Here is a 115,343-nt window from a genome sequence, read left to right as displayed (position 1 = left end):
TTGACTGCGTTTGTCGTGTATGGTCTTTCTTATAGTCGAAAAGAAGGTTTGCTGCCTAATCGCTTACTTTTAACTGGGATTGCTGTTGCGGCGGCAATTGCAGCACTGATTACACTTTTAAGTATTCGACTGGATCCACAAAATTATCAACGGTATGCAGAATGGATGGCGGGAAATATCTGGGCATCTAGTTGGCAATATGTTTATGCGCTTTTACCCTGGTTGATCGTTTTAGGTGCGATTGCTTTTATGAAAGTGAAGACACTAGATGTTCTTTCTTTCGGTGATCAAGTAGCAACTGGACTTGGTGTTCGTGTCGAACGAGAAAAATTTCTTCTATTAATTGTCGCAGTTGGTCTTGCTGCAGCTTGTGTCTCTGTTAGTGGTGGGATAGCGTTTATTGGACTAATTGGACCGCATATTGCTAGGAGATTAGTCGGTTCAGCGCATCGTTTTGTAATGGTGACATCTGCACTTGCTGGCGGCTTATTATTACTTTTAGCGGATACAATTGGACGTTTAATTATTCAACCTTCCGAAATATTTGCTGGTATTGTCGTGGCAGTTATTGGTGCCCCGTATTTCTTATTTCTTCTTGCTAAAGCTAAATAAGAATTATTATAAATAACGAGAAATTTTATAGTAATTGATAATGATTGTAGACAGCCTATTGCTTTTGTGATATGTTAGTAAACATAAGCAATAGGAATTGAATACGAGGGATTTAATAGGTTGGAAAAGGATTTCCAAGCTTGCATTTTATTTATAATTATTATAAACTGTATTTATTGTTAAATGATAATGATGATAATTTAGAAAGACAACTTGTTATTGCAACTAAGGGAGGAACCAGAATGGAAGGGCGTATTGGACGCATTAAAGCACAACTTCATGATGCTAGTTATAAATTAACTCCACAACGAGAGGCAACTGTTCGCGTTTTACTTGAAAATGAAAAAGATCATTTAAGTGCAGAGGAAGTTTTCTTGCGTGTAAAAGATATTGCGCCTGATACTGGACTTGCAACGGTTTATAGAACATTAGAGCTATTAACAGAGCTTCGTGTAGTAGATAAAATTAACTTTGGTGATGGTGTATCTCGTTATGATTTACGACAAGAAGGCGCCAAGCATTTCCATCATCATCTTGTTTGTTTAGAATGTGGTTCCGTAGAGGAAATCCAAGAAGATTTATTAGAAGATGTAGAAAAAATAATTGAATCAAAATGGCATTTTCTTGTAAAAGATCATCGTCTAACTTTTCAAGGTGTATGTGCCGAGTGCAGACAAAAATCAAAAAGAATAATGGTTAAGTGAGTTTGAGATAATTTGTCTCAAACTTTTTTTGTGAAAAAAGGTGGACTGAATTGTGCGAAAAGTATTACATGTTTTTTTCATCGCTTAAACGTTTTCACTTGAAGCGGAACGTGTTAGAATAGGACTTGTGGAGGAAACGCTTATGAATGATTTAATAGATGATTTTTTACATTTTTTAATTGTAGAGAAGGGCTTATCACAGAATACGATAAAAGCTTACGAACGGGATATACATTATTTTGTTTCTTATATGAATACAGCGAGTAATTTTACTGATCCAAACACTCTTAAAAGAAGCGATATCGTTGGATTTATGGCGTTTGCGCGAAAAGAAGGAAAATCAGCAAGAAGCGTTGCAAGATATATTGCTTCGTTGCGGTCTTTTTTTCATTACTTAATGCATGATGGGAAAATGTCCCACGACCCAATGATTCAAATTGAAACACCAAAACAAGCGCAAGGGTTGCCAAAAGTATTAAATTTAGATGATGTAGAATTATTGCTTCGTTCCTCAGATATAAGTACACCGCTCGGGCTTAGAGACCAAGCGATGATGGAAATTTTATATGCAACGGGGCTTCGTGTGACTGAACTCGTGCAGCTTAAAATGGATGATTTACATTTACAAATGGGCTTTATTCAAACCATTGGTAAAGGGGATAAAGAAAGAATCATTCCACTTGGAAAAACCGCAACCAATGTGTTAGAAAAGTATTTAGAGGAAGCAAGACCGAAACTTAGAAAGCCGAAATACCGCAATGATTTTGTGTTTTTAAACCATCATGGTCAAGGACTTACGAGACAAGGATTTTGGAAAATATTAAAAGGTATTGCGAAAGCGTCGGGAATTGAAAAGCCGATTACACCGCATACTTTGCGCCATTCATTTGCCACACACTTACTTGAAAATGGGGCGGATCTCCGTTCAGTACAAGAACTTCTTGGCCATGCGGATATCTCCACTACACAAATTTATACCCATGTAACCAAGCTGCGGTTAAAAGATGTATACAAACAATTTCACCCGCGTGCTTAAAAATATAATGGAAAAGGATGAGTAAATATGCCAGATAAATTTAAACGAGTACATGTAGTTGTAATGGATTCAGTTGGTATCGGGGAAGCCCCAGATGCAGCAGAATTCGGTGATTTTGATGTAGATACATTTGGTCATATTGCGAAATTTGTTGGCGGATTAAAAATGCCAGAAATGGGCAAACTTGGCTTATCAAATATTCGTGAAATAGAAGGAATTAAAAAAGCAGAAAAACCACTTGCATACTATACAAAAATGCAAGAGGCTTCTAATGGGAAAGATACGATGACAGGTCACTGGGAAATTATGGGACTATATATTGATACGCCATTCCGCGTTTTTCCTGATGGCTTTCCAGCTGAATTAATTAACCAAATCGAAGCAAAAACAGGTCGCAAAGTAATTGGTAATAAACCTGCTAGCGGCACAGAAATTATGGCTGAGCTTGGCGAAGAACATGTGAAAACAGGAGCTTTAATCGTTTATACATCTGCTGATTCAGTGCTGCAAATTGCGGCTCATGAAGAGGTGGTTCCGCTTGAAGAACTATACGAAATTTGCGAATTCTGTCGTGAGATTACTTTAGATGACCCATATATGCTTGGTCGGATTATTGCGCGACCTTTTGTTGGAGAACCTGGAGCATTTGTAAGAACACCAAATCGTCATGACTATGCGCTAAAACCATTTAAACCAACTGTGATGGATGCACTTAAAGACGGTGGTAAAGATGTCATTGCGATTGGGAAAATTTCTGATATTTTCGATGGCGAAGGTGTGACGGAATCTATTCGTACGAAATCCAATATGGACGGAATGGATCAATTTATTTCTACTCTCGACAAAGACTTTAATGGAATGAGTTTCCTTAACTTAGTAGACTTTGATGCGCTATTTGGTCATCGTCGTGATCCACAAGGTTATGCGGATGCATTAGTAGACTTTGATGGTCGTTTAGAAGAAGTAATGGAAAAACTAACAACGGATGATTTGTTGATTATTACTGCTGATCACGGAAATGACCCAACCTATACTGGTACAGATCATACACGCGAATTTGTTCCATTACTAGTGTACTCACCTCGCTTTAAAAATGGCGGTTCAGAACTAGAATTACGAAAAACTTTTGCCGATCTTGGTGCAACAGTTGCAGACAATTTTGATGTAAAAATGCCTGAATACGGAAAAAGTTTCTTAGCAGACTTGAAATAGGAAAAAGGAGGAACAAGCATGAGTTTAGAAAAAGTAAATGAAGCAGTTACAAAAATTAGAGAAAGTTACACTGGAACACCAAAAATCGGATTAATTTTAGGGTCTGGATTAGGAGTGTTAGCGGATGAAATTACACAACCAACAAAACTTTCTTATAGTGAAATTCCTCATTTTCCAGTTTCCACAGTAGAAGGACATGCTGGACAATTTGTTTTTGGTGAATTAGAGCATAAAGAAGTAGTTGCGATGCAAGGACGCTTCCATTTTTATGAAGGGTATTCGATGCAAGAAGTTACTTTTCCAGTTCGAGTAATGAAAGAGTTAGGCGTTGAAGTGCTGATTGTAACTAATGCGGCTGGCGGTGTAAACGAACTGTTTTCTGCGGGAGACTTGATGCTAATTTCAGACCACATTAACTTTACTGGAACAAGTCCGCTTATTGGGCCAAATGATAGTCATTTTGGACCTCGCTTCCCAGATATGTCGGAAGCGTATAACTTAGATTTACGTGTCGAAGCTAGATTAATTGCGCAAGAGCTTGATTTAACCATTTGTGAAGGCGTTTATGCTGGATTTAGCGGTCCAACCTATGAAACACCTGCAGAAATCCAAATGATGCGCACACTTGGAGCAGATGCAGTTGGAATGTCAACAGTACCAGAAGTAATTATTGCGAACCATGCTGGACTACGCGTTCTAGGCATTTCTTGCATTACTAATATGGCAGCTGGGATTTTAGACCAACCACTTTCACATGAGGAAGTTATTGAAACAACAGAACGAGTTCGTAGCACATTTTTACAATATGTAAAAGCGATTGTTGCTAAAATTTCTTAAAGTAATTGGTTGTACAAGTTCAGCTGATTTCGTTATTTTCTGAGACAAGAAGATATTGAAATCAGCTGAACTTTTTTCATGGATTTGATATTATTTTTAGATAGTTATTGTCGCTCGGCTTCTTAGTGTGCTACTATATAAAAGAACTTTTAAAAATCTGTAATGTAAAGGTGGGATTGGCGTGACGTTTGAACGGCTAGGAACAATGAATGTAAATGCAGAAGGACATCTCGAAATTGGAGGGGTGGACACTTTAAAGCTGGCCGAAAAATATGGCACACCGCTTTATGTTTATGATGTGGCGCTAATCCGAGACCGTGCAAGAGGATTTAAAAAAACATTTGAAAATCTTGGTGTGAAGGCACAAGTTGCATATGCCAGCAAGGCTTTTTCTGCTGTTGCGATATATCAGTTGATGGCAGAAGAAGGGTTATCACTGGATGTAGTATCTGGCGGAGAACTATATACAGCCATTAAAGCTGGATTTCCAGCAGAACGTATTCACTTTCATGGTAATAACAAAAGTGCTGAAGAAATCCATATGGCGCTTGATTATGGCATTGGTTGCTTTGTTTTGGATAATTATTATGAAATTAGTTTATTAGAAGATATATTAATAGAAAGAAATGAGAAAGCATCTGTGTTAATTCGAGTTACACCAGGTATTGAAGCACATACGCATGACTATATTTTAACGGGACAAGATGACTCGAAATTTGGGTTTGGATTAACAAATGGGCAAGCGGAACTAGCTATTAAGCAAGTTCTTGGAGCAAGTGAGGCTTTTGACTTAATTGGTTTACATTGCCATATTGGTTCACAAATTTTTGAAACAACTGGGTTTAAATTAGCAGCCCGTCGAATTATGGATAAATTAGTTGAATGGCATCAAACACTCGGCTTTGATTCCAAAGTACTTAACCTTGGAGGCGGCTTTGGAGTTCGTTATACTGCAGAAGACGAACCATTAGAACCAAGCGAATATGTCCGCCAAATCATGGAAGAAGTAAAGGATGTTGCAAATACAAATGATATTGCTATTCCAGAAATATGGATTGAACCTGGTCGTTCTTTAGTTGGGGAAGCTGGAACAACACTTTATAAAGTTGGTTCTAAAAAGGAAGTACCGGGTATTAGGAATTATGTAGCCGTTGATGGCGGTATGTCTGATAATATTCGTCCAGCTTTATATGACGCGCATTATGATGCAGTACTTGCGGCAAGTCCAGAGAAAGAAGCGGAAGAAACTGTTGCTATTGCAGGGAAATGTTGTGAGTCTGGCGATATGCTGATTTGGGATTTACCACTACCAAAATCGAATGCTGGAGAAGTTTTAGCAGTTTTTTGCACCGGAGCATATGGTTATGCAATGGCTAGTAATTATAATCGTATCCCTAGACCTCCTGTAGTTTTTGTAGAGAATGGCGTAGATAAATTAGTAGTGGCTCGCGAAACATACGAGAATTTAGTGCAAAATGATCTTTCATTATAGTAGGGCGGGACAAATATGGTAGAAATGAATTTTAAGGTAGAGGCATTTGAAGGACCGCTAGATTTACTTCTGCATCTAATCGGGCAGTTAGAAGTGGATATATATGATATTCCAATGGCTGAGATTACAGACCAATATATGGAATTTGTTCACACTATGCAAGAAATGGAACTAGATGTAGCTAGTGAATATTTAGTAATGGCAGCCACTTTGCTTGCGATAAAAAGTAAAATGCTTCTTCCAAAACAGGAATTAGAAATTGATTATGATACACTAGTAGAAGAAGAAGATCCACGAGATGCTCTAGTGGAGAAATTAATGGAATATAAACGTTTTAAAGAGGCAGCAAAAGAATTAAAAGAAAAAGAAGCAGAACGGAGCTTTTATTTCAGCAAGCCACCAATGGATCTTGCTGAATATGAGGATGGTTCCCATGTGGCTGAACTAGATGTATCGCTGAATGACATGTTAAGTGCTTTTAATAAAATGTTACGACGCAAAAAATTAAACAAACCACTGCATACAAGAATTACAACCCAAGAAATTTCGATAGATGACCGAATGGACGCTGTTATCGGGAGATTGCAACAACAACCAAACCACCGCTTGCGTTTTGACGAGTTATTTGAAGAACGGACGAAGGAACAGTTAGTTGTTACATTTTTAGCTCTTTTAGAATTAATGAAACGAAAATTAGTAGAAGTGGAACAAGTGGAAAGTTTTGCCGATTTATATGTGTTAGGTAAAGGGGAAGAACTATCGTGACTAGAGAAGAACAAATAGGTATATTAGAGAGCTTACTTTTTGCTGCAGGAGATGCAGGACTTTCAACAGAACAATTAACCGGAGTTATGGAGATTACGCATATTGAAGCACTCAATTTATTAGAGTTGTTAAGTGAGCGATACAATGAAAATGCTGATCGAGGACTTATTTTACTAGAACTAGCAGGAACATTCCAACTTGCCACAAAAAAAGGGCATGCAGAATATTTGCGAAAATTAGTGGAAGTTCCAAGCAATACTGTTTTATCACAAGCATCCCTAGAAACATTGGCGATTATTGCTTATAGACAACCTGTAACAAGAATGGAAGTAGACGAAGTGCGTGGAGTTCAAACAGATGGACCAATCCGTACATTAGTTGCCAAAGGTTTAGTAACAGATAAAGGACGAGTGGATGGTGCTGGACGAGCAAAATTATATATAACTACAAGTGAGTTTTTAGATGCATTTGGGCTTAATTCTTTAGATGATTTACCAAAACTTGCTGATTCAGAAACAGAAGAACCAGACCAAAACGAAATGGACCTGTTTTTTGACCGGTTTAACCAAAATAAAGAACAGGAGGGGAAATAAAGATGGAACGTTTACAAAAGGTAATTGCAAATGCAGGTATTACTTCTAGAAGAAAAGCAGAAACACTGATTAAAGAAGGAAAAGTAACAGTAAATGGCAAAGTAGTAACCGAATTAGGTGTTAAAGTTAGTGGAACGGAACGAATTGAAGTGGAGGGAATTCAGTTAACAAAAGAAGAACATCGCTATTTCTTATTTTACAAGCCTAGAGGAACTGTATCGGCTGTTACAGATGATAAAGGACGGACGACTGTAGCGGATTATTTTACAGATATTCCAGAACGACTTTACCCAGTTGGAAGACTTGATTATGATACATCGGGCTTATTGTTAATGACAAATGATGGGGATTTTGCTAATCTATTAATGCACCCTAAAAATGAAATTTCTAAAACCTATATCGCCCGAATAAAAGGTATTCCGGAAAGAGAAGTGATTCGGACGTTAGAGCGTGGCGTAGTGATTGATGGCCGTAAAACTGCTCCAGCGAAAGTGAAAGTACGCTCATCAGATAAAGCTAAAGATAAAGCAATTGTAGAAATTACTATTCATGAAGGTCGGAATCGTCAAGTACGTAAAATGTTTGAAGCAGTCGGATTTGAAGTGCAAAAACTTTCAAGAGAAGAATATTCTTTTTTAAACTTGCGTGGCTTAAATGCTGGTGAGCGAAGAGAGTTATCTCATCATGAAGTAAAACAATTAAAGACAGAAGCAAGATTTGGTAAGAAAAAATAACGATGATAATACTACAGATAAACTAATTTTCTCTATTAAATAAACTTTCTAATAGCGCGTTTTGTGAAAAACATGTATAATTTAATTCGTAGGAAATTTGGTATAGGAAATGATACGTGTTTTCGTATGTGGGTACGGGAACTTCCAATTAGTTATATTAATTAATTCTGTATGTAAATGAGAGTTAGGGGATGAATACTTATGAGTGAACAAGTTAGAGTGCTTGTTGTGGATGATGAGGATCGGATTCGCCGACTTCTTAAGATGTATCTCGAACGTGAGAACTATCGTATTGAAGAGGCTAGTGATGGGGATCAGGCACTTGACATGGCACTGAACAATAATTATGAAGTAATCCTACTTGATTTAATGATGCCAGGTAAAGATGGAATTGAAGTATGTCGTGAATTAAGAGAATATAAAGCGACACCAGTTGTTATGTTAACAGCTAAAGGAGAAGAAGCGAACCGAGTACAAGGTTTTGAAGTTGGTGCAGATGATTATATTGTCAAACCTTTTAGCCCAAGAGAAGTAGTACTACGGGTAAAAGCAGTTCTTCGTCGTGCAAAACAAAACTCTGAAGAAGGCACAGGCGGAACTCCAGGAGATATTATTACCTTCCCTCATTTGAAAATTGATAATGAAGCCCATCGTGTTATTGTTGATGGAAAAGAAATCGGTTTAACGCCAAAAGAATATGATTTACTTTATTATTTAGCTAAATCACCAGACAAGGTATTTGACCGAGAATCACTTTTAAAAGAGGTATGGCGTTATGAATTCTTTGGCGATTTGCGTACGATTGATACCCATGTGAAAAGACTTCGAGAAAAATTACATGATGTATCTGAAGACGCAGCAAGAATGATAGTCACTGTTTGGGGTTTAGGATATAAATTCGAGGTTCCAGAAGAATAAACTTATGATAGCGGACAAAGACGTTAAATCGGCAAGTGTTATGCCGCACGTGCTTTGTTCCGTTGTTTTTTTGTGGGAAGCGAGGTGAGATGGATGAAAATATGGAATAGTATTGTTGGTAAAATTTGGAGTACCATTATTTTGCTTTTAATTGGTATTTTAGTTATTTCTGGTTTTTTAGTTGCGATGATTTATGAAAAAAATAATATTACCCAAATTACCAAAGTGTTGGAAGATACGACTACGAGTATTATTAAAGTAATGAAAGAACATAATGCAGTAATTTCGACTCAAAATAAAAATGATTCACCGCTTACTTTATTAGATAATACATTAGGTGTCATTATTGAGCAGGATGGTAAAAATGTCTATCAACTACAATCACCAGATTATGTTTCCTCCACCTCGGCAGATAAATTAATTCATGATAAAACATTAGATAAGGCATTAGAAAAAGAAAATATTGTTACAATGAAGTATAATTTTAAAGCGGATAGTCATGCAATGCCAGTGGAAATTTCTGCGCAAAAATTTGTTTTAGATAATGGAGATTCTGGGGTTGTTTATGTTTACCAATCGTACAGTACTATTTTGCAAGTAAATAAAAAAACGATGACCACACTGATAGTATCAGGGATTATTGCAGTATTTATTACATCCATCTTATCGTTTGTATTCTCATCAAGAATGGCTTTCCCACTTCGAGAAATGAAAAAAATTGCTATTGCTGTTTCCAAGGGTAACTTTGATAATCGTGTACCGACATACACTCATGATGAAATAGGCGAACTTGGTGTAGCTTTTAATGATATGGCTAAGCAATTAAAATACAATGTTAGCGCCCTTCGGCAAGAAAAAGAACAGCTATCGAATATTTTAGTTGGGATGGCAGATGGAGTTATTAAATTCAGTATTGATAAAACAATTGTTTTAAGCAATCCGCCAGCAGAAGAATTTCTGCATAATTGGTTTTTTTCACCAGAAAACTCTGGAAAAGTACTGATACCGGTTGCGCTAGATAATTTATTGGACGATACACTTGAAGCAAAGGAATCCCAAGTTGGTGAAATCACATTTGCTGATCGGACGTATGTAGCCATTTTAACGCTACTTTATACTGGTGAACATGTTCGAAGTGTTGTAGCTGTTATTCGTGATATGACAGAAGAAAAACAACTAGAAAAAATGAAGAGTGATTTTGTTAATAATGTCTCTCATGAATTACGAACGCCGATTTCCATGTTGCAAGGATACAGTGAAGCGATTATTGACGGAGTTGCTCAATCAGATGAAGAAGTGCGAGAGTTTGCGCAGATTATTTATGATGAATCGCTTCGTATTGGTCGTTTAGTCAATGATATGCTAGACTTAGCACGAATGGAAGCAGGATTTAACCAAATGGATAATCAAAAGCTACCACTTGCGCCACTTTTAGAAAAAGTTATGGCTAATTTCGACGTTTTAGCAAAAGAGAATTTTGTCGAATTAGGCTTGGAATTAGAAACACCAGAGTTAGAATATTCCTATGATCCAGACCGAATGGAGCAAGTGTTAATAAATTTAATTATGAACGCCATTCGCCATACTGGAAAAGAAGGTTATGCTGGTAGAGTTGTTTTAAAACAAGCCATTGATGCAACTCAAAATAAATTAATTTTAACAGTCTCCGATAATGGTAGCGGAATTGCCGAAGAGGACATCCCTTACTTGTTTGAACGTTTCTATAAAGCGGATAAAGCACGAAAACGAGGAAAAGCTGTTGGTACGGGTATCGGCCTTGCGATTGTTAAAAATATTGTGGAAGCACATGGCGGAAAAATTTCTGTTAAAAGTCAGCTAGGTAAAGGTTCTGATTTTATTATTACTTTACCACTTGGATAAATAGAATGGAGCGAAAAAAATGGACAAAAGACAAACAAAATTTTGTAAAGAATCTCTAGTAATTAAAACAAGTCGAGTATTTCCCTCGGACACAAATAATCATAATACTTTATTTGGTGGACGGTTAATGACTTATATTGATGATACCGCATCGATTAGTGCATCACGTCATTGTCGGACAGAAATAGTGACAGCATCAACAGACTCAGTGGACTTTTTAAAACCAATTAAAAATGACCATTCTGTTTGTTTAGAATCTTATGTGGCCTCTACTGGTAGAAGTTCAATGGAAATTTTTGTAAAAATCATCGCTGAAAATTTAAAAACAGGAGAGCGCTACTTAGCGGCAACTTCTTTTTTAACTTTTGTTGCGCTTGGGGAAGATGGTAAAACAGTTCAAGTTCCCCTTGTTGAACCAGAAACTGATGAGCAAAAGAGAATTCATGCTGGAGCCGAAGCAAGAAGTATTGCACGTAAAATCCGCTTAAAAGAAAATAAATCACTAGCAGAGTCTTTATCAACCAATATTCCATGGTAAAAAAGTGAGAAAGCGTTTACGTGAAAAAAGTTACAAAAAAACTTGCGAAAAATTATATTCATGGTAAAATAAAATTTGTAAGAAAATATTCGTTCATCTTCGGGGCAGGGTGTAATTCCCGACCGGTGGTAAAAGTCCACGATCTGCTTTTATAGCAGTTGACTCTGGTGTAATTCCAGGACCGACAGTATAGTCTGGATGGGAGAAGATGTTGGCAGACCTTTTCGTTTGTCTTCACGAGCATGTGTTAGCAAGCTGTGATGCTTATTTAAGTATCTATCGCTTGTATATCAATTCACAAACTCTCCCTCAACTTTTTTTAGTTGGGGTTTTTTATTTGCTTGGGTTGCGTTCGTTAAGCGATGTCACTCGCTTCTTTTGATGAACATCAAGGAGAAATGACAATGAAGAATTATTCAATGAAGGTTTTTGTAAGTGTGGCGGTACTTGGAACATTAGCATTTATACTAATGATGCTCCAATTTCCGTTACTACCAAGCGCACCATTTTTAAAGCTTGATTTTAGTGATATTCCAGCATTACTTGGCGGCCTTTTATTTGGTCCATTAGCTGTAATTTTAGTAGAATTAATAAAAAATGTGCTGCTATACATCGTTTCTGGTAGCCCAGTAGGTGTTCCAGTCGGAGAGTTAGCTAATTTTATTTCAGGGATATTTTATGTATTGCCAATTTATTATCTATTTCACTGGTTCCGCACAACGAAAGGAATGGTTCTTTCAACCGCTGTAGGGACAGTGCTAATGACGCTTGCTATGACTGTGTTTAATTATTTTGTATTACTACCATTTTATATAAAACTCGGAGGTCTTCCGGCGAATACAGATATTGCATGGTTAATTACTTATGCTATCGTGCCATTCAACCTACTTAAAGGGGTTATTGTTAGTGCGGTATTCTTATTGCTTTATTCACGAATGAAAAAATGGATTGCTAAAAACCAAACTGCAAAAGAGCGGCGCAAATTCGAAAAGAGACAACAAGAAGCTAGCCATTAAAATAAATAAAAACCGTGAGTCCTGTGGGGCTCACGGTTTTTTAGTGAAAAGGTTTATCTGAAAGTTTAATGGAAAGTGAAGGACAAGCAAATTCGGCATCAATAACCATTTCGATTAAATCTTCGGGAATTTGTTTAGTACCAGAATTATCATCAAGCATATTAAAAGCGAGGCCTTCCGTATCATAATCAAATACGTCAGGTGCATGAATCGAGCAAGCTCCACAAGCAATACAAGTGTCTTTTTCAACACGACAATATTTCAATATTTTCCGCTTCCTTTCTAAAACGACTATTTGAAGCTAGATTTTTTCTTTTTCTATTGTATCATATTTTTATAAAGTTTTTTTAGTGAAAACCAGTGCCGAACAAGTGTTTCTGTGGTATGATAAGCATACAAAAAAGGTGGTGGAAAGCTTGGATATGCTTGACTTATACATTATAACTATTTTAAAAAAATCTGTTACGCCAAGAAAAATGCCGTTTTTACATACAATTTTGGTGGGGCGAAGAACTGGCCAAGCAGTTCAAGATACGCATCTTTTTCAAATGCAACACTTATTTGGACTAGTCCCCAATCTAAAAGCAACCTTTTTAGAAGCACGATTAACAAAATTAACTAAAGAAGGTACTATTTTAGCTACGGAAAACGGTTATATAGTTCAAGAAGAAATAACTTCAACGTTTGAAACAGTGTATCCAAGGTTTCAAGGTTTTGCTTTTCAAAAGCTAGCATTTGATTTCTTTGCAAATTTACGACTGGCGGTTCAAGTAGTTAGTAATAAACAACATAAACTAAACTACTATTTACCAGTTATTCGAGATAAAAAAATTCAACAATTCATTAAAAACTGGCTTTCCAAACAAAATCAAGCTACGTTAGCGGATAGTTTATATAGGGAACTTATCAGATGGTTTAAAGAATTAGAAGTAACAAGACCGGAATTTTTAGTTGAACGTTTTTCAGGAAGAGAACTTATGGGTTATACGACAGAACAAATAGCTACGAACTATAATCAACCGAAGTGGAATGTCTATTTTGAAATGTTGCACGAGATTCATCGCTTATTCGCTGTAATAAAACAACAAGCAGATGAATGGAATATTTTACGCAGTTTAATACCATCAGAATTAACAGCTTTAACCACTTCAGCAGTACAAACCTTATCTTTATGGGAAAATGGAGCAGATATAGAAACTATCGAAAAAATTCGCAACTTAAAAACAAGCACCATCCAAGACCACTTTGTCGAAATTAGAGCTACACAAAAAAATGCCAATGTACCATGTCTGCCAAATGAGGAGTTAATAAAAGCAATTAACAGCAGTGATTGGCATTTATTGCGTGAAATAAAAGCAGCATTTCCAGAATTAGATTATTATCAAATTCGGCTAGCTGTGGTAAGTAGGGGTGGAATAGAATGAACCTAGAAAAAGAATTAAAAGCATATCTTGGGTTTGAACAATTCCGTCCAGGTCAAAAAGAAGTAATTGAAACGGCCTTAGCTGGAAAAAATAGTTTTGCCATGCTGCCGACTGGAACTGGGAAAACCGTTTGTTACCAATTGGCAGGACACTTAATGGAAGGACTCGTGCTAATTGTGTCACCACTTCTTTCGTTAATGCAAGATCAAATGGAGCGAATGCGTGCTCACGGTGAAAAGCGAGTTGCGGCACTAAATAGTTTTTTAAAACGAGCGGATAAAAATCAAATTCTTGCTAATATTCATTTGTACAAATTTTTGTTTTTATCACCAGAAATGCTAAATAGCAGTGAAGTGAAAAAAGTTCTTTTACAACAAAAAATGAGTCTTTTTGTCATTGATGAAGCACATTGTATTTCTCAATGGGGACATGATTTTCGCCCGGATTATTTAATGCTTGGTCAATTTATTCAAGAAGCTAATTTTCCTGTTTCTATGGTGCTTACTGCAACGGCTACCAAAAAAGTTCGAGCAGATATATTGGAACAACTGCATTTAACAGACTGTGAACAAATCATATATTCAGTAAATCGACCTAATATTTCTTTACAAGTAGAAAAATTCGCTAACCAAAAATTAAAGAAAGAACGATTGTACGAACTAGTTTCGAAACTCCAAACACCGGGTATTATTTATTTTTCAAGTAAAAAATTAGCAGAAAGTACTGCTCGCGAATTAAATGAATTAACTGGTTTACAAGTTGCATATTATCATGGTGATATGGAAACGGAAGATAGAATAGTGATTCAGCAACAATTCGTTAATGGTCAGTTAGATATTATTTGTGCGACTAGTGCCTTTGGAATGGGAATAGATAAAGCAGATATTCGCTTCGTTATTCACTACCATATGCCTGCTGATTTGGAAGCATATTTGCAAGAAATTGGCCGAGCCGGTCGCGATTCAAACAACAGCATCGGTATTTTACTTTATGCAATTGGAGATGAATTTATTCAAATGCAGTTGGCAGATCAAGACTTACCAGATGCCAGTTTTATTCATTTATCCAAAGAGCAACTTAAAACATTACCAGATTCAGAGCAGCGTTTTATTGAATACTATCAAAAAAGTGGCTTAACCACACAAGAGTTAACAGCCAAAATTGATTATCGAAAAAAATGGAAACGAGCTAATTTACAACAATTCATTGGTTATGTGCATACAGAGGAATGTCGCCGGAATTATATAATGCGCTATTTTGATGAGGAACCTTTGGAGGAAGAAAGACCGCTAAACTGCTGTGATATCGATGGTGCCGGGATAATTGACTATGAAAAAAACGAAAATATACAGCGAAAAGAACTACCCACATGGGAAAGTTATCTAACATACTTACTACAATAATCTTAAAAGTTACGAAATTTGACAAATAAGAATCCAAATTTAGATTTTTTGCTAAAAAAGGGCTTGTTTAATAGCAAAAAAATTGTTATTATTTTGTTCAGTAATCTATATGAAATAGATAGAGACTGTGCATTTTAGGCCTGAATTTAAAACTAAAATAGCTTTTTTTAGTAAAAAAGCGGTTTAAGTGTTGTTGTATGTTACATTTATGGGTATAATTATTTCAAAGGCATTTCATTTTAATAGCATATGTAACACTTCTCTGTGCCAATAATAGTGCATAGGATAATTTTAGATAGCACTAAAGGAGGAACTTTGAGTGGCAAAAAAACGAAAAGATAAGCGGGAATTTGAAGAACCGGCTGATTACGATATGAGTTCAGAAGGGCAAGATGAATTTAATAACGAACCGCCAATGTTATCCCGTTCTGATAGCAGACGAGGTAAAAAGAAAACGATTTTTAGATATCCACTATTGAATTTATTAATTGTATTTTTTCTACTTATACCAATCGTAATCGTGATTGTATTTGTTACTGTTCAAAATATGGGATCAAATGAAGTAAAAACCGAAACAGAATCAACTGTTAATGTATCTAACAATACCGAAGCAAAAGAAGAAAAAGCAAAAGCGAAAAAAGCTGCGGAAGAAAAAGCGGCAGCCGAAAAAGCCGCGGAAGAAAAGAAAGCTGCAGAAGAAAAAGCTGCTGAAGCAAAAAAAGCTGAAGAAGCAGAGGCTGCTAAAAAGGCAGAAGAGGCAAAAAAAGCACAAGAAGCACAAGAAGCTGCCGATCAAAAAGCAGCTGAGGAAAAAGCTGCAGAAGAAAAAGCTGCTGCAGAAGCTGCTAAGAAAAAAGCAGATGAAGAAGCAAAACAAAAAGCTGCCAGTGAATCACACACCGTTCAAGCAGGAGAAACACTATATGGTATCGCTCGTTCTGCATATGGTAGTGCAGGAGCTGCCGCGGGTGTAGATAAAATCAAACAAGCTAATGGACTTGGAAGTAATGATGTTCCAGTTGGGACAGTTCTAACAATTCCACAATAATAAGACAACACTGAATGGGTCTGGGAAACGCTTCCGAGACTCATTTGTTTGTCTAAGTGGAAAAATGTAGGGGGAATAAATAATGGCAAGAGTTGCACTAATTACTACAGGTGGTACAATTGCGAGTAAGAAAACGGAATCGGGCAAACTAGCATCTGGAGAATTATCTGGAGAAGAACTAGCCGCATTATGTAAATTGCCTACAGAAATTCAAATAGATATTTACTCTACTTTTCAATTACCATCCATGCATATCTCGCTTTCAGATTTAATTAGTTTAAAACAGCTAATCGAATCTATTTTTATGGACGAAACATATGATGGAATTGTCGTTACTCATGGGACAGACTCATTAGAAGAAACTGCATATTTTCTTGACCTTGCTGTAACGGATACGAGACCAGTTGTTGTTACTGGTTCGCAAAGAGCGCCAGAAGAGCCGGGTACGGACGCTTATATTAATATTCGCCATGCCATTTATACAGCATGTGAAGCGAATTTGCGGCAAGCTGGGACAGTCGTTGTTTTTAATGAACGGATTTTTGCTGCAAGATATGTTAAGAAAGTGCATGCATCAAATATTCAAGGTTTTAGCGCATTTGGTTTTGGATATTTAGGAATTATTGATAATGATCAAGTTTTCTTATATCAAAAACCTTTAGAACATGAATGTTTTGATATTCGTTTAGATCTTCCCGAAGTCGTTGTAATTAAGTGTTACATGGGAGCAGATGATTTGTTTGTGGATGCAGCAATAGATAGTGGGGTAGCAGGTATTGTTTTAGAAGGAGTTGGACGTGGACAAGTAGCTCCAAAAATGATGCCAGCAATTATTCGGGCGCTAGACAAAGGGATTCCAGTTGTCATTACAACAAGTGCTGAAGAAGGAAATGTATACACTACTTATGATTATGAAGGAAGCACATTTGATTTATATAATCGTGGTGTCATTCTTGGTAAAGATTACGATAGCAAAAAAGCTCGTATGAAGTTAATGGTACTTTTAGCATCTCAAGAAGAGATAAATCAAACTAATTTCAGATAAAGGGAGTTATATTTTATGACAAAGAAAATTTGTATTGCAATTGACGGACCAGCAGCAGCAGGGAAAAGTACAGTAGCAAAAATAGTCGCAAAAAAATTACGTTTTGTCTATATTGATACGGGAGCTATGTATCGTGCTGTTACTTATATGGCGTATAAAAACAAAATGGATTATAAAAACGAAAAAGCTATTGCAGAACTACTAGCGAAAACCGTTATTAGGTTCGAACCTGGAGAAGTACAGCAAGTATTTATAAATGAAGAAAACGTAACAGAAGTGATTCGTTCTTTAGAAGTGACTAATCATGTATCTATCGTTGCAGCTCACCCTGCTGTTCGAGAAGCTTTGCAGGAAAGGCAACAAGGATTTGCAAAAGAAGGCGGCATTGTAATGGACGGACGTGATATTGGAACTGCGGTACTTCCAAATGCAGAACTAAAAATCTTCCTATTAGCAAGTGTAGAAGAAAGAGCTGAACGCCGCTTTAAAGAAAATGCAGCAAAAGGCTTTGCAGGAGATTTAAATCAACTAAAAAAAGAAATAGAAGAACGCGATCATTTAGATTATACAAGAGAACATTCGCCACTAAAAAAAGCAGAAGATGCAGTGGAAGTGGATACAACTTCCATGTCTATTGATGACGTAGCTAACAAAATCCTCTTTTTAGCAGAACAAAAAATCAATGATTAAATAAAAACTGCTACATTTTCCTAACAAAATGGAAATGTAGCAGTTTTTTAATTTAACCGTGAAAGTCTAAACAAAATAAGCGTTTGTAAGCTATTATGGTGAATTTCGCATTTGAAAAGAGCTTGACAAATGTCTGGATTTGTAGGATGTTATAAGAGAGATTTTTTACTTTGTGAAAAGTATCTTGCAAGGATTTTCTAGCTGGAAAATCAGTTTGACTAAAGGTGTATTTGCTATTTTTCTTTTTTTAATCGGAAAATTTACCTATCTGGGAAACTAGTCAAGCAGATGGAGTGAGCAAAATAGGTTGCTTTTAAACTAGGAAGTTCTAAAAATTCGACTAACGAATGGAGGGCTACTCATGTCTGAAGATTTATTTGATGTGGAAGTTAGAAATTTTGAAGAAGGAGACAAAGTCACTGGCACGGTTACGAGTGTGGAAGATAAACAAGTTTATGTCGGGATTCCTGATAGTAAACTTGATGGTGTCGTTCCAATAAGTGAACTTTCCAATATACATGTGGAGACGGCTTCTGACGTTGTAAGCGTAGGCGACACACTAGATTTAATTGTTACAAAAGTAGAAGATGACGTTCTAGTATTATCCAAAAGAAAAGTGGATGCAGAAAAAGCATCTGATGATATTAAAGCGAAATTTGAGTCTGGTGAAGTATTTGAAGCAGTAGTAAGCGACGTTGTAAAAGGTGGCTTAGTAGTGGACTTAGGTGTTCGTGCATTTGTTCCAGCTTCATTAGTAGAAGACCATTTTGTAGAAGACTTTGCAGATTATAAAGGAACCACTTTAACTTTCAAAGTGGTAGAATTCGAACCAGAAAATAACCGCGTGATTTTAAGTCACCGTGCTGTTGTCGAAAATGAAAAAGCAAGCCAAAAACAAGCTTTATTACATGAAATCAAAGAAGGCGATGTAATCGAGGGAACTGTTCAACGATTGGCTAACTTTGGTGCATTTGTTGATATTGGCGGTGTAGATGGTTTAGTTCATATTTCGCAAATTTCTTATCAACATATTGCAACCCCACAAGAAGTGTTAGAAGAAGGGCAAAAAGTTACTGTGAAAGTAATTGGTATTGATCCTGAAAATGAGCGTATCTCACTTTCTATTAAAGCCAATCTACCGGGACCTTGGGATGGTATTGCTGAAAAAGCACCAGTTGGTTCTGTTCTAGAAGGTAAAGTGGTTCGTTTAGTCACTTTTGGTGCGTTTGTGGAAATTTTCCCAGGAGTAGAAGGTTTGGTTCATATTTCGCAAATCTCTCATCAACATATTGGGACTCCACAAGAAGTACTTTCTGAAGGGCAAACTATCGAAGTAAAAGTACTAGAAGTAAACGAAGCAGATAAGCGTTTATCTCTAAGCATTAAAGACTTACAAGATGCACCTGTAGAAGAAGCTGATTATGAACTTCCAGAAGAAAGTACTGGATTCCAAATGAGCGATTTAATTGGTGATAAATTAAAAGGTCTAAAAAACGACGATAAATAATCAAAGCTAACAGAGCCTAGGGAGAATGTTCCCATAGGCTCTTTTTCTTTTTGAAATGGAACTTTTCATTGCCAGTATGGTGTTTTACTGATAAACTAAAGAAAGTTTGATAAATAGGATTCGAGAAAAAAGAAGGTGAAATAATGGCAAAACCAGTTGTAGCGATTGTCGGACGTCCAAACGTCGGCAAATCGACTATTTTTAACAGAATCGTTGGTGAACGTGTTTCCATTGTGGAAGATGTTCCCGGTGTGACACGTGACCGCATATATAACTCTGCGGAATGGCTCGGCAAAGAATTTAACATTATTGATACAGGTGGAATTGATCTTTCCGATGAACCATTTTTAGAACAAATTCGCGCACAAGCAGAAATTGCAATTGATGAAGCAGACGTAATTATTTTTATTACTAATGGTCGTGAAGGTGTAACTGATGCGGACGAACAAGTAGCAAAAATTCTTTACCGGTCTAATAAACCAATTGTTTTAGCGATTAATAAAGTAGATAATCCAGAAATGCGTGACCAAATCTATGACTTTTATTCTCTTGGATTTGGAGAACCGTATCCAATTTCCGGTTCTCATGGACTTGGGCTTGGCGATATGCTAGATGCTGTTCGCGCTCATTTTCCAAAAGAAGAAGAGGAAGAATATCCTGATGATACAGTGAAATTTAGCTTGATTGGTCGACCAAATGTTGGTAAATCATCTATCCTAAATGCACTTCTTGGGGAGGATCGTGTTATTGTTTCGGATATTGCAGGAACAACACGCGATGCAATTGATACTACTTACACATTTGATGGGCAAGATTATGTGATGATTGATACAGCCGGAATGAGAAAACGCGGGAAAGTGTATGAAAGCACAGAAAAATATAGTGTTTTACGTGCAATGAGAGCAATTGAACGTTCTGATGTTGTTCTTGTCGTTATCAACGCGGAAGAAGGTATTCGTGAGCAAGATAAGCGAATTGCTGGATATGCACATGATGCTGGACGTGCAATCATTATCGTCGTAAATAAATGGGATGCAATTAATAAGGATGAAAAAACAATTAATGTGTGGACAGAAGATATTCGCGAGCAGTTCCAATTCTTAAGCTATGCACCAATTGTCTTTGTATCTGCTAAAACAAAACAACGCTTAAATAACTTATTCCCACTTATCAACCAAGTAAGTGATAATCATTCGTTACGTGTACAATCAAGTATGCTAAATGATGTTATTAGCGATGCGGTTGCTATGAACCCGTCACCAATGGATAAAGGGAAACGACTTAAGATTTTCTATACAACACAAGTGGCTGTGAAACCACCAACCTTTGTTGTATTTGTTAATGACCCAGAATTAATGCATTTCTCTTATGAACGATTCTTAGAAAATCGAATAAGAGACGCATTTCCATTTGATGGTACGCCAATACGAGTAATTGCTCGTAAGCGTAAGTAAAGTTTTCGGGAGGAAAAATAAATGACACCTAAAAAAGTAGCTATTCTCGGCGCTGGAAGCTGGGGAACTGGCCTTGCGCTTGTCCTTGCTGATAATCATCATCAACCTGTTATTTGGGGAAACTTAGATAAAATTGTGAATGAAATTAATGAATCGCACACGAATAGTCACTATTTACCAGATATTATTTTACCAACAGAAGTTAAAGCGACTTTATCACTAGATGAAGCAATAGACGGTGCTGAAATAGTCGTTATCGCTATTCCAACAAATGCAATGCGTGTGGTTTGTAAGCAGCTAAACGAAGCGCTTAAAGAACCAACTATTTTAGTACATGTAAGTAAAGGTATTGAACCAGATACTAATTTACGGATGTCTGAAGTAATTGAAGAAGAAGTAGATGCAGCTAAACGAAAAGCACTAGTTGTTCTTTCGGGGCCAAGTCATGCAGAAGAAGTTGCGCTACGTCATCCAACAACGCTTTGTGCAAGTTGTAAAGATTTAACAGCAGCAGAAATTGTACAGGATCGTTTTATTAATAATAATTTACGAATTTATACAAATGATGATGTTATCGGTGCAGAAATTGGTGGCGCACTTAAAAACATTATCGCACTGGGCGCTGGGATCTCTGATGGGCTTGGCTACGGCGATAATGCGAAGGCAGCCCTAATGACAAGAGGGATGGCAGAAATCACTCGTCTCGGCGTTGCTGTGGGCTCTAATCCCCAAACCTTTTATGGCTTAACTGGAATTGGTGATTTAATCGTTACTTGTACGAGTGTGCATTCACGTAACTGGCGTGCTGGTAATATGCTTGGTAAAGGTGAGAACTTAGAGGAAGTATTAGAAAAAATGGGTATGGTCGTTGAAGGTGTTCGAACCGCCAAAGCAGTACATGGCTGGGCTGAAAAACTAGAGATTGATATGCCGATTACAGAATCCATTTATGCGATATTATTTGAAAATAAAGATGCGCGTGAAGCAGTAGATTTATTAATGGGTCGCAAAAAGAAAATCGAAAAAGAATCATTTTAAACGAGAGAGCTAAAATAGGCATTTGCTTATTTTAGTTCTTTTTTTATTAGTTGTGCTAAAATGAACAAGAAGAATGAATTAGTACAAAAATAGGGGTGGAAATATGGAAATTAATCGTGGGAATAATTCTATTACACTGAATTGGAAGCAAGAAGAAATAAGCAAAGACACATTGATTTTTGTTAGCGATAGTCCTATCTTAAACGATGATGCAAAGCCTGTTTTGAAAGTAACAGATAGTATAAACCACTATACATATACAACAAAAAATGTGCCAGTTTATTTCTTTTTACAGCAACCAAATGGGCGGAAAAAAGTAATTTCAGAGCGAATTTTACCGACTGAAAGTGTTTTTAACTTTCGTGATATGGGTGGCTATCAATCCAAAAATGGTAAACATGTTCGCTGGGGACAGCTATATCGCTCTGCCAATTTAGTAAATATTAATAAGTCGGATATAGACTTAATTCAAAAATTACATATTAAATGGATTTGTGATTTACGAAGCAGTTCGGAAGTAGCAGCACAGCCAACTCCTGAAATTGCCGGTGTGCTAAACAAACATATTCCAATTGGAACTGCCAAAAACGAACAGACGAAAATACCGGAATTGGCAGATAAAACTATCTATGAACCTTTAATGGGAGAGAGTTATCGTGTTTTTGTTCAGTCAGTTGATGGTTTTAAAGAGATTTTTAATGAAATTTTAAATGACGCCAAAGCTGGTTTGCCGTTTGTCTTTCATTGTACAGCAGGAAAGGACCGTACAGGCGTTTTAGGGGCATTATTATTAACATTACTAGATGTGCCTGAAAAAACAATTTTCGCAGACTATGCTATCACTAATCGCTATCAAGATGCTATTTTAGAAGAAATGGGAGGTATAGTGTCGCTATTTTCTAATTCTACAGAAAAAATTGATTTAGAAACGTTTCGACCTATGGCAGAAGCTCGTCCAGCATACTTAGAAATTGCTTTTGATGAAATGAAAAAGCAGTTTGGTTCTGTGGAAAATTATTTAGAGATTGGAATTGGAATTACCGCAGAAGAAAAGGCAAAGCTTCAACAAATATTATTAGAGTGAAAACTAGGCGTAGAAACCCATAGTTGTCAGGTAATAGCAACTAATTTACGCATAATTTTATGAAAAAAGAACTATTTTAGTATTTTATAGTGGTATCGCTTGCTATTCTGTGATTTCCCAGTTAGTATAATGGATAACAGGTTGATACTATCACGTTTTCAAGCTATGAGAGAAAAGATAACTAGCTGGAAATGTTAAGAAACAGTGTCAGTTTGGCATTATCCCTTGCAGTTACTGGGATTATGTGATAATCTTTTATCAGAATTACTGTTAAGGCTTGTATTTAAGCCATTTCAGTCATTATTCTCCTGAAATTCCAAAATCACATTTTGTTTTTGGAAAAAAAAGAGAAATACAGGCATCCATATGGACCTGCTTATTTTGTAGAATTCTGTGAAGGAGGTGAAAAACACAATGGCAAATAAAACTGATTTAGTAAACAGTGTTGCTGAATTAGCTGATCTTTCTAAAAAAGACGCAGCGAAAGCAGTTGAAGCTGTATTCGAAACTATTCAAACTTCTTTATCTAAAGGTGAAAAAGTTCAATTAATCGGATTTGGTAACTTTGAAGTACGTGAACGTGCTGCCCGTAAAGGCCGTAACCCTCGTACTAAAGAAGAAATCGACATCCCTGCAAGTAAAGTACCAGCGTTCAAACCTGGTAAAGCGCTTAAAGAAGCTGTTAAATAAGTTACATAGACTTTTTAAGCATAACTCTAGTCTGGCCTTAATTTTATAATTAAGCTAGGCTAGTTTTTTTTATGCGTTTTTCTGCTTGTAAAATAGGGAATATAGTTAACAAAACGAATAAAACCCCGATGAAAATCACAAATTTAAGCAAATTAAATTTACCTTGAAGTTCGGCTGTGTTAAGATATACAAGGTATATAAATGCTAAAAAGATAGGGGAATTAAGGATGGAGCAAATAGACAAACAAAAGATTGCAGATGCAGTGAAAGTTATTTTAGAAGCAGTGGGAGAGAATCCTGAACGTGAAGGCTTAAAAGATACACCAATGCGAGTTGCGCGGATGTATGAAGAAGTTTTTGCTGGACTAAAAAAAGATCCATCTGTTCATTTTAATACTATTTTTGAAGAGCAACATGAAGAATTAGTACTTGTAAAAGATATTCGTTTTTCCTCTATGTGTGAGCATCATCTTGTTCCTTTTTTTGGCGTAGCTCATGTAGCTTATTTACCGCAAAAAGGGCGAGTTGCTGGATTAAGTAAGTTAGCTCGTGTTGTAGATGATGTTAGTAAACGTCCGCAACTTCAAGAGCGTATTACAACCACTGTAGCAGAAATTATGATGGACAAATTAAAACCACTAGGAGTCATGGTAATTATGGAAGCAGAACATATGTGTATGACAATTCGTGGTGTAAATAAACCAGGAACAAAAACGATAACAAGCGCAGTACGAGGTGCTTTTAGAAATGACGATAAGCTTAGAAGTGAAGTTTTGGCTTTAATTAAGCATAATTAAGCATCCTTTATGGTATAATTTATTTTACTAATAAGGAGATTTAAAGGGGATTTTTAGATGACTTATCAGGCAAAGAAGGCTGGGCTAAAGGAAGTGGAACAATTGGTGCATGAACAGGCAGTCTATCAGTATTTACAAGAGAATAATGAAGGCGGACAAATGGATAAAGATCAAATGCTTTTTCTTCATGAAGCAATTTCCGGCTCCGATTTGACTGATGTTTCTGCATATCGGGTAGTTAGTGCAACGCTTTACATGATTTTAGCACATGATACCCATGAAAAAATTGATGAACCAGATGATGTAGTTCAGATGACGCGTAAAGAGCAAGAGTTAACGGTTCTTGCCGGTGATTTTTATAGCGCGCTTTACTACCGAACACTTGCTGAACTTGAAATGATTCCTTTGCTACGCGCATTGCAAAGTGGAGTGCAAGAAACCAATACAGCTAAAACGAATATTTATCAATTGCATGTTGCGACAGATGAAGAATACCTTACTCAACTAGCTTTAACAAACGCAGCTATTTTTTCTAAATTTGCGAAATACTTTATGAAAGAGCAAACGTTTATTTCACTCGGTTGTCAGTTTTTCTTACTTAAAAGATTACAAATGGAACTTAATTTATATAAAGAAACTGGAGTATCTAGACTTAAACGGGCATTTGAACATGGTTATTTTGCCAAAAAAGCAGTTAGTAATTTTGAAAGCTGGTTAGAGGAAATTATTAATGATGTGAAACAAGAAGTGGAAAGCTTGAAAGAACGCGCTGAACCACTTTCGAATATATTAGAAAAACGAATTGTCGAGGTTTTAAACGACTGATAAATAAAAGGAGATTCGGGATATGACGGAAACGAAAGAAGAAAAAGTACATAAAGTATTTGAGAAAATTTCTCCAAGTTATGACCGAATGAATAGTGTCATTAGTTTTAAACTTCATGTGAAATGGCGCAAAGAAACAATGAAACTAATGCGCGTTCAAAAAGGAACAAATGTCTTGGATGTTTGTTGTGGGACAGCAGACTGGTCGATTATGATGGCAGAGGAAATCGGTTCAGAAGGTCATGTTACTGGCCTTGATTTTAGTGAGAGTATGCTCGCTGTTGGACGTGAAAAAGTGCAAGAAGCAGATTTGCATAATGTCGAACTAATTCATGGAAATGCGATGAGTTTACCATTTCCAGATAATAGTTTTGATTATGTAACTATCGGATTTGGGCTACGAAATGTACCAGATTATATGCAGGTTCTCCGTGAGATGTACCGAGTTTTAAAACCTGGCGGACAGCTGGCGTGTATTGATACATCACAGCCGAATATCCCAGGCTGGAAACAAGTATTTAATGCATATTTTCGCTATGTAATGCCTGTTTTTGGAAAGTTTTTTGCGAAAAGTTATAAAGAATATAGCTGGTTACAAGAGTCAACACGAGAATTTCCAGGAATGGCAAAGCTTGCAGAAATGTTTCAAGAAGCTGGATTTTCTTATGTAAGGTATATTTCACATAGTGGCGGGGCAAGTGCAACTCACTTTGGATTTAAAAAGAAGGAACAATAAGGTGGCAAGCATGAAACTTAACTTTTTATACACAAATATGCAAAAAGACATTGATATAGTGGAAAAGGAACTAAAAAAAGCTCTTTCTGGTGCAGCTGCTGAAACGACTTCTGATGCAGCACTACATTTGTTAGAAGCAGGAGGCAAACGGATTAGACCGATGTTTGTCTGCCTATCTGCACGACTTGCGACAAATGCAGATTTTGAATTGGTTAGAGATGCCAGTGTAGCGATTGAATTGATTCATATGGCTTCGATTGTTCATGATGATGTCGTGGATGATGCGGACTTAAGACGTGGACGTGAAACAATTAAATCTAAGTGGGGAAACCATATCGCAATGTATACTGGTGATTTTCTTTTTGCTAAATCATTAGAATATATGACGGAAATTAAAGATGTGGCTGCTCATAAAATGTTATCACATGTTACTGTAGAGCTATCCACTGGTGAGATTGAACAACTAAAAGATAAATATAATTTTGATCAAAGTGTGCGAAATTATTTACGGCGTATTAAACGGAAGACAGCGCTTTTGATAGCAGCTAGTTGCGGTCTTGGCGGTATCGTTTCAGGACAATCCAAAACCGACTACCAAAAACTATATCAGTTTGGTTACTATGTTGGAATGGCGTTTCAAATTACGGATGATGTACTTGATTTTGTTGGCACAGAAAAAGAACTTGGTAAACCAGCTGGAGAAGATTTGAGACAAGGAAATGTGACGTTACCTGTATTTTTTGCAATGGAAGATCCTTTTCTTAAAAAACGAATTAGCCAAGTAACCGAGGAAACACCAGCAGAAGAAATTGCCGCTTTAGTAGAAGAAGTAAAAAAATCAGGAGCAAAAAAAGCAGAAGATGTCGCTACAGCTTACTTAAAAAAAGCTGTTGCAACACTGGATTCTTTACCACAAGTTCCTGAGTTAAAACCACTGAAGCAAATCGTTCGTGTTTTAGATAAAAGAAATTATTAACGTGAGGGAGGATTCTATAATGGAACAAACTTATGTAATGGTTAAACCGGATGGTGTGGAACGAGGACTTATTGGAGAAATTGTAGCAAAGATAGAAAAAAAAGGAATAAAATTAGTAGCTGCAAAATTAATTCAAATCGACCGAAATTTAGCAGAACAGCATTATGCTGAACATATTGGAAAGCCTTTTTTTGAAGATTTAATTGGATTTATCACTTCTGGACCAGTATTTGCGATGGTTTTAGAAGGAGATGATGTCATTAAAATAGCGCGACGAATGATGGGGAAAACCAATCCATCAGAAGCAGACCCTGGAACGATTCGCGCGGATTATGCGATACATACGAATAGAAATGTAATTCACGGTTCTGATAGCCCAGAAAGTGCAAAACGAGAAATTCAGCTGTTTTTTGCACCAAATGAAATTTTAAGCTATGAAAAGGCAGTAGATACTTGGATTTAAAACTAACAAGAGTTTAGGGAAACCTAGGCTCTTATTTTATAGAGAAATTACCATTTGGCGCGTTTTTTTGATATGATAATAGAATGAGATTAAAGTATTGTGTTCTTGCTAGGCATATGTTAAGATATTACACATATACTTTAAAGCGCTAAAATATTAACGCTAGAATACCTAGCTTAAATAGAAAAAGGAGAGTTGTTGAAATGAGATACTTAACGGCAGGAGAATCACATGGACCAGGGCTTACAACTATTATTGAAGGATTGCCAGCAGGGGTGCCCCTACTTGCAGAAGATATAAATAAAGAACTAAAAAGACGGCAAGGTGGTCATGGCCGTGGAGCTCGTATGCGTATTGAAAAAGACCAAGTACAAATTACAGCGGGTATTCGTCATGGTAAAACCCTAGGCGCTCCTGTAGCAATGTTTGTTGAAAATAAAGACTGGAAACATTGGGAAACAGTTATGAGCATTGAACCAGTTCCAGAAAAAAATGAAAAATCTCGTCGTGTATCTCGTCCTCGTCCTGGACATGCGGATTTAGTTGGTGGCATGAAATATGGTCATAATGATATGCGTAATGTGTTGGAACGTTCTAGTGCACGAGAAACAACTGTCCGCGTTGCAGCAGGAGCAGTTGCTAAAAAACTATTACATGAACTTGGAATTGAAGTTGCAGGTCATGTTCTTGAAATTGGTGGAACTAGAGCGAATTTGACTCGTGACTATTCCGTTACAGAAATTCAAGACACTTCAGAGGCGTCACCCGTTCGTTGTTTAGACGAGGAAGCAGCAGCAGAAATGATGCAAAAAATTGATGATGCAAAGAAAAATGGCGATACCATTGGCGGAATTGTCGAAGTAGTTGTTGGCGGCGTACCTGCTGGCCTTGGTAGCTATGTACAATGGGATAAAAAATTAGATGCGAAAATTGCCCGTGCGATTGTAAGTATAAATGCTTTTAAAGGCGCTGAATTCGGTGTTGGTTTTGAAGCTGCGAGAAAACCAGGAAGCGAAGTAATGGATGAAATTTTATGGAGTAAAGAAGAGGGTTATACAAGACGGACAAATAATCTGGGAGGTTTTGAAGGCGGAATGACAAATGGTATGCCAATCGTTGTTCGCGGCGTAATGAAGCCAATTCCAACTTTATATAAACCGCTTCAAAGTGTGGATATTGATTCAAAAGAAACCTTTAATGCAAGTGTGGAGCGTTCGGATAGTTGTGCAGTACCTGCAGCAAGCGTAGTAGCCGAGGCTGTTGTTGCTTGGGAAGTAGCAGTGGCTGTGTTAGAAAAATTTGATGGTGACCGTTTTGATACACTTAAAAAACATGTGGAGGAACATCGAAACTTAACGAAGGAGTTTTAATCATGCCAGAAATTACAGTCCGTGCTAAAAGTAAAACATACCCAGTATATATTAATGAATCTGCCTTACTTGATGTGCAAGAAAAATGGTCACAAAGTCTAGTGAAGTATTCTCACGTGTTTGTCTTAACAGATGAACACGTGTCAAAACTTCATAAAGCGAAACTTGACAAAGTGCTTGCTGATTTGCCGGAAGTGACGTATTATGTGACGCCAAATGGGGAAGAAGCGAAAACATTTGCTGTTTATGAAGACGTCATGACAAAAATGATTGAAACTGGCCTTGATCGTAAGGCGGTTTTAATTGCTTTTGGAGGGGGAGTAATTGGTGATTTAGGTGGTTTTGTTGCTGCTACATATATGAGAGGCATTCCATTTTACCAAGTTCCTACAACGGTTCTTGCTCATGATAGTGCGGTTGGTGGCAAGGTTGCGATTAATCATCCATTGGGCAAAAATATGATTGGCAACTTTTACCAACCAGAAGCGGTTATTTATGATACGCAGTTTTTTGCTACTTTACCTGAACGAGAAATGCGCTCTGGTTTTGCTGAAATGATAAAACATGCCCTTATTAGCGACCATACATTACTTCGCGCATTAATGGATACTTTTACAGAACCAAAAGACTTTTATACGAAAGATTTAACGCCATTTTTACAGCGCGGAATTGAAATTAAAGCGAATATTGTTGCTCAAGATGAAACGGAGCAAGGAGTACGCGCTTATTTAAATTTTGGCCACACGTTTGGTCATGCCTTAGAAGCTTATGGTAACTTTGGCAAATGGCTTCACGGTGAGGCGATTACTTATGGGATGATTTATGCATTAACGATGAGTGAGACAGTTTACGGACTGGATTTTGATTTAGCAGAATTTAAAAGCTGGTTAGCAAATTTGGGTTATGATACTGTTTTTGATATAACAGTCCCTTTTAGTAAAATATTGGAAAATATGCGTCATGATAAGAAAACTACTTTTAATGAAATAAGCATGGTTTTACTAGCAGAAATTGGAAAACCAGTTATTTATAAAGCAGAAGATGAGTTGATTTTGAAAACATACAAAAACGTGATGCGAAATGGAGGGGATAAATTTTGAGAGCGATTCGTGGTGCAACAACAATAGAAAACAATACGCCGGAAGAAATTTATACAGCAACAAAACAATTATTTGCAGAAGTTTTAACTCAAAATGGAATAGTGGATAGTGAGCAACTTACTTCGGTTATTATTACAGTAACTGAAGATATTTTTGCGGCTTTTCCAGCGAAGGCAGTACGTGAAACACCTGGTTTTGAATTTGTTCCAGTCATGGGGATGCAAGAAATTCCAGTGCCGGGTTCGCTTCCAATGTGTATTCGCTTTATGGTATTTACGGAATTACATAAGCCACTTGAAGCAATTAATCATGTGTATTTACGTGGAGCAAAAGTATTGCGCCCAGATTTAGTGAAAGAGGAGGATGCGTAATGAAATGGAAAAAATCACTTACAGGTCTATCTTCTTATAAACCTGGGAAACGTGAAGAAGAAGTGATGGCAGAACTTGGTTTAACAAAAATCACCAAACTATCATCCAATGAAAATCCACTAGGTACTTCGCCAAAAGTGGCAGCTTTGCAAGCAAATTCCAATGTGGAAACAGAAATTTATCCAGATGGTTGGGCTGCTAACTTACGAAAAGAAGTAGCTGATTTTTATCAATTAGAAGAAGAGGAATTAATTTTTACAGCTGGGGTAGATGAATTAATTGAATTGTTAACGCGGGTTTTGCTTGATAATACAACTAATACAGTTATGGCAGCACCAACCTTTGTGCAGTATCGCCAAAATGCTTTCATTGAAGGAGCCGAAGTCAGGGAAATTCCCCTTCTTGCGGATGGCGCACATAATTTAGAAGGTATGCTAGCTGCAATTGATGAAAAAACAACCATTGTCTGGGTTTGTAATCCCAATAATCCCACAGGCAATTACATTGAATTAGCGGATTTACAAGCATTTTTAGCTAAAGTACCTAGCGATGTGCTGGTTGTTTTGGATGAAGCATATATAGAATACGTAACTCCTCAACCTGAAAAACATGAACAATGGATTCGTACTTATAAAAATTTAATCATTACTCGAACTTTTAGTAAAATTTATGGTTTGGCTAGCGCACGTGTTGGTTATGGTATTGCAGATAAAGAAATCATCAACCAACTGAATATTGTCCGCCCACCATTTAATACAACAAGTATGGGGCAAAAATTAGCAATCGAAGCAATAAAAGATCAAGCTTTTATTGAAGCATGCCGAATTTCTAATGCAAAAGGAATTAAACAATACGAAGCCTTTGCTAAACGTTTTGAAAAGGTAAAATTATATCCAGCAAATGGGAATTTTGTTTTAATAGACTTAGGAATTGATGCAGGAACTATTTTTAGCTATTTAGAAAAAAATGGCTATATTACACGTTCTGGTGCAGCGCTTGGTTTCAAAGAAGCTGTTCGAATTACGATTGGAACAGAAGAAGAAAATAGTGCAGTTATTGCCCTTTTAGAAAAATTATTGTAAGTATTTGGAGGCGTTTTTGAATGAAGGGGACGGTAGTTATTGTTGGTCTTGGGTTAATTGGCGGTTCTATTGCCCTTGCGATTAAAGCCAAACATCCAGAAGCGCATATCATTGGAATAGACGTTTCCTATCATACGTTAGAAGTTGGAAAGTCTCTAGGAGTCATAGATGAAATTGGCGAAAGTATTTTAATAGATGGACCAAAAGCAGATTTACTTATTTTTTGTTGCCCGGTAAAAGAAACGGAACAATTATTAACGCGATTACCAGGGCTTCGTTTAAAGAAAAATGTTATTGTAACGGATACAGGAAGTACAAAAGGAACCATAATGGAAGCATCCGCCGTACTTAGGGAAAGTGGAATAACATTTATTGGTGGGCATCCAATGGCAGGTTCACATAAAAGTGGTGTCCGAGCGGCAAAAGAACTTTTATTTGAAAATGCTTATTATTTGTTAACACCAACGAATGACGTGCCAGAGGATAAAGTGATTAATCTAAAAAATTGGCTTTCAGGGACGAATGCTAAATTTTTAGTATTATCGCCAAACGAACATGATGAAATTACAGGAATGCTAAGTCATTTACCCCATATTGTTGCGGCAGCTTTAGTTAATCAAACGCAACGTTTTACTGAAGAACATCCTGCTGCATTCCGACTAGCAGCAGGCGGGTTTCGTGATATTACCCGGGTCGCTTCTTCAGATCCAAGAATGTGGACAGATATTTCTATTAGTAACCAAAAGACATTAATAAAACAGCTGACGATTTGGCGAGATAGCATGAATCAAGCGCTGGAAATGCTCGAAAGTGAAGATAGTCATTCGATTTATGCTTTTTTTGATGGAGCAAAAGAATTTCGAGATTCACTTCCCGTTCATCAAGGTGGCGCGATACCATCTTTTTACGATTTATTTGTCGATGTACCAGATTATCCAGGGGTTATCTCTGAGGTGACAAGATATTTAGGCGAAGAAGAAATTAGTTTAACCAATATCAAGATTTTGGAAACTCGGGAAGATATTTTTGGTGTGTTACAAATTACTTTCCAATCAGACGAAGACAGGGACCGAGCGAAGCGTTGTATTGAAACTAGAAGTAACTATACATGCCATTACGAATAGGAGAGAAATGACGATGAAATTAATTACAAATAAACAAGGGCTGGTTGGTGAAATTACAGTTCCTGGAGATAAATCAATGTCCCATCGCAGCATTATGTTTGGGGCAATTGCAGAAGGAAAAACGGTCATTCGTCATTTCTTACGTGCCGATGATTGCCTTGGAACTATTAAGGCTTTTAAATCATTAGGTGTGAAAATTGAAGAAACCGAGGAAGAAATTATTGTTCATGGTGCTGGATTTGATGGTTTAAAACAAGCAGATGGCGCTCTTGATATTGGTAACTCCGGAACAACCATTCGTTTGATGATGGGGATTTTAGCTGGACGAGATTTTGATACTGTTATTTTGGGCGACGAGTCCATTGCAAAACGTCCGATGAATCGTGTTATGTTACCCCTACAACAAATGGGGGCAAAAATGCATGGTAAAGATGGTTCTGAATTTGCCCCAATAACAATTACAGGTAACCAATCATTGAAACGAATGGAATATCATATGCCAGTTGCTAGTGCACAAGTAAAAAGTGCAATTATTTTTGCAGCATTGCAAGCAGAAGGTGAAACGATTATCCATGAGAAAGAAAAAACACGTGATCATACAGAACACATGATTCGTCAATTTGGCGGTGAAATTGAAATGGAAGGTCTAACCATTCGTGTTAAAGGCGGTCAACGATTTATTGGGCAGGAAATGACTGTCCCAGGAGATGTTTCTTCGGCCGCTTTCTTTATTGTGGCAGGCTTAATTGCACCAAACAGTGAAATTGAACTAACTCATGTTGGTCTAAATCCGACTAGAACAGGGATTTTTGATGTGGTAGAACAAATGGGCGGGAGTTTAATTGTAAAAGATTCCAGCAGAAGTACTGGGAAGTTAGCAGGCACTGTTGTGGTGAAATCCAGCAAACTAAAAGGAACAGAAATTGGTGGGGATATTATTCCTCGTCTAATTGACGAAATTCCTGTTATCGCTCTTTTAGCAACACAAGCAGAAGGAACAACTATCATAAAAGATGCAGCTGAATTGAAAGTAAAAGAAACTAATCGAATTGACGCAGTTGCCAATGAACTAAACAAAATGGGAGCAGATATTACTCCAACTGAAGATGGCTTAATTATTCGCGGAAAAACGCCACTTCATGCAGCCAATGTGACAAGTTACGGCGATCATCGTATCGGAATGATGCTTCAAATCGCTGCACTTCTTGTTGAAGAAGGAGATGTGGAATTAGAGCGTGCAGAAGCAGTTTCTGTTTCGTATCCGACCTTTTTTGAAGATATTCGTTCACTTTTAAAATAATAATGACTACCAGTGCTGATCGCTAGATATATCAGTACTGGTTTTTTTTAGGTGAGGCAATCACTTTTTCTTATTGAGAAAGTAATGGTATAATAGAAAAACGACTTATTATTAAAGAAGGTGCAGAAATGGAATTAGCTAATAAAATGTTACATGCGTTAGAGCATGAAGATATGGCGCTTGCGAAGAAGTATTTTGATGAAGTAGTACAAGCGGGAACAGATGAAGAACAGTTTTTTTTAGCAGAAGAATTATTTGCATTAGGATTTTTAGATGAAACGGAAGATTTATATGAATTACTTTTAGCTAAATATAAGGATGAAGGAGAGTTACTTGTTCGTGCAGCAGAAGTAGCACTCGAAAAAGATGATCTGGATTCTGCACAAGATTATTTAGAAAAAGTGAACAAAAAAGATGAAGCATATGTGGAAAGTTTATTGGTACTAGCAGATCTTTATCAAATGCAAGGTTTATTTGAGGTAAGTGAGCAAAAACTAATCGAAGCAAAACAAATTGCTGCTAATGAGCCGATTATTGATTTTGCTTTAGGTGAGTATTATTTATCTCAAGCAAGATTTGCCTCTGCTGTTCAGTCGTATCAAACAGCGGTGGAAGCAGGTTTAACAATTATTGCTAATGGAGCGGTTTCTGTATATGAACGAATTGCAGAAGCTTTTGCTGCAAGTGGAGCTTTTGAAGAAGCACTACCTTATTATGAACGCGCTTTGGAAGATAAAGAATCTGTTGATACCTTGTTTGGTATGGGGTTAACGGCATTTCAAGCGAAGGATTATACAAAAGCTATCCATGCCCTTGAACATTTACGAGAGCATGATCCGGCATACTCAACTCTTTATTCTTATTTGGCAAAAAGCTATGAGGAAAACGGCGAGCCTGAAAAAGCAATCGAGGTTTTAAAAGATGGCTTAAGTCAGGATGAATTTAATAAAGAGCTGTTTTTAGAGGCAGGGAAACTTGCAGTAACACTTCGCTTGCCAGAAGAAGCAGAGGAATTTTTCAGGCAAGCAATCGTCCTTGATGAAGAGTATTCAGAAGCAATTATGCAACTTAATAAATTACTACTTGCTCGTGAAAACTATGAAGGTGTTATTGAACTAGTGGAAGGTCTCGGTGAAGAAGTCATTTCTGAACCACAAATTTTCTGGGACGTAAGTGTTGCATATCAGGAAACAGAACAATATAATAAAGCAAAAGCAAATTATGAATTAGCTTATCCGCATTTTACAAATAACCCAACATTCTTAAAGGAATACGGTTTGTTTTTAAGAGAAGAAGGCGAACACGAGAAATCACAACAAATATTGCGTAATTATCTAGAACTTGAACCAGAAGACACAGAAATTTTATCACTAGTAGATTAATAAGTAAAAAAGACTGGGAAAGGACTGAGGAAAGGTGAAAGCATCCATTTCAATAGATGAGAAGAAAGATTTTATTCGTTGGCTTTTAAATAAACACCAGATGAAAACTAGAGAAGCAATGTGGGTTTTAAATTATATTGCTGGTCATGATCAAATTGTAAAATATGTTCATTTTGTTGATAATTTGGAAGGATGTGCACGAGGGCTTTCGCTTAGTGCCCATGGTGTCGAATCTGAGCCATTCCTATTTTTTAAAGGAAACATTATGACAACTGACCCAGAAAAAGCATTTCATGATATTCGGTTAAACTGGGACGAAGAGTTGTATATCGAACTTCATTTTGAAGATGCGATTGTTTCACCAGAGTATGCGCTCGTTCGAGAAGATAATCCATTTACTAAAGTGAAATTAGCAGATGCAGAAAAAGAAATGGCAGATGCACTTATCTATCAATCTGTTCATCAATTTTCAAGAGCAAAGTTGCTTGAGAAAATTGATATAGCACTTGATGAACGTGATGAAGCTACTTTTCAGCAATTAGTTCAAATTTTGCAGCAAATGGATAATGGAAAAGAATAAGGAATGAATCCTAGTTAGTGAATTAATGAAGTGGGGTTTCATTAGTCGCTATGCTAGGATTTTTTAGGGAGTGGGATGGATTGTTAAATAGTTTACTCGCAAATCGAGCTTTTATTCGATTATTGTTTTTTGGGAATTTACTAGGGGCAATTTACGGATACATATGGTATATACCTCAATTACAAATTACAGAACCTCGTTTTTGGGCTTTTGTACCAGATAGTCCAACTGCCATATTATTTTTCACATTAGTACTTGTGGCTTTTCTTGGGAAGAAGCATTGGCCATTAATGGAGGCACTAGCTTTTGTTTGTTTAGTAAAATATGGTTTATGGGCAGTTGGCATGAATATTTTTTATATGTTGGATCAGGGAATGATAATATGGACTGCTGTGATGTTAATTTTCACACATGGATTTATGGCAGTAGAAGGTATTCTATATGCTCCTTTTTTTCGCTTTCGAATAGGCCATTTCATGATAGCAGCTGTTTGGGTTTTACATAATGATGTGATTGACTATTTATTTGGACAAATGCCAATTTATATGGGACTGGAAAGTTTTTTACCTGAAATTGGTTATGCTACTTTTTGGTTAACTATTATCGTTTTATGGATGGTATATGATAAAACCATAAAAAAAGGGCATCGTACATTAGAATTTCCTCATGATGAGTGAAAGAGGTTGAGTCTTGGCCTTGGTTAATTTATACTTAAAGTAATCAATTGATAAAAAGTAGTAGGAGGAAGATGATTAAATGACATTTGGTCAATATATTATTTATTTTATTATTGTTGCAGCAATTCCGCTTTGGGCACAATTTCGTGTTAAAACAACCTATGCCCAATATTCCAAAGTTGCTGTAGCTAATGGTTTGACTGGTGCTGAAGTTGCTCGTCAAATTTTGGATACAAATGGATTAACGAACGTTCCTGTACATGAAACAAAGGGAGTGTTAAGTGACCACTATGATCCTAGAAAGAAAGCAGTGTTCCTTTCAGAAGCTAATTTCCGTGGACGTTCTATTGCAGGGGCAGCGGTTGCGGCTCATGAAGTAGGCCACGCAATTCAAGATCAACAGGATTACTCCTTTATGCGTTTTCGTTCAGCACTTGTACCAGTTACAATGTTTAGCTCCAATATTTCGTGGGTGTTCTTAATTATCGGGATGCTAGCTAGTGCACCTGGTTTTATGCTACTTGGAATTGTTTTGATGGGAATTGGTGTATTGTTCCAACTAATTACCTTACCTGTCGAATTTGACGCAAGTAAGCGTGCACTCGTTCAATTAGAGGGCGGCGGACTTGTATCATCATCTGAACTTCCACAAGCGAAGAAAGTACTTAGTGCAGCCGCAATGACTTATGTTGCAGCAATGGCTGTCGCAGTACTTGAACTTCTAAGATTACTACTAATTTTTACAAATATGAATCGAAATTAGAATACTTTCCATAAACCTGAGTCTTTTCTCAGGTTTTTGTTTGGTTAAAAAGGCTTGGCAGTGAAAGGAATGCTTGCTATACTTAAGTTCGGATAAAAATAAAGGAGCGGGACAATGGATTTTGATGTAATAGTAATTGGCGGTGGACCGTCTGGCTTAATGGCGGCCATTAGTGCAGCAGAAAAGAATAAACGAGTATTATTAATCGAAAAAGGACCAAAATTAGGTCGTAAATTAATTATGTCTGGTGGTGGACGTTGTAATGTAACAAACAGACGGCCAGCAGACGAAATTATTAAACATATTCCAGGCAATGGTCGCTTTTTATATAGCGCGTTTCATGCATTTGATAACGAGGACATTATTCGCTTTTTTGAAAGACTGGGCGTGGCGCTAAAAGAGGAAGATCATGGTAGGATGTTTCCTGTTTCCAATAGCGCACGTTCTGTTGCTGAGGCAATGATTCAGCGTATGGAAAAACTAGGTGTGAAAATTTATATGCAAACGGCTGTGAAGCAAGTTGATTATGAGGACGGTCATGTAAAAGGTGTTACGTTAAAAGATGGTCAAGAAATTTCAGCGAGTGCAGTAATTGTTGCAGTTGGCGGTAAATCTGTTCCTCGGACAGGTTCAACAGGCGATGGCTATGCTTGGGCGAAAAAAGCAGGACATACAATTACAGAGCTTTATCCTACAGAAGTTCCTATCACATCGGCAGAACCTTTTATTAAACAAAAAGTGTTGCAAGGAACGTCGCTACGGGATGTATCGCTATCTGTTTTAAATGCAAAAGGAAAGCCAATTATTACCCATCAAATGGATATGATTTTCACGCATTTTGGTGTATCAGGTCCAGCTGCCCTTAGATGTAGCATGTTTGTACTTCGAGAGCTAAAGAAAACTGGAGCAGAGACTGTAAAAATGCGTCTGGATTTATTTCCAAATATATCAGTAGGAGAACTTGCAAAAGATGTTAATAAGTTATTAGAAGCCAATCCGAAAAAAGCGCTTAAAAATGCTCTTAGCTCGCTCTTACAAGAAAAAATGCTACTATTCTTGCTAGATAAAGCCCAATTGGACGAAACAGCAGAATATAAACAAGTAAGTCCGAAAAAAATGGAGCAGTTTATTCATCTATTAAAAGATTTTACTTTTGAAGTGAATGGCACACTTGATTTTGAAAAAGCATTTGTCACTGGTGGGGGTGTTTCTGTAAAGGAAATTAAACCAAAAGAGATGGAATCTAAGCTAATGGAAGGATTATTTTTCTGCGGTGAAATATTGGATATTAATGGTTACACTGGTGGGTATAATATTACCTGTGCTTTGGTAACCGGACATACAGCAGGAGCTTATGCAGCAGATGTTTAAGCAAAGTGTCCCCATTCTTTATTTAAGAAGGCTAGCGGACTAACATAGTTACATGGTAGTGTAAGCAACATATAAAAAATGGATTTGGTCATTTTCCCTTAGGAGAATAACCAAATCCATTTTCTGTTTTTAAGTGTTTAAATCACTAATGCTTTATTAACCAATTAATTTTTCGTGGAACATTCTTTGGCAAAGTTCCATTTTTTGTTCTTCGTTTAAGTCTTTAGTATTCAAGCAGTAACCACTAATACGTAAGATAACAGGGATACCAGCTTTGATTTTTTCAATAACTTCTTCGTGATTTAAGACATTTAAGTTAATGTGTTGACCACCTTTTGTGAAGTAACCATCTAAAATACCAACTAGGTTATGATGTTGTTCTTCGGTTGTTTTACCAAACATTTTTGGTGCGCCTTGGATGGTTAAGGAAATTCCATCATTAGCATAGTGGAATGGTAGTTTAGAAAGACTAGCTAAGTTATCTAAGAATCCACCTTTTGCTTTATTTGAAGGGTTAGCTCCTGGGCTGAAGAATTCTGGTTCTTTGATGATTTTGCCATTTTCATCGAATACAGGTCCTTTATGCACTGGGGAGTTACCACATTGTTTAGAATAAGCAACGTTAGAAGTGATTGTTAAAACAGAAACAGTTGCTTCACTATCTTTGTAAAGTTTGTGAGAGTCTAATTTGTCTTTAAACATTTTTAGAACCATAACGGCAATATCGTCAGCACGATCGTCGTTTTCACCGTAACGAGGGAAGTCGCCTTCTACTTCATAGTCATAAACAAATCCATCTTCATCACGAATGGTTTTTACTTTCGCATGTTTAATGGCACTTAAGCTATCGACTACATTCGCGAATCCGCAAATTCCGAAGCCCATGTTAGCTGTTACTTTTGAAGGTAAGAATGCCATTTGCATACTTTCGTAGTTGTATTTATCTGTCATAAAGTGAATGATGTTCATTGCGTCAACATAAGTGTCAGTTAACCAGTCCATTGATTTATCAAATTTATCTAGTACTTCGTCGTATTCAAGGTATTCAGTTGTAATTGGTTCTACAACGTCGAATACTTGGTTTTTATGAAGATCATCTTTACCACCATTGATTGCACCAAGGAGACATTTAAGCACGTTAACACGAGCACCAAAATATTGCAGATTATGTGTTTCACCTTTATCTTTGTCTGCTTCTGGATTAAGTGGGCTAACACAACAGCTAATACATTGCATATCGCCGTAGCCTTCATCTTGCATTAATTTATCATTTTCATATTGGATAGAAGAATGTTTTACACTCATTTTCATACAATATTCTTTAAAGCTTTCAGGCAAACGAGCATCCCAAAGGACAGTTAAGTTTGGTTCAGCAGAGTTTCCAAGATTATCTAAGCAATGTAAGAAACGATAGTCTGTTTTAGTAACACGATGACGACCGTCTGCACCCATACCAGCCATAGAAGTTGTTACAAAAGTTGGGTTGGAAGCGTAAAGTTCATTATAGCCATCTGTTCTTGCAAAACGTACCATTCTTAATTTTAAAGTTAGTTGTTCGATTAATTCTTGAGCATCGAATTCAGTGATAATTCCTCTTTCTAAATCACGTTGGATGTAGATATCAAGGAAAATAGGAATACGACCAAATGAGCTTGCAGCACCATTTGCTTGTTTAATAGAAGCAAGGTACCCCATGTAAGTCCATTGTACAGCTTCAGTTGCGTTTTCTGCTGGACGGCCAAGTTCTAGACCATATTCGTTACCTAAAACAATTAAGTCTTTAAGCGCTTTGATTTGCAACCAGATTTCTTCACGTAAACGGATATTTTCATCGGATGAAATTGCAATTTTTTTCAAGTCTTGTTGTTTTTCAGCGATTAAACGATCTACACCGTATAGTGCAGGTTTTTGATATAAGCCGATAATTCTTCCGCGTGAGTATGCATCTGGAAGACCACTAACGATATGAGAGTGACGCGCACGTTTAATATCATCTGTATAAGCTCTAAAAATACCGTCATTTGCTGTAGAACGATTTTTTACGTAAAAGTCATGTAATTCTTGGTCGATAGAATAGCCATTGTCTGTTAAACATTGTTCCGCAGTTCTAAGTCCACCGTTTGGCATGAAAGCTAATTTGAAAGGTTTATCTGTTTGTAAACCAACAATAACTTCATTTTCTTGATCAACATAACCAGCTTTATGAGAAGCGACATTTGATACAATGGCGTTATCCATATCAAGAACGCCACCTTTTGCATCCATTTCTTCTACTAATTTATTAATTTTTTCATTTAGTTTTGTTGTTCTTGGTGTGCTCTTTTCTAAGAAACTTTCATCGCCATCATAAGGAGTGTAGTTGTTTTGAACGAAATCACCTACACTGATGTTTTCTTGCCAAGTGGTTCCTTTAAAACCATCCCATGCTTTTGTCATTATAATTTCCTCCTTTAATTGTGCTGTCTTTCACTTAAAAGCAGATTCCTAACGCACGAATCTTTCTTTACTTAAAAAGCATACTCTTTTGTGAAAACGAAAACAATATAAAATAGCAAAGAAAATAAATTTCTTTTATATAACTAGAAAAGGCTTTCATACACTGTGTTAATACAGTTTTTTAGGGGAAAATAGGGTAGGGAGTTGGATGGATGCTTTTTTGTAAGCTACATAGAGATAGAAAACCGGAAATTCTCCAATATTTAATGTGGAGAATTTCCGGTTTTCTAAAGTAGGAATTAATCTTAATAAGTGATTAGGGTTATTTTTGAGTAGTAACTTCTTCTAAAAACTTAGCAACAATATCGTCTCTTTTTAATACAAAATTTGGATTGGCTCGACTAGGGTGCACTCGGTTTGATAAAACAATTAGGCTAGCTTGTTGTTTTAAATCAAGTATCATAAATGTTCCGGTAAATCCAGTATGATATAAAACAGAATCTCCAAGTAAATCCCAACCAAGTCCCCGTGACCGATTAAGTCCTGGTGTGTGATTAATTCTCATTTGCTGGAGCATATGTTCAGATAATATAGGTGCTCCATGATGAAATAAAAGAGCATCACGAAATTTGGCTAAATCATCTAGTGTGCTAAAAAGTCCAGCATGTCCAGTTCCAGATTTTGCTGTCCATGCTTTAAAATCATGTACGTCTCCTTGAATTAACCCTCGCACTTGATCAAGTTCTGTCGGAATAACTTGTTTTTTATGTGCTGGATGGAAGCTTGAGTGGCTCATTTGGAGCGGTTCAAGAATATTTTTCTGAATGGCTTCTTCATAATTTCCATCGAACTTAGTAATTAAATACCCCAATAAAAGAAAGTTTGCATCTGCATAGGTGACATTTGTTCCTGGTGAACATTCTTGTGGTGTGGCATATACATAACGCATAACATCTGTTGCTGAGCGCATTTCGAAATTAGGAATATTTTTTGCGAGACCAGAGCTATGAGTCAGTAAATGTAGAATAGTTACATTAGAATATTGAAAATCAGGTAAATAGGTTTGGATTTTGTCATGTAGTTGGAATTTTTGCTGTTCAATGAGCTGTAAAACACGAGTAGTAGTTGCAATTACTTTTGTCAAAGAGGCAATATCATAAATATTATCTTTTGTTCTTGGTAATAACTCTGCTTCTGGAAAAACAGCTTTTAACCCGAGTATGCTAGTTTCTTCAAAATCTGCTGTTTTAATCTGATAGCTGATTCCAGGAGTAGAGCCATTTTGGACTAGTTGATCTAGTAATTGCTTTGTTTTATAGAACATAACTAAACTCCTTTGTAAGTTGGTTGCCACATTTCAAGTTCAACAGCAGTTGTCACATTATCCATTTCCACTTGATGTAGCTTTTCAGAAATAGCTTGGTTAGCAACAGCGATGGCTACTTGGCGGGATGTTTCTCTAAGTGTACTAACGTGAGGCAAAAGAGCAGCTCCGGGTTTAACAGCAGAAATTTGGTTGGCAACAGCTTTTGAGGCAGCCGCTAACATTCCATCTGTAATATATTTAGAGCGGGTAACTACTGCTCCAAGACCTAACCCTGGATAAAGTAACGCATTGTTCGCTTGACCAATTTCGTAAGTCGTATCTTGAAATACAACAGGTTTTGAGGGACTGCCTGTAACAATAAGCGCTTTACCATCAGTCCAATTAATTAAATCTTCTGCGGTTGCTTCTGCTAATTTTGTAGGGTTAGAGAGCGGCAAAATCGCCGGTCGTTCAGTATGTGCAGCCATTTTTCGAATGAGATGCTCGGTAAAAGCCCCAGCAACACCTGAACAGCCAATCAGCATGGTTGGTTGAATAAGCTCTACTAACTGTTCTAATGTTTTTGTTGATGTGCCTTTCCAGTCAGCAGGAGCATGCGCATATTTTGTTTGCCCAATTGTTAAGTCACTCATATTATCCAAAACTAACCCAGCACGATCAACAAGATAAAACTGCTTTTTGGCTTCTTCAAAAGAAAGGCCAGTTTCACGCATTAACTCTCCACTTAGTTGATCGGCAATGCCAATTCCAGCAGTCCCAGCTCCAAAAATAATTATTTTTTGTTTACTTAAAGGGATTTTGGAAACATTAATCGTAGCAAGAGCAGCAGCAACAACCATTGCGCCAGTTCCCTGAATATCATCATTAAAAGTACAAATTTTATGACGATAATTTTGCAAAATTCGACTAGCATTTGCTCTGCCAAAATCTTCCCAGTGAAGAATAGCATTTGGAAAAGTGGTTTTTATCGCATCCACAAATGAAGCGATAAAGTTATCATATGCTGTTTCGGATAAGCGTGGACGTTTGTGGCCTAAATAACGAGGGTCATTTAGGAGCACCTCATTATTAGTACCGGCATCAATAATAATCGGTAATACACGTTCAGGAGCAAGACCAGCAGCGACTGTATAAACAGCAAGCTTCCCAATGGCGATTTTCACTCCATTAACACCCCAATCTCCAATGCCGAGCACACCTTTTCCATCTGTAATTATAATCATATCAATATTGGTGTGATTATTGGCATAGTTTTGCAAAGTTGTAGCCAGTTGTTCAGGAGCAAACGCATCAATAAATAATGCATCATCAGGAGCTGTATAGTCTTTGTGATAGCTCATTACCGCATCGCCAATTGTTGGTGTATAGATAATGGGTAAATATTCCGTCACATTTTTAGTTACCATGTAATAATAAAGTGTTCGGTTTTCATTATACAAATTGGTTAATAATTGGTGCTTATGTATTGCTGATGGTAAGCTGCTTATTTGGTGCTCTATGCGCGCAGCTTGTTGTTCTATTGTTTCGATAATTGGTGGTATAAGGCCTTCTAATTGATATTGAATGCGTTCTTCTGTTGAAAAAGCGGTACCTTTATTCAAAAGGGGATCATTTAAACAATCCAAACCTGTTTTCAAAGTCATTTTTAAGTGCTCCTTTCGTTTTCAATTCTATTTTACATGGGGAAAACAAGAATAACAACTTATTCAAAATAAAAGAAAATCTGATAAAGTTCAGATTTTCTTTATATTAGCTTAGTGGAAATAATAACCTTGCGCATAGGGTATTCCAATATCTTGTAAAAAGGTTAATTGCTCTTTTGTTTCGACACCTTCCACTATTAAAGCTTTATGATGTTTTTTAACATACTTATTTAGTTGCTCAAAGAAGATTTTTTTACCATCACTTTGAAATAAATCTCGTAATAATAAGCGGTCGGTTTTTACAAAATCAGAATGGTGTGCAAATACACGATGTAAATCGGCGTATCCCGAGCCAAAGTCATCAATAGCAAATTTAGTATCATGATTTTTTTGGAATAAAAGAAGTTGTTTATCTAAGTCACTCATTCGCTGTTGTGGTAGCTTGGATGTTTCCAAAAATTCAAAAACTATTTTCCCGTTATCAAGAAGTGTATCTTGAAGTTCTTGTTGGTTATCTAAAAAAGTATCGTAGGAAATATTGATAAATAATGGGGTATCGTCGTGTTTGTGAAAGCATTTAACGGCATTTTGAAGTGTTAGTAATTCAAATGCTTTTTGCAAACCTTCTTGTTCCGCTTCCTGGATAAAGTCACTTATAGCATTCCAATGATTTGTTTGTAGGCGGGTGAGTGATTCATAGCCGAAAATTTGTGTATTTTCCACAATGACAATTGGTTCATATATGGTATCAAAAAGATTTTGATTAATAATCTCATATACGGAGGGCTTTTTCATTTGTCCAACTTCTTTCGGTTATTTCGTAAGGGTTATTTCTTTATTTATATAATCAAAAAAATGGGTCGTTTCAGGATTAGACGTGTCCATTTTTTGTAGTAACCCTTTGGTGATTTTACCATTTTTGAGTTGATTTGTCTTGTTAAAATATTGTGTCAAAAACGCATAAACGGCGGTAGACTCATTTTCAGAAATGGGTTTCTCTGTGTTTCTATCATACCTAGCAAAGATTTTTCCTTGAGAAGAAAGTTCGTTTAATAGAAACTGATTAAAATTTTCCTCAGTAAAGCCGTTTTCGTCGTAGTAAGCAATAGCGATAAGCATCTGATCAATCATATTTACTTCCTCAGAATAGGCATAGTGAAATTGTTTATCTTGGTACACTTCTGTAAAAAATGGTGCTGCTTGAACCGTTTGAATTGGTAGATAGGCTATTTCCGAATAATTAGTGTTTTTCATAGCAGGAATGTTCATATAACTTAAATGCAGTGTGTTTGCAGTCTTTTTTTGAACAAAATCATAGAAATCAACAGGGATATTTTCTTGGGAACTATATTTTTGAGTGTTTTTTAGCAAGGTATCTGCTAGTTTTTTATATGCAGGGTGATGGAATTTTTTACCGGCACTATATAACGCATTAGTTATCCGGAAGTCATCTACAATCGCATTGGTTGTTGTGTCTTTAGTTGCCTCCCATTTAATAAAATTATCTTCTGTAATAAAGTACTTTTGCAATATATTTACTTGTTCGTGAAAAGTAGTACTATCATTTACCGCTACTAAATATTCCATATATAACCCAATACTCTCTGCCAAATAATGTGGTTCCTTAGCATTTTTATAATTAATAATTAAGCCATTTTTAGCAGTGTAGTTTTTTTCTACATAGGTTTGAACAGAAGTAGATGTTGGTGTGCTGTTTTTAGGTTTGCTGTTGGTTTTTTTTGAGTCAAAATCTGGTTGGAATAGGAAGTAAAGACCGATACCAACTAAAAAAATGAATATAATGATAATGATAAGCCGTTTCATATAGTCTCCTCCTGATGAACAGAAATTTGATTACGACCATTTTGCTTTGCTTGATAGAGCGCTTGGTCAGCAGCTTCAAATAATGATTCTGTCGTAGTAAAAGAGCAATCAGCAGAAGCAACACCGATTGAAATGGTAACATTCCCGCTAGCTGGAGCATATGGGAATTTAGCGCGTTCAATTTCTTCCCGGATACTATTAGCAATTAATGCAGCATGTTTTGTATCCACATTTTGGAGGAGTACAGCAAATTCTTCTCCGCCAATTCGCGCAAACATAGTCCGTGGCGGGAATGTTCGATTTTTAAGAATACTACTAAACTGCGCTAAAACAGTATTACCAGCTTGGTGTCCATGAAAATCATTAATCTCTTTAAAATGATCAATATCTATAATAAATAGGGATAATGGTATTTTCTTTTTTTGCGATTTAGTAAAAATCCATGCAAATTGTTGTGTGAAAAAGCGCATATTAGGTAAATTGGTCAAACTATCCGTCATGGCGGTTTCGGTTAAAGTTTGAATGACTAAATTACTTTTATCAATATAATTACATGCATAAAACACGAGTAGGGCAGTAGCAAAAAACAAGCAGAAATACTCAAAAATTTCAAAATCTTGCAAGACACGTCCTTCATCAAAATTATTCATAAAATAATAAAGTAGGGCAGGAGAAGATAAAATAGTAAGCGCAGTAAATTTTGCAAAGCGTTCTTTTTTCCAAAAAGTGACTAATAAACAAGCCGCAAAAACGAGTGACATTAAAATAATATAACGTGTCGTAATAACCGGGTCACCCTGTAAACTAATTCGTCCAAGCATCATAACAATATAGGCGAAAATCAAAGGTAAACGGCCGCCAAAGACAGTCGTAACCATTAAAATTAAAATCCGCATATTTGTATAAATAACATTACTATTTTCATAGAAGCCTTCAAAAATAAAATAAACGCCTGCTAAACCATAATAAATACCAAGTGAAATGGAAAGAAAAACATTTCTTCTTCCATGTTGAAACCAATTAGGACGATATTGCCTTATTTTTCGAAACAACATCCCTTGGATAAAAAGGATAGCAAGAAAGAGAGCTAAACTATCTATGTATGAATTGATTATTTCAAACATGGCGATTCATCTCCTTTTGCTAAATTAAAGAACCATTTCTGTCTCTCGAATATGCACTTGATTTCGGCCATTTTGTTTCGCATTATAAAGTGCTTGATCAGCTGCTTGTAACAATGCCTCAGAAGAAAGATAATTAACACCATTAAAATGCGCAATACCAGCGGAAATAGTAATAACTGCCCCATTAGTCATAATCGGAAAGGCCATTTTTTCAACTTTTTTCCTGATTTTTTCTGCCAAATGTTTTGTTTCGTTAACGCTTGTATTTGGCAAAATAATGGCAAATTCTTCTCCGCCTATCCGAGCTATTACGGTATTTGGAGGGAAACTTATTTTTAAAAGCATTTGGCTGAATGAAGACAAAACGCTATTTCCAACCAAATGTCCATATGTATCATTTACCCGTTTAAAATAATCAATATCCATCATAATTAAACTTACATCAGTTTTTTTGAGGATGGCATGTTGAAAAATGCTGTGATACATTTGCTCAAAATAACGATAATTGGATAGACCAGTCAGTGGATCAAGGATGGTAGATTGCTGCAAATCATATATTAATTTATTAGATGTGTTAACATAGTAGGCTGCGGAAATAATTATACAGGTAATAAAAAAAGAAACTGAAAAATATAAAATCCAGCTAGGTAAACTTTCGAAGTTATATGTGAGATGTATTTTTTGATTTAAGTATAGTAACATAAGCGGGATGGCACCAAGTTTAATCAACACTAATTTTTGAAAGGTACTTAAGCGGAGTTTGACCATTTCCATACAAATAAAATGAAAACCAACAATTAAAAAAACATAAATAATATTAATAAGAAGTGTTTCACCTAAAAATAATTTGCCAATAGATATGAGTAAAAGTGCAACAGTTGCTGGACCAGCCGATGAAAATAAATGCAATACAATTAAAATATTGAGTAACATATCTGTGTAAATACCGGAGTCAGTTCCTGGTAGTCCACGAAAAATAAAGTATATCCCAAAAAGACCATAATAAATACCTAATGAGTAATTAATAATTTCATAGGCAAATTTATTTTGAAACCAAGCAGGCTTTTTCTCTCGAAGCGTTCGCAGTGCCATTCCGTGAAAAAAAAGCGCTGATAAAAAAAGCGCCATGCTACTCCATAATGATTCAAGAATATTTAGCATAAAAATATCTCCCATATCTCAGCGAAATAATTCGGCTGAAAAGTTAATGTAGGCAGAATATAAAATGGATTTTTAGCTGAAATGCAGTGCAAATACCCATTGTTAAGATGAATTGCACTCTAGGAGGAGAAAAGGTAATGACAGTGAGGTAAGCCAAAATCTGCCTTGTGTAATTAAAGTCGGATTTTTAGTACAATGGATTGATTGAAGTCGAGGATTATAAGTTGTTTGTAAACTTAACTATTTTCACATATTATTACAAAGAGTATGGAAAAAGTCAACTTGTGTCACAATTAGATAGGGAGAGGTGTCAAGATGCAAAAAATCTTAGTTATTGGTGCAGGAATTGTTGGGGCAAGTGCCGCTTATTTGCTATCGAAAGAGGATGTAGAAGTAACATTAATTGATTCCAATGAGAAGGGACAAGCAAGTAGAGCTGCTGCTGGAATTATCTGTCCGTGGCTTTCGAAAAGGCGGAATAAATATTGGTATGAATTAGCAAAAAATAGTGCTGCATTTTACCCAAAGATAGCTCAGATGCTTAGTGAGGATACAGGAAAAGAAACAGGTTATAAGCAAGTAGGTGTTCTTGCACTTAGGTCAACAGAGGAAAAAGTCGAGCAGCTTTTTGAACTAGCAAAAAGCAGACGATTAGAAGCGCCAGCGATGGGGACAATTGAGAAATTAACAGAAAGTGAAACAGAAAAGAAATTTCCTTTAGTTAAAGAAGGTTTTCATTCAATATATGTAAGTGGAGCGGCTAGAGTGAATGGCGGTCGTTTTTGTCAAACGTTATTAGAAGCAGCAAAAGAAAATGGTGTGAAAGTCATCGCGGGAAAAGCTGCTTTTTCTTCAACCGGTGAAGTATCTGTTGCAGAACAAAAGATACATTATGACCAATTAATTATCGCCACAGGAGCATGGTTAGCGAGTTTTCTAGAAGAAGCTGGATATAAAACAGAAGTGTTAGCACAAAAAGGACAGTTGCTTGAATTGAAATTTGAGAACACAGAAACAGATGATTGGCCAGTTATCTTACCCCCCAGTGCTAAATCAATTGTTCCTTTTGAAAATGGTCGAATTATTATTGGTGCTACCCACGAAAAAACTGCTGGCTATAATATCGAGCCAACAGCAGAAGGACAAGCAGAAATTTTAGAAGAAGGAACAAAATTTATGAAGCAGATTTCTTCTGATAAGATAACCAATATAACGGTTGGAACAAGAGCTTATACGCCAGATTTTGCACCATTAATCGGTTCGCTTCCGGGTTTTGATTCCATATTTCTTGCAAATGGACTTGGAGCTTCAGGGTTAACAACCGGTCCATATGTTGGGAAAATTCTGGCGGATCTGGCGCTTGGTCGACCAAGTGAGTTACCATTAGAAAATTATTTACCAAGCAAATATATTAGTAAATAGGATTTTTATTTTCATCTAATGTAAATCCTTCTCCCATAACATCATGAACAACACTAACGGACACAAATGCATGAGGATCAACTGCTTGAACGATATTTTTTAACTGGATTATTTCATTTTTAGCGACAACGATATAGAGGACATCTTGTTCATTTTTAGAAAAAGCACCTCGCCCTTCTAAAATAGTCACACCACGATTCATTGAAAGCAGCACATGAGAAGCAATTAGATCATTATTTTTAGAAATAATTAATGCACCGCGAGCAGCATAGGCGCCTTCTTGAACAAAATCAATGACACGTGAACCGATAAAAACAGCAACGAGCGTATACATTACTTGACGAATATCCAAATAAGAAAGAGAGGCAAGCAAAACAATCGCATCAATTGCAAACAGTGTTCGTCCCATACTAATACCCTTTGTATGATTTAGTAATTTGGCGATAATATCACTGCCACCAGTTGTGCCACCATATCGAAACACTAAACCTAATCCAACACCACTGAAACCACCAGCAAAAAGTGCCACTAAAAGTAAATCATTATGTAAATCTAATGTATAAGGGATGCGCTGGAAAATCCATAAAAATAGCGATAAACTGACCGTTCCAATACCAGTATAGATAAGGGAGCGATTTCCTAATACGCGCCACCCTAAAATGAATAATGGAATATTTAGAACTAAATTTGAGTATGCTGGATCAATTTGAAAAAAATGTAGTAAGAAAAGTGTCACACCAGCAAGGCCACCTTCACCTAAATCGTTGGCGATATTAAAGTTTACAAGACCAAATGCATAAATCGCTGTCCCAAGCATAATAAAGCAAATATTTTTGGTGCGAAGTGTTTTTAACATCATTTTTCCTCCTTGCAATCTATTTCGTACGTAAGTGAAAAATCATGGACTTGTGCGTATTTGTTTAGGTATAATGAAATGAAGTTAACAATTATGGATTTAAAACCAATTTCAGTTTAACATAAAAAGGAGGGGAACCTATGGCGAAAACAATGCTAGAAATACAAAAAGAAGTGGATGACTTCATTGGTGGTTTCGAGGAAGGTTATTTTTCCCCACTAGCAATGATGGCGCGAATTACAGAAGAAACGGGTGAATTAGCTCGTGAAATTAATCATTATTATGGAGAAAAGCCAAAAAAATCAAGTGAACCTGAAAAAACAGTTGCAGAAGAACTTGGTGATTGCTTATTCGTACTTACTTGTATGGCTAATTCACTTGGTATTGATATGGAACAAGCCCATGATACCGTAATGACGAAATTTAAAGAACGCGATAAAAATCGCTGGACTAAAAAGGAGGAACAATCAGAATGAAAGTAGCAGTATCTGGATTTAAAGGAAGAATGGGACATGAGGTTGTAAAAACGATTTTAAAAGAAGAGGGCTTAGAACTTATTGCTGTACTCGATCATAAACCAAAAGAAAAAAATATTTGTGAAATAGCAGAGTTTAGCATTGTAGATGTTCCAGTTTATAGTGATTTGGCTACTATGTTAGAAGAATCAAAACCTGATTGCGTGGTAGATTTTACAACACCTAAAGTTGGGTATAATAATACAAAAACCATTATAGAACATGGCGTTCGTGCTGTAGTTGGAACGACAGGGTTTCAAGCTGAACAAATTGCAGAACTTAGAAAAATGGCAGAAGCTAAAAAAATTGGCGCAGTGATTGCACCGAATTTTGCTGTAGGAGCAGTTTTAATGATGCAATTTGCCCAAAAAGCAGCAAAGTATTTTCCTAATGTAGAAATTATTGAATTACATCATGATAATAAATTAGATGCGCCAAGTGGTACGGCGGTTAAAACGGCGGAAATGATGGCGGAAGTACGAGACTATGTCAAACAAGGTGCAGAAGAAGAAGTGGAGTTGATTGAAGGGGCAAGAGGTGGAGAATTTGAAGGAATGCGAATTCATAGTGTCCGCTTACCTGGTCTTGTTGCGCATCAAGAAGTGATTTTTGGTGCAGAAGGTCAAGGCTTAACATTGCGCCATGACTCATACGACAGGGTTTCCTTTATGTCCGGGGTAGCACTTGCTGTTCGTAAAACAAAAGAGTTAGAAACACTTATTTATGGCTTAGAAAATATTTTAGACTAAGGATTGGTGATGGAGATGCATATCGCATTAATTGCACACGACGAGAAAAAAGAGTTGATGGTAGGATTTGCGACTGCATATAAACATCTACTAGAGCCACATGAATTATACGCAACAGGTACAACGGGGTTACGTGTCATGGAAGCTACTGGCCTAACTGTTAATCGTTTTAAATCAGGGCCACTTGGCGGAGACCAACAAATTGGTGCCCGCATCTCTGAAAATAAAATGGATTTAGTTATTTTCTTGCGCGACCCATTAACTGCGCAACCACATGAACCTGATGTTACGGCATTAATTCGACTTTGTGATGTATACGAAATGCCACTTGCTACAAATATTGGAACAGCAGAAATTTTGATTCGTGGGTTAGGCGCTGGTTTTCTTGATTGGCGAGATTTACGAAGAAACGATGAATAAAGGAGCGGTTGACAGATGAATGACGTTTTTAAAAAGGCGCTTCCTGTATTGCAAAAATTGACGACTGCGGGATTTGAAGCGTATTTTGTTGGCGGATCTGTCAGAGATTACTTACTAAATAGAACGATTTCCGATGTTGATATTGCTACTAGTGCTTTTCCAAAAGAAGTGAAAATGATTTTCCCAGCGACTTACGATACGGGGATTGCTCATGGAACAGTTACTGTAAGAGAAAATAAGGAAAACTATGAAGTAACTACTTTTCGAACAGAAGGTGCCTATGAAGATTATCGCCGCCCAAGTGAAGTAACTTTTATTCGTTCATTAGAAGAAGATTTATTACGACGAGATTTTACGATGAATGCTATTGCAATGGACAAAAACTTCGAATTACATGACCCATTTTCAGGTCAAATTTCTATTCAGAAAAAGGAAATTAAAGCTGTTGGCAAAGCTTCTGAGCGCTTTCACGAAGATGCCCTTAGAATGATGCGAGCGGTTCGCTTTCTTAGTCAATTAGATTTTTATTTAGAGGAAGAAACAGCGACTGCCTTACAAAAACACATTGATTTGATGAAGCATACATCAGTTGAACGAATAACAGTAGAATGGGTGAAAATGATCAAAGGGCCAGCGTTAAAACGTGCAATGGAACTTTTATTAAAAGTGGAAATGGAATCTTTTTTGCCGGGGTTAAAAGGAGAAAAAGTCGCACTGGAACAATTTGCTAGTTGGGACTGGGAAAATCGAACCACAGAAGCGGCTATTTGGTTAGGACTAGCTATTGCAGTAAAACCAAGTAATATCACTACTTTTTTAAAAGCCTGGAAATTACCAAATAATACAGTTCAATTGGTGAATAAAACATATTCGTATGCACTAACTAATAAGCAAAATTGGTCCAAAGAAGAACTTTATCATGCTGGAATAACAGCCTTTTCATTAGTAGATGAAATAAATAGTATTCGGTTTGGGGAAAGCCAATTAGAATTGCTTCATAAAGCTTATCAAGCGCTCCCTATCCATTCCAAAAAAGAACTCGCAATAACTGGTGCCGATATTTTAAACTGGTCAGGAAAGCAGGCTGGACCGTGGATGAAAGAAACACTTGATAAAATCGAGCAAGCTGTCATTTTAAAGGAAATTAATAACGAAAAAAATGCAATAAAAAGGTGGCTAGGCTATCATGAAGAATAATCGGGAAAAATTACTCGCTCTATTTACAGAAAGTAACGACACCTATTTATCTGGACAAGAAATTGCGGATAGCTTAGGTTGCTCACGTACAGCTGTTTGGAAGCAAATGGAGTCACTTCGAAAGGAAGGCTTCGAAATAGAAGCAATTAGAAATCGTGGTTATCGCTTGTCGGCAACACCTGAACAATACACAAAAGATGCATTGCTTCTTGGTTTGGAGACACAGTTTATCGGTCAGCACTTAGAAATACATGAGTCGGTTGCCTCTACCCAAATTATCGCTCATCAGCAAATTGATTCAAGCCCAGAAGGAACCGTCATCGTAGCTAATGAACAAACTGCTGGCAAAGGGCGTTTACTAAGACCATGGGACTCAAAAAAAGGAGAAGGTATTTGGATGAGTGTGATTTTAAAACCACAAATCCCCATTCAAAAAGTACCGCAATTCACCTTTATTGCTTCCCTCGCAATCATAGAAGCAATTGAAAATATCACAAAACTAGAGCCGAAAATCAAGTGGCCAAATGATATTTATATTGGAAAACGAAAAATATGTGGTGTTTTAACCGAAATGCAAGCAGAAGCAGAAACTATCCATGCTGTCATTATTGGCATGGGTATAAATGTCAATCAACAACAGTTCCCAGAAGAAATCAAAGATAAAGCAAGTTCGCTACAATTAGAGTTAGGTACACCTGTTTCTAGAAAAGCATTATTACAAGAAATTTTAACCTCCTTAGAAAAATATTATCAACTTTTTCTAGATAAAGGTTTTGCACCAATTAAGCTTTTATGGGAAACAAAAGCAATCCCATTTGGAGAAAAATTAACAGCAAGTACAACTAAAGGCAATATTTATGGACATGTAAAAGGTATTTCTGATGAAGGAGTATTGCTATTACAAGACGCCCTTGGAGAAGTACATTCCATATATTCAGCAGATATTTTACTGGATAGTGAAAATAAATAATTTGCCGATTAAAAACTTATTTTATCCTTGTTTAATAATGAAAAACATATCTTTTAACTCGAATTTATAGTGTGAAAACCACTTTTTCGAGTTTTTATTTTTTGAAAAAAATCGAGTATAATCAGTTCAAGGAGTTGTGTTTATGAAAAAAATAATAGTCTTGTTAGTAATGATGACTGTAGTGCTAGCTCTTGGCGCATGCGGAGACAATAAAGAAGAAGCAGAGAATAAAGTAAAAGAAACAGAAAAAGAAAGTGCCACCTTTTTAAAAACCATTTCTACAAGCGATTTTAAACAGAAAATGTCAAATAAAAATACAGGTTTTGTCTATGTTGGACGCCCAACGTGTGCCGACTGCCAAGCTTTTCAACCTATCCTAAAAAAAGAACTAGAAACACGACAATTAGAAGAGCCATTAGCTTATTATAATACCGATAAAGCATCCGAAAAAAGTCGTGAGGATATGACCGCACTTTTAAAGAAAATGGGTATTGAATCAGTACCAACACTAGTGTATTTAAAAGAAGGAAAAGTAGCATCCACCTATGAAGCAACAGATGAACCTGAAAAATTAACAGACTGGATGAATAAAGCAAGTGGAGAGGTCAAAGAGTAGTTTCCTCTCCAATTTGCATACTTTAAGTAAGTGCATATTTATGTTATTATACATATGGTAGCAATGAATGGATGATACCTAATTTAGGATCATACTACCCTACCGCTACTTACCCAAAATATGTTTTTTGCCTTGATTAAAGTAATTTAACAGGGACGAAAAGGAGCTAAGAAAATGAAAAAACCAGTAGATTTTTTTGCTATGAAAGAAAATGAAGAAAAAATAACGATGATTACCGCTTATGATTATCCTTCTGCAAAGAATGTGGAACAAGCAGATGCTGATATGATTTTAGTTGGGGATTCGCTTGGAATGGTAGTTTTAGGCTATGATTCTACAGTTCCAGTCACAGTGGAAGATATGATTCACCATACAAAAGCGGTGAAGCGTGGCGCACCTAACACATTTGTTGTAACAGATATGCCATTTATGACTTATCATGGCTCGGTGGATGAGACAATACAATATGCACGTCGAATCATTCAGGAAAGTGGGGCCCAGGCAGTTAAGCTTGAAGGCGCCAAAGAAGTTATTAACAAAATTGCTCGATTAACAGAAGCCGGCGCACCAGTAGTTGCTCATCTTGGCTTAACACCACAAAGCGTGGGACTTACAGGAAGTTACAAAGTTCGAGCTAAATCAGCAGAAGAAGCGCAAGAACTAATTGAAAATGCCTTAGCAGTTGAGGCAGCAGGAGCTATTGCTGTTGTTTTAGAAGCAATCCCTCGTCAGCTGGCCGAAAAAGTAACAAAGGCGCTTTCTATCCCAACTATTGGTATTGGTGCTGGTGTTGAAACAGACGGACAAGTTCTTGTTTATCACGATATGGTTGGTTACGGAATTAGTAGACGGGCAAAATTTGTGAAAGCATATGCAGATATTGATGAAACCATCGAATCCGCACTTTCAAATTATGTGAAAGAAGTAAAAGCGAGAACATTTCCTGAAGTAAAACATAGCTTTACGATGGCTGAAGAAGATTTAAAGGGCCTATACGGAAAGGAATAAGATAATGTTAATCATTCGAAGCAGAAAAGAACTACAAGAGGCAATTATTAACCAAAAAAAAGCCAATCAAACTATTGGTTTTGTACCGACAATGGGATTTTTACATGAAGGACATATGAGCCTTGTCAGCCATGCTAGAAAAGAAAATGATTTTGTAGTAATGAGTGTTTTTGTCAATCCAACCCAATTTGGACCTAACGAAGATTTTGATGCATATCCACGTGATGAAGTTCATGATAGTACACTTGCTGAACAAGGCGGTGTAGATATTTTATTTATTCCATCCGTAGAAGAAATATATCCAGATGAGCTTGCTACTAAGTTACATGTAGAAAAACGTGTATCTGTTCTAGACGGTGCGGACCGAGAAGGCCATTTTGATGGCGTTGTCACCGTGCTTACGAAATTATTTCACTTAGTAAGTCCTAATAATGCCTATTTTGGACAAAAAGATGCCCAACAAGTAGCCGTTGTTTCTGGTTTGGTAGAAGACTACTTTTTCCCAGTCAATCTTCGGATAATACCTACTGTTAGAGAAGCGGACGGACTAGCAAAAAGCTCGCGAAATGTGTATTTAAGTGAGCTTGAGCGTAAAGAAGCACCAGTTATTCATAAAGCACTCACACTTGGACGTAGCTTAATTGAATCTGGAGTTACGAATGAAACTAATATTATTCAGCAAATGACTGCAACAATAAATCAGCAAACAGCACATGAAAAAATAGCGTATTTAGCAATCTATTCCTATCCAGAATTTACACCTGTAACGGACTGGACTAAAGGCATTATTATTGCAGCTGCAGTGAAATATTCCAAAGCTCGTTTAATTGATAACGAATTAATAAATGTAAAGAGGCGGTAAAAATGATTAGAACAATGATGAATGGCAAAATTCACCGAGCAACAGTTACAGAAGCCAATCTAAATTATGTAGGCAGTATTACCATTGATTCAGCTATACTAGAAGCAGTGGATATGCGCCCAAATGAAAAAGTACAAATTGTTAATAATAATAATGGTGCAAGAATAGAAACCTATATTATTCCAGGAGAACCTGGTAGTGGGGTGATTTGCCTAAATGGTGCTGCTGCAAGGCATGTGCAAGTAGGTGATGTAGTAATTATTATCAGTTATGGTATGTTTACCGCAGAAGAAGTAAGTGCACATGAACCAAAAATTGTAGTATTAGATGAAAAGAACCAAATTGAAATGATTCTTCCAGAAGAAAAAGCGCATACGACTTTATAGTAATTCGGGAAGCTTGAGTGATTTTTTGCTCAAGCTGCTCGTTTGTTTACTACGCTAGTTTTTGAATAAAAGAAGTTTAGAAAGAGGTTGGCGGATGAAAGAGAAACGTTATATAGTAGTAGATCTAGAAACAACAGGGAACCAAGCTTCACGTGATGACAGGATTATTCAGTTCGCTGCTTGTTTTGTAGAATCTGGCAAACGACTCGAAACCTACGCTACTTTTTTAAATCCAGAAAAACCAATTCCTGCTTTTATTCAAGAATTAACGGGAATTTCTCCAAAAGATGTAAAAGATGCTCCTTTATTTGAAGACGTAGCACCTATTATTGCTAGTTTATTAGAAGATACAATATTTGTTGCACACAATGTTTCCTTTGATTGGACATTTTTGGAGAGAGAAATGAATCGTGCGGGAATCTCTCTTGGAAAAATGAAGAAATTAGATACAGTGGAATTAGCGAGAATTATGTATCCAGGAATTGATAGTTACAAATTGCAAGATTTATCGGATGAATTCGGTCTTGGCCATGATAAGCCGCACCAAGCCGACAGTGACGCTGAAGTAACAGCAGATTTACTACTATTATTACTTCAAAAATTAGAGGAATTGCCCCTTCCAGTGATCAGACAAATGACTACCGTTTCCGGAAGTCTAAAAAGCTATTTACCGGAACTTTTATTCGACATAGAAATGAAAAAAGAACGTGCTAACCAGCCTTTAGAGCCAAAATTTATAGAGCACCGAAGTTTAGTTATTCGTAAAAAATCAGTAGAACGGCCTAGTTATAACCGGTCGGATTTGCTTGATTTTCCTGAAACCGATGCAGATAAAGTTGCGCTTTTTCAAAAAGCTGGCGCACCATTGTATACAAGAACGGGACAATTTGAAATGATGAATCTTGTTTTCCAAGCGATGAAATCTGGTAAGCATGCTTTAATCGAAGCAGGGACTGGAATCGGTAAATCACTTGGTTATTTTTTGCCGGCGATTTATCAAGCAAAACAAGCGAAGTTACCGGTTGTTATTAGTACATATACGAATTTACTCCAAGCACAGTTATTTGAAAAAGATGTCTCGCTACTTACCAAATTAACTGGTTTTGAAGTAAGGGCGAGTTTACTTAAAGGCCGCGACCATTATTTGAATTTATTTAAGTTCGAACAATTACTAGAAGAAGTGGACACACAATATGATGTTGTTGTAACGAAATTAAAATTACTCGTTTGGCTTACAGAGACTACAACGGGAGATATTGATGAAGTAAATTTATCTAGTGGTGGGGAATTATTTTGGAATCGGATGAAACATACTGGTTGGTTTCTTTCTGAAAAACATGATCCATGGCTAGCGCATGATTTTTATAAATTTAATGTTGAACAAGCCAAAAATGCAGATTTAGTTATTGTGAATCACGCGCTTTTGTTGAATGATCATTTTTCAGGAAGAGAAACCCTACCAAAATATGCTTTTGCGGTAATTGATGAAGCCCACCATTTTGCCGATAGCGCTAGAACACAGGGTAGTTTCGTACTTTCATATCGCAAATTAAAATATTTCTTAAATCAGTTAGGATCTTTAGACAAATATTCGTTATTAACACGACTGTCAATGGCTTTTCCAGATGCAGATAGTTTGTATGATTTAGATATTGCAGCGATGAAACTTGGAGAAGCAGTAGAAGAATTTTTTAACCTCCTAAAAATGCAACTAAACTATGCTCGTAAAAATTTGCAAGAAGTGATACTTGTGGAAAATAGCGAAAAGGATACTTGGGATGACGCGGTGTATTATGCTGCAGAGAAAGTACTCCTTTTGCTTCAAGAATCTGAGAAAAATATGGAAACTTTACTTGCTCAAGGAAAAGCAGAAGAAGACGAACTAGGTGTAGCAGAAAGTGCTTTTTTAGAGGAAATGTATGCGTTCTTACTTGATTGGAAGAATATCGTCAATCAATTGGAACAAATGCTACATAAAAAATCCCCCATTTTAACGATTTACTTGCAAGCAGACAAAAAACATTCTGTATCAAGTATTCGTCTTAAAGCAGTTTTAATGGAAGTAGAGCCAACTCTTGGAAAAGAATTTTTCGCCAAGAAAGAAAGTGTCATTATGACTTCGGCTACATTAACAGTTAATGGTAAGTTTGACTTTTTACGGAAAAGTTTAGGTTTGGAAGAAGAACAAATTATAGAAAAACGAATTCCTTCTCCCTTTGACTATCAGAAAAATGCTCGAGTGATGATTCCTGATGATATGCCATCAATTAAAGATACACCAATCGAACGCTATACAACTGAGCTAGCAAAATATATTAGGCATATTGCCGTCAAAACAAATGGACGAATGCTAGTCCTATTTACAGCCTCTGAAATGCTGCAAAAAACGTATTATCACATGAAAAATGAGAAGTCGTTGGAAGAATATGTGTTGCTTGCACAGGGCGTTTCAGCAGGTAGTGCGGCAAGACTTACGAAACAATTTCAAATGTTTGATAAGGCCATTTTGTTAGGAACGACAAGTTTTTGGGAAGGGATTGATATTCCAGGAGAGGACTTATCATGTCTTATTATTGTTAGGTTACCGTTTGCGCCGATGGATGATCCTTATACAAAAGCGCAAATTGCTTTACGAAAAGAACGTGGTGAAAATGCTTTTCAAACCTACTCCTTACCAGAAGCTGTTCTTCGCTTTAAACAAGGCTTTGGACGTTTAATTCGACGGGAGTCTGACCGTGGTATTGTCTTTATTTTTGATAATCGAGTGGATACAACTAGATTTGGAAAAGCATTTTTAGATTCTATTCCTAATGCCCCCATTTTAAAAGGAAAGCAAGCTGTTTTACTAGAAGAAGTTAGTGAATTCTTTAAGGAAGGTTAAATTTTTCTTAATATGACTTCAAATATACGGCGGCTATTGCTATAATGTATCTATGCGAAAATGAAAATGCATACGCCGGGTAATTTACCGGTAATTTAGAAATAGAAATGAGCGAGATTATTTTGCGAAATAGAAAACCTAAGCGTAAGATCGGTAAATGGATAGCGATTATTCTCGGCATAATTATTGTGCTTATTGTGGCGGCTTTTCTGTATTTTCGATATGCAGAAAAACCAGTATCAGATGCAGAAAAGGAAGCTTTAGACCGAATAAGCGGTCAAGTGGACTTAAAATCAACGGATCAATTTTATTTATACAATGGTCCGCAAGAAGTGTATTACGTATTAACAGGTAAGAACAGCAAGAAGGAAAATATCATTGTTTGGGTTCCTAAGAAAAAATCAGGTAAAGTCTATGTGAAATTTGCCTCTGACGGTATCTCGGAACAACAAGCTCGTGATAAAGTCGAGAAAGAAAAAAATCCAACAAAAATATTACATGCTAATTTAGGCATGGAAAAAGGTACACCAATTTGGGAAGTGGCTTATTTAGATAAAAACGATAACCTAAATTATTTTGACATTGACTTTGAAACAGGTGAATGGTACCGAGAAATAGAGAATTTGTAAAAATAAGAGGAGGGAACTAAATGGAATTACCTTTATCTAGCCGTGTCAAAGGAGTGGCACCGTCGCCAACACTTGCGATTACGGCAAAAGCGAAACAAATGAAACAAGAAGGAATAGATGTTATCGGATTAGGTGCTGGGGAGCCAGATTTTAATACTCCGCAAAATATAATTGATGCAGCGGTGGAGTCTATGGAAAAAGGATTCACTAAATATACACCTTCAAGCGGGATTATTGATTTAAAGCAAGCTATTGTGGATAAATTAGCAAAAGACCAGTCATTAACCTATGAAACAAATCAAATTTTTGTAGGAACTGGTGCAAAACATGTATTATATTCCGCGTTTCAAACGATATTAGATCCAGGTGATGAAGTTATTATTCCTGTTCCTTATTGGGTTACTTATCCAGAGCAAGTCAAATTAGCTGGGGGAGTTCCTGTTTTTGTAGAAACAGGTTTTGATGCAGATTTTAAAATGTCTGCAAACGATTTTGAGCAAGCAATTACAGAAAAAACCAAAGCAGTTGTTTTAAACTCACCCAATAATCCGTCCGGTATGTGTTATAGTAAAAAAGAGTTAGCGGAAATTGGGGCTGTAGCAGAAAAGCATCAAATTTATATTGTGTCAGATGAAATTTACGAAAAGTTATATTATGGCAATAAGCAAGAGCTGGTTTCGATTGCAAGTTTAAGCGACCGCTTGTACGATTTAACAATTCTCATTAACGGTGTATCGAAAGCTTATTCAATGACAGGTTGGCGAATTGGCTACGCTGCTGCGAATAAAGAAATCATTGCTGGAATGAGTAAACTTGCGGATCATATGACGAGTAATCCTACTGCTAATGCACAATATGCAGCGCTAGAAGCTTATGTTGGTAGCCAAGAAATTCCTGAAAAAATGTATCAAGCTTTTGAAGCACGAATGGAACGCTTTTACCCAGAATTAAAAAGTATTCCAGGATTTAAACCAAAAAAACCCGATGGCGCTTTTTACTTCTTTATTGATGCAAAAGAAGCGGCCGATAAAAAAGGTTTTCAGGATGTAGATGCTTTTGTAGCAGCTCTTTTGGAAGAAGCGAAAGTCGCAGTCATTCCCGGCTCAGGATTTGGGATGCCCGATTATATACGCCTTTCTTATGCGACAAATCCAGACTTATTCCAAGAAGCTATAAATCGAATAAAAAGTTTTATGAATTAGGGAGTGTAGACAAGTGAAAATAACAATTAATCAAGCATCCGAATTTGTCGGAAAAGAAGTAACAATAGGTGCATGGCTAGCGAATAAACGCTCAAGTGGTAAAATTGCTTTCTTGCAATTACGTGATGGAACTGGTTTTATGCAAGGCGTTGTCGTAAAAGCAGAAGTGGGCGAAGAAGTTTTTGCTGATGCAAAAGCGTTAACCCAAGAAACAAGCCTTTTTGTTACAGGTACAATTAACGAAGATACACGCTCTCCGTTTGGTTATGAGATGGCTGTTTCTGGTGTGGAAGTAATTAGTGAATCTCATGACTATCCAATTACACCAAAAGAGCATGGAACAGAATTCTTAATGGACCATCGTCATTTATGGTTACGTTCTAATCGGCAACATGCGATTATGAAAATTCGAAATGAAATTATTCGTGCTACATACGAATTTTTCAATCAAGAAGGCTTTTTAAAAATTGATCCACCAATTTTGACTGGTAGTGCACCAGAAGGAACAACCGAACTTTTCCATACCAAATATTTTGATGAAGATGCTTTTCTTTCTCAAAGTGGTCAATTATATATGGAAGCTGCTGCGATGGCATTTGGTAAAGTATTCTCCTTTGGTCCAACATTCCGCGCTGAAAAATCAAAAACACGTCGTCATTTAATTGAATTCTGGATGATTGAACCAGAGATGGCATTTTATAAATTGGAAGATAGTTTAAAAGTGCAAGAAAACTATGTGGCCTTTTTAGTGAAAGCAGTACTTGATAATTGTCGCTTGGAACTTGATCGCCTTGGACGCGATATAACGCATTTAGAAAAAATGGTTGCACCGTTTCCGCGGATTACTTACACGGAAGCAATTGATTTATTACACAAATTAGGCTTTGATGATATTGTTTGGGGTGATGATTTTGGCGCTCCACATGAAACAGCCATTGCGGATAGTTTTGAAAAACCAGTTTTTATTACTCACTATCCAAAAGCAATTAAACCATTTTATATGCCAGAAGATCCAGAAAACGATCAAGTGGTACTATGTGCTGATATGATTGCGCCAGAAGGTTACGGTGAAATCATTGGTGGTTCTGAACGTATTCATGACTTAGAAACACTGCAAGCACGGATGAAAGACTTTGATTTAGACCAAGAAGCTTATAGCTGGTATATTGATTTAGCTCGCTATGGTTCAGTTCCACATTCAGGCTTTGGACTTGGACTTGAACGGACAGTTGCATGGATTTCAGGAACGGAACATGTTCGTGAAACTATTCCATTCCCACGTTTACTAAATCGTTTATATCCATAATAAAATAATTTCATTTAAGATAGAGGCATAATAAATATGTCTCTATTTTTTATGCTACTATATAAATAAGTAAATAGGTTTATCATCAATTATAGTGAGTAGTTAAAATATATGTAATAACGGAGGATGAAAAAGATGGATAAGAAAAGTAAGCGTACTTCAGAAGTTGCAGCTATTTTAAAGGAATTTGATGAAAAAACAAAGCTGGGTGATATTAGGAAGCTTGCAAAAGTATACAAAAAAGATCATGAGCTGGCTATGGAACTTTGGTCAACAAAAGAATATTTTCCAAGACTATTAGCGATTTTAATTATGGATAAAAAAGCGCTTGATCAAGCTTTTTTAAATCAATTGGATAAAGATATGCAGATTCATTCTTATAATGAACGAAATAATTTAATGGATTGGTTAATGGCCAATCAGCTGATGAAAGATAAAAAGACTATTGCACTAATGGAGAGCTGGGAAAACAGTCCTTCTTCTTTGCAAAGACGCACTTACTGGTATTATCAAGCACGTCTTAGATGGACGGGACAAACACCACCTGATAATACGGAAGACTTGTTGTCTGTGATAGAAACATCCATAATGCAAGAGGAACCAGAAGTAAAGTGGGCAATGAATTTTACGGCTGCTTGGATAGGCGTTTATGACGAGAAATATCGGGCACGTTGTATTAACATTGGAGAAAAAACAGGACTTTACAAAGATGAGGTAGTTGCAAAAGGATGTACACCTGACTATTTACCAGAGTTCATCGCAATAGAAGTGAAAAAACGACAAACGAAATAAAAAGCGTTACTGGAGAAAATTAGGAGAGTAGTCTGCTAATTTTTTTCTAGTGATAAATGCATTTTCTATTGGATTTCATTATTTTATCACTACTTTTATATTTTTCACCTGAAAACCATGTTATAATTTTGTAGTGAGGTGTTTAAAATGAATCCAAAAATGCTTGAAAACTGGATGAATGAAGGGCAAGTAACTTTGCCACAAGTGTTAGTGAAAAATTATACTGTAGTTGGCTTAAATGAACTAGAAATGATGTTATTACTTCAAATTCAATCCTTTGCTGCGAATGCTGAATTTTTCCCTTCTATGGAGATGTTAACAGTGCGAACAACATTACGATTAGAAGAAACAATTAAAATAATGGATTCGCTTTTAAAAAAAGGGATGATTGCTATTGAACAAAGCCAAGATGCTTCTCAAATGATTTCCGAACGTTATAGTTTAGCGCCACTTTGGGGGAAACTCGCAGCTTTATATGAAAATATCGAAGCAGAAGGTAGACAAGAAAAGCAAATCGAAAAACAAACCAATTTATATAGCCTTTTTGAAGCTGAATTTGGACGACCACTTTCACCGATGGAAGCAGAAATGTTGTCTGCTTGGTTAGACCAAGATAAAACCAGTCCTGAGCTAATAAAAGAAGCATTAAAAGAAGCGGTTATTTCACAAAAATTAAATTTCCGCTATATTGATAGGATTTTACTTAATTGGACGAAACAAGGCGTAAAAACCGTAGAAGATGCCAAACGAGTTGCCGAAGAGTTTCATCAAAACGGAAAAACTACGCAAACAATAAAGAAAGAAGAAGTGAAAAAAAGCGCCGGTTCGATTCCATTATATGACTGGCTTGAAAAAAGAAAAGGGTGAAGTAACTAAATTGCTAACTAATAAACAAACAGTATTATGCATAGAAGAAATGGCCCAAATGTTTCCAGCTGCTCACTGTGAGTTAGTTCATAAAAATACATTTGAATTGCTAGTAGCAGTGGTTTTATCAGCACAATGTACGGATGTGCTAGTAAACCGTGTAACAGCTTCTCTTTTTGAAAAATACCATAAACCAGAAGATTATTTAGCTGTTTCTTTGGAAGAATTAATGGATGATATTCGCTCCATTGGTTTATATCGAAATAAAGCAAAAAATATTCAAGGCTTATCACAAAAACTACTAACTGAATTTAACGGGGAAGTGCCGCGGACACATAAAGAACTAGAAAGCTTACCAGGCGTAGGTAGAAAAACTGCTAATGTCGTATTATCAGTAGGTTTTGGTGTACCTGCAATTGCTGTTGATACACATGTAGAACGAATTAGTAAACGGCTTGGTATATGTAGATGGAAAGATTCTGTTGTAGAAGTAGAAGAAACATTAAAACGAAAATTACCAAAAGAACTATGGTCCGATGCGCATCACTATATGATTTTCTTTGGTAGATATCATTGTAAAGCAAGAAAGCCGGAATGCCCAACATGTCCGCTTCTTTATTTATGCCGTGAAGGAAAAAAACAAGCGAAAGAGAGGGGATTTGATGGCTGAATTTAAATATGCAGTGGAGTTAACTCATCCCGATTTCCCTGCGCCAGATGTTGTGGCAGAAGAGTTTGATCCTGAATCAATTTATGTAAGTAGTTTACCTTTTTGGCAGGAACAGCAATTTTATACTAAAGGGGCTGGCGTTCTTCCTTGGAAAAATCAAACAGATAAAGCATGTCGCAAACTTGCTAAACATATGACCAACCTAGCAGAAAGTATGGAAGCAGAGTTAAAAGTTCATAAAAAACCAGCGCCAACAGTTGTTCGAGATGCACTTGGTATATTTTTATCTATTTTATTTTGGAGTAATCATCGGCCAGTTCAGCTAGATAATTTAATGGAACAGATAACAACACTTGAAATGAAGCCTCTTAATTTGGATGAACGACTGGAATATGTATTAAAACGTGGAAATACTTATTTAGGCTTTCGTCAGTTAAATGAATTAGTATTAGAACAACGCAAATTAATTGCTAAAAAGTAAGCAAAAAAGAGTGAAAGATTTTTAAAAATCTTTCACTCTTTTAATTTTACTATTCAGCTGCTGGAATATTGACAGTTGTTGAAGCCGCGGGACTTCGGTTACCATCTTTTATGGCGACGACACTAATGGATATAGTATCGCCTGGATTACCACCACTAACTGAGACAGACGTGGAGGAAACGTTGGTTGTTGTTCCATTTACAGTTACAGCATAAGTAGCTCCGTCCACTGCCCCCCAAGAAGCATTAATTTGCTTCGAATTGGCATCGTAACTTGCCCTTAAGCCGGCTGGGGCAGCAACTTGTTTATTTTTAGCTTCTTCCTCTGCTTTTTTCTTTGCTTCTTCTTCTTTCTTTTTCTCTTCTGCTTCTTTTTTCTCTTCATCTGTTTGCTTTTTCTTCGCTTCTTCTTCTGCTTTTTTCTTCGCGGCTGCTTCTTTTTTCTTTTTCTCATCTTCTGGTGTAGAAGCAGTTCTTGTTGGTGCAGTGCCGGCGATGAATAATTCATAGCTTACTTTGTCGCTTGATGTACCAGATGCAGCACGAGCAATTGGGTTGCTACCTTTTAGAATTGGAATAGAAACAAGATTATTTGGCATTTTGAAGTCTTCGGTTGTTTTTCCTTTTGAAGCATGTGCCATTAATTTACTAAACATATATTGGGCAATTTTTTGTTCACTTGCCGAAACATATTTTTTCTTATCATCGTAGCCAGTCCAAACTGCGATAGAATAATTTGTTGTATAACCTGCGAACCACGAATCACGAGCCGCACCACCAGGGTAGTAGTATTGTGATGTGAATTCAGGAGGTATATTTGTTGTACCTGTTTTACCAGCTGCAGGGATACCTGGGACTGCTGCTGATGTACCTGTACCGATGGATAAAACATCTTTAAGAACATCTGAAATCATATAAGCAGTGGATTCTTTCATTGCTACTGTGCTTTTTGGTTCCGTGTCAATTTCCGTTTGTCCATCAGATAAGACGATTTTGGTCACTGTATGAGGTTTATTGTAAATTCCTTTATTTCCGAATGCAGCATATGCACCAGCCATTTGCATTGGATTGGAACTATTTGCACCGATAGAATTAGACTCTACATTTTGTCCCTCATCATAAGTAATACCAAGTTTATTAACGAATTGCTCAGATTTTTCTAATCCAACTGCTTGAAGTGTTTTCAATGCTGGAATATTTCTTGATTGATAAAGCGCTTGACGAACAGAAATCGGACCTTTATAAGCGAAATCCCAGTTATTAATAGGCGTTCCACCAGTATACGTATAAGGTTCATCTTCCAAAATATGCGCGGTGGACCAGTCTAAATATTCAAAGGCTGGACCGTAATCGGCAATTGGTTTCATAGTGGACCCAACAGAACGTTTTACTTGCGTTGCGTAATTGTAGCCACGTGTAACGGTTTGGTTACGTCCTCCACCGATTGCTTGAACACGGCCGGTTTTTGTATCTTGTAAGACAATCCCAGCTTGCATTTCATCATCAGTGAAGTTAACAATTTCATTTGTATTTAGCATTTTTTCGGTATACTCTTGAGCGTCACGATCAAGGGCTGTATAAATAGTTAAACCATCTCGATAAACATCATAATCTTTTGGAATCTCACTTAAAACTTGTGTGACATAAGAATCATATTTATAAATTTTATCTTCACGGTCTTCTTTCGAACGGAGTCCAGTATTTATAGGTGTATTCTGTGCAGCTGTCATTTCGTCTTTTGTGATTTTATCATGTGTATACATATTTGTTAGCACTTGATCACGACGTTTTTTAGAAGCTTCAGGGTGGTCATAAGGATTATAATTATTTGGACTTTGTGGCATACCAGCAATTAGAGCTGTTTGTGCCAAGGTTATATCATTTAAGCTCTTACCATAAAAATGTTTAGAAGCTGTTTGCATTCCGTGGACACGATCAGACATATAAACCTTATTGACATAAATTTCTAATATGTCATCTTTGCTATATTTTTGTTCCAATTGAAGTGCAAGCCATGCTTCTTGGGCTTTTCTTGCTAATGTTTTATTGGTGTAGTCTAAATAAGACATTTTGATAATCTGCTGCGAAAGTGTACTTGCACCTTCCGAACCAAATCCGTCTTTGAAATTGGCAATTACAGCCCCACCAAGACGAATAGGGTCAATCCCATCATGTTCATAGAAACGTGCATCTTCTGTAGTTAGAATTGCATCTTTCAAGGTGTCTGGTATATCTTTGTATTCAATATATTCCCGCCGTTCGGTTCCAACTTCTGCGAAAACCTTCCCATCTTTATCAAGTAACTTAGATGAAAGTGGATCTCGTAGCTTGGAGTCGGTCAGTTTAGGTGCATCTTTCGCGTAATCGTAAAAGACCGTTGCACCAGCCGCAACACCAAAAAATGCTAAAAATAATCCTGCAAAGAAAATCGTTTTGAAAATGTTAGCGACAACACGTTTTCCTCGTTTTGGCGGATTCTTTTTAGAATTGCCATTTTGTTTGTTGCGATACTGAGATCTTGTCTGCGGTTTATCTGCCATTAAAAATCTCTCTCCTTTAAAAAGGTTGACTAGAAGTATATTTTTTCGACTGTTTTCAAAAAGTCAAGCCTTGGATTTAGACCATAAGGAATTTGGTCTGATACATCTTGTATTTCTGCTAAAGTAACGGATTTTCTTCCGCCATTCTGCATTCGTTCCCAAAAAGGGTAAAACTTTTCAAATGGAATGAAATGAGTTTCTCCTAATTTTTGGAAGGCGATAATGACAAAAACTATCCCATTTTGTTTTAAGACATTTGTCATATGTGTCATTTGGTGATCATGAAAATTACTTAGTGGAAAGGAAGTGGTATTTTGGGTTTCTTTTGCTTCGAAATCAATATACTTTCCTTTATAAACACCGTTGTAATCTGTGGTAGATGGTGTTTTAAAGTAGGCTTCCTTAATTTTTGCACTACTTCTTTTTGGATAATCTACACTGACAATTTGAACAGGGGTAGGTTTTTTATGGATGACGGCCATATTTTGCGCTAAATAGTAAGCGATTGTATCATTTAAGTCATCTTCTAAAGACATACCACGTTTGCCATAAGTAACCTCTGTTTTCCGTTTTTTTTTCGGAATGGATTCTTTATGACTCACTGCATATTTCTTGCCATTAGGATAGCCAATAGCCATTTTTTTCTCACCTCTATCAGAAAATTTCTATTCTGAATTTTAGACTAACATCTATTATAACAAATAAAAATGAAAATGATAGTCTAAGTTAAATGAAGAATACCTCTTTTTAGCAAGAATTTAACTTGAAAATAGAACGTACCTTCGTCTATTTTACCACATTTTCGTCAATAATCTAATTTTAGGCAAGATTTTCCCTCTTATGCTATCCTGAAAGTAGATGAAATTGTGAAAGAAAGAGTGATAGTATGGAACTTTTAGAACGCACGGAAAAATTACTTCTTCAAAATGAAAAAAATTGGGAACTGTATTTAAGGAATCGTGAAGAAGCACAACCGTTTGATTTTTATAAAGATATGAAACCGTTTGTAGATGAAGCGAAGAGGCTAGCAGATGAATTTTTAGAGTTAGCTATTCCATGGGTAAATAAAGAGCGACCACCTTATTTGGGAGAGCTCCAACTAAAACAAGCATCTGATAATATCCAAATGACAGCAGTTAGCGCTTTTAATGGAAAGTCATTTTATAAGCACTTCCTAGATCACTATGAATCCACTAAGTATACATTAACAAGAGTTAGAGATTTCTTAAAAAGAAAAGAGGAATTGATGTGAAATCCATCGCAGTAACTGGATATAAAAATTTTGAGTTAGGAATTTTTAAAAAAGATGCGGATGAAGCCACTTATATAAAGGAAACAATAAAACGTCAGCTTATTCCACTTATAGAAGATGGATTAGAATGGGTTATCATTTCTGGGCAGCTTGGAATTGAACTGTGGGCAGGGGAAGTAGTTATAGAACTTAAAGCGGATGAATACGCATTGAAACTGGCTGTTTTAGAGCCGTTCGAAGCGCAAAGTTCTAATTGGAATGAGGCTAATCAATTATGGGCGAATGAGATACTTGCGGCTGCTGATTATCATGCGCACATTACCAAACGACCGTATGAAAATCCAGCTCAGTTCGCAGCTAAAGATAGTTTTATTATTGATAATACAGATGGAGCTTTACTAGTTTATGATATAGAAAAAGAAGGGTCGCCAAAATTCTTTTATGAACGTGCGAAACTTGCGAAGGAACAATCGGATTATTATTTAGAATGTATTGACTTTTATGCCCTGCAAGATGTAGTGGATGATATGAATCAAGCGTTTTAAAATAGGTCGCTACAGTGATTTTAGAAAAAATATCCGTATAGATTGACAAATGGTGTGAGATTTGGAAAAATAAGGGTAAGTATATAACTAGAACAAAAATATGTAAGAATAGAGATAGAGGTGGAGTTACATGACTTCGGAACAATTTGAGTATTTCTTAACTGGTAAAGAAATTTTGGAAAAAGAATTTAAAACAGGGCTTCGTGGATATAATCCGGAAGATGTCGATGAATTTTTAGACATGGTTATCAAAGATTATAGTACTTTTACACAAGAAATTGAAGCACTTCAAGCTGAAAATATTCGTTTAGTACAAGAATTAGACAATGCACCTGTAAAAACAGCAGCACAGCCAGCACCAGCATTTCGTGCAGCAACACAACCAGCTGGAACGACCAACTTTGATATTTTAAAACGACTTTCTAATTTAGAAAAGCATGTTTTTGGAAATAAGCTGGACGATAACGAATAGGTGTGCTAGTATTAGTAAGTTAACAAAACATGAATAACGTTCGGATAATCGCTGTTTTCTTAGGAGAGCAGAGGAAAGTCCATGCTCGCACGGTGCTGTGATGCCCGTAGTGATCGTGCCTGGTCAAACAATAAGCCAGGGCATTCCGGATTTCCGGTTTGACGGCAGGTGAATGACCTAAGTCTTTTAGATATGGTCTTATAACCTTGAAGGTGCCACAGTGACGAAGTTCCGGCAGAAATGCTCGGAAGTGGAACGAGGTAAACCCCACGAGCGAGAAACTCAAACTTATGGTAGGGGCACTTTTCCCGAGGAATCAAGAACAAGGGACGAGGTGCGAATGTATTTTCGCGCAGATAGATGGTTATCTCTTTACTATTACCCTGTATATAGTAAAGAACAGAACATGGCTTACAGAGCGTTATTTGCAGGATGAATTTAACATTGAAGGCTGTTTTAGAAGGCCGGAGCGCAAGTTTTAAGGTGGTGTTCGACCTGGTTGAATGCCTATTTAAAACAATCGCTTCCACCTTTTAAAACAGCTTTTTTTCATTAGAAATTTAAATAAAGGATGGGACACTATGAAAACATTTCAGTTGGTGGCAACAGCAGCTTCCGGTTTAGAAGCGATTGTTGGAAAAGAAGTAGCACGTTTGGGCTACGAACCAAAAGTAGAAAATGGTAAAGTTTATTTTGAAGGAGATTTATCGGCTATTGCCAGAGCAAATTTATGGTTACGTGTAGCTGACCGTGTGAAAATTGTTGTAGGTGTTTTTAAAGCGACAACATTTGATGAATTATTTGAAAAAACAAAAGCATTGCCATGGGAATCCTATTTACCATTAGATGCGCAGTTTCCTGTTGCTGGTAAGTCTGTTAAATCCACGCTTTATAGTGTACCTGACTGTCAAGCAATTGTGAAAAAAGCAATAGTGAATCGTGTTAGTGAAAAATATCGCCGCTCTGGTCGATTAATGGAAACAGGGGCACTTTTTAAGTTGGAAGTTTCTATTTTAAAAGATGAAGTTACATTAACAATTGATACAAGTGGTCCGGGATTACATAAACGTGGTTATCGATTAGCACAAGGTAGCGCGCCTATTAAAGAAACGATGGCAGCGGCGCTTGTATTACTTACGAGCTGGCATCCAGATAGACCTTTTTATGATCCGGTTTGTGGTTCTGGAACGATTCCGATTGAAGCGGCTTTAATTGGTCAAAATATTGCTCCTGGTTTTAATCGTGAATTTGTATCGGAAACTTGGGATTGGATGCCAAAACAAGTGTGGGCTGATGCTAGGCTAGAAGCGGAAAATTTAGCGAATTATGAGCAACCTTTAAATATTATCGGTGGAGACATTGATGCACGCTTAATTGAAATTGCTAAACAAAATGCGGTAGAAGCTGGTCTTGGTGATTTGATTACCTTTAGACAGCTACAAGTTGCAGATTTCCAAACAGAAGATGAATATGGTGTGGTTGTTGCGAATCCGCCATACGGGGAGCGACTAGAGGATGAGGAAGCAGTTCGCCAGCTTTATCGTGAAATGGGCATTGTTTATAAAAGAATGCCTACTTGGTCGGTATATGTCCTTACTTCTTATGAATTATTTGAAGAAGTTTATGGCAAAAAAGCAACTAAAAAACGGAAATTATATAATGGCTATTTACGAACAGATTTGTATCAATACTGGGGTCCAAGAAAACCTCGTGTAAAAAAAGAAGACTGAATGGGGGAGTTAGATTTGGTAGAAACATTAGAAGCAGAATTTTTAGCGTATATTAAAAAAATGGAAGCACTTGAAGAAGCATTAGCATTAGTTTATTGGGATCTTCGTACTGGAGCGCCAGCCAAAGGAATGGAAGGGCGTTCGGATGTCATTGGCGTTCTTTCTGAAGAGATTTTCAATATGCAAACCTCAGAAGAAATGGCTGCTTTTATTGCTGAACTGAATTTAAATAAAGAAAATCTTTCAGAAATAACTCGTAAAACATTGGAAGAAAGTCAAAAAAACTATGACTTAAATAAAAAAATCCCAAGTAAGGAATATGCGGAATATACAAAACTAGTAGCACAGGCAGAGACAGCTTGGACAACCGCACGCGAACAAAATGATTTCGCAGCTTTTGAACCATTTTTGACGAAAATTTTGGAAATGAAGCGAAAATTTGTGGAATATTGGGGCTATGATGAAAATAAATATGATACGCTGCTTGATCAATATGAGCCGGGTGTAACGGTTGCTGTGCTTGATTCTGTATTTGAAAAAGTGCGTGATGGTATCATGGCGATTCGGGAAAAAATTGCGACTAAGGGAATAAATCCAGATGCATCCATTTTAAATACAAAAATTTCTAAAGCAAAACAAAAAGAATTTAGCATTCGAATTTTAAATAAAATGGGATTTGATTTTGAAGCAGGTCGCTTAGATGAAACTGTACATCCATTTGCGACCGGATTAAATACTGGTGATGTGCGAATTACCACGCGTTATAATGAAAATGATTTTAAAATGGCTGTTTTTGGTACCATTCATGAAGGCGGACATGCCATTTATGAACAAAATTTTGCTGCTAAACTTGTCGGAACACCACTTGCGAATGGTGCTTCTATGGGAATTCATGAATCACAATCGTTATTTTATGAAATTATTATTGGTTCTAGTTTGGCATTTTGGAAAAGTAATTATGCGGATTTTCAAGCTATTACAAAACCAGCTTTTGATGCGGTGAAGTTAGAAGATTTTTACCGAGCTGTAAATATTTCGGAAAGCTCCTTAATTCGGATTGAAGCAGACACACTAACTTATCCTCTTCATATTATGATCCGTTATGAACTTGAAAAAGCTTTAATTAATGGTGATTTAGAAGTGAAAGATTTACCGAAAGCATGGGGAGATAAATATGAAGAGTATTTGGGTATTCGTCCAGATTCCGATACAAATGGCGTTTTACAAGATATTCACTGGGCTGGCGGTGATTTTGGTTACTTCCCGTCGTACGCTCTTGGGCTAATGTATGCGGCGCAGTTCTATCACCAAATGCAACAAGAAATTCCGAATATGGATGCAATTATTGCAAGTGACGACTACACTCCATTAAAAACGTGGCTAACCAAACAGGTACATCAATTTGGTAAAACAAAAAAACCATTGGAAATAATAACCGACACAACCGGAGAAGGGCTGAATCCAAACTACTTACTAGATCTACTAGAAAAAAGGTATGCGTATGTATATCAATTTACTGAATAAAAATTAGCTTGACCTCCCTACTTGAGAAAGCTATAATAAACAACATAACTCAATAATGAAATACTTGTATAATAGTTGCGATTGGGCGACGAGTTTCTACCTGGTTACCGTAAATAACCGGACTATGAGTAGTTTGTATAACGAAGTCACTAGGCATTTTGGTGGCTTCTATACTGCTTCTCTAAAAATAGAGGAGCAGTTTTTTTATTTTGAAAGGAGAATAGCATTGAAACTACTGGAAGAATTTATTAAAGAAAAAGGGACTGTTTTACCAGGGAATGTCTTAAAAGTAGATGCTTTTTTGAATCATCAAATTGACCCTAATCTCATGCAAGAAATGGGAAATGAATTTGCAAAAAGATTCAAAGGTTTAGGCATTACCAAAATAATAACAATTGAATCATCTGGTATTGCTCCAGCTGTTTTTGCGGGGTTAGCGCTTTCTATTCCAGTGGTGTTTGCTCGAAAGAAAAAATCGGTTACACTTACAGATAATCTTTATACGAGTACGGTTTATTCTTACACCAAAAAAGAATCGAATGATATTTCTGTCTCCAAACAGTTTTTAACAGAGACGGATACGATTTTAATTATTGATGATTTTCTTGCAAATGGACAGGCTGCGCTCGGCTTACTAGAAATTGCTGAACTTGCTGGCGCCAAAGTAGCTGGAATTGGCATTGTAATTGAAAAATCATTTCAACAAGGGCGAGCTTTATTAAATCAAACGGGGCTTCCTATTTATTCACTTGCTAGAATTGCTTCACTTGAAAACGAAGAGATCTTATTTTTAGAGGAGGAGTAAAAGTTAATGTTAGGTAAAGGGAAATTGGCAGCTTTAGGATTTCAACATGTCCTTGCGATGTATGCTGGGGCAGTTATCGTTCCACTTTTAATTGGTGGGGCGCTTGGATTTAATGGGGAAGAAATGACTTATTTAGTTTCGATTGATATTTTTATGTGCGGGATTGCAACACTCTTACAATTAACGGTTAATCGCTTCTTTGGTATTGGTTTACCTGTTGTATTAGGATGTGCAGTTCAAGCAATTGCGCCAATTATTTTAATTGGACAAGATATGGGGATTGGAGCAATTTACGGATCAATCATTGTTTCTGGACTTTTTGTATTATTAATAGCACCATTTTTCTCTAAAGTTGTACGTTTTTTTCCACCTGTTGTAACTGGTTCTGTTGTGACAGTAATTGGTTTAACCCTCATTCCAGTAGCAATCAATAATCTTGCTGGTGGTGAAGGGGCAAAAGATTTTGGTTCCATGTATAATCTTGGTCTTGGATTTGGAACATTATTATTAATTATTTTAGTTTACCGCTTTGGACAAGGTTTTTCTAAAGCAATTGCTGTTTTAATTGGATTAGTTGGCGGCTCTGTTTTTGCGGCACTTTATAAAGGGATTTCACTTGGTCCTGTTAGTGAAGCAAGTTGGTTCCATTTGCCAAAACCATTTTATTTTGGGACACCGACTTTTGAGTGGCCGGCAATTATTACAATGATTTTAATTGCGCTAGTTAGCATGGTTGAATCAACAGGTGTTTACTTTGCACTATCAGATATAACTGAGCGAAAACTAACCAAAAAAGATTTAACACGGGGCTATCGTGCGGAAGGATTAGCGATTATGCTTGGAGGTATATTTAATACATTTCCATATACGGCTTATTCGCAAAATGTCGGTTTAGTACAGCTTTCTGGAATAAAGACACGCAAAGTTATTTATACGACGGCAGGTTTCCTAATCATTCTAGGTTTAATTCCTAAAATTGGTGCCATAACGACAATTATTCCGACGCCAGTACTTGGTGGAGCGATGGTAGCTATGTTTGGAATGGTTGTAGCTCAAGGAATTAAAATGCTTGGCAAAGTGAATTTTACATCGCAAGAAAATTTATTGATTATTGCTTGTTCAGTCGGAGTGGGATTAGGAGTAACTGTTGTGCCTGATTTATTTAATGCTTTTCCTGCTTTTGTTCGTTTATTTACTAGTAATGGAATTGTTGCTGGAAGTATTACTGCGATTACGCTTAATATTATTTTTAATATGATTCCGCATCGTAAAACAAAAGAAGCAACAAATCCAGAACCACAACATGCCGAATAAGAATATAAAACAGTTTTTATTGGGCTATTTTTTTCTTTATGATTATAAATAATTATTGATTTAAAAACGGAATTGGTCTATATCAATTTCGTTTTTTTGCTGTTTTTCTAGTTTTATTTTCAGTATGCTGGGTATTTTCAAATAGCTCTAAAATCAATTGTTTGGGGCTAAATATAAGGGGGGAAAGTAGATGAATAGAAAGCAAAAATGGTTTGGTGGTTTATCTTTACTTTTAGTTGGAGCGGGAATAGGGATGTTTGGTGGCACTGCCCAAGCAGCAACAGACGACGCTTCTGTTATGCCAGATATTTCTAACAAACAGGTACTAGTTGGTTACTGGCATAGTTGGAAATCGGCTGGGGGGGACGGCTATCAACAAGGAACTTCGGCAGATATTGCGCTCCAAGATACACCTGCAGCATACAATGTAGTAGATGTTTCGTTTATGAAAGGAGATGGAGTAAACCGTATTCCAACGTTTAAACCAGTGGGAATTAGTGATAGTGATTTCAGAGCCCAAGTAGGCACATTAAACAAAGAAGGACGTGCTGTATTACTAGCACTTGGTGGCGCAGATGGTCATGTCGAACTAAGCGCAGGAGATGAAGTGGCTTTTGCAAATGAAATTATCCGTCAAGTGGAGACTTATGGATTCGATGGTTTAGACATTGATTTAGAACAAAGCGCCATTACAGCAGGTGATAATAAAACCGTTATCCCAGCAGCACTTAAAATGGTGAAAGATCATTATAAAGCAGAGGGGGAAAATTTCTTAATTACAATGGCGCCAGAATTTCCTTACTTAAAACCTGGTAGTGCCTATGAAAGCTATTTAACTTCGCTTGCTAATTATTATGACTATATTGCGCCACAATTATATAATCAAGGTGGTGACGGTGTCTGGGTTGATGAAACCAACCAATGGATTGCTCAAAACAATGATGCCCTTAAAGAATCTTTCTTATATTATATGGCGGATTCCTTTATTAATGGCACGCGTGGATATTTAAAAATTCCTGCAAATAAATTTGTTTTTGGATTGCCAGCAAATATAGATGCAGCGGCAACTGGCTATGTGAAAGACCCGCAAATCGTACAAAATGTATTTAGTCGATTACAAGCTAACGGAACTCCGGTAAAAGGAATTATGACATGGTCGGTTAATTGGGACGCTGGTAAAAATAAAGTAGGAGAAGCCTATAATAATGGTTTTTCAAATGCTTATGGTCCACTTATAGGAACTAAATAAAAGCTTTCATCGCTTAAAATCAACCCTTTACGGTAGATTTTAAGCGGTTTTTAGTTAGTTTATCTTTTGAAAAACAGAAGACTTGCTTTCATTTTAAAACAGGCGTATGATATAAATCGGAATCATTATTATTTATAAAAGGAGGATTATATGGCTAAAAAATCAAAAGTCGCTAAATATGAACGTCAAAAAGCACTTGTTGAAAAATACGCAGAGCTACGCCGGATGTTAAAAGCAGAAGGACGTTTGGACGAACTACGTAAACTACCAAAAGACTCATCACCAACAAGATTGCATAACCGTTGTGACTTAACAGGTCGCCCACATGGTTATATGCGGAAATTTGGCATGTCAAGGATTCGTTTTCGTGAATTAGCACATCAAGGACAATTACCCGGCGTGAAAAAAGCAAGCTGGTAAAAAACACCTCTTTTTTCTGCGAGCCAAAAGAAATTATGCTACAATAGATGGCAGTAGAAAGAAATTGGGGGATTATATATGACAGAAAATCAAGAAAAATTACTTGTTGTTGATGGAATGGCACTACTTTTTAGAGCATTTTATGCAACTGCTGTTTCTAAGCAATTTATGTTTAATCAACATGGAATTCCAACCAATGGTGTTCAAGGATTTATGCGTCATATGTTTGCTGCAATCCGCCAAAGTAATCCAACACATACACTAATATGCTGGGATATGGGTTCACAAACTTTTCGAAATGAACTTTATGATGGTTATAAAGCTGGTAGAACCGCACCACCAGAAGAAATGATCCCACAATTTGATTTAGCAAAAGAAGTTGCCACAGGATTTGGCTTTGTGAATTTAGGCGTACCAGGTTATGAAGCAGATGATTGTATTGGTACAATTACCGTTCAAGCAGCGAGTTCTATTTCAACTACAGTATTAAGTGGTGATAAAGATTTGCTACAATTAATTGCTCCTACAAATGACGTTTGGATTATGCAAAAAGGTTATGGTAATTATAAACGTTATAATGAAGCTATCTTTATTGAAGAGATGGGTATTACCCCGCGTCAGTTTATTGATGTAAAAGCATTAATGGGGGATACTTCGGATGGGTATCCAGGTGTTCGAGGCATTGGGGAAAAAACAGCCATTAAATTGATTCAAGAATATGAGTCCATTGAAGGAGTATTATCCAATCTTGATAAATTAAAACCAGCGCAACAAACAAAAATTCAAGAAGATTTGGCTATGCTAGAACTAAGTCAAAAATTAGCTAGAATTCATACCGAAGTGCCACTCGAAATTAATTTAGATAGTTTGAAGTATCAAGGCTTTAAAGAGGATGCTTTTGCTGTTATTGAAAAATATGGCTTAAAAACACTCACACGTGATGTGGAATAAAAAATAGAAGCAAACTGGTTTATTTTGTGCCAGATTGCTTCTGTTTTTTTATCGCTTGACGTGCGAGCTGGTCGGCTTGTTTGTTTTGACTTACATGACGCCAGTTTATAAAAAATAATTCTAATGAATCACTCATGCGTAAAATTTCTTCTAGATGAGGCTTAAATAAAGGATTTTTCGCATGACGTTTTTGGATAGCTTCAACAGCAACCTTAGAGTCCGAATATAATCGAACCAATGTTGCTTGTTTTTTTATGGCAGCTTCTAATCCAAATTTTATCGCAATAAATTCTGCCTCATGGTTTGTCATCACAGCTAGGGGGATGGCTAGTTGTTCGTAAATACCATCTGCTTTTAATACAATCCCTACACCACTTAATCCAGGATTTCCCGCACTTGCTCCGTCAACAAAGACCTCCATACGCCAATTCCTCCATATCCTTTGATGTTGCTTTATTATAGAAGGAAATGGGAGTTTTTGCAATAAAAAAACCGGTAAATGAATCTACCGGTTTTACGTCCGTGTCTACTAAGTAACTGATTTAGGCTTTTTCTACATTTGCAGCTTGTGCACCACGATTACCTTCTACTACTTCAAAAGTTACCGCTTGGCCTTCTTCTAAAGATTTGTAACCATCACCTTGGATTGCTGTGAAGTGAACAAAAATGTCTTCGCCGCTGTCTGATTCGATAAAACCGTAACCTTTTTCATTGTTAAACCATTTTACTTTCCCATTCTGCATTGAAATAAATCCTCCTAAGTATGGCTCATAGTCGCTTCAAATAATTCCGTTTAAAACGCTTTCATTTTAAATGAAAAAATTTTCGCAAATACGTCCCTTTTCAGTTCATAGCGTCATCGCATATGATATTAACACTATAAATCAAAATACCTATAAACGTCAAGCTGATTTTCGATATTTTTCAAATTTTTGGACTTGTAAAGGCTTACCTGTTATTTTTATTCCATTTCAAGTAGCTGATTGCCTCGTTTTATTCGACTTATTGCTTTTATTTACTAGGAAAAATTGCTTGTTGGAAAGGGTAAATACTTTTAGAAACCCTCATATTATAGTACAATTGGCTATGTGAAAGAAATTAAGTTGGAGGGTATAGCTATGCCAACACCTAGTATGGAAGATTATATTGAAAAGATTTATTCTCTAATTGAAACGAAAGGTTACGCCAGAGTATCGGATATTGCAGATGAGCTGTTTGTCCATCCCTCTTCTGTTACAAAAATGGTACAAAAATTGGATAAAGATGAATATTTAATCTATGAGAAGTACCGTGGATTAATTTTAACACCTAAAGGAACACAAATGGGGAAAAGACTTCTAGAAAGACACGCACTACTAGAAAGTTTTTTAAGTATTATTGGTGTGGATCCTGCTCATATTTATCATGATGTAGAAGGGATTGAACATCATTTAAGCTGGAACTCGATTGACCGAATTGGTGATGTTGTGCAATTTTTTGAAGAACATCCAGAGGCACTAAAAGCACTTAAGTCAATGGAAGTGAATCGACCAGAAACAGAGGAATAATGGTAATCCAAGTTTCGAATGCTGATTTATGCGCAATCAGGTTTTACTTTTCAATCAAAAAATGGTGTTACATCTTTTGGTGTCACGCTTTTTTGATGCATTGAGGAGGAACCAAAGCATTTCGATTCTTTGTTACAATATACATATTCGGAGGGGTTAACATGTCAAATAAAGTGAAATCAGATATTGAAATTGCATCAAATGCTGAAATTCTACCAATTACAACGATTGCGGAACATTTGGGGCTGGATGCGGATGCACTTGAACTTTACGGGAAATATAAAGCGAAATTATCCTACGATACCATTCACTCTTTAACAGACAAACAACCAGGTAATCTTGTACTTGTGACAGCAATAAATCCAACGCCAGCTGGTGAAGGGAAATCAACTGTAACAGTCGGACTTGGGGATGCACTCTCTCAAAAAGATAAAAAAACAGTCATCGCACTTCGAGAACCATCGCTTGGTCCTACTATGGGAATTAAAGGTGGCGCGACAGGTGGGGGCTATGCACAAGTTATTCCAATGGAAGATATTAACTTGCATTTTACTGGTGATTTTCACGCAATAACTGCTGCTAATAATGCTTTATCGGCGTTTATTGATAATCATATGCAACAAGGTAATGAGCTTGGCATTGATGGTAGACGAATTGTCTGGAAACGTGTAGTTGATTTAAATGATCGCGCACTTAGAAAAGTAGTCGTTGGTTTAGGCGGTCCAATTCAAGGGGTGCCACGGGAAGATGGTTTTGATATTACTGTTGCTTCTGAAATCATGGCGATTATTTGTTTAGCTAGTGATCTAGAAGACTTAAAGAAACGTCTAAGTGAAATTGTTATTGGTTATAATTATAAAAAAGAGCCAATTACTGTTGGCGAAATGGGTTATGAAGGCGCATTAACGCTACTTCTAAAAGATGCACTAAAACCAAATTTAGTTCAAACATTAGAACATACACCAGCTATCGTACATGGTGGTCCGTTTGCAAATATTGCTCATGGTTGTAATAGTGTATCAGCAACAAGTACGGCATTAAAACTCGGAGATTATGCTGTAACAGAAGCAGGATTTGGAGCAGATTTAGGAGCAGAGAAATTTTTAGATATTAAAGTTCCTTCTCTTGGGAAAGCACCAGATTGTGTGGTTATCGTTGCAACTATTCGCGCGCTTAAAATGCACGGCGGCGCACTGAAAACAGAACTTAGTGAAGAAAATGTTGATGCATTAGCAAAAGGATTTACTAACTTGCAAAAACACACGGAATCTATAGAAACATTTGGTATTCCATATGTAGTGGCAATTAATAAATTCATTACTGATTCTGACGCAGAGGTCGCGAAATTAGAAGCTTTATGCGAAGAACAAGAAATACCATTTTCTCTTACAGAAGTTTGGGAAAAAGGTGGTGCTGGTGGATTAGAGCTAGCTGATAAAGTAATTGCGGCTGTAGAAAGCGGTCAAGCTAACTATAAGCGTATTTATGAGGATGCCTGGACGATGGAAGAAAAATTAGATGCGATTGTTACAAAAGTTTATGGCGGTATCGGTGTTGAACTTTCAAGTAAAGCCCAAAAACAAATTATAGACTTTAAAAAATATGGTTGGGATAGATACCCAATTTGTATGGCGAAAACACAATATTCGTTATCAGATGATCCAACACTTCTTGGTCGTCCGACTGATTTTGTGATTCATATTCGTGAATTCATTCCAAAACTTGGAGCGGGATTTGTTGTTGCTTTAACAGGAGATGTAATGACAATGCCTGGTTTACCAAAAAAACCAGCAGCACTAAATATGGACGTCGACGAAAATGGAAATGCGAAAGGCTTATTCTAACTAGCAAAGTTCCAAAAGTGCTATAAACACTTTTGGAACTTTTTTTCTAATCAAAACCAATTGCTATGTGACACTTTTTCAGCTAGAATAGATAGGACAGAACGGAAATGGATGGGACTAAATGAAACAATTAAAAGTAGAAAATTTAACGAAAACATATGGTGAAAAAAGCCTATTTGAGAATATCTCCCTCACGATTACAGAAGGCGAACGAATTGGTTTAATCGGTGTGAATGGCACAGGGAAATCAACCTTATTACAAATTATCTCAGGAAGTGAATCTGGAGATAAGGGTAGTGTTACTAAAGCTAAAGATTATACAATTGGCTATTTAGCACAAGACCCAGTTTTTAACGAGGAAGATACGGTTCTCTCTGCCGTTTTTGATGGAGATACTGCGGCGCTTCGGGCAATGCGGAAATACGAAGAAGTACTACTAGCGATGTCGCTTGATTCAGAAAACACCAAACTTCATGATGCTTATACTGCAGCTAGTCAAGAAATGGATGCAAGTGCAGCTTGGGATATGAATACCGAAGCAAAAACGATTTTAGAAAGACTTGGAATTACCGATTTAACTGCGAAAATTAGCGAACTTTCAGGTGGACAACGAAAACGAGTTGGTTTGGCGCAAGTTTTAATTGAAACGCCGGATTTACTTATTTTGGATGAACCTACTAACCACTTGGATTTTCAGTCGATTCGTTGGTTAGAGGAATATTTAAATCGTTTCAAAGGAGCGGTACTTCTTGTTACCCATGATCGTTACTTTCTTGACCGCGTGACAAATCATATGGTTGAGCTAGATCGAGGTTCGCTTTATCGTTACGTTGGTAATTATGAAAAATTTATGGAATCTAAAGCCATTCGCATGGAAAATGAAGTGCGCGAATCGGAGAAAAATAAAAATCTTTATCGGAAAGAACTTGCTTGGATGCGTCGCGGTCCTCAAGGTCGAGCAACAAAACAAAATGCAAGGCAAGATCGTTTTCATGATTTAGAAAAGAAAGTGAAAACGAAAACGGATGACTCCGAACTAGCGATTGATTTTGTTACTAGTCGTTTAGGTAAAGATGTCTTTGAACTTAAAAACTTAGAAAAACGCTTTGAGGAAAAACAAGTCTTGCAAGATTTTAGTTTAATTATCCAGCCAGGTGAACGACTTGGGATTACTGGTAATAACGGAACTGGAAAATCCACTTTACTTAATATGCTTGCTGGTAAACTAGCCCCTGATGCTGGAGAAGTTATTACTGGTCAAACGGTTCAACTTGGTTATTATACGCAACAAAACGAAGAAATGGACCCAGATATGCGAATGATTGCTTATTTGCAAGAAGCAGGAGAACAAGTGACGACTTCTGGTGGCGAAGTAATTAGCGTAAGTGCAATGTTAGAAAGGTTTTTATTTCCACCAAACTCGCATGGTAAGAAAATTGGCAGTTTATCTGGTGGCGAAAAAAGACGTTTATTCTTACTACGAATCTTAATGGAACGGCCCAATGTCTTACTACTGGATGAGCCTACTAATGATTTAGATACACAAACACTTACTGTACTAGAAGATTATTTGGAATCATTTAATGGAACAGTAATTACTGTAAGCCATGATAGGTATTTCTTAGATAAGGTGGTTAATAAGCTACTTGTGTTTCGTGCAATTGGTGAGGTGGAGATTTTCTACGGAGAGTATAGTGATTATTTAGCAGAACTAGAAGCTAAAGGAAAACCTGCAAAATCCATGAAAAAAATGGCGAATACATCCGCTGAAAAACCTGCGCCGGAAAAAAAGGAAAAAGTGAAGCTGACCTATCAAGAGCAAATAGAGTGGGACGGTATTGAAGAAGCTATTGGTGACCTAGAACAAACCATTGAATCATTAAATGAAACACTAGAGCAAACCGGAGCAGATTTTACGAAAGCAGCAGAGCTTAGTGGAGAAATTACTACCAAAGAAGCGGAACTCGAGCAAATGATGGAACGTTGGGAATTTTTATCACAATACGCGGAATAAGGAGTGCGAACAATGAAACAATATTTGGATTTAGAAAAATACGTTTTAGAAAATGGGACACAAAAAGGAGATCGCACTGGAACTGGAACAATCAGCACATTTGGCTATCAAATGCGCTTTGACTTACAAGCGGGTTTTCCGATTATGACAACAAAACGTGTACCATTTAAACTTGTAGTAAGCGAATTGTTATGGTTTTTACATGGTGATACGAATATTCGCTACCTTCTACAACATAAAAACAATATCTGGAACGAGTGGGCGTTTGAGCGTTTTGTAAAAAGTGCTGATTACCACGGGGAAGATATGACAGATTTTGGACTTAGAGCAGAGCGTGATCCAGCATTTAAAGAAGTGTATCAAGCGGAAATGGAAAAATTTAAAACACGTATTTTGGAAGAGGAAGATTTTGCGAGTAAATACGGTGAGCTTGGTAATATTTACGGCAAACAATGGCGTGAATGGAAAACTTCGCAAGGGGAAACGATTGATCAATTAGCTGATTTAATTGAGATGATTAAAACAAACCCAAATTCGCGTCGTTTAATTGTATCTGCCTGGAATCCAGAAGATATTCCCAATATGGCATTACCACCTTGTCATTCGTTATTCCAATTTTATGTGGCGGATGGGAAATTATCATGCCAGCTTTACCAGCGCAGTGCAGATATTTTCTTAGGAGTTCCATTTAACATTGCAAGTTACGCACTTTTAACGCATCTTATTGCGAGGGAAGTTGGGCTTGAAGTTGGTGAGTTTATCCATACAATGGGAGATGCACACCTTTATAATAATCATATTGAACAAGTGAAAGAACAATTAACAAGAACTCCGCACGCACTTCCAAAATTAGTTCTTTCTGATAAACCAGCAACTATTTTTGATTTTGAAGTAGCGGATATTTCACTAGATGGTTATAATCCTGATCCAGCAATTAAAGCACCAATTTCAGTATAAGGGAGGTTTTCTTGGATGATTATTTTTGTTTGGGCACAAGACCGTGCTGGCAATATTGGTAAAGATAACAAAATGCCGTGGCACTTACCAGGAGATTTACAGTTTTTCAAAAAAACAACCACTGGGAAAACACTAGTAATGGGGCGGAAAACTTATGAATCGTTAGGAAAAGCTTTACCAAATCGAAAAACTATCGTGTTAACTCGGGATAAAGAATTGCAGCTAGATGATGCAGAAATTCTTCATTCCAAAGAGGCTGTGTTAGATCTTCAGAAAACGGGTGAGCCAATTTATGTCGTTGGTGGAGCGGAAATTTATCGTTTATTTATGGATGTGGCAGATACGTTAATTGTTACAAAAATTGATGCGGAATTTGAAGCTGATACTGCATTTCCAGAAGTAGATTGGGAGAATTTTTCAGAAGTTGCAAAAGAACCTCACGAAAAAGATGAAAAAAACAAGTATAATTATACCTTCTATACGTATAAAAGAAATTAGCAGAACGTTGCCTGTGTATGGGCAACGTTTTTCGAGTGGAGTGAAGATTCATTGTTATCAAAAATGGAGATAAATAAGCTTGCAATGAAAGAAAGTATGGCTCTTCTTTCTTGTCCAATTTGTGGTGGCGAATTTGTACTAAAAGAGCCTCTCTCATTTGTTTGTCCGGAACGGCATGGTTTTGATATTGCTAAACCAGGTTACTTGCATTTGCTTAAGCAGGCACATAAAACAAAATATGATCAAGCCTTATTTGAGTCACGAAAAAAAGTGATTGCGAGTGGTTTTTTTGAAAAGTTAATCGAACGGATGATAACTATTATTACGGATACGAAAAAAACAGAGGTCGTCTTATATGATGCTGGTTGCGGTGAAGGAAGTCATTTAGCGCGAATAGTAAAGGAACTTCAAACAAAAGGACAATCTGTACAAGCTGTTGGACTAGATATTGCTAAAGAAGGAGTGAAACAAGCTGCACGGGATTATCCGGGAATTGTTTGGACGGTAGCCGATTTAGCTAATTGTCCAAACCAATCAGAGACAGCAGATGTCATTTTAAATATTTTATCACCTTCGAATTATGAGGAATTCACGCGCTTATTAAAAACAGATGGCTATTTGCTAAAAGTTGTTCCGGAAGAAAACTATTTACGAGAATTGCGCGAATTTATTTATATGGACGAGAAAAGTAGCTATTCGAATGACTCAGTTACATCACGATTAGCAGAAAAACTAACGGTGGAACATATGGAGCGAGTGACTTATAAAGCACCAATCGCCAAAGAATTATTTGCGGATTTTCTTGAAATGACCCCACTTGGTTGGCATATTGATGCAGAGAAAAAACGCGAATTATTGGCAAATCCACCGCAAGAGCTAACCGTTGACTTGCAAATCATTATTGCAAAAAGAGCACCACTTTTGTAAAAACTATGTGAATTATGCGCAATATAAGCTATAATGTAGTAGAAAATATAGAAGCTGGAGGAATGACATGAATCAATCAGAAGTGAAGGCGTTAGAAGCACTGCAAAACGGATCAGACATACGTGGAATAGCGATTGCTACAGAAAAATATCCGATTACATTGACAGATGAACGTGTAGAAAAGATTGCTTATGGATTTGCGAAATGGCTAAAAGCAGAAAAAGGTGTAGAAAATCAAGCAACGGTAGCGATTGGTCATGATAGTCGACTTTCAGCTGAACGATTAAAAGCTGCACTTATAAAAGGACTTTTATTTGCAGGTATAGATGTTGTTGATGTGGGACTGGCGACTACACCAGCAATGTTTATGGCAACTCAATATGAGGACTATAATTGTGATGCGGGAATTATGATTACAGCGAGCCACCTACCTTTTATGTATAACGGACTAAAATTATTTACGAAATCTGGCGGTGCAGAACATGAGGATATTGATTATATTGTTTCGCATGCGGATAAATCTTTTATAGAAACAGGTCTAAGTGCTGGTAAAGTAACAAAACAAGATTTACTTTCTACCTATGCAGCAGACTTAACCGCAAAAATCAGAGCAGGTATTACTGGTGCCGCTAATAAAATGAAGCCATTAGAAGGAAGTCATATTATTGTTGATGCTGGAAATGGGGCTGGCGGTTTCTTTGCAGAGAAAGTACTTGCAGAACTTGGCGCAGATATTTCTGGTAGTCAATTTTTAGAGCCTGATGGTCATTTCCCTAATCATATTCCGAATCCGGATAACGAAGAAGCGATGGCAAGCTTGAAAAAAGCAGTTCTAGCGAGCGGTGCAGACTTGGGTGTGATTTTTGATACGGATGTCGATCGTTCAGCTATTATGGATAAAAATGGAGAAAGCTTGAACCGCAACCCACTCATTGCTGTTATTTCAAGTATTATTTTACAAGAAAAACCAGGAACAACAATTGTCACTGACTCGACTACTTCTGGTCACTTGCAAGCCTTTATTGAAGAAAAAGGTGGAAAACAACACCGTTTTAAACGCGGCTATCGAAATGTAATTAATGAGGCACTTCGACTAAATAGAGAAGGAACTCCTTCAGAAATCGCTATTGAAGTAAGCGGACATGCGGCGCTAAAAGAAAATTATTTCCTTGATGATGGCGCCTATTTAATTGCAAAAATTTTAATGACATACGCAACCCTTCGTAGAAATGGCCAAGACTTAGCTGATTTAATTGCCGATTTAAAAGAACCGGCAGAAAGTGAAGAAATTCGCTTAAGTATTACAGCAAATGATTTTAAAGCTTACGGTCAAGAAGTGTTAACAGATTTTCAAAAGTTTGTCGAAGCAGACAATGATATGTCGCTAGAACCAGAAAATTTGGAAGGTATTCGTGTCAATACAAGCGGAGCACTCGGCGAAGGTTGGTTCTTGCTACGTATGAGCCTGCACGAACCAGTAATGCCAATGAATTTAGAAAGTGATGAAGTTGGTGGAATTCTAAAAGTGAAAGAACGCTTAGCTGGATTTTTTGCGAGTAAGGCGGAATTAGAAGTATAACAAAATCAAAACTTGGTGCGCTAAAACGTGCCAAGTTTTTTATTTGCAGTAAACCATTGAAATATCAGCACTATTATAGTAAACTTTAAAAGCAAGCACTTACTTTAAAAGGGAAATAAAGTATAGGAGTGTGTTTTTTGGAAGCATGGATTACAGGAATTATGACTGATTTTGGTTATATTGGTATTTTTTTATTAATTATGGTGGAGAATTTATTTCCGCCAATTCCCTCTGAAATTATTTTAACTTTTGGTGGTTTTATGACGACTATTTCCGCAATGAATGTTGTAACGGTGATTATCGTTGCCACACTAGGATCGGTAATAGGAGCTATTTTATTATATAAGGTTGCATCGTTTTTTGGTAAAGAACGAATGACAAATTTTGTTTTAAAATACGGTCGAGTTTTGCGTTTAAAAGAAAGTGATATTGAACGTGCGGAAAGTTTCTTTTTGAAATATGGTAGCTGGGCTGTGTTTATATGTCGGATGATTCCACTTATTCGGAGTTTGATTTCTATTCCAGCTGGGATGACGCAGATGAAAATGTCTAAGTTTTTAATACTTACAACTGCTGGAAGTTTGCTTTGGAATACGGTTTTAATTGGTCTTGGTGCTTTGCTTGGCGAATCTTGGAATGAAATTATTGTGTTTATGGATAGTTTTTCGGCAATTATTTATAGTGTTATTGCGCTAATTGTAATAGTTGGACTATGTTTCTTTTTTCGAGCACGATTTAAAAAAACAATAGATGAAGAATAAAATGGTAACCTTGTAAGAGCAATCTTCAAGGTTTTTCTTTTGCGATTTTGGCTTTCATGCTATGATAAATTGTACATGGAGAAGGGGATGGAATAAATGCGAATTGGGATGCGGACAGTAAAAACAGCAATTGCTGCGACACTGGCAATAATTATAGCAGAATGGCTACATTTGGAGTATGCAGTTTCGGCAGGTATTATTGCGATATTAAGTGTGCAAAACACAAAAAAAGGGTCGTTACAATTAGCAATTCAACGTGTCTATTCGACCGTTTTAGCCCTATCGATTGCGGCAATATTTTTCTTATTGATTGGTTATAATGCAGTTAGTTTTGGGTTATATTTGCTTATTTTCATTCCACTTGCGGTTAAATTACATGTTGCAGACGGTATCGTTGTCAGTTCAGTACTTGTTACACATATTTTATTAGAACAATCGCTTTCGTTCTTTTGGTTTAAAAATGAGCTGTTGTTAATGGCTGTTGGAGCGGGCATTGCGATTATTTTAAACTTATATATGCCAAAAATGGAAGATGAAATAAAACGAACGCAACAAAAAGTGGAAGAGATTATGCGACAAATTTTAACGGAGATGACACAAGGTTTACGTAATCAATCAGAATATCGGGATGAATTTGGATTATTACATCAATTAAAGGGTACATTAGACTATGCACAAGAAAAAGCTGCACGAAATTTGGATAATCAATTTTTTACAGCTTCTCATTATTACTCCCAGTATGTGGGTATGCGTCTTGTGCAGTACCGAATTTTAACACAAATGAAACGCCATTTAGTAGCTTTCCATCATTCTTCTGAGCAAAGTTTGGCACTGGCAGAAATCACTGAAAAAACGGCGATGACACTAGATGAGCATAATACTGCGGAAGATTTAGTTGCAGAAATTACAACGATGGTGCATGAATTTAAAAGTAGCAAACTTCCCGAGACACGTGAAGAATTCGAAAATCGAGCAATCCTGTTTCAATTTATGAATGATTTACGTTATTTACTAGAAATGAAGCGTGATTTTTATGCAGAGTTTGGTTTAAAGGAAAAAATAAAGTTACGAGAGGGCGATCAAATATGATAAATAAAATTGGCCAAGTAATGTTGTATGTAGAAAATCAAGCCGCTGTTAGAGACTTTTGGGTAGAAAAATTAGATTTTGTTGTTGTTTCAGAAGAAGTGGTAAATGGGGAAATTCAGTGGATAGAAATTGCGCCTACGAAAGAGGCAGAAACTACTTTTGTTTTGCAAAATAAACAGAAAGTGGCCGAAGCAAATCCAGATATGAACCTTGGAACACCATCCATTTTACTTTTTGGAAAAAATGTTGCAGAACTATATGAGAGCTATAAAAAGAAGGGGATAACTGTTGGTGAATTAGTCGATTTACCAATGGGATTAGTTTTTAATTTTGCGGATAACGAGGGGAATTATTTTGCGATTTGTGAAAAATAGAATAGGAGCGCATAAATGAAGTGTGAGGTTGTGAGAGTAGATGCCTTTACAAGTAAGCCGGGAAAAGGCAATCCAGCAGGCGTGGTTTTTTCTGGTGATTCTTATAGTAAAGAACAAATGCAACAAATTGCTAAAAAAGTTGGTTTTAATGAAACGGTTTTTATTTGTAAAAGTGATATAGCTGCATTAAAATTAAGATATTTTACTCCAGGTTATGAAACACCGCTTTGTGGTCATGCAACAATGGGAGCGATTTTTGCGCTTCTAAATGGACAAGAAAATTGCCAACTAGAAATAGAAACAGCTGCAGGGGTTTTGCCTGTTAGTTACGAAGCAAAGGGATACCAAATAACGATGCAACAAGCCCGACCAAAGTTTATTGATTTTAATGGGGATCGGTCGGCACTTTGCCAAAGTTTAGGCATCCAAAAAACTGATCTTCATGCCAAATTGCCAATAAAATACGGAAATACTGGATCATGGACATTACTTTTACCAGTTAAAAATGAAGCTATTTTAGATACAATGAATCCAACACCAAATGAGTTTCCAGGGATTTTAAAGGAAATACCTAAGTCTTCCATACATCCATTTGCAGTTATTTCTAAACAGGATGGAACTTTTACCGCTAGACATTTCTCTTCGCCTGCTGCTGGAACGAAGGAAGATTCTGTGACTGGAACTGCTTCTGGTGTTATGGGAGCCTATGCACTAAATCATATTTATACATCCGGAGAAAGAAATAAAATAACTGTCACTCAAGGTAAACAAGTGCAAAGTGAAGGAACTGTTTTTGTCCAAGTTGAAATAGATGCGACTGGGCAACAAGAAGTAAGTATTTCTGGAACAGCTTGTTTAAATAAGACGTTGGAAGTGGAAGTGGAAGTGTAATCAACTATGAATTCTAAAAAAACAGCTGGCAATCTCATTGGATTGCCAGCTGTTTTTTATGACTTAAGGCAGCTTGAGCCGCAGCTAGTCGTGCAATTGGAACACGATAAGGGGAACAAGAAACATACGAGAGACCTAATTGATGGAAAAACTGAATGGATTCTGGATCTCCGCCGTGCTCTCCGCAAACGCCCATTTTTAAATTTGCATGGGTCATTCGTCCTCGAGTTACAGCCATCTCAACAAGTGCACCAACACCAGTTTTATCTATTGTCATAAATGGGTCTTTGGATAAAATATTGTGCTGGTAATAATCAGCAAGGAATTTAGTCGCATCATCACGAGAAAATCCGTAAGTTAGCTGGGTTAAATCATTCGTTCCAAAACTGAAAAATTGTGCTTCTTCGGCGATTTCATCTGCGGTAATGCAAGCACGCGGAATTTCAATCATCGTACCAATATCATACGGAAGGATGACCCGTTCTCTATCAAAAATGGTATGAATAGCTTGTTTAATTTCTTTTTTTATAAAACTTAATTCATTTTTTGTAGCAATGAGAGGAATCATTATTTCTGGATGGACTTTGATACCTTCATCATAGACAGTGATTGCACTTTCAATAATCGCTTCTGCTTGCATTCGGTATATCTCGGGAAAAGTAATAGCAAGCCGACAACCACGGTGCCCAAGCATTGGATTAGCTTCTGCCAGTTCTTGCACTCGTTTTTTTACTTGTGAGACCGTTTTATGCATATCATTTGCTAACTGCTCGATTTCTTGGCTACTTTTTGGTAAAAATTCATGTAGTGGTGGATCCAATAACCGAATATTGACGGAACGACCATCAGCCATGCGGAATAATGCCCGAAAATCTTCTTTTTGCATTTCTTTCAATGAGGCTAAGACAGTTTCGCGTTCCGTTAAAGACTCTGCTAAAATCATTTGTCGAACGAATAAAATCCGTTTTTCATCAAAAAACATGTGCTCTGTCCGGCAAAGTCCAATGCCTTCAGCGCCAAAGAGTAATGCTTTTTGAAAATCGGCAGGGGTGTCTGCATTAACACGGATAGCTAGTTGTTTTTCCGTATCAGCCCATGCCATTAACTCGTCAAAATGCCCACCAATAGATGCTTCGGTTTGTTCGACTTTTCCTAGATAGACATTACCGGTAGAACCATCAAGTGACAAAGCAGCTCCTTCTTGTAAAATTTCTCCTGTAGAAAGAGTGATGTTTTTTTCTTGTTGGCTGATTGTTAGATCAGAACAACCAGCGATACAACATTTCCCCATTCCTCGAGCAACTACAGCGGCATGAGAAGTCATTCCACCTTGTGCTGTTAAAATAGCAGTACTTTTTGCCATTCCCTCAATGTCTTCGGGTGAAGTCTCATTTCGAACAAGAATCACTGAAATACCACGTTCAGCTGCTTGAACAGCATCTTTTGCCTCAAAATAAATATGTCCGGTAGCAGCTCCTGGACTTGCTGGTAAACCGTGGGCAACTATTTTTGCTTTTTTTAGAGCGCTTTCAAGAAAGGCAGGATGAAGCAGTTGGTGAAGTTGCTTTGTTTCGATGCGCATTAAGGCTTCTTCTTTAGTAATTTTTCCTTCATGAACGAAATCAACAGCAATTTGAATAGCGGCTTTAGCAGTTCTTTTTCCATTTCTAGTTTGTAAGACGTAAAGTTTCTCTTTTTCAATCGTAAATTCAATATCTTGCATATCTAAATAATGATTTTCTAATAAAGTACAAATGGTGATTAATTCATTATAAACTGTAGGCATTCTTTCTTTTAAAGTGGCAATTGGCTCAGGAGTTCGGATACCAGCGACGACATCTTCACCTTGCGCATTTAATAAAAATTCTCCAAATACACCTTTTTCACCTGTAGAGGGGTTTCGGGTAAAGGTAATTCCTGTACCACTAGTTTCTCCTGTATTACCAAAAACCATTGATTGAATATTAACCGCTGTCCCATAGCTAGCATCAATATCATGTAAACGGCGATAAACAACAGCTCGGTGATTCATCCACGACTTAAATACCGCGATAATTGCCAGTTTAAGTTGTTTCAGTGGGTCTTGCGGGAATGCTTCTCCTGTCGCTTGTTGGAAAATTTGTTTGTAAGCAGCAATTAAATCAGTTAAATCGGTTGTTGTCAGCTCTGTGTCAGATTGATAATGATTGGCTTTTTTTATCCGGGAAAGTGCTTGTTCAAACTGATAACTTGGGATTTCAAAAACCACATCCCCAAACATTTGGATAAAACGTCGATAAGAATCAAGGGCAGAGCGTTGGTCATTGGTTAAATCTGCAAGTCCATTTGTAGTGGCATCATTTAGTCCTAAGTTTAAAACTGTATCCATCATTCCAGGCATAGAAAAGGGTGCGCCAGATCGAACCGAAACTAGTAGTGGGTTTTCCGCCAAACCAAATATTTTCCCGGTTTGCTTTTCTAATTCCGCTAAATGAATTTTCACCTCTTCAAAAATGTCTTCGGATAAATGTTTATTACTATTGGTATAATCGTTACAAGCAGCAGTTGAAATAATAAAGCCGGGAGGGACAGGCAAGCCAATATTCGTCATTTCGGCTAAATTTGCGCCTTTTCCTCCTAAAAGATGTTTCATTTCTTTGGAACCTTCACTAAACTGATAGACAAATTTTCTCACTTTATTCACCTCTTCTAAAATTAGTGGTAACTTGTGATAATTTCTGTGATTAGAGCAGCAGTTTCCTCGATTGCTTTATCTTCTACATGAATTACTTGGCAGCCAAGCTTTTTAAACGTAGCATAGCCATATTCTAGTTCTTCTAAAATTCGTTTTTCGCTGGAATAGTTACTCGCTTCATCTAAACCAATTGATTTTAAACGTACTTTTCTAATTTGTGCTAATTTTTCTGGGCTAGTTGTTAGACCAATAATTCGTTCTGGCGGAATTTGGAATAGTTCAGCTGGGATTGGTATTTCTGGGACGAGCGGAACATTGGCTACTTTCCAATTTTGATTAGCTAAAAAGCTGCTGAGTGGTGTTTTACTAGTTCTTGATACACCGACAAGCACAATATCAGCATCTAATAAGCCACGAGGATCTTTGCAATCGTCATATTTAACAGCAAATTCAATTGCAGCAATACGGTCAAAATAATGACTATCTAAACGTCGCATATTGCCAGGGTCTTGTTTGGACTTTAACCCAGTTTTTGCTTCTACAGCTGAGGTGAGTGTATGTAATAAATCAATATTAGGAATAGCATGCTTGGAACAAAATTGCGTTGCATATTCAGCTAATTTAGCTTGTACTAACGTTTGGACAACAATTCCATCAGCGCCTTTTGCCTCTTCTAATGTTTCGAGTAATGCTTTTTCATCACGAATAAAAGCATGGCGACGAATATCAGCGGGTTGTTTAAGTGAAAATTGTGCAGTTACAGCGCGAATAATATGTTGAGCAGTTTCTCCGATAGCGTCTGAAATAACATAAATAATAACCGGATTTTCCATATGTGCCTCCTATTAAACCTTTTTTATTGTATCTACAAAAAGTGCAGTTATGCGTGTTTTAGAAATTTTCCCAATAACAGTTGTTTTTCCGGCTTTTACTTCAAGCACTGGAAGAGAATCAATTTGATGGAAAACAAGTTGTTCGGCAGCGTGTAAGACTGTATCTTGTTTGGTTACGGTGACGAGATTTGGCATACGGGTCATGATTGTTGCAATGGGAGTTGCTTTTGTATCTGCATCGGCAAGGGCACCTTTAAGCAAATCTTTTCTAGAAACTAGACCGACCAATTTTTCATCATCCATAACATATAAGCTACCAATATCTTCCATGAACAGCATCACAATTGCATCATACACACTTGTTTCTTTTTTTGCGAAAAATGGTTGAGTCATTATATCTGCTACTTTTAATTGGCGAATTTGATCAAAATGAATGGGGTTTGTCTCAAGACCTGAATAAAAATAGCCTACTTTGGGCCTTGCATCTAAAATTCCCGTCATCGTTAATATCGACAGGTCAGCTCGAATGGTTGCCCGTGTCAATTTCAAATGAGCAGCTATGGAATCTCCAGTTGCTGGTTCATTGGCGCGAACATAAGCAACAATATGGTGTTGTCTAGGAGAAAGTTCGATTGGAATCACATCCTTTTAATATGTTATGCTAATCATTATATAGTATGACATAATTAAAAACAAGTGTTAATTGTGTCATACTATATAAAAAAACCTCCTCCAAATGGAGAAGGTTTGAAAAGGAACTATTTAAACATAAAATAAAATACAGAAATACATAAAGGCTGTTCCGGCAATCACAAATAAATGCCAAATTGCATGCATATATGGAACTTTAGGAATACTATAAAAAATCGCACCCACTGTAAACATAATGCCACCAGTCGCTAGTAACCAAAATCCAGCTGGTGTAAGTCCAGTATAAAGAGGCTTGATTGCAAACATAACCATCCAACCCATCAGAAGATATACGGAAGTGGATAATAATTTTAGTTTACCAGTCATAAAAATTTTATAAATAATCCCAGCAATAGCAAGTCCCCAAATAATGCCAAAGAGCGTCCAACCAAGTGTCCCTTGAATAGTGATTAATACAAATGGGGTATAGCTGCCAGCAATTAGTACATAAATCGCGGCATGGTCCATAATATTAAACACAGTTCTTGCTTTACACGGTTTGAAGCTATGGAGTAATGTGGAGCAAACATATAATAACATAAGTGAAATTCCATAAACTAAAAAACTAGTTAAATAAAGAGGATTATCTTTTTGGACGGCGAATACTATAAGTAAGACGAGTGCAGGAATACTTAGGATAAATCCGATTCCATGCGTAATGGCATTTGCTAGTTCTTCCTTCCAATTATAAGAAGAGGTATTCATTTGATCACCATACTTTTCTACCAATTTTTTGTGATGTAATAGTATATCTATCATACGCTAAATAATTTGGAATAGAAAGCCAAACAATATATCTTTCTCTTTTCTTAAACTAGTTAATAGGTTGTGTATAACGCCGGGAATGTTATAATAAAATAAAATAAGCAAAACTGGATGTGGCTAAACAATGAGGAAAATAAAGATTATCACAGACTCAACTGCTGGACTAACGAAAGAAGAAGCAGCGAAATGGAATATTGATGTTTTATATTTAACAGTTGAAATCGATGGGAAAGTATACAATCCCAAAACAGATATTACCCCAGAAGAATTTATGGTTCGCATGGCAGAAACAAAAGAACTTCCTAAATCTTCTCAGCCTGCAATTGGCTCTTTCGTAGAAGCTTATGAAAAATATACGGCGGAGGGGTATGAAATCCTTTCCATTCACTTAACAGAAAAACTAAGTGGAACAGTCAATGCCGCACGCCAAGCAGCAGATATAGTAGACGGAAATATTACAGTTGTTGATTGTGACTACACGGCTCGAGGACAAGCTTTTCAAGTGCTTGCAGCTGCAGAAATGGCACAGTCTGGTGATTTTTCTGTAGAGGATATTCTTGCTAAAATTAATGATATTAAAAATAAAACAAAACTGTATATTATTGTTGTAACATTAGACAATTTAATTAAGGGCGGACGTGTTGGAAGGATGCAAGGATTCCTAGGTAGCCTTTTAAATATTAAATTAATTGCAAAGTTAACAGATGGTCAATTAGAAGAAGAAACTAAAGTTCGTAGTAATAAAAAAGTTCTTCAATATTGCTTAAACTTAATTAAAGCAGAACCAAAAAAAATTCAGCATTTAGATGTTGTTCATGCGCATGGATTAAATCTAGCGGATGATTTTATCGTTGAAACAAAAGAAATGACTGGCTTAGAAGAAATACCAATTTTCTTCGCTGACCCAGTTATTTCAACCCATGCCGGAACTGGCGCGTTTGCATTTATGTACTATACTGACTAAGCGAGTGATTCATATGACAAAGAAAAAAAGGCTGTGGCTTACTGGAAGCGTGTTTATTATCGCGCTTTTAGTTGGCGCAGTTTTTGGTATCAATTATTATCAAAAAACAAAAGAAGTTCCTATAAAATTAGTTGCTATGGGAGATTCCCTTACTGAAGGAATTGGTGATGAAAATAAGGCTGGCGGCTATGTTGGCATTATTCCAGAAAAGTTAGAAAAAGAATCAACTATTCCCAGTGTAGAGACAAGCAATTATGGTGTGTCTGGTAATAAAATAACCCAACTAGAGAAACGCCTGCAAACCAATAAAAATTTTCAACAAGATGTTAAAAATGCGAATGTAATCACTATTACCATTGGTGGAAATGACGTTATGGCCATTTTGCAATCGCGTCTTTTAGATGTGGATGTGGAAGATTTTACAAAAGCAAATAAAACCTTTCAACAAGAATTAGAAAAATTAGTGAGTGATATTCGTTCTTATAATAAAGATGCTGCGATTTTCTTAATGGGAATTTATAATCCATATACAACCTATTTTAGCGATATCAAACAATTTGATGAAGTAATTGCTGATTGGAATAAAGCCTCCCAAAAAACCGTTCAAAAAGAGGATAATATGTATTTTGTTCCTATAGCTAAAGCGCTTGAAAATAGAGATAAAGCTAATCAAGACAAACCTAATCCATTACTATCAGATGATTATTTTCACCCGAATCATCAAGGCTATGAAAAAATGAGTACAGAATTATATAAAGCAATTGTAAAGCAATTAAACGAAGGAAATATTCCTAAAATCTCCGAATAGAAAGGTGTTAAAGTCGTGCAGAAAGAAACACGATCGGCCCCAAAGAAACCAAAACGTAATTACTGGAAATGGACATCGCTTATTTTAATTAGTCTGCTAGTTATATTTGCAGGATGGATTTATTTATCGGTTTTTGTTGTAAGTCCGCAGAAAGAACCAACGCCATCACTTATTAGCAATAAGTCTGCTGTAGAATTCCAAACAAGTACAACCAAGTCTGATTTAAATCAGTTAATTAGTACCTATATTGATGAATTTAGTAATGACCAAGATATTGGCTATAAGGTATTTGTTGCCAATAATGTTAATTTCACCGCAGAAGCGAAAATTTTTGATGAGCCAGTTGAGTTGCATTTGAAATTTGCTCCTAAAGTAGTTGACGATGGAAATGTGGAGTTAACATTAAAAGATTTATCTGTTGGTGCATTACCGTTACCAGTATCTTATGTGATGAATTATGTTAATAAAAATTATAAATTTCCAGACTGGGTAACTATCATTCCGAAAAAGGAAAAAATTTACCTTGCTTTGGATAAACTTAAACTAAAAGGTGATACGAAAGTTCGTGTGGATACACTTGATTTGAAGAAAGATGATATTTCGTTTACACTCTTAGTACCAGTTAACTAAACGCTGGTTGGTAAAATCCAATTTAGGGGGCATTTTTATGACAAAAAAATCGCTTGAAAAAGCAACCTTTGCGGGTGGATGTTTTTGGTGTATGGTGAAGCCTTTTGATACACAGCCGGGAATTGAGCGGGTTGTTTCGGGATATACAGGCGGACATACTGTAAATCCAACCTATAAAGAAGTGTGCAGTGGAACGACTGGTCATACCGAGGCCATTGAAATTACATTTGATCCGGCTGTTTTTCCATATGAAAAATTAGTCGAAGTATATTGGCAACAAACAGATCCAACCGATGCGGCAGGTCAATTCGTTGATCGCGGAGATTCTTATCGCCCCGTTATTTTTTATCACAATGAAGAACAAAAAGAGATTGCTGAAAAATCAAAAGCAGCTCTTGCTGCAAGTGGCAGATTTAAAAAACCAATTGTCACCGAAATTGCTAAAGCAGAAATTTTTTATCCAGCGGAAGAATATCATCAAGATTTCTACAAAAAAGAAAAGGCGCACTACGAAGGTTACCAAGTTGCTTCTGGTCGTGCGGCGTTTATTGATGCAAACTGGAAAGGGTGAAGTCAAATGGATGAAAAGCAAAAAAGTGAGCGATTAAAACAACTCACCAAACTGCAATATAATGTAACTCAAAAAGCTAGCACAGAACACCCATTTAAAAATGAATTTTATGACAATCAGGCGGAAGGGATATATGTTGATATAGTTTCAGGAAAACCATTATTCTCCTCCAAAGATCAGTATGATGCTGGTTGTGGTTGGCCTAGTTTCACAAAGCCGATTGATGCTAAAGAAATAATTGAAAACAAAGACCGCACGCATGGCATGGTTCGAACAGAAGTCAAATCAGTAGAAGCGGATTCTCATTTAGGCCATGTTTTCCCAGATGGACCGATAGATAAGGGTGGACTTCGATACTGTATAAATTCAGCAGCACTTAGATTTATTCCAACTAATAAACTAGAAGAAGAAGGCTATAAAGAATATAAGCAAATCTTTGAATAAACCAACAATGCCAGAAGATGAAATTCGTATAATTGTATCGCGAAATCATATTCTGGCATTATTATGAAAAGGAGCGATAATTATGTTGAAAATTGCAGTTATAGGGCTTGGCGGGATTGCCCAAAAAGCATACCTACCTGTTTTTGCAGAAATGGAGAACGTAGAGGTACACCTTTATACACGTGATGCGCAAAAACTAAAACATTTAAGTGAGAAGTATCGTTTTGATCATTATCATCAAAGTATTGATTCCCTGGTTGCCTCCGGAGTTGATGCAGCATTTGTTCATTCAGCAACTAAAAGTCATCCAGAGGTTATCCGGGCATTTTTAGCGCATCAGATTCCTGTTTATGTGGATAAACCAATTGCTGATAATATAGAAGAAGTGGAAGAATTAACTACTTTAGCAAAAGCACAAAACACCATGCTGATGACAGGCTTTAATCGACGCTATGCACCAAAATACCAAGAATTAAAAACACAAAAAGAGATAAATATGATTGTCATGCAAAAGAACCGCGCATCCCAACCTGGCGTTCCACGTACGTTTATTTATGATGATTTTATCCATGTACTTGATACAGTGCGTTATTTATTAGATGCAAAAATAGATCAAATGAACGTTTTCCCGGTTTGGCAAAAGGAATTACTAGCGAGTGTAACTGTCCAAATTACTGCTGGAAATAAAGTAGCAACAGCTATAATGAATCGTGATAGCGGTGTAAATGAAGAGCGTCTTGCAGTAATGACACCAAACGCAAAGTATGAAGTGGAGAATGTTACAGAGACGCATATTTATGAAGGCACAACAGAACGATTTGAGCGATTTGGAGACTGGGAAACAACACTCCATAAAAGAGGCTTTGCACCAATTATTCATTCATTTTTAAATGCGGTTCGTCGTGGGGAGCAGTCACCAATTGCGGAAGAAGATGCGTTAGAAACACACCGGCTTGCAGAAGAAATTATACGCCAATTGGAAAATTAACTTTATTTTTCAAAGGAAATCAACTATAGTTAAAGCATAAAAAGAGCGGGAGTGTGTTGTACGTTGGGAAGATCATTTTATCATTTTTTAATGACATATCGGGACCCGAAACTAACAGATCAAAAAACGGAATTTGCCAACAATGCATACCGAGATCATAGTTTTCCAAAACAAACAAGAAATTATCATATTCTATGTGATTATTTGGAGTTTAATGCGCCCTATTTGCCGGGAATGTCTATTTTCGATGAACTGTGGGATGCTTATTTGTTAGATGAAGAGAAAAACAAACACTAGGAGGAAAAAGAATGAGCGTACATATTGAAGCAAAACAAGGGGAAATTGCCGAAACAATATTATTACCGGGAGACCCGCTGCGAGCGAAATACATTGCTGAGACTTTCTTAGAAGAGGTTGTTTTATTTAACCAAGTAAGAGGAATGCTTGGTTTTACAGGGACATATAAAGGAAAGAGAGTTTCTGTAATGGGTACAGGCATGGGAATTCCTTCTATTTCTATTTATGTTAATGAATTAATCCAAAGCTACGATGTGAAAAATTTAATTCGGGTTGGTACAATGGGAGGAATTCAAGCAGATGTAAAAGTTCGTGATGTTGTCATTGCCCAAGCTGCTTCAACAGACTCGCAAATTAATCGCAACACATTTAATGGGGTAGATTTTGCGCCAGTAGCTGATTTCTCATTGCTAAAAAAAGCTTATGATGCTGGTATAGAAAAAGGATTATCTATCAAAGTAGGAAATGTTTTTTCAGCGGATCGTTTTTACAATGATCAGTTAGACAAGCAACAATTAGCAGATTATGGTGTACTTGGAATTGAAATGGAAGCAGCAGCACTTTATACATTAGCACAAAAATATGGTCGTCATGCATTAGCTATTTTAACTGTAAGTGATCATATCTTTACTGGTGAAGAAACGTCTGCTGAAGAACGACAAACGACTTTTAATGATATGATAGTTGTAGCTTTAGAAGCTGCTATCAAATAATAGAATGATAAACTAGATATAGCTTAAAGTTCATAGGAAGGTTGATAAACATATATGACTTCTTTATTATCAATTGCTTTAGCCGTTAGTCTTAGTTGTGTGCATACAGTAGAAGATCTATATTTCGGCGGGCAAAATGCAGAGCCAGTTGCAGAAGTGAATCAAAAAACAACTAGCGATAACAACAAATTAGCTGAATTAGAGAAAGATCCACTTTATCCTTATATTGACAAACAAAATAAATTAGTTGAAAAAAATGGGATTCAGTATATTGAAAACGAGGAAAACATGCTAGTACTTGCCAATAAAGATTATTCCTTGCAACCGACATATACCCCCCCAGATTTAGTTAGACCAAATGTAACTTTCTCTTTTGGGGAAGAAAAAGTGGAAAAAGCCCAAATGAGAAAAGAGGCTGGAACGGCACTAGAAGAGATGTTCCAAGCGGCAAATGAGAACGGTCATAAACTTTTTGCCGTTTCTGGCTATCGTTCTTACCAGCGTCAACAAGAGGTATTTCAAGCAGAAGTAAATTCCAAAGGGGATGCCAAAGCAAGAGAAGCTGTAGCCTACCCAGGAACAAGCGAACACCAAACAGGGCTTGCAATGGATATTTCGTCTGAAAGCCAGTCGTACGAGTTAACCGATGCTTTCGGTGAGACACCTGAGGGTAAGTGGTTAGAAGAAAATGCTCATCATTACGGTTTTATTCTTCGCTATATGAAAGGGCGAGAAGATATCACGAAATATCAATATGAATCGTGGCATTATCGTTATGTTGGGAAAGATGCCGCTACAATAATTTACGAAAATGATTGGACTTTAGAAGAATTTTTTAATCATGTCAATGCACTACAAAAGAAAGTAGATGCCGCTAAATAGCAAGCTTTTCAAACCATAAACATGTCGATGTTTATGGTTTTTTTATTGAATTTAAAATTAAATACTTGCAAAATATACCTATAGGGGGTATAGTAATAATTGTAGAAACAAAGGAGGAAAAAAGATGAAACATGACCAACCGATTGTTCCACGGAAAGAGGAAGAAACGAAATTACTTCAAAATCGTTTGCGACGTATCGAAGGACAAATTAGAGGTATTGCTCAAATGGTCGAGGATGATAGATACTGTACAGATATTTTAGTGCAAATTTCAGCAGCAAATAAAGCACTAAAGAATGTTGGCTTACAAGTACTAGAACATCATACAGCACACTGTGTTGTGGATGCTGCAAAAAATGGAGAAGAGGACGTAATGGAGGATTTACTTCAAGCTATTCGTCAATTCTCTAAAACGTGAGGGGGAAATTCAAATGGAAGAGAAATATGTTAGACAGGATTTAAATGTGTTTGGGATGACCTGTGCTGCCTGTTCTACAAGAATTGAAAAGTCATTAAATAAAGCGGATGGCGTTGAAAAAGCCAATGTGAATTTAGTGACTGAAAATGCCGCTGTTTATTATGATCCAGAAGTGACAACACCAGAGGAACTCATTAAAGTTGTAAAACATGCTGGTTATGATGCAGCAGAGAAAATGTCTAAAGAAGAAAAAGATGCTGTACTAGAGAAAAATTTCCAAAAAGAAGTACGTCGGTTTGTACTTTCCGCCATTCTTTCTTTACCACTTTTATTAACAATGGTTACACATATTCCTTACATTCATGAAATGGCGTTTGCAGAAACTATTGGCAACTGGATTACACCAACTGTACAATTAGTGTTAGCAACAATTGTTCAATTTTATATTGGCTGGCGGTTTTATGATGGTGCGTATAAAGCTTTACGTGGTAAAAGTGCCAATATGGATGTTTTAGTAGCGCTAGGGACTTCCGCAGCATACTTTTATAGTGTAGTAGAATATATTCGTCATATGATTGATCCAAGTGTCATGCCACACTATTATTTTGAAACAAGTGCGGTGTTGATTACATTGATTTTACTTGGGAAATTACTTGAGTCTCATGCAACTTCTAGAACAACGGAATCAATTGCAGGTTTACTTGAATTACAAGCAAAAGAAGCAACTGTTATTCGTGAAGGAAAAGAATGGTTAGTTCCGGTAGATTCCCTTAAAATCGGTGATATTATTTTAGTTCGTCCTGGTGAAAAAGTACCAATGGATGCAGAAATAATTTCAGGGGAAACAAGTGTTGATGAAGCGATGATTACCGGAGAACCAGTTCCTGTTGAGAAGAAACCTGGTGATTCTGTTATTGGTGCAACAATTAACTTTGATGGCGCCTTCCAAGCTAAAATCACTAAACGAATGGAAGAAACAGTCTTAGAGTCAATTATTCGCTTGGTAGAAGAAGCGCAAGGTATTAAAGCACCAATTCAACGTTTAGCAGATAAGATTTCTGGAATTTTTGTACCAATTGTACTTGGAATTGCAGCTATAACATTTATCATCTGGTACATTGTAACTGGAACGGTTGACGGCTCTCTGGAAGCTGCAATTGCTGTATTAGTTATTGCTTGTCCCTGTGCGCTCGGTCTAGCAACTCCTACAGCTATTATGGCTGGAACTGGTAAAGGTGCAGAAAGTGGGATATTATTTAAAGGTGGAGAACATTTAGAACGTACTTCCAAAGTAGATATGGTTGTTTTTGATAAAACTGGTACTTTAACAGAAGGAAAATTAGAAGTAAGTGATAAGAAAGCTGCGCATGACCAATTTTTCCCGTATCTGTTTTTAATGGAACAACAGTCTGAACATCCGATAGCAAAAGCAATCATTCAAATGCTAGAAGAGGAAAATATCGATACATCCATGATTAAACAAGGCAGAATTCGTGCTAAAGCTGGACACGGAATGACCGGGAATCTAAATGAACAAAAAATAGAACTCGGAGCTTATCGTTATATTTCTTCACTCACAACGATTCCAAAAGAAGAAGATGCATTAATAGAAAGTTGGATGCATGCAGGTAAAACAGTTGTCGCAATGGCAATTGATGGTGTATATGCTGGTGCGCTCGCATTATCAGATACACCGCGACCAGAAGCAAAAGAAGCAATTCAAAAATTACAAGCACAAGGAATAAAAACAGCTATTTGTTCCGGCGATCAATCTGTTGTCGTAGAAAATATGGCAAAAGACTTAGGTACAGATATGTTTTTTGCAGAGCAGTTACCAAATGATAAAAGTACACTAGTAGAAAAATTACAAAAAGAAGGACATATCGTTGCCTTCGTTGGTGATGGAATTAATGATGCTCCAGCGCTTGCAGCAAGTGATATTGGAATAAGTATAGGTACAGGAACAGATATTGCGATTGAAACTGGTGATGTCACACTCGTTAGTCATCGTTTAACACTTATTCCTGAAACAGTAGAACTTTCTAGAGCAACCATGCGCAACATTCGTCAAAACTTTTTCTGGGCACTCGCTTATAACTGTGCGGGTATCCCAATCGCGGCACTTGGCTTGTTAGCACCATGGGTAGCTGGACTTGCAATGGCATTTAGTTCCGTTTCCGTTGTAACTAATGCTTTACGACTAAAAAGATATAAATTCAAATCATAGGAGGAAATAAAAATGGAAAAACTAACTTTAAAAATTGAAGGTATGACTTGTGGACACTGTGAGGCAAGAGTAACAAAAGCATTGGAAGAAGTAGCAGGTGTCACTAATGCAAAAGTATCTCTAGAAGAAGGAAGAGCAACCGTTGAATTTGAAAATGGCAAAGTAACAGAAGACACTTTAATCGACGCGGTAGAAGAAGCAGGTTATGAAGTAGCTTAATTAGTAAGCAAGAGGGATTCATCACTGAATCCCTCTTTTTTGTAGTATCCGAAAAAAAGATACCAAAATGTAGGGAAAACTGGTAAAATAAATGAGTTAAATAAAATGTGCTAGTGGTAGTTGCATTTTACATAGAAAGTGGTGAACAAAGGATGGAACAACCCCCACAACAAAATGAAAAAGACAAAGAACCAAAACAAGGACCAGGTAATGGTTATGTGAAAATGAAATTATTTCCTTTTATCATGCTATTATTTGCGTTTGTATTCATTACCGCATTAGTAACGACGATTGTTACTTCAGTAGGGGATGATAAACAAGTAAAAGTAACCATTCCAGAACGAAAAGAATTTACTAAATTATACGACGTTTATGACGAAATTACATCTAAGTATTACAAAGATACCGATTCCACTAAAATGGTGGATGGGGCGATAACTGGAATGGTAAATTCACTAGAGGATCCCTATTCTAGCTTTATGTCAAAAAAAGAATCCAGTGAATTTAATGACACCATTTCTTCTAGTTTTGAAGGGATAGGCGCAGAAATTCAAGAAAAAGATGGAGCGATTACTGTTGTTTCGCCAATCAAAAACTCTCCCGCTGAAAAGGCCGGACTACAACCGCAAGATGTGATTACTAAAGTTGATGGAAAATCACTAAAAGGTGATACCGCAACAGAAGCAACACAAAAAATTCGCGGTGAAAAAGGAACAAAAGTAACACTAACTATTCAACGTGCTAGTGAAGATAAACCATTTGACGTGACCATTACTCGAGACGAAATTCCAATTGAAACGGTCTATAAAGAAATGGGAAATGATAAAATTGCCCACGTGACTATTAGTACTTTTTCAGAAACAACCTATGATGAATTAGAAAAAGCACTTAAAGCACTTGAAAAAGATGGAATGAAAGGTCTTGTAATTGATTTGCGTGGGAATCCAGGCGGTCTATTAGATCAAGCTGTTTCTATCTCCAGTTTATTTGTTCCTGATGGTAAAGTTGTTGTGCAAGAAGAAACTAAAGATGGTGAAAAATCAGCAATAAAAGCCGATAGTAGTTCGCATGACGGCTATAAAGTAAAAGTACCAACTACAATGCTAATTGATGGCGGAAGTGCTAGTGCATCTGAAATTCTTGCCGGCGCTGCAAAAGAATCTGGCGGAATAAAACTCGTTGGTGCGAAGTCGTTTGGTAAAGGAACTGTTCAAACGGCGACTACTTTGTCGGATGAGTCTACACTAAAACTTACCATTGCTAAATGGCTAACACCAGATGGCGAGTGGATTCATGAAAAAGGTATCACCCCAGATGAAGTGGTTAAAATGCCTGCATATGCAACAATGACTATACCTTCTTCGTCCAAAGTTTATCAAGTGGATGATTTCGGTGATGATGTAAAAACAATAGAAACATTGCTTAAAGCGCTTGATTATAATGTTGGTAAAGTAGATGGCCTATATGATTTAGATACTAAATATGCGGTCGAACGATTCCAAGCAGCTAATAAATTGGACGTTACAGGAATTATGACAGGTGTTACAACAGATAAATTAGTAGAATTAACCCAAAAACATTTAAAAGAAAACGATCCTCAATTACAAAAAGCAAAAGCCTTGGTGAAATAAGCCGACAACTTTTTTGAAAACAGGAGGTAACTAAATGGAAACCTATTTAGAGATTGAAACATTAATCAAACGAATTTTTAATAGTTTTCGCCATGAAGTAGAAGCTGTTCTAGATAAAAGATTAAGCGGAAGTGAGTACCGCGTGTTAAGTTTGATTTCCAGTGGACTAACAAAAACCTCAGAGCTAGCAAAAACACTAGATGTATCTGCTAGTCATATCACTGCGATTACAGATACATTAGTGGAAGAAGCCTACATTACACGTCACCGTTCGGAAGTAGATAGACGGATAATCGAACTTCGACTAACACCTGAAGCAGAGAAATTTGTAAAAGAAATTGATAAAAAGAAAAAGGAAATGATTGTAAAACGATTTGCTGTTTTTTCTGAACAAGAACAAGCAGAATTTCGTCAGTTGCTAAAAAAATTAGCTGATGGTGCTAACCAATAAAATAGTTTTTCCCGTAGTTTTTAATAAGCTACGGGATTTTTTTATGTATTTTTACTTTACAACGAAAGCAATCTTCGTTATACTTCTATTTAAAGTTGCTCTAGGGAAACATTTTTAGTTAAGAGTAAATTTTAGTCTTAAGGGAAAAGGAGAGTTCATATGAATATTCAAAATCTAACAATATCCTATAAACAAAAAGTCGCAATAGATAATGTATCACTTCAAATAGCATCAAGTAAACTAACTGGAATAATTGGTCCAAATGGTGCCGGGAAATCCACTTTATTAAAAGGGATGATGGGATTGATTCCTAGAGAAAATGGCCAAATAATATTGGATGGAGTACCACTTTCTACTTGGCGGAAAAAGATTGCTTACGTTCCTCAAAGAAGTGAGGTGGACTTAACCTTTCCAATTACTGTGTTGGATATGGTTCTACTTGGGACATATCCAACACTTGGACTGGTAAAGCGCCCAGGAAAAAAAGAAAAACAAATTGCATTAGAGGCACTAGAACAAGTTGAAATGACCTCCTTTCGAAAACGACAAATTGGAGAGCTTTCTGGTGGACAATTACAACGGGTTTTTATCGCACGAGCATTAGCGCAACATGCAGAAATTTTCTTTTTAGATGAACCTTTTGCCGGAATTGATATGACGAGCGAAGCGTTGATTATGAAATTATTAAAAAAGTGGAGGGATAGTGGAAAAACGATAGTCGTCGTTCATCATGATTTTCATAAAGTAGCTGCTTATTTTGATGAAATTATTTTACTCAATAAAAAATTAATTGCTCACGGACTTGTTGAACAAACTTTTACAGAAGATAATATTAAAACGGCTTATGGTGATGCGCCAATCGCCTTTGCAGAGGGGGTATAGAGATGCTTTTTTTAGAAGGATTAATGCAGTATAGTTTTTTACAAAAGGCGTTGATTACATCGGTTACAGTAGGAATTGTTTCAGGCGTAATTGGAAGTTTTATTATTTTGCGAGGAATGTCGTTAATGGGGGATGCGATTTCCCATGCAGTACTACCAGGTGTAGCGATTTCTTATATGCTTGGAATTAATTTCTTTATTGGTGCAGCGACATTTGGAATTGCCGCAGCACTTGGAATTGGTTTTGTAAATCAGAAAAGTCGAATTAAAAATGATACGGCAATCGGCATTGTTTTTAGTGCGTTTTTTGCGCTAGGAATCATTTTAATATCTTTTGCAAAAAGTAGTACTGATTTGTACCATATATTATTTGGAAATGTGCTGGCTGTTCGTAGTTCGGATATGTGGATGACGATTGTAATTGCAATTATTGTAATCTCATTTGTAGCATTATTTTATAAAGAGTTTTTAGTTAGTTCCTTTGATCCAGTGATGGCAGAAGCATACGGACTAAATGTAAAATTTTTGCATTATTTTTTGATGCTTTTACTAACATTAGTTACAGTATCTGCTTTACAAACTGTTGGAATTATTCTCGTTGTGGCAATGTTAATTACACCAGCAGCAACTGCTTATTTACTTACTAATAAGTTATCTAAAATGATTATTCTTGCATCTTCTTTTGGGGCAGTGAGTGCAATTGTAGGTTTGTACTTTAGTTATATTTTTAACTTAGCTTCTGGGGCGGCGATGGTTTTAGTCGCAACGATTTTATTCTTTATTGCCTTTTTATTTGCACCAAAACAAGGCGTATTATTTTCAAAAAAGAGGGAGGTTGTCGAATGAAAAAAATAATTGTTATGTCACTCGTTTTATTAATGGTTGTACTTGCAGGTTGTTCATCCGAAGAGAAACAGACAGCAAAAGATGGGAAATTAAATGTGGTTGCAACTTATTCGATTTTAGCAGATATTGTCAAAAATGTTGGTGGAGACAAAATTGCATTGCATAGTATCGTTCCGGTTGGGGTGGACCCGCATGAATATGACCCACTGCCAGCAAATATTCAAAGTGCTGCTGATGCCGATTTAATTTTTTATAACGGTTTGAATTTAGAAACTGGAAATGGCTGGTTTGACCGGATGCTAGAAACTGCCAATAAATCTCGAGACGATAAAGACCAAGTGGTGGAGTTAAGTAAAGGTGTAAAACCAAAATATTTAACTGAAAAAGGAAAGACATCAGAAACCGATCCCCACGCATGGTTGGATCTTCATAACGGGATTATTTATACAGAAAATGTACTTGATGCACTAGTAAAAGCAGATCCGGATAATGCTACTTATTATAAGGAACGTGCGGAGAAATATATTACTAAACTAGCCACACTTGATAAAGAGGCAAAACAAAAATTTGCTGACTTGCCAGAAAATCAAAAAACATTAGTAACAAGTGAAGGAGCTTTTAAATATTTTGCAGCTAGATATGGTTTAAAAGCAGCTTATATTTGGGAAATTAACACAGAAAGCCAAGGGACGCCAGAACAAATGAAACAAATAGTTGGCATTGTCGAAAAAGAACAGGTGCCGAATTTATTTGTGGAAACTAGTGTGGATCCAAGAAGTATGGAAAGTGTTTCTAAAGAGACAGGGGTACCTATTTTCGCTAAAATTTTTACAGATTCTACAGCAAAAAAAGGAGAAGTTGGAGACACTTACTTAGAGATGATGCGTTATAATTTAGATAAAATTCATGATGGCCTCGCAAATTAAAAAGAACGACAGAGACAGTTTTGCCCCTCAAAATCCAATTTTTGGGGGAGACAAAATTCTCTGTTGTTCTTTCTATTGTAATGCAAGTTTTCGTTCTGTTTTCCGGACACGGATGGATAAAATAATTGCGGCAACGAATAGGCCAGTACTTAAGCCAATCCAATAGCCGAATGGTCCTAAGTTCGTAAATGATAGCCCATAACCTACTGGAAGACCAATTATCCAGTAAGAAATAAAAGCAACTACCGAAGTAACGGCAACATCTTTATAACCCCGCAGCGCTCCAAGAACAGGGGATAATACGGCATCAGCAAATTGAAATAAAATCGCGTATACAAGAAATTGCATAATTAAATCAATCAGCGCTGGATCATCGGTATAAAAACCAGCAATCGTTTCTCGGAAGAAAAATAATATTGCCCCATTTATACAACCGATTAAAATCGCAGCGGTCATTCCAATATGACGATATTGTTTTGCATCGGTTAAACGTTTAGCACCTGTTTCGTACCCACCAAGAATAGTTAAAGTGGAAGCAACACTAAGCGGAAAGGCGTAAAGTAGCGTACAAACACTATTAGCAGATTGGTGAGCCGCAATCGTTTCTGTCCCAAATGCCCCCATTAAAATTGTTACCGCTGAAAAGATACTTGTTTCAAATAAAATTGTGAGGCCATTCGGAACACCAATACCAATAATTTCTTTCATTTTGGAAAAGTGAATCGCTGTAAATCCTTTAAAGATACCAAAATTGCGCAACCTAGCTTGAGATTGAATTAAAATAACACTGACTAAAACTACTAGCCAATACGTTATACCTGTTGCATATCCACTACCTGCTCCTCCCATTTCCGGAAAGCCAAAGTTTCCAAAAATAAAACAGTAGTTTAAAAAGATATTAAAAGGAACCGTACAAAGCGTTATTAACATGGTTACTCTAGTTAGTCCAAGTGAATCAATAAATGATCGTAATATAGCAGAAATAAAAAAAGCAGGTATTCCAATACAAATCCCATTTAAGAAATGGCGAGCAATCGTTGCTACTTCCTCTGTAATTGGCATATGCGTTAGAATAGTTGGGACAATCAAGAAATTAACAAGTATTAAAATTATAGCTAAAATAATGGCAATATAAAGCCCGTTATGTACGGTGTTTTTCACTTCTTTTTCTTTTTTTGCTCCAATTAATTGCGCCACAATCGGTGTAATCGCCATAAGTAATCCTGAAAAGGCTGCATTAATAGGCGACCAAAAAGAACTTCCAATTGCCACACCAGCAAGCGCCTGGTTAGAATAGTTCCCGCTCATTGTTGTATCAAAAAAGGTCATTGAAAATAAGGTTAGTTGTGTAATCACAATTGGCGAGAAAATGATTAAAAACTGTTTCCATTTTGCACGATAAGTAGCTGTTTGTTGCAAATAATCATCTCCTTTAACATCACTCCAAATTATAGCATAAAATCTGGCGTTTGGTGGCGCAACGAAAACTTTTACTTTCCCATAACTACTATCTTTGCTATAATGGAGGTCTGTGGCAGGGGCATTACTCTGCGGGTTGGGAGAGGGACAATTTCATAATGAGGGAAAAGTATGCAGAAATTTTTCAACAAAGTATTTCGGCTGAACGAACATAAGACCAATATCCGGACAGAGTTTTTGGCTGGTATGATTGGCTTTTTTACGGTGACATATATTATTGTCGTAAATAGTTCGATTTTGGCTGAAGCGGGAGTTCCTTATCAAGGCGCAATACTGGCGACGATTTTTATCTCGGCAGCAGGCTGTTTGATTATGGGATTTTGGTCGAATGCACCACTTATTATAATTCCAGGTATGGGGATTAATGCGCTCTTTGCGTATAACCTTGTAGGTGGAATGGGACTAAGTTGGCAGGTAGCGCTTGCAGCCGTCACAATAAGTGGATTGCTATTTATGATTCTTGCATTTACACCACTTGCGGGAAAACTAAATCAAGCCATTCCGCTAATTTTAAAGCAAGCTATTACCGTTGGGCTTGGTTTATTTTTAGTCTTTCTAGGGCTGGAAAAAGGCGAAATTGTTACACGCGGAAAGCATAGCATTATCGCGCTCGGAGATTTAGGTGACCCATTTGTTTTAGCAACGCTTGTGACACTTTTACTTACGATGATTCTTATTATTCGTAAAGTTCCTGGGGCTTTCTTATGGAGTTTAATAATTGGAACGATTGTAGGTGTATTATTTGGCATCACAAATACGACCAGTGCTGCGAATTTAAGTGTAGCACCATGGAGTGATGTGTTGTTTAAAGGCGATTTTTCCGGAATGGCGAGTATTAACTTTTGGAGTGCTGTTTTTACGATGACAATGGTTATTGTGTTTGAAACAGTTGGTCTAACAAATGGTCAAGTTAGGCAGCTAAAACAAACCGAGAAACTACCACGAGTCTTAAAAGCAAGCTCTTTCACTGTTTTTTTATCTGGCTTATTTGGAACAAGTCCAACCGTTTCCGCATTAGAAAGTGGCTCTATGGCAGCTAGTGGAGCAAAAACAGGTCTTGCAAGTGTAACAACGGGGCTTTTCTTTATTGCCTCACTGTTCTTAATGCCAGTGATATCTTTTATTCCAAATAGCGCGATTGCACCAGTTTTAATTGTGATTGGGATGTCCATGCTACAAGAATTTAAAGAAATGGACTTATCAAGTGCGGCAGAGACTTTTTCAGCATTACTTATTATTGTGCTTATCCCATTAACGTATAGTATTGCAGACGGAATTGCGGCTGGTTTTATTGCGTATCCAATTCTTCGTGTTTTCACGAAAAATAAAGAGCGAACTTCACCAGTCATGTATGTAATTGCTGCTTTATTTTTGCTTCAATTTATCATACAATAACTAAAGAAGTATGGCGCGCTTGTTGTTTCGACTTGCGCGCGCATACTTTTATCTAACCGATGTGAAATGAGGGTTCGGAAAATGTATTATTATCTAATTACCCTAGCCGTAATTGCGCTAGATCAATTGACTAAATGGATTGTTGTTCAAAACATGGAAATTGGTCAAAAAATAGAAGTTATCCCTGGTTTTCTATACTGGACAAGTTACCGTAATAACGGAGCAGCTTGGAGTATTTTAGAAGGGCATATGTGGTTTTTCTATCTTATTACTGTTATTGTTATTGGAATTATAATTTATATTATGCAAAAATATGCCAAAGGAAAACGACTATTTTCTGTTAGTTTAGCGTTTATTTTAGGTGGTGCAATTGGTAATTTTATCGACCGGGTCTTGCATCAAGAAGTAGTAGATTTTGTCCAAACTGTATGGGGAAATTATTATTTTCCTATTTTCAATGTGGCAGATGCCTCGCTTTCAGTTGGTGTCGTACTGATGCTCGTGTATGTTTTTATTGACGACCGCAAAACGAAAGGAATTAAATAATGCAGAATGAAAGATTAATTATAGAAGAGAGTCATGCACGTGAACGGATTGATAAAGCAGTTGCTGAATTAACTGGAAAAAGCCGTTCAGCCATTCAATTAATGCTGAAAAGTGGAGATATTACTGTAAACGGAGAAGTAGCTAAGCCCAATTATAAAGTACAAGTTGGTGATGAAATTCTGCTAGAAGTTCGTGAACCGGAAGAATTAGAAGTACTCGCAGAAGATATTCCGCTAGATATTTACTTTGAAGATAAAGATATGCTTGTTGTAAATAAACCTGAAGGAATGGTGGTTCATCCTTCAGCAGGACATGCGAGTGGTACACTTGTTAATGCGCTTCTTTTTCATTGTGATGATTTATCGGGTATTAATGGCAAAATTCGTCCAGGGATTGTCCATCGTATTGATAAAGATACTTCTGGCTTACTTATGGTGGCTAAAAATGACCATGCGCACGAATCGCTTGCTAAACAATTGAAAGATAAAACTTCTGATAGAGAATATATAGCACTGGTTCATGGTGACATTGTTCATCAAAAAGGAACTATTGAGGCTCCAATCGGACGTGCAAAAGAAGATCGTCAAAAAATGGCTGTAGTTCGTGATGGCAAGGAAGCAAGAACTCATTTTGAAGTTATTGAACGATTAGAAGGTTATACACTTATTAATTGTAAACTGGATACAGGTCGAACACACCAAATCCGTGTGCATCTAAAGTATATCGGACATCCACTAGCTGGTGATCCTAAATATGGTCCTAAAAATACGATAAAGGGTAATGGTCAATTTCTTCATGCAGCAAAATTAGGATTCGACCACCCAACAACTAAGGAACGTATGACATTTGAAGCACCGCTACCAAGTTCTTTTGAAGCGGCATTAAAAGCGTTGCGTCAAGAATCATAATAGAAATTAAAGCAAAGTGCTTTTATAAAAAATTAGCAGAAATCTGATATAATCCATTTAAAAAGATGGCTTTATATATTGATTTCTGCTTTTTATGTACCTGTTTTTTTAAAATGACATTTCGTTAGTTTTAATGATGTTGAATTGATCTGTGGCTTATTATAGTGAATAATAATGGCATCATTATAAATGCAAATAAAACGAAGAGAGACTCTACAGCAAGGAAGAATAGTTAAAAGAGGCAGGGAGATTTTCAATGGTTTTGCGGAGAAAATGGGGAAACTTAAAAAAAACCACAAAAAAAGAATCATCTATTTGGCGATTCTTCTCTTTCTTACTATAAAGATACCCTTTTTTTGTTTTTGTTTGTTTGGAGCTTAAATCAATTAGCGCAAAGGGGCTTCTTTTGATTTCTGGATTTAAATGGCCTTCGCGGACTAATTTTTGGCGCTGTTTTTTTGCTTTAGATGTAGCCATAAGTTTGGCCTCCTTTATTTTAATATTATTAGTATAACATAGTTTGGATTTTTTTATTGACAAGGAAAGTTCAATCAGGTAAGATTAGTTTAATGAAATAAAGTCCTTTAACATAGTCCAGAGAGGCTAAGAAGGTGACGATAATTGACGGGATATTTATATACTCGTACACGTTCCCTTGCTTATACTGGCAGAGGGTTATTTTTTTGCACAAAAGGAGCGATTTCGGATGCAAAAACAAGTAGTTGTCATGGATGAAGCAGCAATCAAACGCGCGCTTACTCGTGTAAGTTACGAAATTATTGAGCGAAATAAAGGTACTCAAAATTTAGCTCTTGTTGGCATTAAAACACGAGGCATTTATTTAGCGCAAAGACTTCATACACGTATTCTTGAAATCGAGGGAATAGATATTC

117 protein-coding genes, 1 other RNA gene, 1 pseudogene and 2 riboswitches (2 of these 121 cut by a window edge) are annotated in these 115,343 nt (G+C 36.7%); of the genes and pseudogenes, 100 read left to right on the top strand and 19 right to left on the bottom strand.

Going from position 1 to position 115,343, the window contains the following annotated elements:
* The 13 genes from HCJ45_RS08595 to HCJ45_RS08535 all read left to right on the top strand — a co-directional run.
* Positions 1-612, top strand: the 3' portion of a protein-coding gene (locus HCJ45_RS08595; protein ID WP_185345338.1) for a FecCD family ABC transporter permease. Its footprint begins 411 nt before the window's first position; the window shows 612 of its 1,023 coding nt (coding positions 412-1,023); its start codon lies off the left edge, out of view; the stop codon is at positions 610-612.
* 242 nt (positions 613-854) lie between these two features.
* Positions 855-1,316, top strand: a complete 462-nt coding sequence (gene fur, locus HCJ45_RS08590) for a ferric iron uptake transcriptional regulator (RefSeq protein ID WP_187124529.1) — start codon at positions 855-857, stop codon at positions 1,314-1,316.
* 142 nt (positions 1,317-1,458) lie between these two features.
* Positions 1,459-2,352, top strand: coding sequence for a site-specific tyrosine recombinase XerD (xerD, locus tag HCJ45_RS08585; RefSeq protein WP_187124528.1), 894 nt, complete (start codon positions 1,459-1,461; stop codon positions 2,350-2,352).
* 27 nt (positions 2,353-2,379) lie between these two features.
* Positions 2,380-3,564 (top strand): phosphopentomutase, encoded by a 1,185-nt coding sequence (gene deoB / locus HCJ45_RS08580; RefSeq protein WP_187124527.1) that lies wholly within the window; start codon positions 2,380-2,382, stop codon positions 3,562-3,564.
* 18 nt (positions 3,565-3,582) lie between these two features.
* Positions 3,583-4,401, top strand: a complete 819-nt coding sequence (locus tag HCJ45_RS08575; RefSeq protein WP_187124526.1) for a purine-nucleoside phosphorylase — start codon at positions 3,583-3,585, stop codon at positions 4,399-4,401.
* A 181-nt stretch (positions 4,402-4,582) separates the two neighbouring features.
* Complete coding sequence (gene lysA / locus HCJ45_RS08570; protein ID WP_187124525.1) at positions 4,583-5,893, top strand: diaminopimelate decarboxylase; 1,311 nt, start codon at positions 4,583-4,585, stop codon at positions 5,891-5,893.
* Between the two features lie 15 nt (positions 5,894-5,908).
* Positions 5,909-6,658 (top strand): segregation/condensation protein A, encoded by a 750-nt coding sequence (locus HCJ45_RS08565; protein WP_187124524.1) that lies wholly within the window; start codon positions 5,909-5,911, stop codon positions 6,656-6,658.
* Positions 6,655-7,251, top strand: a complete 597-nt coding sequence (gene scpB, locus HCJ45_RS08560; protein WP_185345325.1) for an SMC-Scp complex subunit ScpB — start codon at positions 6,655-6,657, stop codon at positions 7,249-7,251. Before HCJ45_RS08565 ends, scpB begins: the two co-directional genes overlap by 4 nt.
* Before the next feature lie 2 nt (positions 7,252-7,253).
* A complete protein-coding gene (locus tag HCJ45_RS08555) occupies positions 7,254-7,985 on the top strand; it encodes a pseudouridine synthase (protein ID WP_187124523.1) in 732 nt (243 codons plus the stop codon).
* Positions 7,986-8,186: 201 nt separating this feature from the next.
* A complete protein-coding gene (locus HCJ45_RS08550) occupies positions 8,187-8,903 on the top strand; it encodes a response regulator transcription factor (protein WP_187124522.1) in 717 nt (238 codons plus the stop codon).
* Between the two features lie 93 nt (positions 8,904-8,996).
* Positions 8,997-10,784 carry an ATP-binding protein gene (locus HCJ45_RS08545; protein WP_187124521.1) on the top strand — a complete coding sequence of 596 codons (1,788 nt, stop codon included), beginning with the start codon at positions 8,997-8,999 and terminating at the stop codon, positions 10,782-10,784.
* 19 nt (positions 10,785-10,803) lie between these two features.
* Positions 10,804-11,322 (top strand): acyl-CoA thioesterase, encoded by a 519-nt coding sequence (locus tag HCJ45_RS08540; RefSeq protein ID WP_185345310.1) that lies wholly within the window; start codon positions 10,804-10,806, stop codon positions 11,320-11,322.
* A 91-nt stretch (positions 11,323-11,413) separates the two neighbouring features.
* A riboswitch (FMN riboswitch) is annotated at positions 11,414-11,536 on the top strand.
* 190 nt (positions 11,537-11,726) lie between these two features.
* On the top strand, positions 11,727-12,338 hold the full coding sequence (locus tag HCJ45_RS08535; protein WP_185345308.1) for an ECF transporter S component: 612 nt from the start codon (positions 11,727-11,729) through the stop codon (positions 12,336-12,338).
* Positions 12,339-12,378: 40 nt separating this feature from the next.
* Here HCJ45_RS08535 and HCJ45_RS08530 read toward each other — a convergent pair whose 3' ends face one another.
* Entirely contained in the window at positions 12,379-12,603 is a 225-nt protein-coding gene (locus HCJ45_RS08530) for a ferredoxin (protein ID WP_185345306.1), read from the bottom strand.
* Between the two features lie 151 nt (positions 12,604-12,754).
* Between HCJ45_RS08530 and HCJ45_RS08525 the strand changes: the two genes are divergently transcribed.
* The 26 genes from HCJ45_RS08525 to HCJ45_RS08400 all read left to right on the top strand — a co-directional run bounded on the left by HCJ45_RS08525 (position 12,755) and on the right by HCJ45_RS08400 (position 38,638).
* Positions 12,755-13,762 (top strand): YpbB family protein, encoded by a 1,008-nt coding sequence (locus HCJ45_RS08525; RefSeq protein WP_187124520.1) that lies wholly within the window; start codon positions 12,755-12,757, stop codon positions 13,760-13,762.
* The gene (locus tag HCJ45_RS08520; protein WP_187124519.1) at positions 13,759-15,165 is read left to right on the top strand and encodes a RecQ family ATP-dependent DNA helicase; all 1,407 of its coding nucleotides are present in this window, start codon (positions 13,759-13,761) and stop codon (positions 15,163-15,165) included. The genes HCJ45_RS08525 and HCJ45_RS08520 overlap by 4 nt, the downstream gene beginning before the upstream one ends.
* A gap of 319 nt (positions 15,166-15,484) precedes the next feature.
* Positions 15,485-16,213, top strand: coding sequence for a LysM peptidoglycan-binding domain-containing protein (locus tag HCJ45_RS08515; protein WP_187124518.1), 729 nt, complete (start codon positions 15,485-15,487; stop codon positions 16,211-16,213).
* An 82-nt stretch (positions 16,214-16,295) separates the two neighbouring features.
* Positions 16,296-17,258 (top strand): asparaginase, encoded by a 963-nt coding sequence (locus HCJ45_RS08510; RefSeq protein WP_187124517.1) that lies wholly within the window; start codon positions 16,296-16,298, stop codon positions 17,256-17,258.
* A 15-nt stretch (positions 17,259-17,273) separates the two neighbouring features.
* Positions 17,274-17,948 (top strand): (d)CMP kinase, encoded by a 675-nt coding sequence (gene cmk, locus HCJ45_RS08505; RefSeq protein WP_187124516.1) that lies wholly within the window; start codon positions 17,274-17,276, stop codon positions 17,946-17,948.
* A gap of 361 nt (positions 17,949-18,309) precedes the next feature.
* A complete protein-coding gene (gene rpsA / locus HCJ45_RS08500) occupies positions 18,310-19,455 on the top strand; it encodes a 30S ribosomal protein S1 (RefSeq protein WP_185345294.1) in 1,146 nt (381 codons plus the stop codon).
* Between the two features lie 143 nt (positions 19,456-19,598).
* Positions 19,599-20,909 (top strand): ribosome biogenesis GTPase Der, encoded by a 1,311-nt coding sequence (gene der / locus HCJ45_RS08495; protein WP_185345293.1) that lies wholly within the window; start codon positions 19,599-19,601, stop codon positions 20,907-20,909.
* 21 nt (positions 20,910-20,930) lie between these two features.
* The gene (locus tag HCJ45_RS08490; protein WP_187124515.1) at positions 20,931-21,947 is read left to right on the top strand and encodes an NAD(P)H-dependent glycerol-3-phosphate dehydrogenase; all 1,017 of its coding nucleotides are present in this window, start codon (positions 20,931-20,933) and stop codon (positions 21,945-21,947) included.
* A gap of 103 nt (positions 21,948-22,050) precedes the next feature.
* Entirely contained in the window at positions 22,051-23,031 is a 981-nt protein-coding gene (locus HCJ45_RS08485; protein WP_187124514.1) for a tyrosine-protein phosphatase, read from the top strand.
* Between the two features lie 414 nt (positions 23,032-23,445).
* Positions 23,446-23,721: an HU family DNA-binding protein gene (locus HCJ45_RS08480; RefSeq protein ID WP_003720260.1), complete on the top strand. Its 276-nt coding sequence runs from the start codon at positions 23,446-23,448 to the stop codon at positions 23,719-23,721.
* A gap of 227 nt (positions 23,722-23,948) precedes the next feature.
* Positions 23,949-24,518: a GTP cyclohydrolase I FolE gene (gene folE / locus HCJ45_RS08475; RefSeq protein ID WP_185345287.1), complete on the top strand. Its 570-nt coding sequence runs from the start codon at positions 23,949-23,951 to the stop codon at positions 24,516-24,518.
* Positions 24,519-24,575: 57 nt separating this feature from the next.
* The gene (locus HCJ45_RS08470; RefSeq protein ID WP_185345285.1) at positions 24,576-25,343 is read left to right on the top strand and encodes a heptaprenyl diphosphate synthase component 1; all 768 of its coding nucleotides are present in this window, start codon (positions 24,576-24,578) and stop codon (positions 25,341-25,343) included.
* A 22-nt stretch (positions 25,344-25,365) separates the two neighbouring features.
* Complete coding sequence (gene menG, locus HCJ45_RS08465; protein WP_187124513.1) at positions 25,366-26,079, top strand: demethylmenaquinone methyltransferase; 714 nt, start codon at positions 25,366-25,368, stop codon at positions 26,077-26,079.
* A 10-nt stretch (positions 26,080-26,089) separates the two neighbouring features.
* A complete protein-coding gene (gene hepT / locus HCJ45_RS08460; protein ID WP_185345281.1) occupies positions 26,090-27,055 on the top strand; it encodes a heptaprenyl diphosphate synthase component II in 966 nt (321 codons plus the stop codon).
* A 19-nt stretch (positions 27,056-27,074) separates the two neighbouring features.
* Positions 27,075-27,518, top strand: coding sequence for a nucleoside-diphosphate kinase (ndk, locus tag HCJ45_RS08455; RefSeq protein WP_185345279.1), 444 nt, complete (start codon positions 27,075-27,077; stop codon positions 27,516-27,518).
* A 203-nt stretch (positions 27,519-27,721) separates the two neighbouring features.
* On the top strand, positions 27,722-28,888 hold the full coding sequence (aroC, locus tag HCJ45_RS08450; RefSeq protein ID WP_187124512.1) for a chorismate synthase: 1,167 nt from the start codon (positions 27,722-27,724) through the stop codon (positions 28,886-28,888).
* A 2-nt stretch (positions 28,889-28,890) separates the two neighbouring features.
* Complete coding sequence (gene aroB / locus HCJ45_RS08445; RefSeq protein WP_187124511.1) at positions 28,891-29,988, top strand: 3-dehydroquinate synthase; 1,098 nt, start codon at positions 28,891-28,893, stop codon at positions 29,986-29,988.
* Complete coding sequence (gene aroH, locus HCJ45_RS08440; RefSeq protein ID WP_187124510.1) at positions 29,985-30,359, top strand: chorismate mutase; 375 nt, start codon at positions 29,985-29,987, stop codon at positions 30,357-30,359. Before aroB ends, aroH begins: the two co-directional genes overlap by 4 nt.
* Positions 30,359-31,441, top strand: coding sequence for a histidinol-phosphate transaminase (hisC, locus tag HCJ45_RS08435; RefSeq protein WP_185397884.1), 1,083 nt, complete (start codon positions 30,359-30,361; stop codon positions 31,439-31,441). Before aroH ends, hisC begins: the two co-directional genes overlap by 1 nt.
* A gap of 20 nt (positions 31,442-31,461) precedes the next feature.
* A complete protein-coding gene (locus tag HCJ45_RS08430) occupies positions 31,462-32,565 on the top strand; it encodes a prephenate dehydrogenase (RefSeq protein ID WP_185380806.1) in 1,104 nt (367 codons plus the stop codon).
* 13 nt (positions 32,566-32,578) lie between these two features.
* A complete protein-coding gene (aroA, locus tag HCJ45_RS08425; protein ID WP_187124509.1) occupies positions 32,579-33,865 on the top strand; it encodes a 3-phosphoshikimate 1-carboxyvinyltransferase in 1,287 nt (428 codons plus the stop codon).
* A gap of 128 nt (positions 33,866-33,993) precedes the next feature.
* Positions 33,994-35,247 carry a tetratricopeptide repeat protein gene (locus HCJ45_RS08420; protein ID WP_187124508.1) on the top strand — a complete coding sequence of 418 codons (1,254 nt, stop codon included), beginning with the start codon at positions 33,994-33,996 and terminating at the stop codon, positions 35,245-35,247.
* A 34-nt stretch (positions 35,248-35,281) separates the two neighbouring features.
* Entirely contained in the window at positions 35,282-35,827 is a 546-nt protein-coding gene (locus tag HCJ45_RS08415) for a ReoY family proteolytic degradation factor (RefSeq protein WP_185345263.1), read from the top strand.
* 80 nt (positions 35,828-35,907) lie between these two features.
* Positions 35,908-36,504 (top strand): lipoprotein heptaprenylglyceryl N-acetyltransferase LhaT, encoded by a 597-nt coding sequence (gene lhaT, locus HCJ45_RS08410; RefSeq protein WP_185345261.1) that lies wholly within the window; start codon positions 35,908-35,910, stop codon positions 36,502-36,504.
* A 79-nt stretch (positions 36,505-36,583) separates the two neighbouring features.
* Positions 36,584-37,267 (top strand): zinc metallopeptidase, encoded by a 684-nt coding sequence (locus tag HCJ45_RS08405; protein ID WP_187124507.1) that lies wholly within the window; start codon positions 36,584-36,586, stop codon positions 37,265-37,267.
* 114 nt (positions 37,268-37,381) lie between these two features.
* A complete protein-coding gene (locus HCJ45_RS08400; protein ID WP_187124506.1) occupies positions 37,382-38,638 on the top strand; it encodes a BaiN/RdsA family NAD(P)/FAD-dependent oxidoreductase in 1,257 nt (418 codons plus the stop codon).
* A gap of 156 nt (positions 38,639-38,794) precedes the next feature.
* Here HCJ45_RS08400 and pflB read toward each other — a convergent pair whose 3' ends face one another.
* The 7 genes from pflB to HCJ45_RS08365 form a co-directional block, all read right to left on the bottom strand.
* Complete coding sequence (gene pflB, locus HCJ45_RS08395; RefSeq protein WP_187124505.1) at positions 38,795-41,074, bottom strand: formate C-acetyltransferase; 2,280 nt, start codon at positions 41,072-41,074, stop codon at positions 38,795-38,797.
* 322 nt (positions 41,075-41,396) lie between these two features.
* Positions 41,397-42,398 carry a serine hydrolase domain-containing protein gene (locus HCJ45_RS08390; RefSeq protein ID WP_187124504.1) on the bottom strand — a complete coding sequence of 334 codons (1,002 nt, stop codon included), beginning with the start codon at positions 42,396-42,398 and terminating at the stop codon, positions 41,397-41,399.
* Between the two features lie 2 nt (positions 42,399-42,400).
* Positions 42,401-44,044 carry an NAD-dependent malic enzyme gene (locus tag HCJ45_RS08385; protein WP_187124503.1) on the bottom strand — a complete coding sequence of 548 codons (1,644 nt, stop codon included), beginning with the start codon at positions 44,042-44,044 and terminating at the stop codon, positions 42,401-42,403.
* Positions 44,045-44,155: 111 nt separating this feature from the next.
* Positions 44,156-44,839 carry an EAL domain-containing protein gene (locus HCJ45_RS08380; protein WP_187124502.1) on the bottom strand — a complete coding sequence of 228 codons (684 nt, stop codon included), beginning with the start codon at positions 44,837-44,839 and terminating at the stop codon, positions 44,156-44,158.
* A gap of 18 nt (positions 44,840-44,857) precedes the next feature.
* Entirely contained in the window at positions 44,858-45,868 is a 1,011-nt protein-coding gene (locus HCJ45_RS08375) for a glycoside transferase (RefSeq protein WP_187124501.1), read from the bottom strand.
* Entirely contained in the window at positions 45,865-46,992 is a 1,128-nt protein-coding gene (locus tag HCJ45_RS08370; RefSeq protein WP_187124500.1) for a GGDEF domain-containing protein, read from the bottom strand. Before HCJ45_RS08370 ends, HCJ45_RS08375 begins: the two co-directional genes overlap by 4 nt.
* 24 nt (positions 46,993-47,016) lie before the next feature.
* On the bottom strand, positions 47,017-48,153 hold the full coding sequence (locus HCJ45_RS08365) for a GGDEF domain-containing protein (RefSeq protein WP_187124499.1): 1,137 nt from the start codon (positions 48,151-48,153) through the stop codon (positions 47,017-47,019).
* A gap of 315 nt (positions 48,154-48,468) precedes the next feature.
* Between HCJ45_RS08365 and HCJ45_RS08360 the strand changes: the two genes are divergently transcribed.
* Positions 48,469-49,575, top strand: a complete 1,107-nt coding sequence (locus HCJ45_RS08360; RefSeq protein ID WP_187124498.1) for an NAD(P)/FAD-dependent oxidoreductase — start codon at positions 48,469-48,471, stop codon at positions 49,573-49,575.
* Here the strand turns inward: HCJ45_RS08360 and HCJ45_RS08355 are convergent.
* Positions 49,565-50,431, bottom strand: coding sequence for a YitT family protein (locus HCJ45_RS08355; RefSeq protein WP_187124497.1), 867 nt, complete (start codon positions 50,429-50,431; stop codon positions 49,565-49,567). The genes HCJ45_RS08360 and HCJ45_RS08355 overlap by 11 nt on opposite strands.
* Before the next feature lie 140 nt (positions 50,432-50,571).
* Between HCJ45_RS08355 and HCJ45_RS08350 the strand changes: the two genes are divergently transcribed.
* The 17 genes from HCJ45_RS08350 to HCJ45_RS08270 all read left to right on the top strand — a co-directional run bounded on the left by HCJ45_RS08350 (position 50,572) and on the right by HCJ45_RS08270 (position 65,982).
* Positions 50,572-50,907 carry a nucleotide pyrophosphohydrolase gene (locus HCJ45_RS08350; protein ID WP_185380800.1) on the top strand — a complete coding sequence of 112 codons (336 nt, stop codon included), beginning with the start codon at positions 50,572-50,574 and terminating at the stop codon, positions 50,905-50,907.
* Positions 50,904-51,695, top strand: a complete 792-nt coding sequence (dapB, locus tag HCJ45_RS08345) for a 4-hydroxy-tetrahydrodipicolinate reductase (protein ID WP_187124496.1) — start codon at positions 50,904-50,906, stop codon at positions 51,693-51,695. The genes HCJ45_RS08350 and dapB overlap by 4 nt, the downstream gene beginning before the upstream one ends.
* Positions 51,696-51,710: 15 nt before the next feature.
* Positions 51,711-52,115, top strand: coding sequence for a methylglyoxal synthase (mgsA, locus tag HCJ45_RS08340; protein WP_187124547.1), 405 nt, complete (start codon positions 51,711-51,713; stop codon positions 52,113-52,115).
* Positions 52,116-52,130: 15 nt separating this feature from the next.
* Entirely contained in the window at positions 52,131-53,312 is a 1,182-nt protein-coding gene (locus tag HCJ45_RS08335) for a CCA tRNA nucleotidyltransferase (protein WP_187124495.1), read from the top strand.
* On the top strand, positions 53,302-54,282 hold the full coding sequence (locus HCJ45_RS08330; protein ID WP_185345241.1) for a biotin--[acetyl-CoA-carboxylase] ligase: 981 nt from the start codon (positions 53,302-53,304) through the stop codon (positions 54,280-54,282). The genes HCJ45_RS08335 and HCJ45_RS08330 overlap by 11 nt, the downstream gene beginning before the upstream one ends.
* A gap of 142 nt (positions 54,283-54,424) precedes the next feature.
* A complete protein-coding gene (locus HCJ45_RS08325; RefSeq protein WP_185345239.1) occupies positions 54,425-54,898 on the top strand; it encodes a thioredoxin family protein in 474 nt (157 codons plus the stop codon).
* Between the two features lie 174 nt (positions 54,899-55,072).
* Positions 55,073-55,906 (top strand): 3-methyl-2-oxobutanoate hydroxymethyltransferase, encoded by an 834-nt coding sequence (gene panB / locus HCJ45_RS08320; protein ID WP_185345237.1) that lies wholly within the window; start codon positions 55,073-55,075, stop codon positions 55,904-55,906.
* A 4-nt stretch (positions 55,907-55,910) separates the two neighbouring features.
* Entirely contained in the window at positions 55,911-56,768 is an 858-nt protein-coding gene (gene panC, locus HCJ45_RS08315; protein WP_187124494.1) for a pantoate--beta-alanine ligase, read from the top strand.
* Positions 56,769-56,770: 2 nt separating this feature from the next.
* Positions 56,771-57,154 (top strand): aspartate 1-decarboxylase, encoded by a 384-nt coding sequence (gene panD / locus HCJ45_RS08310; RefSeq protein ID WP_185397876.1) that lies wholly within the window; start codon positions 56,771-56,773, stop codon positions 57,152-57,154.
* A gap of 94 nt (positions 57,155-57,248) precedes the next feature.
* Positions 57,249-60,035, top strand: coding sequence for an ATP-dependent DNA helicase DinG (dinG, locus tag HCJ45_RS08305; RefSeq protein ID WP_187124493.1), 2,787 nt, complete (start codon positions 57,249-57,251; stop codon positions 60,033-60,035).
* Between the two features lie 107 nt (positions 60,036-60,142).
* On the top strand, positions 60,143-60,664 hold the full coding sequence (locus HCJ45_RS08300; RefSeq protein WP_185345229.1) for a cell wall elongation regulator TseB-like domain-containing protein: 522 nt from the start codon (positions 60,143-60,145) through the stop codon (positions 60,662-60,664).
* 20 nt (positions 60,665-60,684) lie between these two features.
* Entirely contained in the window at positions 60,685-61,866 is a 1,182-nt protein-coding gene (locus HCJ45_RS08295; protein WP_187124492.1) for a pyridoxal phosphate-dependent aminotransferase, read from the top strand.
* Between the two features lie 13 nt (positions 61,867-61,879).
* Positions 61,880-63,172 (top strand): asparagine--tRNA ligase, encoded by a 1,293-nt coding sequence (gene asnS, locus HCJ45_RS08290; protein ID WP_185380793.1) that lies wholly within the window; start codon positions 61,880-61,882, stop codon positions 63,170-63,172.
* Between the two features lie 135 nt (positions 63,173-63,307).
* Complete coding sequence (locus HCJ45_RS08285; RefSeq protein WP_246456534.1) at positions 63,308-63,964, top strand: DNA alkylation repair protein; 657 nt, start codon at positions 63,308-63,310, stop codon at positions 63,962-63,964.
* Positions 63,965-64,111: 147 nt separating this feature from the next.
* Complete coding sequence (locus HCJ45_RS08280) at positions 64,112-64,831, top strand: DnaD domain-containing protein (RefSeq protein ID WP_187124490.1); 720 nt, start codon at positions 64,112-64,114, stop codon at positions 64,829-64,831.
* 10 nt (positions 64,832-64,841) lie between these two features.
* On the top strand, positions 64,842-65,501 hold the full coding sequence (gene nth, locus HCJ45_RS08275; protein ID WP_187124546.1) for an endonuclease III: 660 nt from the start codon (positions 64,842-64,844) through the stop codon (positions 65,499-65,501).
* Positions 65,494-65,982: a YpoC family protein gene (locus HCJ45_RS08270; protein WP_187124489.1), complete on the top strand. Its 489-nt coding sequence runs from the start codon at positions 65,494-65,496 to the stop codon at positions 65,980-65,982. Before nth ends, HCJ45_RS08270 begins: the two co-directional genes overlap by 8 nt.
* A gap of 49 nt (positions 65,983-66,031) precedes the next feature.
* Here HCJ45_RS08270 and HCJ45_RS08265 read toward each other — a convergent pair whose 3' ends face one another.
* Together HCJ45_RS08265 and recU are read right to left on the bottom strand one after the other, a co-directional pair.
* On the bottom strand, positions 66,032-68,521 hold the full coding sequence (locus HCJ45_RS08265) for a penicillin-binding protein 1A (protein ID WP_187124488.1): 2,490 nt from the start codon (positions 68,519-68,521) through the stop codon (positions 66,032-66,034).
* A 29-nt stretch (positions 68,522-68,550) separates the two neighbouring features.
* Complete coding sequence (gene recU / locus HCJ45_RS08260; protein WP_187124487.1) at positions 68,551-69,159, bottom strand: Holliday junction resolvase RecU; 609 nt, start codon at positions 69,157-69,159, stop codon at positions 68,551-68,553.
* Between the two features lie 248 nt (positions 69,160-69,407).
* Between recU and HCJ45_RS08255 the strand changes: the two genes are divergently transcribed.
* The 11 genes from HCJ45_RS08255 (at position 69,408) to HCJ45_RS08205 (ending at position 78,783) form a co-directional block, all read left to right on the top strand.
* Positions 69,408-69,773, top strand: a complete 366-nt coding sequence (locus HCJ45_RS08255; RefSeq protein ID WP_185345213.1) for a YppE family protein — start codon at positions 69,408-69,410, stop codon at positions 69,771-69,773.
* Positions 69,770-70,318, top strand: coding sequence for an SLOG family protein (locus HCJ45_RS08250; RefSeq protein WP_187124486.1), 549 nt, complete (start codon positions 69,770-69,772; stop codon positions 70,316-70,318). Before HCJ45_RS08255 ends, HCJ45_RS08250 begins: the two co-directional genes overlap by 4 nt.
* 130 nt (positions 70,319-70,448) lie before the next feature.
* Positions 70,449-70,790, top strand: a complete 342-nt coding sequence (gene gpsB / locus HCJ45_RS08245; RefSeq protein ID WP_185345209.1) for a cell division regulator GpsB — start codon at positions 70,449-70,451, stop codon at positions 70,788-70,790.
* Positions 70,791-70,826: 36 nt separating this feature from the next.
* Positions 70,827-71,209: RNase P RNA component class B (gene rnpB / locus HCJ45_RS08240), an RNA gene on the top strand.
* 162 nt (positions 71,210-71,371) lie between these two features.
* Complete coding sequence (locus HCJ45_RS08235) at positions 71,372-72,520, top strand: THUMP domain-containing class I SAM-dependent RNA methyltransferase (RefSeq protein ID WP_185345207.1); 1,149 nt, start codon at positions 71,372-71,374, stop codon at positions 72,518-72,520.
* Positions 72,521-72,535: 15 nt separating this feature from the next.
* Complete coding sequence (locus HCJ45_RS08230) at positions 72,536-74,044, top strand: carboxypeptidase M32 (RefSeq protein WP_187124485.1); 1,509 nt, start codon at positions 72,536-72,538, stop codon at positions 74,042-74,044.
* Positions 74,045-74,088: 44 nt separating this feature from the next.
* Positions 74,089-74,189, top strand: a riboswitch (purine riboswitch).
* An 81-nt stretch (positions 74,190-74,270) separates the two neighbouring features.
* Positions 74,271-74,849, top strand: coding sequence for a xanthine phosphoribosyltransferase (locus HCJ45_RS08225; RefSeq protein ID WP_187124484.1), 579 nt, complete (start codon positions 74,271-74,273; stop codon positions 74,847-74,849).
* 6 nt (positions 74,850-74,855) lie between these two features.
* Positions 74,856-76,163 (top strand): nucleobase:cation symporter-2 family protein, encoded by a 1,308-nt coding sequence (locus HCJ45_RS08220; protein WP_187124483.1) that lies wholly within the window; start codon positions 74,856-74,858, stop codon positions 76,161-76,163.
* A 190-nt stretch (positions 76,164-76,353) separates the two neighbouring features.
* The gene (locus HCJ45_RS08215; protein ID WP_187124482.1) at positions 76,354-77,412 is read left to right on the top strand and encodes a chitinase; all 1,059 of its coding nucleotides are present in this window, start codon (positions 76,354-76,356) and stop codon (positions 77,410-77,412) included.
* Positions 77,413-77,562: 150 nt separating this feature from the next.
* Positions 77,563-77,832 carry a 30S ribosomal protein S14 gene (gene rpsN, locus HCJ45_RS08210; RefSeq protein ID WP_187124481.1) on the top strand — a complete coding sequence of 90 codons (270 nt, stop codon included), beginning with the start codon at positions 77,563-77,565 and terminating at the stop codon, positions 77,830-77,832.
* 78 nt (positions 77,833-77,910) lie between these two features.
* Positions 77,911-78,783, top strand: coding sequence for a 5'-3' exonuclease (locus tag HCJ45_RS08205; RefSeq protein WP_187124480.1), 873 nt, complete (start codon positions 77,911-77,913; stop codon positions 78,781-78,783).
* Between the two features lie 19 nt (positions 78,784-78,802).
* On the opposite strand, the gene HCJ45_RS08200 is transcribed toward HCJ45_RS08205, so the two are convergent.
* Together HCJ45_RS08200 and cspD are read right to left on the bottom strand one after the other, a co-directional pair.
* Positions 78,803-79,204, bottom strand: a complete 402-nt coding sequence (locus tag HCJ45_RS08200; protein ID WP_185345193.1) for a ribonuclease HI family protein — start codon at positions 79,202-79,204, stop codon at positions 78,803-78,805.
* A gap of 121 nt (positions 79,205-79,325) precedes the next feature.
* The gene (cspD, locus tag HCJ45_RS08195; protein ID WP_185345192.1) at positions 79,326-79,526 is read right to left on the bottom strand and encodes a cold-shock protein CspD; all 201 of its coding nucleotides are present in this window, start codon (positions 79,524-79,526) and stop codon (positions 79,326-79,328) included.
* A gap of 375 nt (positions 79,527-79,901) precedes the next feature.
* On the opposite strand from cspD, the gene mntR reads away from it, so the two are divergent.
* The 11 genes and pseudogenes from mntR to HCJ45_RS08140 all read left to right on the top strand — a co-directional run bounded on the left by mntR (position 79,902) and on the right by HCJ45_RS08140 (position 91,264).
* Entirely contained in the window at positions 79,902-80,330 is a 429-nt protein-coding gene (gene mntR / locus HCJ45_RS08190) for a transcriptional regulator MntR (RefSeq protein WP_185345190.1), read from the top strand.
* Positions 80,331-80,491: 161 nt separating this feature from the next.
* The gene (locus HCJ45_RS08185; RefSeq protein ID WP_187124479.1) at positions 80,492-82,174 is read left to right on the top strand and encodes a formate--tetrahydrofolate ligase; all 1,683 of its coding nucleotides are present in this window, start codon (positions 80,492-80,494) and stop codon (positions 82,172-82,174) included.
* Positions 82,175-82,295: 121 nt separating this feature from the next.
* Complete coding sequence (locus tag HCJ45_RS08180) at positions 82,296-84,188, top strand: ABC-F family ATP-binding cassette domain-containing protein (RefSeq protein ID WP_187124478.1); 1,893 nt, start codon at positions 82,296-82,298, stop codon at positions 84,186-84,188.
* Positions 84,189-84,200: 12 nt separating this feature from the next.
* Complete coding sequence (locus HCJ45_RS08175; protein ID WP_185380785.1) at positions 84,201-85,145, top strand: thymidylate synthase; 945 nt, start codon at positions 84,201-84,203, stop codon at positions 85,143-85,145.
* Positions 85,146-85,160: 15 nt separating this feature from the next.
* Positions 85,161-85,643, top strand: a complete 483-nt coding sequence (locus HCJ45_RS08170; RefSeq protein ID WP_187124477.1) for a dihydrofolate reductase — start codon at positions 85,161-85,163, stop codon at positions 85,641-85,643.
* Between the two features lie 51 nt (positions 85,644-85,694).
* Positions 85,695-86,570, top strand: coding sequence for a putative RNA methyltransferase (locus tag HCJ45_RS08165; RefSeq protein ID WP_187124476.1), 876 nt, complete (start codon positions 85,695-85,697; stop codon positions 86,568-86,570).
* Positions 86,571-86,637: 67 nt separating this feature from the next.
* Positions 86,638-88,149: a phosphohexomutase domain-containing protein gene (locus HCJ45_RS08160; RefSeq protein WP_187124475.1), complete on the top strand. Its 1,512-nt coding sequence runs from the start codon at positions 86,638-86,640 to the stop codon at positions 88,147-88,149.
* Positions 88,150-88,286: 137 nt separating this feature from the next.
* On the top strand, positions 88,287-88,910 hold the full coding sequence (locus tag HCJ45_RS08155; protein WP_003720191.1) for a DedA family protein: 624 nt from the start codon (positions 88,287-88,289) through the stop codon (positions 88,908-88,910).
* Positions 88,911-89,006: 96 nt separating this feature from the next.
* Positions 89,007-89,989: pseudogene (locus HCJ45_RS08150) on the top strand (aromatic acid exporter family protein); the annotation flags it as partial.
* Between the two features lie 6 nt (positions 89,990-89,995).
* Positions 89,996-90,373 (top strand): VOC family protein, encoded by a 378-nt coding sequence (locus HCJ45_RS08145; RefSeq protein ID WP_185397867.1) that lies wholly within the window; start codon positions 89,996-89,998, stop codon positions 90,371-90,373.
* A 15-nt stretch (positions 90,374-90,388) separates the two neighbouring features.
* On the top strand, positions 90,389-91,264 hold the full coding sequence (locus HCJ45_RS08140; protein ID WP_187124473.1) for a PhzF family phenazine biosynthesis isomerase: 876 nt from the start codon (positions 90,389-90,391) through the stop codon (positions 91,262-91,264).
* A gap of 34 nt (positions 91,265-91,298) precedes the next feature.
* On the opposite strand, the gene ppdK is transcribed toward HCJ45_RS08140, so the two are convergent.
* From ppdK to trhA, 4 genes are all read right to left on the bottom strand, one after another.
* Positions 91,299-93,938: a pyruvate, phosphate dikinase gene (gene ppdK / locus HCJ45_RS08135; protein WP_187124472.1), complete on the bottom strand. Its 2,640-nt coding sequence runs from the start codon at positions 93,936-93,938 to the stop codon at positions 91,299-91,301.
* Between the two features lie 20 nt (positions 93,939-93,958).
* Positions 93,959-94,771, bottom strand: coding sequence for a pyruvate, water dikinase regulatory protein (locus tag HCJ45_RS08130; RefSeq protein ID WP_187124471.1), 813 nt, complete (start codon positions 94,769-94,771; stop codon positions 93,959-93,961).
* A gap of 12 nt (positions 94,772-94,783) precedes the next feature.
* Positions 94,784-95,413 (bottom strand): transcriptional regulator CcpN, encoded by a 630-nt coding sequence (gene ccpN, locus HCJ45_RS08125; RefSeq protein ID WP_187124470.1) that lies wholly within the window; start codon positions 95,411-95,413, stop codon positions 94,784-94,786.
* Between the two features lie 120 nt (positions 95,414-95,533).
* The gene (trhA, locus tag HCJ45_RS08120; RefSeq protein ID WP_185345160.1) at positions 95,534-96,166 is read right to left on the bottom strand and encodes a PAQR family membrane homeostasis protein TrhA; all 633 of its coding nucleotides are present in this window, start codon (positions 96,164-96,166) and stop codon (positions 95,534-95,536) included.
* A 184-nt stretch (positions 96,167-96,350) separates the two neighbouring features.
* Here trhA and HCJ45_RS08115 point away from each other — a divergent pair, with 184 nt between their 5' ends.
* The 17 genes from HCJ45_RS08115 to HCJ45_RS08035 all read left to right on the top strand — a co-directional run bounded on the left by HCJ45_RS08115 (position 96,351) and on the right by HCJ45_RS08035 (position 110,122).
* Positions 96,351-97,190: a DegV family protein gene (locus tag HCJ45_RS08115; protein ID WP_187124469.1), complete on the top strand. Its 840-nt coding sequence runs from the start codon at positions 96,351-96,353 to the stop codon at positions 97,188-97,190.
* Positions 97,191-97,203: 13 nt separating this feature from the next.
* Entirely contained in the window at positions 97,204-97,998 is a 795-nt protein-coding gene (locus HCJ45_RS08110) for an SGNH/GDSL hydrolase family protein (RefSeq protein WP_187124468.1), read from the top strand.
* A 15-nt stretch (positions 97,999-98,013) separates the two neighbouring features.
* On the top strand, positions 98,014-98,628 hold the full coding sequence (locus HCJ45_RS08105) for a YpmS family protein (RefSeq protein ID WP_185345154.1): 615 nt from the start codon (positions 98,014-98,016) through the stop codon (positions 98,626-98,628).
* A 37-nt stretch (positions 98,629-98,665) separates the two neighbouring features.
* Positions 98,666-99,199: a peptide-methionine (S)-S-oxide reductase MsrA gene (msrA, locus tag HCJ45_RS08100; protein ID WP_187124467.1), complete on the top strand. Its 534-nt coding sequence runs from the start codon at positions 98,666-98,668 to the stop codon at positions 99,197-99,199.
* A gap of 6 nt (positions 99,200-99,205) precedes the next feature.
* A complete protein-coding gene (gene msrB, locus HCJ45_RS08095; protein ID WP_185345150.1) occupies positions 99,206-99,643 on the top strand; it encodes a peptide-methionine (R)-S-oxide reductase MsrB in 438 nt (145 codons plus the stop codon).
* A gap of 82 nt (positions 99,644-99,725) precedes the next feature.
* Positions 99,726-100,631: a Gfo/Idh/MocA family protein gene (locus HCJ45_RS08090; RefSeq protein ID WP_187124466.1), complete on the top strand. Its 906-nt coding sequence runs from the start codon at positions 99,726-99,728 to the stop codon at positions 100,629-100,631.
* A 63-nt stretch (positions 100,632-100,694) separates the two neighbouring features.
* On the top strand, positions 100,695-100,928 hold the full coding sequence (locus HCJ45_RS08085) for a YozE family protein (protein WP_003720177.1): 234 nt from the start codon (positions 100,695-100,697) through the stop codon (positions 100,926-100,928).
* A gap of 11 nt (positions 100,929-100,939) precedes the next feature.
* Complete coding sequence (gene deoD / locus HCJ45_RS08080) at positions 100,940-101,641, top strand: purine-nucleoside phosphorylase (protein ID WP_187124465.1); 702 nt, start codon at positions 100,940-100,942, stop codon at positions 101,639-101,641.
* 54 nt (positions 101,642-101,695) lie between these two features.
* The gene (locus HCJ45_RS08075) at positions 101,696-102,523 is read left to right on the top strand and encodes a M15 family metallopeptidase (RefSeq protein WP_187124464.1); all 828 of its coding nucleotides are present in this window, start codon (positions 101,696-101,698) and stop codon (positions 102,521-102,523) included.
* Positions 102,524-102,647: 124 nt separating this feature from the next.
* On the top strand, positions 102,648-102,941 hold the full coding sequence (gene csoR / locus HCJ45_RS08070; RefSeq protein WP_185345142.1) for a copper-sensing transcriptional repressor CsoR: 294 nt from the start codon (positions 102,648-102,650) through the stop codon (positions 102,939-102,941).
* 13 nt (positions 102,942-102,954) lie between these two features.
* Positions 102,955-105,168 carry a heavy metal translocating P-type ATPase gene (locus HCJ45_RS08065; protein ID WP_187124463.1) on the top strand — a complete coding sequence of 738 codons (2,214 nt, stop codon included), beginning with the start codon at positions 102,955-102,957 and terminating at the stop codon, positions 105,166-105,168.
* Positions 105,169-105,180: 12 nt separating this feature from the next.
* Positions 105,181-105,387 (top strand): CopZ family metallochaperone, encoded by a 207-nt coding sequence (locus HCJ45_RS08060; protein ID WP_187124462.1) that lies wholly within the window; start codon positions 105,181-105,183, stop codon positions 105,385-105,387.
* Between the two features lie 152 nt (positions 105,388-105,539).
* On the top strand, positions 105,540-107,018 hold the full coding sequence (locus HCJ45_RS08055; RefSeq protein ID WP_185397858.1) for a lmo1851 family serine protease: 1,479 nt from the start codon (positions 105,540-105,542) through the stop codon (positions 107,016-107,018).
* Positions 107,019-107,052: 34 nt separating this feature from the next.
* Positions 107,053-107,469, top strand: coding sequence for a MarR family winged helix-turn-helix transcriptional regulator (locus tag HCJ45_RS08050; protein WP_185380771.1), 417 nt, complete (start codon positions 107,053-107,055; stop codon positions 107,467-107,469).
* Between the two features lie 159 nt (positions 107,470-107,628).
* Complete coding sequence (locus HCJ45_RS08045) at positions 107,629-108,351, top strand: metal ABC transporter ATP-binding protein (RefSeq protein ID WP_187124461.1); 723 nt, start codon at positions 107,629-107,631, stop codon at positions 108,349-108,351.
* Between the two features lie 2 nt (positions 108,352-108,353).
* Positions 108,354-109,196 (top strand): metal ABC transporter permease, encoded by an 843-nt coding sequence (locus HCJ45_RS08040; RefSeq protein WP_185397856.1) that lies wholly within the window; start codon positions 108,354-108,356, stop codon positions 109,194-109,196.
* Positions 109,193-110,122, top strand: a complete 930-nt coding sequence (locus tag HCJ45_RS08035; RefSeq protein ID WP_187124460.1) for a metal ABC transporter substrate-binding protein — start codon at positions 109,193-109,195, stop codon at positions 110,120-110,122. Before HCJ45_RS08040 ends, HCJ45_RS08035 begins: the two co-directional genes overlap by 4 nt.
* Before the next feature lie 72 nt (positions 110,123-110,194).
* Here the strand turns inward: HCJ45_RS08035 and HCJ45_RS08030 are convergent, their stop codons facing one another.
* The gene (locus HCJ45_RS08030) at positions 110,195-111,541 is read right to left on the bottom strand and encodes an MATE family efflux transporter (protein WP_187124459.1); all 1,347 of its coding nucleotides are present in this window, start codon (positions 111,539-111,541) and stop codon (positions 110,195-110,197) included.
* 171 nt (positions 111,542-111,712) lie between these two features.
* Here HCJ45_RS08030 and HCJ45_RS08025 point away from each other — a divergent pair, with 171 nt between their 5' ends.
* The 3 genes from HCJ45_RS08025 to HCJ45_RS08015 all read left to right on the top strand — a co-directional run bounded on the left by HCJ45_RS08025 (position 111,713) and on the right by HCJ45_RS08015 (position 114,450).
* Positions 111,713-112,996, top strand: a complete 1,284-nt coding sequence (locus HCJ45_RS08025; protein WP_003720164.1) for an NCS2 family permease — start codon at positions 111,713-111,715, stop codon at positions 112,994-112,996.
* A gap of 81 nt (positions 112,997-113,077) precedes the next feature.
* Positions 113,078-113,542, top strand: coding sequence for a signal peptidase II (gene lspA / locus HCJ45_RS08020; RefSeq protein ID WP_185345123.1), 465 nt, complete (start codon positions 113,078-113,080; stop codon positions 113,540-113,542).
* Positions 113,542-114,450: an RluA family pseudouridine synthase gene (locus tag HCJ45_RS08015; protein ID WP_187124458.1), complete on the top strand. Its 909-nt coding sequence runs from the start codon at positions 113,542-113,544 to the stop codon at positions 114,448-114,450. The genes lspA and HCJ45_RS08015 overlap by 1 nt, the downstream gene beginning before the upstream one ends.
* A 213-nt stretch (positions 114,451-114,663) precedes the next feature.
* Here HCJ45_RS08015 and HCJ45_RS08010 read toward each other — a convergent pair whose 3' ends face one another.
* On the bottom strand, positions 114,664-114,927 hold the full coding sequence (locus HCJ45_RS08010; protein WP_187124457.1) for a hypothetical protein: 264 nt from the start codon (positions 114,925-114,927) through the stop codon (positions 114,664-114,666).
* 229 nt (positions 114,928-115,156) lie between these two features.
* Here HCJ45_RS08010 and pyrR point away from each other — a divergent pair, with 229 nt between their 5' ends.
* Positions 115,157-115,343: the beginning of a bifunctional pyr operon transcriptional regulator/uracil phosphoribosyltransferase PyrR gene (gene pyrR, locus HCJ45_RS08005; protein WP_003720158.1), read on the top strand. It continues 365 nt past the right edge of the window; the window shows 187 of its 552 coding nt (coding positions 1-187); the start codon lies at positions 115,157-115,159; its stop codon lies off the right edge, out of view.

Source organism: Listeria immobilis (genome assembly GCF_014322845.1).
Lineage (GTDB): Bacteria > Bacillota > Bacilli > Lactobacillales > Listeriaceae > Listeria > Listeria immobilis.
The sequence above is the reverse complement of the archived record's forward strand: the minus strand, read 5'-3'. Positions and strand labels throughout refer to the sequence as shown.

What these genes read in the sequence shown, in the direction of transcription:
- HCJ45_RS08365 (WP_187124499.1), bottom strand. Translation starts at nt 48,153, where the DNA reads ATGCTAAATATTCTTGAATCATTATGGAGTAGCATGGCGCTTTTTTTA.
- xerD (WP_187124528.1), top strand. Translation starts at nt 1,459, where the DNA reads ATGAATGATTTAATAGATGATTTTTTACATTTTTTAATTGTAGAGAAG.
- HCJ45_RS08015 (WP_187124458.1), top strand. Translation starts at nt 113,542, where the DNA reads ATGCAGAATGAAAGATTAATTATAGAAGAGAGTCATGCACGTGAACGG.
- aroA (WP_187124509.1), top strand. Translation starts at nt 32,579, where the DNA reads ATGAAATTAATTACAAATAAACAAGGGCTGGTTGGTGAAATTACAGTT.
- HCJ45_RS08280 (WP_187124490.1), top strand. Translation starts at nt 64,112, where the DNA reads ATGAATCCAAAAATGCTTGAAAACTGGATGAATGAAGGGCAAGTAACT.
- HCJ45_RS08215 (WP_187124482.1), top strand. Translation starts at nt 76,354, where the DNA reads ATGAATAGAAAGCAAAAATGGTTTGGTGGTTTATCTTTACTTTTAGTT.
- HCJ45_RS08040 (WP_185397856.1), top strand. Translation starts at nt 108,354, where the DNA reads ATGCTTTTTTTAGAAGGATTAATGCAGTATAGTTTTTTACAAAAGGCG.
- HCJ45_RS08470 (WP_185345285.1), top strand. Translation starts at nt 24,576, where the DNA reads ATGACTTATCAGGCAAAGAAGGCTGGGCTAAAGGAAGTGGAACAATTG.
- HCJ45_RS08400 (WP_187124506.1), top strand. Translation starts at nt 37,382, where the DNA reads ATGGATTTTGATGTAATAGTAATTGGCGGTGGACCGTCTGGCTTAATG.
- mgsA (WP_187124547.1), top strand. Translation starts at nt 51,711, where the DNA reads ATGCATATCGCATTAATTGCACACGACGAGAAAAAAGAGTTGATGGTA.
- folE (WP_185345287.1), top strand. Translation starts at nt 23,949, where the DNA reads ATGGAGCAAATAGACAAACAAAAGATTGCAGATGCAGTGAAAGTTATT.
- trhA (WP_185345160.1), bottom strand. Translation starts at nt 96,166, where the DNA reads ATGAATACCTCTTCTTATAATTGGAAGGAAGAACTAGCAAATGCCATT.
- csoR (WP_185345142.1), top strand. Translation starts at nt 102,648, where the DNA reads ATGAAACATGACCAACCGATTGTTCCACGGAAAGAGGAAGAAACGAAA.
- HCJ45_RS08430 (WP_185380806.1), top strand. Translation starts at nt 31,462, where the DNA reads ATGAAGGGGACGGTAGTTATTGTTGGTCTTGGGTTAATTGGCGGTTCT.
- HCJ45_RS08050 (WP_185380771.1), top strand. Translation starts at nt 107,053, where the DNA reads ATGGAAACCTATTTAGAGATTGAAACATTAATCAAACGAATTTTTAAT.
- HCJ45_RS08045 (WP_187124461.1), top strand. Translation starts at nt 107,629, where the DNA reads ATGAATATTCAAAATCTAACAATATCCTATAAACAAAAAGTCGCAATA.
- fur (WP_187124529.1), top strand. Translation starts at nt 855, where the DNA reads ATGGAAGGGCGTATTGGACGCATTAAAGCACAACTTCATGATGCTAGT.
- HCJ45_RS08075 (WP_187124464.1), top strand. Translation starts at nt 101,696, where the DNA reads ATGACTTCTTTATTATCAATTGCTTTAGCCGTTAGTCTTAGTTGTGTG.
- lspA (WP_185345123.1), top strand. Translation starts at nt 113,078, where the DNA reads ATGTATTATTATCTAATTACCCTAGCCGTAATTGCGCTAGATCAATTG.
- HCJ45_RS08130 (WP_187124471.1), bottom strand. Translation starts at nt 94,771, where the DNA reads ATGGAAAATCCGGTTATTATTTATGTTATTTCAGACGCTATCGGAGAA.
- HCJ45_RS08550 (WP_187124522.1), top strand. Translation starts at nt 8,187, where the DNA reads ATGAGTGAACAAGTTAGAGTGCTTGTTGTGGATGATGAGGATCGGATT.
- msrB (WP_185345150.1), top strand. Translation starts at nt 99,206, where the DNA reads ATGGATGAAAAGCAAAAAAGTGAGCGATTAAAACAACTCACCAAACTG.
- HCJ45_RS08175 (WP_185380785.1), top strand. Translation starts at nt 84,201, where the DNA reads ATGAAACAATATTTGGATTTAGAAAAATACGTTTTAGAAAATGGGACA.
- hisC (WP_185397884.1), top strand. Translation starts at nt 30,359, where the DNA reads ATGAAATGGAAAAAATCACTTACAGGTCTATCTTCTTATAAACCTGGG.
- HCJ45_RS08265 (WP_187124488.1), bottom strand. Translation starts at nt 68,521, where the DNA reads ATGGCAGATAAACCGCAGACAAGATCTCAGTATCGCAACAAACAAAAT.
- HCJ45_RS08010 (WP_187124457.1), bottom strand. Translation starts at nt 114,927, where the DNA reads ATGGCTACATCTAAAGCAAAAAAACAGCGCCAAAAATTAGTCCGCGAA.
- HCJ45_RS08405 (WP_187124507.1), top strand. Translation starts at nt 36,584, where the DNA reads ATGACATTTGGTCAATATATTATTTATTTTATTATTGTTGCAGCAATT.
- HCJ45_RS08555 (WP_187124523.1), top strand. Translation starts at nt 7,254, where the DNA reads ATGGAACGTTTACAAAAGGTAATTGCAAATGCAGGTATTACTTCTAGA.
- HCJ45_RS08160 (WP_187124475.1), top strand. Translation starts at nt 86,638, where the DNA reads ATGAATCAATCAGAAGTGAAGGCGTTAGAAGCACTGCAAAACGGATCA.
- HCJ45_RS08065 (WP_187124463.1), top strand. Translation starts at nt 102,955, where the DNA reads ATGGAAGAGAAATATGTTAGACAGGATTTAAATGTGTTTGGGATGACC.
- aroC (WP_187124512.1), top strand. Translation starts at nt 27,722, where the DNA reads ATGAGATACTTAACGGCAGGAGAATCACATGGACCAGGGCTTACAACT.
- ndk (WP_185345279.1), top strand. Translation starts at nt 27,075, where the DNA reads ATGGAACAAACTTATGTAATGGTTAAACCGGATGGTGTGGAACGAGGA.
- HCJ45_RS08325 (WP_185345239.1), top strand. Translation starts at nt 54,425, where the DNA reads ATGAAAAAAATAATAGTCTTGTTAGTAATGATGACTGTAGTGCTAGCT.
- HCJ45_RS08490 (WP_187124515.1), top strand. Translation starts at nt 20,931, where the DNA reads ATGACACCTAAAAAAGTAGCTATTCTCGGCGCTGGAAGCTGGGGAACT.
- HCJ45_RS08535 (WP_185345308.1), top strand. Translation starts at nt 11,727, where the DNA reads ATGAAGAATTATTCAATGAAGGTTTTTGTAAGTGTGGCGGTACTTGGA.
- HCJ45_RS08110 (WP_187124468.1), top strand. Translation starts at nt 97,204, where the DNA reads ATGACAAAGAAAAAAAGGCTGTGGCTTACTGGAAGCGTGTTTATTATC.
- HCJ45_RS08300 (WP_185345229.1), top strand. Translation starts at nt 60,143, where the DNA reads ATGAGCGAGATTATTTTGCGAAATAGAAAACCTAAGCGTAAGATCGGT.
- HCJ45_RS08055 (WP_185397858.1), top strand. Translation starts at nt 105,540, where the DNA reads ATGGAACAACCCCCACAACAAAATGAAAAAGACAAAGAACCAAAACAA.
- HCJ45_RS08145 (WP_185397867.1), top strand. Translation starts at nt 89,996, where the DNA reads ATGATAAATAAAATTGGCCAAGTAATGTTGTATGTAGAAAATCAAGCC.
- HCJ45_RS08235 (WP_185345207.1), top strand. Translation starts at nt 71,372, where the DNA reads ATGAAAACATTTCAGTTGGTGGCAACAGCAGCTTCCGGTTTAGAAGCG.
- HCJ45_RS08170 (WP_187124477.1), top strand. Translation starts at nt 85,161, where the DNA reads ATGATTATTTTTGTTTGGGCACAAGACCGTGCTGGCAATATTGGTAAA.
- HCJ45_RS08090 (WP_187124466.1), top strand. Translation starts at nt 99,726, where the DNA reads ATGTTGAAAATTGCAGTTATAGGGCTTGGCGGGATTGCCCAAAAAGCA.
- HCJ45_RS08375 (WP_187124501.1), bottom strand. Translation starts at nt 45,868, where the DNA reads ATGAAACGGCTTATCATTATCATTATATTCATTTTTTTAGTTGGTATC.
- HCJ45_RS08220 (WP_187124483.1), top strand. Translation starts at nt 74,856, where the DNA reads ATGTTAGGTAAAGGGAAATTGGCAGCTTTAGGATTTCAACATGTCCTT.
- pflB (WP_187124505.1), bottom strand. Translation starts at nt 41,074, where the DNA reads ATGACAAAAGCATGGGATGGTTTTAAAGGAACCACTTGGCAAGAAAAC.
- HCJ45_RS08575 (WP_187124526.1), top strand. Translation starts at nt 3,583, where the DNA reads ATGAGTTTAGAAAAAGTAAATGAAGCAGTTACAAAAATTAGAGAAAGT.
- HCJ45_RS08060 (WP_187124462.1), top strand. Translation starts at nt 105,181, where the DNA reads ATGGAAAAACTAACTTTAAAAATTGAAGGTATGACTTGTGGACACTGT.
- HCJ45_RS08485 (WP_187124514.1), top strand. Translation starts at nt 22,051, where the DNA reads ATGGAAATTAATCGTGGGAATAATTCTATTACACTGAATTGGAAGCAA.
- aroB (WP_187124511.1), top strand. Translation starts at nt 28,891, where the DNA reads ATGCCAGAAATTACAGTCCGTGCTAAAAGTAAAACATACCCAGTATAT.
- HCJ45_RS08385 (WP_187124503.1), bottom strand. Translation starts at nt 44,044, where the DNA reads ATGACTTTGAAAACAGGTTTGGATTGTTTAAATGATCCCCTTTTGAAT.
- HCJ45_RS08185 (WP_187124479.1), top strand. Translation starts at nt 80,492, where the DNA reads ATGTCAAATAAAGTGAAATCAGATATTGAAATTGCATCAAATGCTGAA.
- deoD (WP_187124465.1), top strand. Translation starts at nt 100,940, where the DNA reads ATGAGCGTACATATTGAAGCAAAACAAGGGGAAATTGCCGAAACAATA.
- HCJ45_RS08370 (WP_187124500.1), bottom strand. Translation starts at nt 46,992, where the DNA reads ATGTTTGAAATAATCAATTCATACATAGATAGTTTAGCTCTCTTTCTT.
- panB (WP_185345237.1), top strand. Translation starts at nt 55,073, where the DNA reads ATGAAAAAACCAGTAGATTTTTTTGCTATGAAAGAAAATGAAGAAAAA.
- cmk (WP_187124516.1), top strand. Translation starts at nt 17,274, where the DNA reads ATGACAAAGAAAATTTGTATTGCAATTGACGGACCAGCAGCAGCAGGG.
- panD (WP_185397876.1), top strand. Translation starts at nt 56,771, where the DNA reads ATGATTAGAACAATGATGAATGGCAAAATTCACCGAGCAACAGTTACA.
- rpsA (WP_185345294.1), top strand. Translation starts at nt 18,310, where the DNA reads ATGTCTGAAGATTTATTTGATGTGGAAGTTAGAAATTTTGAAGAAGGA.
- gpsB (WP_185345209.1), top strand. Translation starts at nt 70,449, where the DNA reads ATGACTTCGGAACAATTTGAGTATTTCTTAACTGGTAAAGAAATTTTG.
- menG (WP_187124513.1), top strand. Translation starts at nt 25,366, where the DNA reads ATGACGGAAACGAAAGAAGAAAAAGTACATAAAGTATTTGAGAAAATT.
- HCJ45_RS08205 (WP_187124480.1), top strand. Translation starts at nt 77,911, where the DNA reads ATGACAGAAAATCAAGAAAAATTACTTGTTGTTGATGGAATGGCACTA.
- HCJ45_RS08390 (WP_187124504.1), bottom strand. Translation starts at nt 42,398, where the DNA reads ATGTTCTATAAAACAAAGCAATTACTAGATCAACTAGTCCAAAATGGC.
- HCJ45_RS08330 (WP_185345241.1), top strand. Translation starts at nt 53,302, where the DNA reads ATGAAGAATAATCGGGAAAAATTACTCGCTCTATTTACAGAAAGTAAC.
- HCJ45_RS08295 (WP_187124492.1), top strand. Translation starts at nt 60,685, where the DNA reads ATGGAATTACCTTTATCTAGCCGTGTCAAAGGAGTGGCACCGTCGCCA.
- HCJ45_RS08335 (WP_187124495.1), top strand. Translation starts at nt 52,131, where the DNA reads ATGAATGACGTTTTTAAAAAGGCGCTTCCTGTATTGCAAAAATTGACG.
- dinG (WP_187124493.1), top strand. Translation starts at nt 57,249, where the DNA reads ATGAAAGAGAAACGTTATATAGTAGTAGATCTAGAAACAACAGGGAAC.
- HCJ45_RS08255 (WP_185345213.1), top strand. Translation starts at nt 69,408, where the DNA reads ATGGAACTTTTAGAACGCACGGAAAAATTACTTCTTCAAAATGAAAAA.
- recU (WP_187124487.1), bottom strand. Translation starts at nt 69,159, where the DNA reads ATGGCTATTGGCTATCCTAATGGCAAGAAATATGCAGTGAGTCATAAA.
- HCJ45_RS08035 (WP_187124460.1), top strand. Translation starts at nt 109,193, where the DNA reads ATGAAAAAAATAATTGTTATGTCACTCGTTTTATTAATGGTTGTACTT.
- mntR (WP_185345190.1), top strand. Translation starts at nt 79,902, where the DNA reads ATGCCAACACCTAGTATGGAAGATTATATTGAAAAGATTTATTCTCTA.
- HCJ45_RS08200 (WP_185345193.1), bottom strand. Translation starts at nt 79,204, where the DNA reads ATGGAGGTCTTTGTTGACGGAGCAAGTGCGGGAAATCCTGGATTAAGT.
- HCJ45_RS08360 (WP_187124498.1), top strand. Translation starts at nt 48,469, where the DNA reads ATGCAAAAAATCTTAGTTATTGGTGCAGGAATTGTTGGGGCAAGTGCC.
- HCJ45_RS08025 (WP_003720164.1), top strand. Translation starts at nt 111,713, where the DNA reads ATGCAGAAATTTTTCAACAAAGTATTTCGGCTGAACGAACATAAGACC.
- dapB (WP_187124496.1), top strand. Translation starts at nt 50,904, where the DNA reads ATGAAAGTAGCAGTATCTGGATTTAAAGGAAGAATGGGACATGAGGTT.
- HCJ45_RS08380 (WP_187124502.1), bottom strand. Translation starts at nt 44,839, where the DNA reads ATGAAAAAGCCCTCCGTATATGAGATTATTAATCAAAATCTTTTTGAT.
- HCJ45_RS08420 (WP_187124508.1), top strand. Translation starts at nt 33,994, where the DNA reads ATGGAATTAGCTAATAAAATGTTACATGCGTTAGAGCATGAAGATATG.
- HCJ45_RS08480 (WP_003720260.1), top strand. Translation starts at nt 23,446, where the DNA reads ATGGCAAATAAAACTGATTTAGTAAACAGTGTTGCTGAATTAGCTGAT.
- HCJ45_RS08565 (WP_187124524.1), top strand. Translation starts at nt 5,909, where the DNA reads ATGGTAGAAATGAATTTTAAGGTAGAGGCATTTGAAGGACCGCTAGAT.
- HCJ45_RS08350 (WP_185380800.1), top strand. Translation starts at nt 50,572, where the DNA reads ATGGCGAAAACAATGCTAGAAATACAAAAAGAAGTGGATGACTTCATT.
- HCJ45_RS08285 (WP_246456534.1), top strand. Translation starts at nt 63,308, where the DNA reads ATGGATAAGAAAAGTAAGCGTACTTCAGAAGTTGCAGCTATTTTAAAG.
- hepT (WP_185345281.1), top strand. Translation starts at nt 26,090, where the DNA reads ATGAAACTTAACTTTTTATACACAAATATGCAAAAAGACATTGATATA.
- HCJ45_RS08115 (WP_187124469.1), top strand. Translation starts at nt 96,351, where the DNA reads ATGAGGAAAATAAAGATTATCACAGACTCAACTGCTGGACTAACGAAA.
- cspD (WP_185345192.1), bottom strand. Translation starts at nt 79,526, where the DNA reads ATGCAGAATGGGAAAGTAAAATGGTTTAACAATGAAAAAGGTTACGGT.
- HCJ45_RS08510 (WP_187124517.1), top strand. Translation starts at nt 16,296, where the DNA reads ATGGCAAGAGTTGCACTAATTACTACAGGTGGTACAATTGCGAGTAAG.
- HCJ45_RS08180 (WP_187124478.1), top strand. Translation starts at nt 82,296, where the DNA reads ATGAAACAATTAAAAGTAGAAAATTTAACGAAAACATATGGTGAAAAA.
- deoB (WP_187124527.1), top strand. Translation starts at nt 2,380, where the DNA reads ATGCCAGATAAATTTAAACGAGTACATGTAGTTGTAATGGATTCAGTT.
- HCJ45_RS08520 (WP_187124519.1), top strand. Translation starts at nt 13,759, where the DNA reads ATGAACCTAGAAAAAGAATTAAAAGCATATCTTGGGTTTGAACAATTC.
- HCJ45_RS08355 (WP_187124497.1), bottom strand. Translation starts at nt 50,431, where the DNA reads ATGTTAAAAACACTTCGCACCAAAAATATTTGCTTTATTATGCTTGGG.
- HCJ45_RS08140 (WP_187124473.1), top strand. Translation starts at nt 90,389, where the DNA reads ATGAAGTGTGAGGTTGTGAGAGTAGATGCCTTTACAAGTAAGCCGGGA.
- HCJ45_RS08545 (WP_187124521.1), top strand. Translation starts at nt 8,997, where the DNA reads ATGAAAATATGGAATAGTATTGTTGGTAAAATTTGGAGTACCATTATT.
- HCJ45_RS08540 (WP_185345310.1), top strand. Translation starts at nt 10,804, where the DNA reads ATGGACAAAAGACAAACAAAATTTTGTAAAGAATCTCTAGTAATTAAA.
- rpsN (WP_187124481.1), top strand. Translation starts at nt 77,563, where the DNA reads ATGGCTAAAAAATCAAAAGTCGCTAAATATGAACGTCAAAAAGCACTT.
- panC (WP_187124494.1), top strand. Translation starts at nt 55,911, where the DNA reads ATGTTAATCATTCGAAGCAGAAAAGAACTACAAGAGGCAATTATTAAC.
- HCJ45_RS08270 (WP_187124489.1), top strand. Translation starts at nt 65,494, where the DNA reads ATGGCTGAATTTAAATATGCAGTGGAGTTAACTCATCCCGATTTCCCT.
- msrA (WP_187124467.1), top strand. Translation starts at nt 98,666, where the DNA reads ATGACAAAAAAATCGCTTGAAAAAGCAACCTTTGCGGGTGGATGTTTT.
- der (WP_185345293.1), top strand. Translation starts at nt 19,599, where the DNA reads ATGGCAAAACCAGTTGTAGCGATTGTCGGACGTCCAAACGTCGGCAAA.